This is a genomic window from Streptomyces sp. NPDC006487 (assembly GCF_042870555.1).
In the GTDB taxonomy this organism is placed as follows: domain Bacteria; phylum Actinomycetota; class Actinomycetes; order Streptomycetales; family Streptomycetaceae; genus Streptomyces.
The window spans coordinates 1-114,672 of sequence record NZ_JBIAHN010000024.1 but is presented as its reverse complement, the minus strand read 5'-3'; the positions used below and the strand labels follow the sequence as shown (position 1 = coordinate 114,672).

The window sequence follows — 114,672 nt, the reverse complement described above, 5'->3', positions numbered from 1 at the left end:
TTGAGATGTCGCAATCCCCACCGAACCCGGAGGCCCTCACCCATTTCAAGAACCCAGCACGCGTGTCACCAACGTCCCCGGACAACACACCTAGGTCCTGGCCGGGGCACGGGTCAGGACGTCCGCCAGGATCCCGGGCGGGGTCTTGGCCGGGGCCTTCGGGTTCTTGCCGGGAGTCTTGGAGGCCTTGGGCGTCTTGCCCGGGGCCTTCGGAGCCTTCGCCGGGGCCGGGGCCTTCATGGCCGGGGCTCCGACCTCCAGCCAGCTCCGGTCGATGTTGAGCGTCACGTCCCCGTACGTGGCGTCGTGGTCCCCGCGGAACTGGTGGGCGCGGCGGCCCCCCGCCCACTGGCTCGTGCCGGCGGGCAGCCCCAGGTCGGCGTCGGTGACGGAGGCCGCGCCGTTCCAGCGGGCCACCCACAGCACGTCGGGCATGGCGTCCGGGGCCTGGGCATAGTGGGCGCTCAGCGCCTTGGCCCCGGAGCTCGCCGCGACGTAGGCGGCGGCGCCGTAGCCCAGTTCGTGCAGGCGCACCGTCCAGGCCGTGAGGTAGGCGACGACCGGAGCGTCCCAGGTGGCCCGGTCCGTGTAGTTCTCCAGGTCGTTGTAGAGGACCGTGCCCTCGGCCAGGCCCAGTGCCGCGGCCGCGTGGGCCGCTCCCTCGGCCTCGGCCCGGCCCTGCTCGTTGGCCTCGGAGGGGTCGGTGGAGAGCCCCGTGGAGGAGCTGTTCCAGGGCTGGGGGCCGACCCAGATCGGCATGAGGTGCCAGCCCGCCCCGGCCTGCCGGCTCACCCATCCGGCGGTGAGCTGCGGCTGGGCGCAGGCCCGGGCGCGGCCGCCGATGTAGACGCCGACGGCGCCGAAGGGCGAGTCGGCCCGCCACGCGTTCATGGTGCGCTGGGTGGGGGCCGTGCAGGCGTCGAAGCCCTCGCCGGTGAAGGGCCCCTGGACGGTGGTGCGGGGACCCCCGCCGACGACCCCGGCCGGATCGACGGGGACCGGGCCGGGGGCCGCCGGGGGCGTGAGGGCGCGGGCCCGGGTGAGGACCGCGCGGACGGCCTCGGGGGTGGAGGCGTAGGAGACGGTGGCCATGACCCCGGCGCGGCGCAGGGCGTAGCGGATCTCGTTGCTGTCGCCCCGGACCTTGGCCAGGGGGTCGCCCTCGTCACCCCCGACGGTGGGGATGTCGGCGCGCGGCGGGGCCCCGTCGAGCGGCTCCAGATGCAGCGTGTCGGAACGGGGGGCGGCGGCGCGGGCGGCTCCGCATTCGCCTTGGCCGCCTGCGTGCCCGAGGTAGAGGGTGGGCACGTCGAGGCGCAGGCAGGCGTCGGGGTTGCGCTCGAGGTCGACGACCCGCCAGTCGGCGGGCACGGTGAGGCGCAGCCCGCGGTAGTCGACGGTGCGGCCGTCGGCGGTGCGGCCGTCGGCTGTGGGACCCTCGGCGGCCCCGAGGGGGACGGGAGCGAGCAGCGCGGCGCCCAGCAGGCAGCTCAACATCATGTGGGTGGGGAGCATGTGACCCACTGTTACCAGAAGGCCCGGGGGTTGACGCAGAGGCACGAGAGCCCGCGGCCACCTGTTGACGGGACGGCCGCACCGCGCCGCGGACGGCCGCACCCGGTTCCCTCGCTCCCCCCCTGCTCCCCTACCCCCTACTCCGCAGGCGGGCGGCCCTTGCTCCGGCGGGGGGCGGTGGCGCCGCGGATCTCCTCCGTGGCCGCGCGGAACGCGGGTGCGGCGCGGGCGAAGTAGTCGAAGAGCAGGGCCTGCTGCTCCGGGGTGTAGGACCCGATCAGGGTCGCGATGTGCCGGCGGGCCGGTCCGACCACGTCCTCGATGCGGTCCAGCGCGTCGGGTACCGGCTCCACGATGACCCTCCGCCGGTCCCCCGGATCGGCGGCCCGGCGGGCGTAACCGGCCCGCTCCAGGCGGTCGATGAGCCGGGTCGTCGCCCCCGTGGTCAGCCCGGTGCGGGTGGCGAGCTCACCGGAGGACAGGCTCCCCTCCAGGGTGATGAGGCTGAGTGCGTACCACTCGGAGGTGTGCAGTCCGGCCGCCTCTGCGCTGGCCAGGCCCTGGAGGCCGACGGCGTCCAGGTACTGCCGGAAGACCGTGTGCGCGTCCGGGCCGCCGCCGCCTGTTGCCATTCTCGGGATCGCCTCCTACCTTTATATCTGCACGCATGCAGATACTGCATTTGATCAGTATCTGCCTCAGTCTAGCCAATTGGAGATGGTCCGTCATGCAGCAGCCCACCGGCGGGTCCGTGGACTCCGCCTCCGCCTCCGTCCGGGCCGTGCTCGACCGGCTCGTCGCCGCCTGGGAGCGCCACGACGCCGAGGCGTACGGCGAGCTCTTCACCGAGGACGCCTCGTACGTCACCTACGTCGGCACCTTCTACCGGGGCCGCCGCGACATCGTGGACAGCCACCGCACCCTCTTCGCCGGCTTCCTCAAGGGCACCCGGCTGGCCGACGAGGTCCTCGACGTCCGCTTCTACGGCCCGGACGTGGCCGTGGCCAACGGCCGCGGGGACACCTACAAGGGCAAGCGCCCGGCGAAGCCGACCAAGGTCCAGACGTACACCCTCGTCCGCGACCCGGACGGGCAGTGGCGGATCGCCGCGTTCCAGAACACCAAGCGCAAGCCCCTGATGGAGTCCCTGTCCCACCGGTTCGCCCCGGGCCTCGTCCCGTCCTCCGAGCGCTGACCGTACGCCGCCCACCGCCGCGGAGCCGGGTCCGGAGCCGGGTCCGGAGCCGGGGCCGGAGCCGGGGCCTGAGCCGGGGCCTGAGCCGGGGCCTGAGGCAGAGCCGACGTCCCCCGACCCGACCCGACCCGGCCCCGGAGGCCGTGGTGCACACCACCCTGCGGGCCACGGGCCGCCGCACCACCCGCCCGACCGCCGCCCCCGGGAACGCTCCGCTACTCCCCCTGCTCCTGGAAGGCCGGCAGGGCGAAGATCCGCTCCTTGCCCGCCTCCTCCATCAGCTCGACCAGCGGCAGCACCAGCTCCCACAGGTCCTGCTTGTCGACCTCGCGCACGAGCCCTTCGAGCTCCGCGTCGCCCAGTCCGGCGGCGGCATCGGCCACCACCTTGCGCGACTCCTCGGGCAGGACGCCGACCAGGGGCAGGAAGGCGCCCCACAGCGCGGTCGCCACGACGGCCCGCACCACCCCGGCCAGCACGAGCGGGTCCCGCAGGGACTCCAGCCGGGCCACCGCGAGCCGGTCCTCCTCGCCGAGCAGCGCCACGAGCGGGAGCAGGGACTCCCACAGGCCCTCGGCGTGCGTCACCCGTACGAGCGAGTCGAGTTCGGCCGCGCCGAGGCGGGCGGTGAGCTCGGCGATGCGCAGCCGCTGGTCGCCGCCGACCATCGCGGCGACGCCGAGGGCCTCCTCCCAGAGCTCCTCGGCGGCAGCGGCCCGTACGACCGCGCCGAGCCGGTCGTCGCCCATGAGCTCCAGGATCCGGGGCAGCCGCTCGGGCAGGTCCACGTAGAAGCCGGCGCGCAGCACCACCGCGTCGTCCACCTGGTCGAGGATCCGGCGGAGCACCCGGTCCCGCATGTGACCGACGAACCGGCCCATGGTGAGGTGGTCGCGGTTCTCGGCGAGGGTGGTGGCGATCCGCACGACGAGCCCCTCGTCGAGCCGGTCGACGATCCCGGAGATCTTCCGCGGGTCCAGGTGTCCGCAGGCCTCGGCGGTGAAGGAGACGGGCAGCTTCTCGATGATGGCGGCGGCCCGGCCCGACTCCAGCCGGCCGGCCACGCCGGCGGCCAGCCGGGGCCCGAGCGCCTTCTGCGAGATGGCGGCCGCCACCCCGGCGGGCACCAGCTTGGTCGCGGCGGCGATCCGGTCCAGCATCTCGGGTGCGCCGTCGTTCAGTACGCCGCTGACCTGCTCGCGGAACGCCCGTACGTCCTCGTCCGGCAGCCCGCGCAGGAAGCCGAGCTCCCCGGCGTCCGCGCCCACCAGCCGGGCGATCTTCTCCACTTCGGCGCGGCTCACCGGAAGAGCACCTTGCGCACGGCTCCGCGCGCGAGGGCGGGGACCAGTCCCAGCGCCTCCTCGGCGGCCTGGTTCAGGCCTTCGGCCTGGCGCGCCCGCTCCGCCTTGAGCGCCTCGGCGAGCCGAGCGAGCTCCCCGGCATCCAGCTCCGCGAACGAAGCGGGGGGCCGGGCACCCCCCAACTCCCCTGCCAAGCGGCCCATTTCCTCATCTGTACGCACGGGACGACCTCCCACACCAAAGACGACACGACGGCTCGCGTCGAGCGTGGGCCCGAATTGACTAATAGTCAATATTCGCGGGTAGGACCGGCCGGGCACTACTCGTGCGGGGGTCGGTGTCGATGCCCTGGACCGGGTCAGCCTGCCAGTCGGGCGAGGGCCAGCGCGTGTGCGCGGTCGAGGGAGTCCGCAGCAGCGCAGGGGATGTCCGGCTGCACGCCGGTGCCTTCCCAGTTCGTGCCGGAGACGGGGTTGACGGCGCGGCCGAAGGGGACGGTGACTTCCAGGTGTGGGTGCACCGTCCAGCCCTTGCACGGGTGTGCGCCACCACGGGTGCGCTCGCCGACGACCACGGCGCGGCCGAGCTGCTGGAGGTCGTACGCCAGCTCTTCAGCGGCAGAGAAGGTGCTGTCGCCGGTCAGCACGTACAACGGCTTGCTGCCGCCGAAGCGTGCGCCGGGAACGTGCGGCGGGCTCCAGGACTGCTCCCTGCGCTCGCCGCCGCGCCAGTGCATGGTGTTGAGATGGGTGCGCTCGTCGAGCAGGTAACCGGCGACGAAGGCCACCGTGTCCGGGTCGCCGCCCCGGTTGGCGCGGAGGTCGACGATCAGCGCCTGGGCGCGGGAGGCCAGGGTGAGCGCGGCGCCCAGCGGTTCGGCGGCCCAGTCCAGCGGGAACAGCATCGGTGCCAGCTCCACCACGGCGACCCCTCCGTCGAGCAACTGCACCCGGGGCGCACCGCCCAGCGAGGTGTCGAAGTCCCGGCGCATGGCCTGCAGGGTGGCCGCGTCCTGCTTCGGGGGCACCGGGTCGACGTGGTGCTTCAGCCTCAGGTGTCGGTCGCCGTTGACGGACTGCAGGTCCGCGGTGACCAGACGGGCGAGCTCCTCGGCGCCGTCGACTTCGTAGGCACCCTCGGCGAGGCGCCGTTGCAGCAGGCCGGCGAGCTGCTCGGCTATCTCGGGGAAGACGTAGTGCTCGTTCACGAGCCGGACCGTTTCGTCGATGACAGGAGCCGGCGGAAGCTTGGTTGAAGTGGTCATGGCTGGGAGTAGAGCACTGCCCTTGCGAAAGCGTCAAAGAGTTTCGGCACCCCGTCAGGCAGCGTGCCGAGCAGCTCGAAGCGAAGAAGGGCGACGTGGCCCACCACCTCAAAGTCCTCCGCGAAGCCGGGCTGGTCCACATCGCCGGGACCCGCCAGGTCCGCGGCGGCACCGAGCGGTACTACCAGCGCACGGCCCGCCACATGGTCGTCGCCGAACCCCGGGCGGCAGGCACCGCCGCGCTGCTCGCCGCTTTCGCCCAGGAGCTGAACCGCTCGCCCGCCGAGGCCCACCTGACACTGCGCCACCTGCGTCTCAGCCCCTCGAAGGCAAGGGAACTCGGCGAGACCCTCGGCAGACTGGTCGACGAGGCCGAGGAGGATTCGGAGGACCAGCCCCTGCACGGTGTGCTGGTGGCGCTCTCTCGGCAGCCCCTGCCACCTGGCGCCACCGGTTCCGCCTAGGTCGTCTCTTTCGGATCTTGCCGGTCAGGCCCGCGTCGTCCGGTGCCGTGCCTCGCCGTGCTGCCGGGTCTCCCGCGTACTGGACGTACGCGGTGACCCGGCAGTGCGGCGAGGTGCGGTGCCGGGCGGCGCGGGCCAGGCAAGATCCGAAAGAGACGGCCTAGGCCGCGGCCCGTTCCAGGACCTCCAGGACGGTGTCGCGGAACAGGGTGGTCTTGTAGCCGGTCTGGGGCAGCGGCCGGCAGCGGGCGAGCACCGTCGCTGCCGCGGCCTCGAGGACCCCGGGGGTGGCTTCCCGGCCGATCAGGGCCGCCTCCACCTCCGGCAGCCGCAGCGGAACCCGTGCCACCCCGCCCGCCGCGACCGCCGCGTGCGTGACGGTGGCGCCGTCCAGCGCGAGCCGGGCGGTGGCCTCGACCAGGGGCCATTCACCGAGGGCCCGGCTGGTGGCGCGGTGGCAGGCGGCGCGTTCGCCCGGCAGCGGCGGCGGCAGCAGGACCGCGGTGAGGATGCGGTCCGGTGCCAGCAGGTGGTCGGCTTGGTGGAGCCGGTCGCCGTCCCCGTACAACTCGGCTACGGTGCGCGGCGATTCGCCGTGGATCTCGGCCCCGGCGTCGTAGGTGAGCAGGGCCATCGCGAGGGTCGACGGGTGCGGGGCGACGCACGGGCCGTCACCGCTGACCACGCCGAAGTGGTGGTCGCCCTCGCGCGCGGGGCAGCCGGAGCCGCCCTTCTGGAGGCAGCTGACGTGCGGATTGCGGTAGTACCAGCAGCGGTTGCGCTGGAGCAGGTTGCCGCCCAGGGTGCCGGCGGCGCGGATCTGCGGGGTCGCGGCGGTCCCGGCCGACATCGCCAGGGCGGGCCAGCCGGAGCGCACCCGCGGATCGGCGGCCAGCGCGGCGAGCGTGGTCAGGGCGCCGATCCGCAGCCCTCCTCCGGGCAGCGGCGTGCAGCCGCGCAGGCCGTCCGCGCCGTCGAGGTCGGTGAACGGGCCCGGGCTGATGCCGGAGCGCTGCCGGGCGGTGGTGTCGGTGCCACCGGCGCGCAGCTCCCCGCCGCGCGCCAGGACGGCGGCCGAGAGGTCGGTGAGAGTGGGCTCGGTGCTCACGTACCCAGTCCTTCCAGGAGACGGTCGGGTCGGATGGGCATGTCGTACGGGCGCCGGCCGGTGGCGTCGTGGACCGCGTTGGCCAGGGCGGCGGCGGTGGGCAGGGTGGAGATCTCCCCGAGGCCGACTCCGCCGCCGGGGACGTGCTCGAAGCCTTCCTGATGGAAGTGGACGGTGATCTCGGGGGTGTCCGCGATGCCGGGGATGCGGTAGTCCTCCAGGTTGTCGGTCAGCACCCGGCCGGTGGCCGGGTCGGTGCGCCGCTCCTCGAACAGGGCGTAGCCGACTCCCTGGATGACGGCGCCCTCGCACTGACTGCGGGCGAGGCGTTCCTCGTGGATGCGGCCCGCCGCGATGCCGCTCCACACGCGCAGCGGGCGGATCCGGCCGAGCCGGGTGTCCACCTCCACCTCGGCGACCTGCACCGATCCGGTGAAGCCGCGGCCGATGGCCACGCCGCCCATGGTCAGGTTGAGGGGGGTCACGAAGCCCCGGTGGTCCCGGGTGCGCCGGCCGGTGACCCGTACGCCGTGCGCGAGGCCCAACCGGGAGGCCACGTCGCCGTCACCGGCGCCGAGCGCGTCGCGCAGCCGTGCGGCGGCGTCCGCGGCGGCGGGCACGATCGACGGTGTGGTGCGGCTGCCGCCGGAGGTGGGGCCGTGGACGGTGTCGCTGTGCCCGACCTCCGCCCGGACCCGGTCCTCCGCCACGCCGAGTCCTTCGGCGACGGCCCGGCGCAGTACGGTGCGCGCGCCCGTGCCCATGTCCTGCACGGCACAGCGGGCGACCACGATCCCGTCCTCGACGGTGAGCTCGACCTCGGTGGCGGGGTCGAGGAAGTACAGCCAGTTGGCCGCCGCGACGCCGACGCCCCGGCGGAACCGCCCGGTGCCGCCGCGGGTGCCCGACCAGGCCGGAAGGGCCGCGGCCAGGTCGTACAGGGCGTGGCGTTTGGGGTTGCCGTCCCAGCGGCGGCGCAGGGCGATGGGGTCCTGGCCGAGCCGGTGGGCCATCTCGTCGACGGCCTGTTCCAGGGCCCAGCACATGGTGGGTCCGCCCGGGCCGCGGAAGGGCGCGCCGGGCGGCCGGTGGGTGACGGTGTCGAAGTCCCGTAGCCGGCGCGGGGCCTTGCCGTACATGAACCGGGCCAGCGCCGCGACGGTGCCGCCCACCGAGACCCCGCCGTCGGTGTCCACGTCCATGGCCAGCGCGCTCAGCTCCCCGGCGGAGTCCGCGGCCATCGCCAGCCGGATCCGGGTGCCGGGCCGGTACCCGCCGTCGGTGAGCTCCTCGTCCCGGTCCAGCACCACCCGCACGGGGGCGCCGTGCAGCCGGGCCAGTTCCACCGCGGCGACCACGTCGGAGGTCAGCCCCATCTTGCAGCCGAAGCCGCCGCCGACGTGCACGGCCCGGGCCACGACCCGGTCGAGGGGCACGCCGAAGCGCTCGGCGGCGAGTACGGCCACCTGTCTGACCGACTGCGTGGACACCTCCAGGTGGAGGGTGCCTTCGTCCCAGCGAGCCAGGCAGGCGTGCGGTTCGAGCGGGGTGTGGGTCTGCGCGGCGGTCGTGAACAGGCCCTCCACCACCCGTTCGGGGCTGTTCTTGCGGGCCTCGACAATCCGGCGCACGGCCGTGGCGGGCCGCTTGCTCATGGCGGAGGGCCCGCGCCGGTTGCCGCGCCAGCGGGCGGGCGTCAGCTGCGGGGCCTCACCCGATCCCGGCGCCAGCTTCCGCGCCGCCTTGTCCTCGTAGACCAGCGGCCCCTCGCCGGCCCGCGCCCGGTCCGCGTCGAGGGCGGCCGGAAGCACCTCGTACTCCACCTTGACCCGCCCGGCGGCCGCCCGCGCGGAAGCCCGGTCCGCCGCGGCGACGGCCGCGACGGGCTGCCCGACGTACCGCACCACCCCATCAGGGGGCAGCAAGGGCACCACCACCACATCCCCGGCCTCCAGGGACCGTACGTGCGCATGCGCGTGCGGCGAGCGGATGATCACTCCCTCCAGCAGCCCCTCGGGCCGCTGATCGGTGGTGTACCGGGCCGACCCGTCGACCTTCTCGGCGGCCTCGGCGCGCGGGACCGGCCCCCGCACCGCATCCGTCTCGTACTCGCCCGCGCAGGCCGCCGCCACGGCTCTGAGGATCCCCTCATAGGCGCCGCAACGGCACAGGTGACCCGCCAGCGCCTCCGCGATCTCCTCCCGGCCCGGCCTGGCCCGCCCGTGCGCGGCCCGCCACCGCTCGAAGAACGCGGCCGCCTCGACCACGAACCCGGGCGTGCAGTAACCGCACTGCAGGGCGTCCTCCCCGGCGAAGGCACGCCCGACCGGGTGACCGGCCAGACCCTCCACGGTCGTCACCCGCCGCCCGCCCAGCCGCGCCGCCGGCGTCAGACACGCCACCCGCGGCTCCCCGTCGACCTGGATCGTGCACGCCCCGCACACCCCGCCGGAGCAGACCAGCTTGGTCCCGGTCAGCCCCAACTGCTCCCGCACGACCTCCACGGCAGCAGGATCACCGTCCACGTCCACCGCACACGGGACGCCATTGACCTCGAACTCCACGAGACGCACTCCTCAACCGTGGGGGCGACGACCCCCACACCAGCCGGGTTCGCCTTCACCCCCCTTGATAACCCGCCCCCACCGCCCCCGCAGCTCGGCACACCGCCCCCCGGCCCGAACCCTGACCGCCCCGGAACGCCACAACGCCCGCCACCCCTGGTCGGGGACGTGGCGGGCGTTGTGTCACAGTCACTCACCTCATACCGAGGCCAGCTTGAACCCGGCCCTGATCGTCTTGCCCACCCGTTCGTCACGGATCTGGAACTCGTCCGCGAGCTCCACCACCAACCACAGCCCCCGGCCACGCCCGGCGCCAGGATCTGGTCGCTGCACGACGGGGGAACCAGGGCCGCTGTCACGCACCTCGATCGTCACGATCCCGCCCTCCCACTCCAGCCGCACGGAGAACTCCCGCCCCAGCGGAACCCCGTGCAGCACGGCATTCGTGGCGAGTTCGGACACGCAGAGCCGAATGTCGTCCCGCCGCTCGCAGAGGCCCCAATCACCAAGCGTGTCACCCACGAACTGACGGGCCGCGCGCACCGAGGCACGGGCCCGAGGGAACCGCTGCTGCCGGGACAAGGTCATAGCACCCCACCGCCTTAACGCTGAGCTTCCAAGGCCACACAGAACGTATCGCTATTCGCGAAAACCAGCAAGGTTTGCAGGCTGGGATAGGAGAGAGGTGTCGCTTAACGTGGGCACCGGCAGAGAGCGGCAGACACTCAGGAGGCAGCGTGAGCGGCAGCGGATGGATCAGCACGTCGATGCCGTACCTCACCCCCCGTGCCGCCGGAGACTCGGACGCCTGGACCGATGAGGCCCAAGGCGCGGGCCGTCGCGGCGGGCAGCGCATCGTGCACGCCGGAGAGGGCGAGGCCCCGGCTGAAGTCGCCAGGATGCTCGGCCTCGCGACCGGGGAGCCCGTCATCGTCCGTCGCCGGATCATCGAACTCGACGGCGGGCCAACCGAATTGACCGACACCTACTACCCTGCCGACATCGCCTCAGGCACACCTCTGGCCGGCACGGCAAAGATCCGAGGTGGCGCTGTGACCCTGCTGGCCGGACTGGGACACATCGGCGTACGGGCCGTCGAGAACGTGACGGCCCGCATGCCGAGTCCCGGAGAACGGGAGCAACTGCGCCTCGGGCCGGTCGAGCCGATCATCCAACTCGCCCGGACCACTTACGACGCAGCGGGGCGGCCGATCCAGGCCGACGTGATGGTCATGCCTGCCACGCGCCAGCAGTTGCGGTACGAGATCGACATCGAGGTCGCATGACCCTGTCCAGTTCCGAAGCCGAAGGCTCCGACCCCCGGCCGCTCCACGCCCGCATTGCCGCCGATCTGCGGGACGAGATCATGAGCGGCGGCCTCGCGCCTGGATCGAAGCTGCCTTCGACCGCGCGGCTGAAGACCCGGTTCGATGCTTCCAACGCCACGATCCAGAAGGCCGTCCAGCTCCTCAAGGACGAGGGACTGGCCCTGGGACGTGCGGGCTCGGCCGTGACCGTACGGGACACCCGGCAGCGGACCGTTCGCCCGGCCGGCTCCCTGACACCGGCCGTGGACGGGGCGGCCTACCCGTGGCTCACCGAAGCATCGGAACCGGCCCGCACAGCGCACAGCACCCTGCTGGCAGTGGAAGAGGTCCCGGTCGTCGGCGACGTCGCTGCCGCGCTCGGCCTCCCCGAGGGCAGTCCCGCCGTGTGCAGGCGCCAGCTGATCGCCCTCGAGGGCGAACCCGCCGAGCTGGTCAGCTCGTACTACCGGCCGGACGTCGCGCGTGGCACCGCCCTCGCGGAGCCCCGCCGGATCCGGGGCGGCACTCCGACCCTGCTGACGGGGCTCGGCTTCCCGCCCCACCGCAGCGTGGACCGGCTCTCCGCCCGTGTCGCAACGCAGGAGCAGTACACCGCACTGCGCCTGCCCGGCGATCTACCCGTCCTGCGGACCCTTCGTACGGTGTACGACGCGGAGGCGCAGCCGATCGAGGTCACCGTAATGGTGAAGGCCGGCCACCTGTACGAGCTCCAGTACGAGTTCACGCCCGAAGCCTGATCCTTTCCCCGAACGCCACAACGCCCGCCACCCCTGGTCGGGGACGTGGCGGGCGTTGTGTCGAGTGCCGTACTTCGTTGTACGGACCGTATGAGGGGTCCCGGCGGGCCGGGGGTACTACGAGACCTCAGGAGAGGTCCCCGGCCGGGCCGGGGGTACTGCGGGTCACACGGTGATCGAGCGGTCCGTCGGCTTGACCGGGTACGGGAGGGCGCTGGTGCCGGTCAGGAAGCGGTCCACGCCGCGGGCGGCCGAGCGGCCTTCCGCGATGGCCCAGACGATCAGCGACTGGCCGCGGCCGGCGTCGCCGGCGACGAAGACGCCGTCGACGTTGGTCGCGTAGGAGGCGTCGCGCTCGATGTTGCCGCGGGCGTCCATGGCCAGGCCGAACTGCGCCGTGAGGCCGTTCTCCTGGTCGGTGCCGGTGAAGCCCATCGCCAGGGTGACCAGCTGCGCGGGGAGGACGCGCTCGGTGCCGGCCTTCTGGACGAGCTTGCCGTCTTCGAAGGCGACCTCGACCAGGTGGAGCGCCTGGACGTTGCCGTCCTCGTCGCCCTCGAAGTGGGTGGTGGAGACGGAGTAGATCCGCTCGCCGCCCTCCTCGTGAGCAGAGGTGACCTTGTACAGCATGGGGAACGTCGGCCAGGGCTGGCCGGCCGGCCGGTCCTCGGACGGACGGGGCATGATCTCCAGCTGCGTGACCGAGGCCGCGCCCTGGCGGTGGGCGGTGCCCACGCAGTCCGCGCCGGTGTCGCCGCCGCCGATGACGACCACGTGCTTGCCCTCGGCCGTGATGGGGGGCGCCATGAAGTCGCCCTCCTGGACCTTGTTCGCGAGGGGCAGGTACTCCATCGCGAAGTGGATGCCCTTGAGGTCGCGGCCCGGGACCGGGAGGTCGCGGGAGACGGTCGCGCCCGCCGCGATGACCACCGCGTCGAACCGCTTGCGCAGGTCGGTGGCGGTGATGTCGCGGCCGACCTCGACACCGGTACGGAACTTGGTGCCCTCCGCACGCATCTGCTCGATGCGGCGGTTGATGTGCACCTTCTCCATCTTGAACTCGGGGATGCCGTAGCGCAGCAGCCCGCCGATGCGGTCGGCGCGCTCGTACACGACCACGGTGTGGCCGGCCCGGGTCAGCTGCTGGGCCGCGGCGAGACCCGCCGGGCCGGAGCCGATGACCGCGGCGGTCTTGCCCGACAGGCGCTCGGGCGCCTGCGGGGTGACGTCGCCGTTGTCCCACGCCTTGTCGATGATCGAGACTTCGACGTTCTTGATCGTGACGGCCGGCTGGTTGATCCCGAGCACGCAGGCGGACTCGCACGGCGCCGGGCACAGCCGCCCGGTGAACTCCGGGAAGTTGTTCGTCGCGTGCAGCCGCTCGGACGCGGCGGTCCAGTCCTCGCGGTACGCGAAGTCGTTCCACTCGGGGATCAGGTTCCCGAGCGGGCAGCCGTTGTGACAGAACGGGATGCCGCAGTCCATGCAGCGGCCGGCCTGCTTGCTGATGATCGGCAGCAGCGAGCCCGGAACGTAGACCTCGTTCCAGTCCTTGAGGCGCTCGGCCACAGGACGGGTGCAGGCGGTCTCGCGCGGGGTGGTGAGGAAGCCCTTCGGGTCAGCCATTGGTCGCCGCCTCCATCATCTTCTCCGTGGTCTCGGACTCGGAGAGTCCGGCGAGCTCAGCGGCGTCCTTGGCGGCGAGCACTGCCTTGTACGTGGTCGGGATGATCTTGCTGAAGCGGGCCGCCGAGGCGGTCCAGTCAGCCAGGAGCTTCGCGGCCACGGTCGAGCCGGTCTCCTCCTCGTGGCGGCGCACCACATCGTGCAGCCACTGGGAGTCGGTGTCGGAGAGGGCTTCGAGCGCGCCCGTGTTGCCGACGTTGACGTTGGCCGGGTCCAGGTCGATGACGTACGCGACGCCGCCCGACATGCCCGCCGCGAAGTTGCGGCCCGTCTCGCCGAGGACGACCGCGGTGCCGCCGGTCATGTACTCGCAGCCGTGGTCGCCCACGCCTTCCGAGACGACCAGGGCGCCGGAGTTGCGGACGCAGAAGCGCTCGCCGGTGCGGCCGCGCAGGAACAGCTCGCCGCCGGTGGCGCCGTAGCCGATCGTGTTGCCCGCGATGGTCGAGTACTCGGCCAGGTGGTCGGCGCCGCGGTCGGGACGGACCACGACACGGCCGCCGGAGAGGCCCTTGCCGACGTAGTCGTTGGCGTCGCCCTCGAGGCGCAGCGTCACACCGCGCGGGAGGAAGGCGCCGAAGGACTGGCCGGCGGAACCGGTGAAGGTCAGGTCGATGGTGTTGTCGGGCAGGCCCGCGCCACCGAACTTCTTCGTGACCTCGTGGCCGAGCATGGTGCCGACCGTCCGGTTGATGTTGCGGATCGCGACCTGGGCGCGGACCGGCTGCGCGGTCTCGGCCGAGTCGGCGTTCAGCGCGTCCGCGGCGAGGCGGATGAGCTCGTTGTCGAGCGCCTTCTCCAGACCGTGGTCCTGCTCGATCTGGGCGTGGCGGACCGCGCCCTCGGGCAGCTCCGGCACGTAGAAGAGCGGCTCCAGGTCGAGACCCTGCGCCTTCCAGTGCGTCACGGCCTTGCTGGTGTCGAGGAGCTCGGCGTGGCCGACGGCCTCCTCGATCGTGCGGAAGCCCAGCTCGGCGAGGAGCTCGCGCACCTCCTCCGCGATGAACTCGAAGAAGTTGACGACGAACTCGGGCTTGCCGGAGAAGCGGTCGCGCAGGACCGGGTTCTGGGTGGCGATGCCGACCGGGCAGGTGTCCAGGTGGCAGACGCGCATCATGACGCAGCCGGAGACGACGAGCGGCGCGGTCGCGAAACCGAACTCCTCGGCGCCGAGCAGCGCGGCGATGACGACGTCGCGGCCGGTCTTGAGCTGGCCGTCCGTCTGGACCACGATGCGGTCGCGCAGCCCGTTGAGCAGCAGGGTCTGCTGGGTCTCGGCGAGGCCGAGCTCCCAGGGACCGCCCGCGTGCTTCAGGGACGTCAGAGGAGACGCGCCCGTACCGCCGTCGTGGCCGGAGATGAGGACGACGTCCGCGTGGGCCTTGGAGACACCGGCCGCGACCGTACCCACGCCGACCTCGGAGACCAGCTTCACGTGGATGCGGGCGACCGGGTTGGCGTTCTTGAGGTCGTGGATCAGCTGAGCCAGGTCCTCGATGGAGTAGATGTCGTGGTGCGGCGGCGGGGAGATCAGGCCGACGCCCGGGGTGGAGTGCCGGGTCTTGGCGACCCACGGGTAGACCTTGTGGCCGGGCAGCTGGCCGCCCTCGCCGGGCTTGGCGCCCTGCGCCATCTTGATCTGGATGTCGTCCGCGTTGACCAGGTACTCGCTCGTCACACCGAAGCGGCCGGAGGCGACCTGCTTGATGGAGGAGCGGCGCGCCGGGTCGTACAGGCGGTCCGGGTCCTCGCCGCCCTCACCGGTGTTGGACTTGGCGCCCAACTGGTTCATGGCGATGGCGAGGGTCTCGTGCGCCTCCTTGGAGATGGAGCCGTACGACATGGCGCCGGTGGAGAAGCGCTTGACGATGTCGGCGACCGACTCGACCTCGTCGATGGAGATTGCTGGACGCCCGCCGGCTTCCGCAGCCTTGAAGCCGAACAGGCCGCGGAGCGTCATCAGGCGCTCGGACTGCTCGTTCACCCGGTCCGTGTACTGCTTGAAGATGTCGTACCGGCGGTTGCGCGTGGCGTGCTGCAGGCGGAAGACCGTGTCCGGGTCGAACAGGTGCGGCTCGCCCTCGCGGCGCCACTGGTACTCGCCGCCGATCTCCAGCGCGCGGTGCGTGGCCGCGATGCCGGAGGCCGGGTACGCCTTGGTGTGGCGCGCGGCCACCTCCTTGGCGATGACGTCCAGGCCGGCGCCGCCGATCTTGGTGGCGGTGCCCGCGAAGTACGCGGCGACGAACTCCTCGTTCAGGCCGACGGCCTCGAAGACCTGCGCGCCGCGGTAGGAGGCGACGGTGGAGATGCCCATCTTGGACATGACCTTCAGGACGCCCTTGCCGAGCGCGTAGATCAGGTTCTTGATGGCCTGCTCCGGCTCGAGGCCGGACAGGAAGGTACCGGCGCTCAGGAGGTCCTCGACGGACTCCATGGCGAGGTACGGGTTGACCGCGGCCGCGCCGTAGCCGATGAGCAGCGCGACGTGGTGGACCTCGCGGACGTCGCCGGCCTCGACCAGCAGACCCACCTGGGTGCGCTGCTTGGTGGCGATGAGGTGGTGGTGCACCGCGGAGGTCAGCAGCAGCGAGGGGATCGGCGCGTGCTCGGCGTCGGAGTGACGGTCCGAGAGGACGATCAGGTGCGCGCCGTTCTCGATGGCCGCGTCGACCTCGCCGCGGATCTCCTCCAGGCGGGCGGCCAGCGCCGCGCCTCCGCCCGAGACCCGGTACAGGCCCGAGAGGGTGGCGGCCTTCATGCCCGGCATGTCGCCGTCGGCGTTGACGTGGATGAGCTTGGCCAGCTCGTCGTTGTCGATCACCGGGAACGGCAGCGTGACGCTGCGGCAGGACGCGGCGGTCGGCTCCAGCAGGTTGCCCTGCGGGCCGAGCGAGGACAGCAGCGAGGTGACGAGCTCCTCGCGGATGGCGTCCAGCGGCGGGTTGGTGACCTGCGCGAAGAGCTGGGTGAAGTAGTCGAAGAGCAGCCGGGGGCGCTCGGACAGGGCGGCGATCGGGGAGTCCGTACCCATGGAGCCGAGCGGCTCGCCCGCGGTGCGGGCCATCGGCGCGAGGATGACGCGGAGCTCTTCCTCGGTGTAGCCGAAGGTCTGCTGGCGGCGGGTGACCGAGGCGTGGGTGTGCACGATGTGCTCACGCTCGGGCAGGTCCGTCAGCTCGATCTCGCCCGTCTCCAGCCACTCGGCGTACGGGTGCTCGGCGGCCAGCGCGTCCTTGATCTCGTCGTCTTCGATGATCCGCTTCTGGGCGGTGTCGACGAGGAACATCTTGCCGGGCTGCAGGCGGCCCTTGCGGACGACCTTGGCCGGGTCGATGTCCAGGACGCCGACCTCGGAGGAGAGCACGACGAAGTCGTCGTCGGTGACCCAGTAGCGGCCGGGGCGCAGACCGTTGCGGTCGAGGACCGCGCCGACCTGGGTGCCGTCGGTGAAGGTGACGCAGGCGGGGCCGTCCCACGGCTCCATCTGCGTGGAGTGGTACTTGTAGAACGCGCGGCGGGCCGGCGACATGGAGGTGTGGTTCTCCCACGCCTCCGGGATCATCATCAGCACGCTGTGCGGGAGGGACCGGCCGCCGAGGTGGAGCAGCTCCAGGACCTCGTCGAAGGAGGCCGAGTCGGAGGCGTCCGGGGTGCAGATCGGGAAGATGCGCTCGAGGGCGCCCTCACCGAAGAGGCCGGACGCCAGCTGGGACTCGCGGGCCCGCATCCAGTTCCGGTTGCCCTTGACCGTGTTGATCTCGCCGTTGTGCGCGACGAAGCGGTACGGGTGGGCCAGCGGCCACGACGGGAAGGTGTTCGTCGAGAACCGGGAGTGGACCAGGGCGATCGCGGAGGCGAAGCGGCGGTCCGAGAGGTCCGGGAAGAAGGGCTCGAGCTGGCCGGTGGTCAGCATGCCCTTGTAGACGATCGTGCGGGCGGAGAGCGACGGGAAGTAGACCCCGGCCTCGCGCTCGGCGCGCTTGCGCAGCACGAAGGCCTTGCGGTCCAGCTCGATCCCGCTCGTCCCGTTGCTCACGAAGAGCTGGGAGAAGGCCGGCATGGTGGCGCGGGCGCCGTTGCCGAGCAGGTCGGGGGTGACCGGAACCTCGCGCCAGCCGAGAACCGTCAGGTTCTCCTCGGCGGCGATGGCCTCGATCTGCTCCACGGCGACGGCCTGTGCGGTGCCGTCGGCGGGGAGGAAGGCGATGCCGACGGCGTACGCGCCGGCCTCGGGAAGGTCGAAACCGGCCACCTCGCGCAGGAACGCGTCGGGGACCTGGGAGAGGATGCCGGCGCCGTCGCCCGAGTCGGGCTCGGATCCGGTGGCGCCTCGGTGCTCGAGGTTCCGCAATACGGTCAGCGCCTGCTCGACCAGCGTGTGGCTGGCCTCGCCGGTGAGGTTGGCCACAAAGCCGACGCCACAGGCGTCGTGCTCGTTGCGCGGGTCGTACATGCCCTGCTGGGCGGGGCGACCGTCCATGGGCGACCAGGCGGTGGTGCTGAGGCCGGTCGCGGAGTGCGTGGATGCGGAACGCATCGGCTCTCCCGTCGTCGTCGTGGCATATGTGCATAGCCGAGGGACGACGTTGGCCCTCTGCGAAATTTCGTGCAGATTACATGATGACGACAATCCCGAGAAGCGGATACGTCATTCCAGCATGCGGACACTGCACGGAGCAGACAAGAGGGGACTTTCGCAGGTGTCCTGCCATCGGGACACGGGACGAAGGTCCCGGCACGGGGCGGGCCTCATTGCCCGGCGCCCAGAGTCTGATGCCCGGCGGACACGGAATCGAAACCGCCGAGTAACTGACTACTTATGTTGCGTACTGCATAGTGTCTCACTCCCTGCACGGTCAGCCTACGGCTCCGCCGATCCAGGTTCCCAGGATGTACGTCACACCCGCGGCCGCGCCACCCAGAACGAGCTGGCGCAGCCCGCTGTACCACCAGGACCGGGCCGTGACCCGGGAGACCACCGCGCCGCAGGCGAAGAGGCCCAGCAGCGCCACCAGGACCGCCGGCCACAGGGTGACCGCGCCGAGCAGGTAGGGCAGCAGCGGGAGCAGCGCGCCGAGGGCGAACGATCCGAAGGAGGACACCGCGGCGACCATCGGCGACGGCAGGTCGTCCGGGTCGATCCCGAGCTCCTCGCGGGCGTGGATCTCCAGCGCCTGCTCGGGGTCGCGGGAGAGCTGCATGGCGACCTCTCGGGCCAGCGCAGGCTCGACGCCGCGCGAGACGTAGAGCTCGGCCAGCTCCTCCATCTCGTCGATGGGGTGCTTGCGCAACTGCTGGCGCTCTATGTCGAGTTCGGCGAGCACGAGCTCGCGCTGCGAGGCGACCGAGGTGTACTCCCCCGCCGCCATCGAGAAGGCGCCGGCGGCGAGGCCGGCCAGGCCGGTGACGACGATGACGTGCGGGGCGACGGCGCCGCCGGCCACGCCGGTCATCAGCGCGAGGTTCGAGACCAGCCCGTCCATCGCACCGAAGACCGCCGGGCGCAGCCATCCGCCGTTGACGTCACGGTGGGTGTGGTTGTCGCGGTGGGCGGTGTGAAGCGGTGCTTCGATATCGATGATGGACATGCCGACTATCTCCCCTTTTGTACGAGTGGGTGCACAGAGCTGTGCCATGGACGACGCGCGGACACCCACTCCCCCGGAACACCTCGAAACTACGCACGATTTCTGTCGCCCGCCAGCAAGGAAGGCCGTACTTACCTGGGGTTTTGGGGATCGGCGACCGGGTGACGGCGGCCCGCGGCGGGTGTTTCGCGACGAGCGACAAACCACATGCCATGGCACAAATCCCCCAAGGGCTCAATATGAGTCCCATCAAGTGGAGAGGCGCGCCATGGAGCTGATTGCATGCAATCCGCAGGTCCTCCTCGAACGGGCCCGGGGCGCTCTTCTCGGACTCGCGGTGGGTGACGCGCTGGGCGCCCCCGCGGAGAACATGAAGCCCTCGGAGATCCGGGCGAAATGGGGCCGGATCGAGGGCTTCGTATCGGACGACCCGGCGGGCACCGACGACACGGAGTACGCGATCTTCTCGGGCCTGCTGCTGGCCCGCCACGGATCGGCGCTGACGGTCGCCCACGTCGAACGGGCGTGGCACACCTGGATCGCGGATCTGGACGAAGGCCCGTTCCGCGGCGCAGGCTTCTCCGAACGCGGCACCCTGGAGAACCTCCGCCGCGGCCTGGCGGCCCCCATCTCCGCCCAGCACCGGCACGCCTGGTCGGACGGTCTGGCCATGCGGGCGGCCCCCTTCGGCGTCTTCGCGGCGGGCCGCCCGGCCGAAGCCGCCCGGCTCGTCGCCATCGACGGGTGCGTCAGCCACGACGGCGAGGGCATCTACGGCGGCCAGGCCGTCGCGGCCGGGGTCGCGGCGGCGATGGCCGGCGGGTCGGCGGCCTCCGTCATCTCGGCGGCCCTCTCCGTCATCCCCTCCGACTCCTGGACGGCCCGCTCCCTGCGCCGTGCCGTGACGGCCGCCCCGCGCGGCGAGCGGGCGGTCCGCTCGGCGGTGGTCATCGGCGGCTACCCCTGGACGGACCTGGCCCCCGAGGCGGTGGGCCTCGCCTTCGGCGCGTTCGCCGCCTGCGGCGGCGACTTCGCCTCCTCCGTCCTCATGGCCGTCAACATGGGCCGCGACGCGGACACCACGGCGGCCGTGGCGGGTGCACTCGCCGGCGCGATGGCCGGCGCCCCCGCCATCCCGGCCGCCTGGTCCTCGGTGATCGGCCCGGTCCGCGGAAGCTGCCTCCCCTCGATGCGCGGCTACCACGTCCTGGACATCGCGGACCTCCTCACCCCGGAAACCGAGACCCCCCGATGACCCTGACCCCGACCACTTCCTCCGCCGCGAACCCACCTCCCCGGCACGACACTCCGCCTGCGGAAGCCACCACCCTGACCGCCCCGCCCCCCGAGGACACCCCCGGGGCCGAGCGGCGCCCGGCCGGCGACCGGGAGGTTCCCGGGGAGGCGGGCGGGCCCGCCGCCCCCGCGGACTGCCGGCCCGACCCGGCCCGCGGACCGGGGGTCGCCGGCACGCCGGTGCCCGAGTTCCGTCGAGCCGCAACCGCGGTACGGGGCGACGCGGCCCCCGGGCCGACGGAGACATCGGCTCCGGACCGGGGGCCCGGGGGCCTGCCCCCGCTTTCGGGAAGGGGCGGGTACGGGGCGAATCCCCCCGGCCCGCAGCCGGCCCCCGGACCACAGCCCGGCCCCGGCCCCGGCCCCGGCCCCGGACCACAGCCGGCCCCCGCCGGGCACGCCGCCCCGGCGCGCACGCAGGCCCGTACCGCTGATGCGGTGGACGCGCCCGACCGGGCCGCCCAGGGCCACCCCCAGCCCCCGAACGGGAGCACCTCCGTCCAAGCCGCCCCCGCGACCGCCACCGCGCGGCCCCGCACCGCCCCGGCGGAAGCCACGGCCGGCCCGCTCGCCACCCCGGCCGGAGTCACGGCCGCCCCGGCCGGAACCGACGCCCCGCGGGGCGCGCAGCCCCGTACGGCTACGGCTACGGCGGCATCCACCGCCACCGCCGAGCCCCGCACCGAGGCGGCCCCCGGGCCCGCCCCCGCGGGGCCCCGCCGGATCGAGGGGCTGCTGCTCGGGCTCGCCGCGGGCGACGCCGCCGGGTGGCCCGCGGCACGCCACCGGGCCAGCCGCATGCCCGAGTGGACCCGCCGCCTCACCCGCGAGCTCGACACCTTCGCCGAGCAGAACGCCACCACCACGCTCCCCGTCCCGATCGCCCTCAACCAGCCCCCGGAACCGCTGCGCCTCGGCCCCTCCGACGACGCCGAGTGGGCCGCCTTCGCCGCCGAGTCCGTCCTCACCGCCGCCGGAGTGCTGCTCAGCGACCTCTCCCGGTCCCGCCGCATGCGCGCCGCCATCGATCTCGCATGGAACGCGCTGGCCAGCGAGGTGGCCGCGGCAGCGGACCGCGCGCCCGAGGTCGAGTCCGCCGTCCTTCCCCTCCGCGCCCGGATCTCCGTCCGCGCGGGCCTCGGCAACCTCGCCGCCGGCCTGCGCCCGCCCGCCACCGGCCACGACAACCCGCACTACTTCGACGACGCCGCCTGCATCCGTGCCTGCGTCCTGGCCGTCGTCCATCCCGGGGACCCCGAAGCCGCCGCGGACCTCGCCGAGTTCGACGCCCGCTACACCCAGGACGGCGACGGGGTCCACGGCGCCCGCGCCATGGCCGCCGCCATCGCCACCGCCCTCGCCGGCACCGGAACCTGCACGGCCGCGGACACCGACGCCGCCGTCGACGCCGCCCTCGCGCAGCTCCCCGAGTCCACCGAGATCGGCCGCAACGCCCGGCACGCGGTGACACTCGCCCGTGCCGAGACGACCGGCGGGGCCTTCGCGATCGTCCCGCTCCTGGAGCACCAGATCGTCGACCACGTCTACAGCTACGGGATCGCCGCCGCGGAAACCGTCCCCGTGGCCCTGGCCCTCGCCACCGCGGCCCGCGGCCGGGTCGGCGAGGCGGTCCCGGCCGCGGCCTGCCTGTCGCGGGTCGCGGACTCCGCCCCCGCCCTCGCCGGGGCCCTGACCGGCGCCCTCGGCGGCGGCGACTCGCTCCCCGCCGCCTGGCGCGAAGCGTGCCGCACCCTTTCCGGCTGCGCCCTCCCCCGCCTCGCGGGCACCGACCTCGTCGAGCTGGCCGCGCTGCTCACCCGTACGGAACTCACCTCACCCAAGCCCCAAGGAAAGCCCCGGACATGACGACCCTGACCCCCGTGGACCCCACTCCCAGCACCCACACTCCCTCTCCCGCCCTGGACGACCGGATCGCCGGCGCCCTCGTCGGCGCGGCCGTCGGCGACGCGCTGGGCGGCCCGGTGGAGGGCTGGACCCCGGAACAGATCGTGGAGCGGCACGGCGGCCGGGTGCGCGGCATCGTCGGCCCGTGGCACGAGGACTGGCGTACGGCGCGCCCGATCGCCCCGTACCACAAGGGCGACGGCCACGTCACCGACGACACCCTGATGACGCACGCGCTGGTACGGGTCTACGAGGCCGTACGGGACCACCTGGACGCGTACGCGATCGCCGAGCACCTGGTGCCGGACCTGATGACCACCCCCCGCTGGATCCCGGAACTGGAGGCGGACGCCCTCCCCCTCCAGCGGATCTTCCTCGCCGAGAAGTGGATCGTGACCCGGCTGCACTACGCGCACGCGGACCCTCGGGAGGCGGGCAACGGCAACATCGTCAACTGCGGCGCGGCGATGTACACGGCGCCGGTCGGCCTCGTCAACGCCGGCAATCCGGCCGCGGCGTACGCGGAGGCCCTGGACGTCACCGGCGCGCACCAGTCCTCGTACGGGCGGGAGGCCGCGGGCGTGTTCGCGGCGGCGGTGGCCGCGGCCTGCGTGCCGGGGGCGACGGCCGCCTCGGTGGTGGACACGGCCCTCTCCCTGGCCAAGGACGGCACCCGCGCGGCCATCGCGGCGGTCTGCGAAGTCGCCGCCGGGCACCGGGACTTCGAGTCGGCGCTGGCCCCCCTGCGGGCGGCGGTCGCCCCCTACGACTCGGTCGGCCCGGACTACCGCACGCCGTCCCTGGGCGCACGGCGCCCATCCCGCCTCCATTCCATCGAGGAACTCCCAGTGGCGCTCGGCATGTTGCTCGTCGCGGACGGCTGCTACGAGACCTCCGTGCTCGGCGCGGTCAACTACGGCCGCGACTGCGACTCCATCGCCACCATGGCCGGTGCGATCGCAGGCGCCCTGTCGGGCGTCTCTGCCGTCCCCCCCGCCTGGTCGGACCGGGTCGCGGAGGCCAGCCGACTGGACCTGCGCGCCCCGGCGATTTCGCTGGCCGCGATCACCCGGGAGGTCTTCGCCCGCGACGCCTCCCGCCGCCGCACCCACGAAGCCGCCTTCGCGGCCCTGACGGCCCCCCGATGAGCCCTGCCACCCCGACCCCGCCGACACCCGCACCCCCGGCGACGCCCGCTTCCCCGGCACCGGCGGGCCCGGCGGGCTCAGCGGCCCCGCCGCCGCCGTCGAGGGCCGCCTCCGCGGCCCCGTCCGGGAGCCCGGCCCAGGCCGTGCGCGCGGCCCGGCCGGCGTCCGCTCCCCCGCCCACGGCACCGGCGCCGGGCACTCAGGGAGCCGCGGGGGCCGGGACGCCCGGCTCTGCCCCGCCCGCGCCCGCCCCCGGGACGGTGGCCCGCGGCCCGGCCCGGGCCGGGGGCGAGATCTCCCCCACCCCGCCCCTTCCCGAAACCGGGGGCACGCCCCCGGCCCCCTTGCCCCCGGGCCTGCCCGCCTCCGGCGGCAAAACGGCCCCGCCGCCCGGATCCGGGCCCGGCGGGCCCGTCCGGCTGACCTGGGTACAGCCCGAGGACCTGGTCGGCCACGAGTTCCGGCAAGCCGCCGAGGACGGCCGCGGGGAGACCGCGGAGCCGCTGCTGCGGGTCTGGCTCGCGGCGGGCGGCCACCTGGCCCCGGCCCGGGCGGGTGCCTCCCCCACACCGGCCCCGCCGGAGCTCCGCGCCCTGGCCACGGACCTCCTGACGGCCCTCGCTGCCCTCCCCACACCCGCCGAACCGGCCGCTCGGCCCGACCCCGCGGGTCACGGGGCCGCCCGCGCCCCGGGGTCCAGCGGCCGTCCCCTGGCTCCGGGAAGGGGCGGGGCGGGGACCCGGACCGAGGCCGGGTCCGGAGTCGGGGGCCGGGCCCGCTTCGCAGGGCCCCGGGCGGACGCCGCCGGAGACGGCCCCGCCCTGCGCCGCAGGCTGGAGGCCGCCTGGCTCGGCCGCGCCGTCGGCTGCGTGCTCGGGAAGCCCGTGGAGAAGCTGCCCCTGCACGGGATCCGGGCCCTGGCCCGGGCCGCCGGGAACTGGCCGCTCGGCGACTGGTTCACCGAGCGCGGCGTACCACCGGAGGTGCTCGCCGCGCACCCCTGGAACCGCCGCTCCGCGCCCACCTCCCTCGCCGAGAACATCGACGGCACCCCCGAGGACGACGACCTCAACTACCCCCTCCTCGGCCTGCTCCTTCTGCAGCGCCACGGCAAGGGCTTCACCACCGCCGACGTCGGCCGGCTCTGGCTCGACGAACTCCCGGCCGGCCGTACGTTCACGGCCGAGCGGGTCGCGTACCGCAACCTCCTCCAGGGGCTGGAGCCCCCCGCCACCGCCACCCACCACAACCCCTTCCGCGAATGGATCGGCGCCCTGATCCGCGCCGACGTCCACGGCTGGACCAACCCGGGCGCCCCGGCCGCCGCCGCGGCCCAGGCCCACCGGGACGCCGCCCTCACCCACACCGGCAACGGCGCCCACGCCGCCGCGTTCGTGGCCGCCGCCACCGCCACCGCCGCCACCGGCCGGGCCGACGTGCACACCGCGCTCCGGGCCGGCCTGGCCGTCGTACCGCCCCGTTCCCGCCTCGCCGAGGCCGTCCGCTTCGGCATCCGCGCGGCCGCGGACGTGCGGGACACCGCCGCCGGCTTCGATACCGTCGTCGACCTGCTCCACGCCCGCTACGGCCGCTACCACTGGGTCCACTCCGTCCCCAACACCGCCGTGATCGCCGCCGCCCTCACCCACGCCGACGGGGACTTCACCCACTCCGTCTGCCGCGCCGTCTCCGGCGGCTGGGACACCGACTCCAACGGTGCCACCGCGGGCGCCCTCGCCGGACTGATCGCCGGCTCCCCCGACGCCATCCCGCACCGCTGGACCGCCCCGCTGAAGAACCGCCTCGCCACCACCGTCCCCGGCTTCGACGGCATCGGCTTCGACACCCTCGCCCACCTCACCGCACAGGAGGCAGCCCGCTCATGACGGCCATCGCCGTGCTCGGCAGTACCAACATGGACCTCGTCGCCTACGTGGCCAAGGCCCCCCGTCTCGGGGAGACCGTCACCGGCCGCTCCTTCCGCACCGTCCCCGGCGGCAAGGGCGCCAACCAGGCCGTCGCCGCCGCCCGTTCGGGCGCGGAGGTGGTGATGATCGGTGCGGTCGGGGCAGACGAGTTCGGCGTACGGCTGCGCTCGGCGCTCGCCGGCGCCGGGGTCGAGACGGCGGCCCTGCGCACCGTCGAGGGCGCCAGCGGCACCGCGCACATCACCGTGGACGACGAGGGCGGCAACAGCATCATCGTCATCCCCGGCGCCAACGCCCGCGTCACCTCCCTGGAACCGGGCGACGCCGCCCGCATCGGCGCCGCCGACTCCCTGCTCCTCCAGCTCGAACTGCCCCTGGAGGCCGTGCTCGCCGGCGCGCTCGCCGCCCGCGCCCACGGTGTCCGGACCATCCTCACCCCGGCCCCCGCCCAGCCGCTGCCGGCCGAACTCCTCGCGGCAACGGATCTGTTGATCCCCAATGAGCACGAGGCCGCCGCGCTCACCGGGCTCACCGACGTCCGTCTGGCCGCGGCGGCCCTGCTCCAGGACGTGCCGGAGGTGGTCGTCACCCTCGGCGCGGCCGGGGTGCTGTACACCGCCCGCGGCCGCGAGCCGCTGGCCGTGCCCGCACCGCGCGTACGGGCCGTGGACACCACCGCCGCCGGAGACACCTTCGTCGGCGCGCTCGCCGTGGCCCTGGGCGAGGGCCGGCCGATGCCCGAGGCCCTGAGCTGGGCCTCCGCGGCAGCCGCCCTGTCCGTGCAGCGCCCCGGCGCCCAGGACTCGATGCCGACCCGCTCCCAGACCGACACCTTCGCCCGCTCCGGAGCCGCCTCGTGACCCCCACCGGCCAGGACACCACCGAGACCGGAACCGGAACCAGGACCGGAACCGGAACCGGCACCGGCGCCACCGCCGCCCCGCCCCTGCACGGACTCCGCGTCCTCGACCTCGCCACCCTCTTCGCCGGTCCCCTCGCCGCCACCCTGCTCGGCGACTTCGGCGCCGAGGTCGTCAAGGTCGAGCACCCGACCCGCCCCGACCCCTCCCGGGGCCACGGCCCCGCCAAGGACGGCATCGGCCTCTGGTGGAAGCTGCTCGGCCGCAACAAGCGGACGATGACCCTCGATCTGTCCACGCCCGGCGGCCGGGACACCCTGCTGCGCCTCGTGGCCACCGCCGACGTGGTGATCGAGAACTTCCGCCCCGGAACCCTGGAGCGCTGGGGTCTGGGCTGGCCCGAGCTGTCCGCCGCGAACCCGCGGCTGATCCTGACCCGCGTGACGGCCTTCGGCCAGGAGGGCCCGTACGCCCACCGCCCCGGCTTCGGCACCCTCGCGGAGGCGATGAGCGGCTTCGCGGCGATCACCGGGGAGCCGGAGGGTCCGCCGACCCTGCCGCCGTTCGGCCTCGCGGACTCGATCGCCGCGCTGACCACCGCGTACGCCGTGATGGCGGCTCTCGCCGGACGCGACCGCACCGGGCACGGGCAGGTGGTGGACCTGGCGATCATCGAGCCGATCCTGACCGTCCTCGGGCCGCACCCGCTCTGGTACGACCAGCTCGGCTACGTCCAGCCGCGCACCGGCAACCGTTCCACCAACAACGCCCCCCGCAATACGTACCGCAGCCTGGACGGCCGCTGGCTGGCGGTCTCCACCTCCGCCCAGTCGATCGCCGAGCGCGTGATGCGGCTCGTGGGCCGGCCCGAGCTGATCTCCGAGCCGTGGTTCGCGTCGGGTTCCGGGCGGGCCGGTCACGCGGACGTCCTCGACGAGGCGGTCGGCGGCTGGATCGCCCGCCACAAGGCGGACGAGGTGACGGCCGCCTTCGAGGAGGCCGAGGCCGCGGTCGCGCTGGTCTACGACGTACGGGACGTCATGGAAGATCCGCAGTACGCGGCCCTGGACACGATCACCGAGGTCGAGGATCCCGAACTGGGCCCGATCCGCATGCAGAACGTCCTCTTCCGGCTCTCGGAAACCCCCGGTTCCATCCGCTGGGCGGGCCGCCCGCACGGCGCGGACACCGATGCCGTCCTCGCCGAGATCGGTCTCTCCCCGGCCGAGATCACCGCTCTGCGCACGGAGGGGGCCCTGTGATCCTGACCTGGCTCTACGTACCCGGCGACCGCCCGGAAGTGGTGTCCAAGGCCCTGCACGCCGGGGCCGACGCCGTCATCGTGGACCTGGAGGACGCGGTGTCGGCCTCCCGCAAGGAGTACGCCCGCGCCGCCACCGCCGAACTGCTCGGCGACCGGCACCCGGTACCGGTCCACGTCCGCGTCAACGCCCTGGACTCCCCCTGGGGCGGCGCCGACCTCAGCGCGCTGGCCGGACTCGGCGGCCTCGCCGGACTGCGCCTGCCCAAGATCTCCTCGCCGGAGCAGATCGTCGCCACCGCCGACCGCACCGCGGGGGTGGCCCTGTACGCCCTGCTGGAATCGGCGATCGGCGTGGAACGGGCCTACGAGATCGCCCGCGCGCACCCCGCCCTGCGCGGCCTGTCCCTGGGCGAGGCGGACCTGCGGGCCGACCTGGGCGTCACCTCGGAGTCCGGCCTGGACTGGCCGCGCTCCCGGGTGGTGGTCGCGGCCCGCGCGGCCGGGCTGGCGCCGCCGGCCCAGTCGGTGTTCCCCGACATCCGGAACCTGGAGGCGCTGGCGGCCTCCTGCGCCCGGGGCCGGTCCCTCGGCTTCCTGGGGCGCGCGGCGATCCACCCGCGCCAGCTCCCGGTGATCGAGCGGGCCTACCTGCCCGGGCCCGCGGAGGTCAGCGCCGCCGAGGAGATCGTGGCCGCGGCCCGCCGCACCCCGGGCGCGGTGGCCCTCCCCGACGGCCGCTTCGTCGACCCGGCGATGCTGGCGGGCGCGGAACGGGTCGTGGCCCTGTCCCGCCGGGACGCACCGGTCCTCTCCTGACCGGCGCACGCGAAACGGGAGGGTCGCCGCGCGGTGTGCGCGGCGCCCCTCCCGTTCGACCGTTGCTCCGGTCAGAGCTTCTTGGCCCCGGGGGCCCCTGCCTTGTCCTCACCGTCGGCTTCGCCTTCGGCATCCGCAGTGTCCGCAGTGTCCGCAGTGTCCGCGGCGTCAGCCGGCTCGGCCCCGGCGTCCGCGGCCCCGGCATCGGCCTTGGCCCCGTCGCCCTCGGCGCCGGCCACGGTGTCGGCGCCCTCGGCGCCGGCCACGGTGTTCGCGTCCGGTTCGACGACCTCCTCGCGGCCCGGCCGCAGCTTCGCCGACAGCACCAGGTAGACGACGGCGAGCACGAAGACGACGATCGAGGTCCAGACGTTGAGGCGCAGGCCGAGGACGTGGTGGGCCTCGTCGACCCGCATGTACTCGATCCAGCCGCGCCCCACGCAGTACGCGGCGACGTACAGCGCGAACGCCCGCCCGTGTCCGAGCGTGAAGCGGCGGTCGGCCCAGATCACCAGCAGGGCGACACCGACGCACCAGAGGGACTCGTAGAGGAAGGTCGGGTGGTAGGTCCCGGCGACCCGGTTCGGGCCGTCGGTGATCTCCACCGCCCACGGCAGATCGGTGGCGCGGCCGTACAGCTCCTGGTTGAACCAGTTGCCCCAGCGTCCGCAGGCCTGGGCCAGCGCGATGCCGGGGGCCAGGGCGTCGGCCCAGGCCGGCAGCGGGATGCCCCGCCGGCGACAGCCGATCCAGGCACCGACGGCGCCCAGCGCGATGGCGCCCCAGATGCCGAGGCCGCCTTCCCAGATCTTGAAGGCGTCGACCCAGTCGCGGCCCTCGCCGAAGTAGAGCTGGTAGTCGGTGATCACGTGGTAGAGGCGACCGCCGACCAGGCCGAACGGCACCGCCCACACGGCAATGTCCGCAACCGTGCCCGGCTTACCGCCGCGCGCGATCCAGCGCTTGTTGCCGAGCCAGACGGCGACGAAGACGCCGATGATGATGCAGAACGCGTAGCCGCGCAGCGGGATCGGTCCGAGATGGAGCACGCCCGTCGACGGACTGGGAATGAAGGCAAGGTTCATGGCAAGACCCGACGCTACCTTGCCGGACGGTGGTGACCGCAACCCGTCCGGCAAGCTGCTGCCGAATCGAGACGGCCGTCAGTGCCCCATGGGCATCCCGGCGTGGTCCGGAGCGTCGTCGGCGGAGCCCGAACCGCCCGTGGCCGGCCGGCCCGCGGAGCGCGCGGCCGGGGACGAGGAGGACCCCGAAGAGGAACCCGCGGAGGAACCCGAGGACGTGCCCGTGCGGGCGGAGGAGCCCTTCACCGCGCCGGACGCGGACCCGGACGGCGACGCGGACCCGGATCCGGACTTGGACTTGGCCGGGGAGCCGGCCGCCGACGGGGACGGGGAGCCCTTCACCGCGCCCGGGCCGCCCTTGCCGGCGGTCTCCACCTTCTCCTTCAGCTTCTGCGGGGTGAGCGGGTTGGCCTGGTCCCCGAAGATGTCCTTGCCGTCGAGCAGCACGGTCGGGGTCCCGCGGAACTTGCCCGCGCGGAAGGCCTCCTGCGACTTGTTCACCCAGCTGTCGTGCGTCCCGTCCTCGACGCACGTGCGGAACGCGGCGGTGTCGAGTCCGTCGACCTTCCCGGCCAGCTCCAGCAGCTTGGCGTTGGTGCCGTAGGCGTCGTTGGTCTCCTCGGGCTGGTTGTCGAAGAGCACGTCGTGGTACGGGGCGAACTTCCCGGAGTCCTGTGCGCAGGCGGCCGCGTTGGCGCTCTTGAGCGAGCCGGTGCCGCCCATGTTCCCGTCGATCAGGGTGACGAGGTGGTACTCGACCTTGAGGAGGCCCTTGGCCTCGAGGTCGTGGACGGTGTCCCGGTAGTTGGTCTCGAAGGCCTTGCAGGCCGGGCACCGGAAGTCCTCCCAGACGGTCAGCGTGGAGGGAGCCCCGTCCTTGCCGGTCTGGATGGCGAGCGCGTCCTTGCCCGTGGCCCCGGACGGGGCCACCAGCGGGCCGCCCTTGGCGGAGGACCCGCCCTTGCCGGTGTTCGCGGCGATCAGGCCGACGACGGCCGCCAGCCCGAGCACACCGACCACCGCCGCCGACACGACGAGGGTCCGCCGGCGCTTGTCCCTCGCCTTCTGCTTCTCGCGCTCCGCCTGGAGTCGCTCGCGGGCCGATCGTTTCGTCGCATCGCGGTTCGCACCGTCGTTCATGTCGCTCACGTTCGGCCAAACGAAGCAGGGAGGCACTCTCGTGCCTCCCTGCCCCTACTTCCACCCGATCGGGCTACAGAACCCGCTCAGGGGTCCGGCCGGCCGATCGAACGCTCCGCCCGTCAGCCCCGGCGCACGCCCTCGGCGAGCTCGCCCGCCAGTGCCTTGACGGCGGCCAGCCCGGCGGGCAGGTCCGGCGCGTCGAGCAGCAGCTTCACGAAGGCGGAGCCGACGATCACGCCGTCGGCGAAGGCGGCGACCTCCTTGGCCTGGACGGCGTTGGAGACGCCCAGTCCCACGCAGACCGGCAGGTCGCTGGTGGCGCGGGTACGGCGCACCAGGTCGGACGCCTGGTTGCCGACCGACTCGCGGGTGCCGGTGACGCCCATCAGCGACGCGGCGTAGACGAAGCCGGAGCCGGCCGCCGTGATGGTGGCGAGGCGCTCGTCCTTGCTGCTGGGAGCCACGACGAAGACGGTCGCCAGACCGTGCTTGGCCGCGTGCTCGCGCCACAGCGCGGACTCCTGGACCGGCAGGTCGGGCAGGATGCAGCCCGCGCCGCCGGCCTCGGCGAGCTCGGCGGTGAACCGCTCCACGCCGTAGCGGTCGATGGGGTTCCAGTACGTCATGACCAGGATCGGGGCGCCGGTCGCCTCGTACGCCTCGCGGACGGTCCGCAGCGTGTCGGCGATCTTGACGCCACCGCGCAGGGCGATGTCGTCGGCGGTCTGGATGATCGCGCCGTCCAGGACCGGGTCGCTGTGCGGGAGGCCGATCTCGACCACGTCCGCGCCGCCGGCGATGACGGCCTTGACGGCCTCGATCGCACCGTCGACGGTCGGGAAGCCGGCCGGGAGGTAGGCGACGAGGGCCGCGCGGTCCTCGGACTTCGCCTTCGCGAGGGTCGCCGACAGGAGTTCGATGGTGCCGCTCACTTGGACTCCCCCTCGGAGGCGTTTGCGTCGTACAGGTCGAAGTACCGGGCGGCGGTGTCCATGTCCTTGTCGCCGCGGCCGGACAGGTTGACGACGAGCAGGCCGTCCTTGCCGAGTTCCCTGCCGAGGTCCAGGGCGCCCGCGAGGGCGTGCGCGGACTCGATGGCCGGGATGATGCCCTCGGTGCGCGAGAGCAGCCGCAGGGCCTGCATCGCCTGGTCGTCGGTGACGGCCCGGTATTCGGCGCGGCCCGCGTCCTTGAGGTAGGAGTGCTCGGGGCCGATGCCCGGGTAGTCCAGACCGGCCGAGATGGAGTACGGCTCGGTGATCTGGCCCTCCTCGTCCTGCAGGACGTAGGAGCGCGATCCGTGCAGGATGCCGGGCTCGCCCGCGGTCAGCGTGGCCGCGTGCTCACCGGTTTCCACGCCGTGTCCGGCGGGCTCGAAGCCGACCAGGCGGACGTCCGCGTCCGGGATGAAGGCGTGGAACAGGCCGATGGCGTTGGAGCCGCCGCCGACGCAGGCCGCGACGGCGTCGGGCAGCCGGCCGGTGCGCTCCAGGATCTGGCGGCGGGCCTCGACGCCGATGACCCGGTGGAAGTCGCGGACCATGGCGGGGAAGGGGTGGGGGCCCGCGACGGTGCCGAAGAGGTAGTGGGTGCGGTCCACGTTGGCGACCCAGTCGCGGAACGCCTCGTTGATGGCGTCCTTCAGCGTCCGGGAGCCGGACTTCACCGCGATGACCTCGGCGCCCAGGATGCGCATCCGGGCCACGTTCAGGGCCTGGCGCTCGGTGTCGATCTCGCCCATGTAGATGGTGCACTCGAGGCCGAACAGGGCGCAGGCGGTGGCGGTGGCCACGCCGTGCTGGCCGGCTCCGGTCTCGGCGATGACGCGGGTCTTGCCCATGCGCTTGGTGAGCAGCGCCTGGCCCAGCACGTTGTTGATCTTGTGCGAGCCGGTGTGGTTCAGGTCCTCGCGCTTGAGGAAGATCCGCGCGCCGCCGGCGTGCTCGGCGAACCGGGGCACCTCGGTGAGGGAGCTGGGGCGGCCGGTGTAGTTGACCATCAGGTCGTTGAGCTCGGCCGCGAAGGCCGGGTCGCCCTTGGCCTTCTCGTACTCGACGGCGACCTCGTCCACGGCGGCGACGAGCGCCTCCGGGATGAACTTGCCACCGAAGTCGCCGAAGTAGCCCTCGGCGTTGGGGATGTGACCCTCGGGGTCCGGGATGAAGAAATTGCTGGCGCTGGACATGCCCAGGTACTCCTACGGATGCGACGCGGATGTCTTCACCGTATGGCGCCGTCCGCCCGCGACGCGCACACCCCGCTGGGGCGTGGACGTACGGCGGTGCGGAGCGGTCCGCCCCGGAGCCGGCGGCTCGGGGGACGGTCCGTGCGGGGAGCCCGGCGGGCGGTGTACGGCGTACACCATCCGGGAGCTCTCCTTACGACGCGGCTCCGGGTCGCCATCGCATGCCGTTGACCTGACCGGGCTCGGAGCCGATCACGTACCGGACCCGCCGCCCGTGGACGCGCCGGGCCGGAGCGCGGCAGCCGCGAGGGCGGCAGCCGCGCGCCAGGGGCGCGTGCGCCGTCGGCACCGCGGCCAGGCCGGAGCCCGGTCGGGTGCGGACGGAGGGGCGGTTTTGGGCCATGGGTTCGGGTCAGCTCCGCCCGTGGCGCAGGGCGGGGTGGGCTCCGGCGGCGACGAGGTCGGCCACGGCCGACTTCGGGTCGCGGCCGGTCACCAGGGACTCCCCGACGAGGACGGCGTCCGCGCCCTCGTTCGCATAGGCGATGAGGTCGTGCGGCCCGCGGATGCCGGACTCGGCAACCTTGACGATGTGGGCCGGGATCTCGCCGACGACGCGCTCGAAGGTGGAGCGGTCGACCTTGAGGTCCTTGAGGTTGCGGGCGTTGACGCCGATGATCTTGGCCCCGGCGGCGACCGCACGCTCCACCTCCTCCTCGTCGTGGACCTCGACGAGCGGGGTGAGGCCGATGGACTCGGCCCGCTCGATGAGGGAGACGAGGGCCTCCTGCTCCAGGGCCGCGACGATCAGCAGCACGAGGTCGGCGCCGTAGGCGCGGGCCTCCCACAGCTGGTACGCCGTGACGATGAAGTCCTTGCGCAGGATCGGGATGTCCACGCGGGCGCGGACGGCCTCCAGGTCGGCCAGCGAGCCACCGAAACGACGCTGCTCGGTGAGGACGGAAATGACCGCCGCACCGCCCGCTTCGTAGTCGGCGGCGAGCCCGGCCGGATCGGCGATGGCGGCCAGCGCGCCCTTGGAGGGGCTGGAGCGCTTGACCTCGCAGATCACCTTGACGCTGTCGCCGCGCAGGGCGGCGACTCCGTCCTTGGCCTGGGGCGCCTTGGCGGCACGCTCCTTGAGCTCGTCGAGGCTGACGCGCGCCTGCCGTTCGGCAAGGTCTTCGCGGACCCCTTCGATGATCTCGTCGAGCACACTCACGCGAGCGGCCCCCTTCCGGGTCGATGACGGTCGGCCGCCTTGCAGACACGTACAACTGCAAGGTCAGCAGTTCAAATGGTATCCGCAGGACGCCTCGCCCTCCGCACGCGGTTGACGGCGTCCCATTAAATGGACATCCGGAATCTTTACTTCAGCTATACCTCAGGGCGCCAGGAAAGAGCCCAGGGGCAGGTTCCGGACAACGGAGAAGGCCAGGGCCACCACGCCGATCCCCCACCAGTACAACGGCCGAACGACGAGCCTCGGGGTGGGTGTCCCGCGATAGGCGCGAACCAGCCACAGGACCATGAAGCCGGCGAAGAAGAAGTAGCCGGCGACCGCCATCGCATTTGCCCCGATAGCTGTCACGAGATCGCCGTGGGCGAACGCATGCGCACTGCGCAGCCCTCCGCAGCCCGGGCACAGGACCCCGGTCAGGCGGAACAGCGGGCAGGCCGGATAGTGGCCTGGATCGTTCGGGTCCACGGTCCCCACGTACGCGAGGGCCGCGGCGGCCGCCGCCAGTGTGAGCGCCGGACGCGCCAGCCGGCCGGCCCGGGAAACGGGCGCGGGAGGCGGTGCGAGATCGGTCGTTCCGGAGGAGGCGTCCACCCGCTGATTCTCTCCGCTCATGACAAAAGGCGCAGCCCGACAGGGCCGCGCCTTTCGAAAACCCGCGTACCGAATCCGTCAGGTCAGACCTTGGCCGCGACGCGGTTCGCGGCGATGACCTCGGCGAGGTCGTTGTGCGCGGCCTTCGGCGCGCCCATGCCCGCGGCCTTCATCGCCATGCCCACGACACCGCCGATGGCGACGACGACGAGCCCCGCGTAGAAGCCCAGCGGGTTCGCCAGCACCATGAAGGCGCCGGAGATGCAGAAACCGATGACCGCGATGATGACACCGGTCCAGGCGGCCGGGGTGTGTCCGTGGCTAGTGCCCGCCATGAGTTGCTCCTCGTACTCGGGTGTGCTCTGTCGCACGCCGCACGTGCTGTGTCGAACGGTGCTGTGCCGAACGCTCGATGGTCATTGTCCCGTACCAGGCGGCGACCTCGTTCACGGGGTCGCCTCCGCCTTCACGGTGCCGGTGCCGGGTTCACGGTGCCGGGTCGGGGTTCACGGTGCCGGGTCCGGGCCGGTGGGGTCCTCGCCCCGGTCCAGAGCCTTCCACAGGTCCTCCGGCCGGTCCGGGTCCACCGCGGCCGCCTTGCGGGGTCGCGGGCTGCCGTCGCGCTCGTAGCGGCCGCCCATCGTGGGCCAGCTGCTCCCGAAGCGCAGCGCGAGCAGTCCGGCCAGCAGGATCAGCGCACCGCCGACGGCCGTCACGTAGGGCCACGCCGTATGGGTCAGGCCGGCCACGTGGGCCGCGGTGTCGGCCGTCGTACGGGCCGCCTGCGCGTCCAGGGCGCGCCGGCCGTCCGCGTTGGCCAGGGCTGCGGCCCCGGCGCCCAGGCCGCTCAGCGCGAGCAGCGCCGAGACCAGCAGCCGGCTCCTGCCGCGGACGGCGAAGACGGCGACCAGGGCGGCGAGCCCGACGATGGCCAGGGCGGCGGGCAGGCCGGTGACGGCCCGCCCGTCGGCGGTCACCGGCAGCGAGCCGCCGCCGATGGCGGCGACGCCCCGGGCCCAGACGCGGCCGGAGGCGAGCAGGACGACGGTGGCGCCGAGCGCGCCGAACAGCAGCGCGACGGCCACGCTGCGGCGGCCGCCGCGGCCCGAGGGGGGCCCGGGGTCGGCGGCGGCATCGGCGTGTTCGGTTCGGGGCGGGGGTACGGCACTCACGTACCCCACTATCCCCTACGGGCTCAGGCGCCGTGGAGGCGGTTCGCCGCTGCCACCGCGCGCAGCACCGCGGCGGCCTTGTTGCGGCACTCGGCGTCCTCCAGCTCGGGCACCGAGTCGGCGACGACACCGGCGCCCGCCTGGACGTACGCCTTCCCGTCGCGCAGCAGCGCGGTGCGGATGGCGATGGCGGTGTCGGAGTCCCCGGCGAAGTCGAGGTAGCCGACGCAGCCGCCGTAGAGCCCGCGGCGGGTGGGCTCCAGCTCCTCGATGATCTGCATGGCGCGCGGCTTGGGCGCCCCGGACAGGGTGCCGGCCGGGAAGCAGGCGGTGAGCACGTCGAAGGCGGTCCTGCCCTCGGCGACGCGACCGGTGACGGTGGAGACGATGTGCATGACGTGCGAGTACCGCTCGATGCTCATGAAGTCGACGACCTCCACCGAACCGGGCTCGCAGACCCGGCCGAGGTCGTTGCGGCCGAGGTCGACGAGCATGAGGTGCTCGGCGCGCTCCTTGGGGTCGGCCAGCAGCTCGTCGGCGAGCTCGTTGTCCTGCTGCGGGGTGGCGCCCCGGTGCCGGGTGCCGGCGATGGGGTGGACCATGGCCCGCCCGTCCTCGACCTTGACCAGCGCCTCGGGACTGGACCCGACGACGTCGAAGCCGTTCTCGAAGCGGAAGAGGTACATGTACGGGGAGGGGTTGGTGGCCCGCAGCACCCGGTACACGTCGAGCGCGGAGGCGCTGCACGGGGTCTCGAACCGCTGCGAGGGCACCACCTGGAAGGCCTCGCCGGCCCGGATCCGCTCCTTCACGTCCTCCACGGCGGCCTGGTACTTCTCGCCACCCCACAGGGCCGAGTACTCCGGCAGCTCGGAGGCCGGCAGCGGCATCGGAACGTACGGGGCGGGCCGCGCGAGGTCCGCCTCCATGGTGTCGAGGCGGGCCACCGCGTCCGCGTACGCCTCGTCCACGCCCGCGGCCAGGTCGTTGTGGTTGATGGCGTTGGCGATGAGCTGGACGGTGCCGTCCCAGTGGTCCAGGACCGCCAGGTCGGAGGTGAGCAGCATGGTCAGCTCGGGCAGCTGCAGGTCGTCCTCGGTGTGCTCGCCGATGCGCTCGAGGCGGCGCACGATGTCGTAGCCGAGGTAGCCGACCATGCCGCCGGTGAAGGGCGGCATGCCGGAGGCCAGGTCCCTGGGGGTGTGCAGGGCCTCCACGGTCTGCCGCAGGGCCTCCAGGGGGTCACCGGAGGTCGGGACGCCGACGGGCGGGGTGCCGATCCAGTGGGCCTGGCCGTCCCGGACGGTGAGGGTGGAGGCGCTGCGGACGCCGACGAAGGAGTAGCGCGACCAGGAGCGGCCGTTCTCGGCGGACTCCAGGAGGAACGTCCCGGGGCGTTCGGCGGCCAGCTTGCGGTAGAGCCCGACGGGCGTGTCACCGTCCGCCAGCAGCTTGCGGCTGACGGGGATGACGCGGCGGTCGGCCGCGAGCTTGCGGAACGTCTCAAGATCCATGGCGTGGGACCTTACCTATGATCGGCTTCGGCTATTCGGCTTCGGCGGTGGGGCCGGAGGGACCGGCCAGGGGCAGGACGTCGGCATCGAAACAGGTCCGGGCACCGGTGTGGCAGGCCGCCCCGACCTGGTCCACCTTGACGAGCACGGTGTCGGCGTCGCAGTCGAGCGCGACGGACTTCACGTGCTGGAAGTGGCCGGAAGTGTCCCCCTTCACCCAGTACTCCTGACGGCTGCGCGACCAGTACGTGCAGCGGCCGGTGGTCAGGGTGCGGTGCAGGGCCTCGTCGTCCATCCAGCCGAGCATGAGCACCTCACCGGTGTCGTACTGCTGGGCGATGGCCGGGACCAGACCGTCCGCGGAGCGCTTGAGGCGGGCGGCGATGGCGGGATCGAGGGAGGACGTACTCATGGGAGCCATTGTGCCGGGCCGGGGGGACGATCAAGGATCCCTGTCCGCCTGATGGGCAGGCACGGGGCGGGTTCCGGCCGTAGGCTGGCCCGCATGTCTACCCATGCGAAGCGTGAACGACTGCTGCTGGCCGACCTGTTGGAGTCGGCCGGCCCGGAGGCGCCGACGCTGTGCGACGGCTGGCGGACGCGGGAGCTCGCCGCGCACGTGGTGGTCCGGGAGCGTCGCCCGGACGCGGCGGGCGGACTGCTGCTGAACGCGCTGAAGGCGCGCCTGGACAAGGCGATGGAGGAGTACGGGGCCAAGCCGTACGAGGAGCTCATCCAGTTGATCCGGACCGGCCCGCCGAAGATGTCCCTCTACTCGCTGAAGCAGATCGACGAGCTGGCGAACGCGGTGGAGTTCTACGTCCACTCCGAGGACGTCCGCCGAGCCCAGCCGGACTGGTCCCCGCGCGTCCTGGACCCCGTCTTCTCCGACTCCCTCTGGTCCCGCCTGGAGAAGCTGGCCCGCCTCACGGGCCGCCGCTCCCCGGTGGGCCTGGTCCTGCGCCGCCCGAACGGCCAGACGGCGGTGGCGCACAAGGGTGCGCCGGTGGTGACGGTCACGGGTGAACCGGGCGAACTGACCCTGTTCCTGTTCGGCCGCCAGGACGCTGCCGCGGTGGAACTGGACGGCCCGAAGGAAGCCATCGCCAAGCTCACGGTGGCCCGCCTGGGCATGTAGCCCCACCCTTTCTTGCGTGCTGCTCGCACGGTGCGGCCCTGGCGGGCCTCACCGGCTTCGCGCCGCTGCGGTGCGAGGGGCTCGTCGAGAAGGGGCGGACCGCTCAGGCGAAGGCGAGTTCCGCGCGGCGGACCGCGGGGGCCGAGGTGCCGACTGCCGCGCCCGCCATGCTCACCGCCGCCCCCGCCAGGAACACCGGGGTCACGCCCCAGAGATCGGCGGCGAAGCCGAAGACGGGATAGGCCAGCGGGGCCAGGCCGACCGCCGTGAAGGCCATCACGGAGCTGACCCGCCCCAGGTACGAGGGGTCCGTGGCCGTCTGGATGAGGGCGATGGCCAGGCCTCCGCAGATTCCGCAGACCAGCCCCGTCAGCACGGCGAGCCCCACCGCCACCGGCAGGCTCGGCGCCAGCACCAGGCCGCCGATGCCCGCGGAGCCGATGATGAGGGTGAGGTTCTGGACCGCCCCGGCCCGCGGAAACCTCGGGATCAGGGTCAGCACCAGCGCGCTCGACGCCGCGCCCAGGCCCATCCCACCGATGATCCAGCCGACCCCGCCCGGCCCCCAGCCGCGCTCCTCCGAGACCAGGATCAGCCCCAGCGTCATCGGCGCGGACGTGCCGAGCTGGCTCAGTGCCCCCGACAGGACCAGGGGCCCGATCAGCCCGTGCCGCCGGATGTAGGCGAGCCCGGAGCGGAGCTGCCTCCAGGGGCTCTCCCCCGAGGGGGAGGCCGGGGTCTTCTCCGACGCCGCCGGCAGCGGGGCGATCCGTACCGCCACCAGCAGCACCAGCGACACCCCGAACAGTGCCGAGGCCACCGCGAAGGCCGAAGCCGGCCCGCCCAGCCCCATCGCGAGCCCCGCCACCGGCGGCCCGGCGGTGTGCCCGACGCGTTCCGCGAGGCTGCGCAGCCCCTGGACCCGTACCAGCTGCCCGGGCCCAGCGATCCGCGGCGGCAGCGCGCCGACGGCCGGCATGAACAGCGCGTCCACGATGCCGAAGACCAGCGCGACGAGCACCAGGACCCACAGGCCCGGGGAGCCGAGGGCGAGGACGAGCGCCAGGGCCAGGACGACACCGCACCGCACCGCGTCGGAGGAGATGACCACGAGCCGGGGGCCGAAGCGGTCGGCGACCACCCCGCCGCCCAGCATGAGCAGGGCCCTCGGTATCGCGCCGACCGCCATGACCAGGCCGACCTCGGCCGGGCCGGCCGTCTGGGCGGCCGCCCAGCCGAGGGCGAGGAAGTAGACCCCGTCCCCGACGAGCGATGCCCCGTAGGCGGCCAGCCAGCGCAGGACGTTGCCGTCCCGCCAGACGTTCCCGTTCACAGCGAGCCCCCCACGGGCGAAGCGAACCTCAGCGGACCGGGTGGCCCGCTTCCCTCAGCGCGTCCTTGACCTGGCCGATGCGCAGGTCTCCGAAGTGGAACACCGACGCCGCGAGCACCGCATCGGCGCCCGCCGCGATCGCCGGCGGGAAGTGCGCGAGCTTGCCCGCGCCGCCCGAGGCGATCACCGGGACCGTGACGTGCTTGCGCACGGCCGCGATCATCTCGGTGTCGTAGCCGTCCTTGGTACCGTCCGCGTCCATCGAGTTCAACAGGATTTCCCCGGCGCCCAGCTCGGCCGCCCGGTGCGCCCACTCGACGGCGTCGATGCCGGCGCTCTGCCGGCCGCCGTGGGTGGTGACCTCGAAGGAACCGGAGGCGGTGCGGCGGGCGTCGACCGACAGCACCAGCACCTGCCGGCCGAACCGCTCGGCGATCTCCTGGATGAGCTCGGGCCGGGCGATGGCGGCGGTGTTCACGCCGACCTTGTCGGCGCCGGCCCGCAGGAGCTTGTCGACGTCGTCGGCGGTGCGGACGCCGCCGCCCACGGTCAGCGGGATGAAGACCTGTTCGGCGGTGCGGCGCACCACGTCGTAGGTGGTCTCCCGGTTCCCGGAGGACGCGGTGATGTCGAGGAAGGTCAGCTCGTCGGCGCCTTCGGCGTCGTAGAGCTTGGCCATCTCGACGGGGTCGCCGGCGTCGCGCAGGTTCTGGAAGTTGACGCCCTTGACCACGCGGCCGTTGTCCACGTCCAGGCAGGGGATCACCCGTACGGCGAGGGTCATGCCGAGCCTCCCGCGACGGGGCCGAAGGCCTCGACCTCCACCTCGACGACCATGCTCGGGTCCACGAACCCGTTGACGATGATCAGAGTCGAGGCGGGGCGGATCTTGTCGAAGAGCTCGCTGTGGGCCCGGCCGACCTCGTCCACGTCGCGGGCGTGCGTGAGGTAGAGACGGGTGCGGACCACGTGCTCGGGGCCGAGTCCGGCCTGCTCCAGCGCCTTGAAGGCCACGCTGAAGGCCTTCTTCGTCTGGTCGTACGGGCCGCCCGCGTCGGCCCCGGTGCAGCCGGAGACCAGGACCAGCCCGTTGGGGAGCTGGACGGCGCGGGAGTAGCCGAGCACGTCCTCGTAGGCTCCGCCCGAAGAGATGCGCCGGACGTCGGAACTGTTCGCGGAACTGTTCGCGGAACCGTTGTCGGAACTCATGCGGAGACCACCTTCAGGGCTTCTTCGAGCGTGAACGCCTTGGCGTACAGGGCCTTGCCTACGATGGCGCCCTCGACGCCGGCCCCGACGAGCCCGGCCAGTGCGCGCAGGTCGTCGAGGGAGGAGATGCCGCCGGAGGCGACGACGGGCCGGTCGGTGGCGGCGCAGACGTTCTTCAGCAGCTCCAGGTTGGGGCCGGTGAGGGTGCCGTCCTTGCCGATGTCGGTGACGACGTACCGGGCGCAGCCCTCGGAGTCCAGGCGCGCGAGGGTCTCGTAGAGGTCCCCGCCCTCGCTGGTCCAGCCGCGGCCCTTGAGGGTGGTGCCGCGTACGTCGAGGCCGACGGCGATCTTGTCGCCGTGCTCGGCGATGGCCTTGGCGGCCCACTCGGGGGTCTCCAGGGCGGCGGTGCCGAGGTTGACGCGGGTGCAGCCGGTGGCGAGGGCCGCGGCGAGCGTGGCGTCGTCGCGGATGCCGCCCGACAGCTCGACCTTGATGTCCATGGCCCCGGTGATCTCGGCGACGAGCGCGCGGTTGTCACCGGTGCCGAAGGCGGCGTCGAGGTCGACCAGGTGGAGCCACTCGGCGCCGGAGGCCTGCCAGGCGAGGGCGGCCTGGAGCGGGGAGCCGTAGGAGGTCTCGCTGCCGGAGACGCCGTGCACGAGGCGGACGGCCTGGCCGTCGCGGACGTCGACGGCGGGGAGCAGTTCGAGCTTCTTCGACGTCGTCATCACAGGGTCTCGATCCAGTTGGTGAGGAGCTGGGCGCCGGCGTCCCCGGACTTCTCGGGGTGGAACTGGGTGGCCCACAGGGCCCCGTTCTCCACCGCCGCGACGAACCGCTCGCCGTGCGTGGCCCAGGTGACCTTGGGGGCCTTGATCAGCGGGTTGGTGACTTCCAGCGACCAGTCGTGGGCCGCGTAGGAGTGCACGAAGTAGAAGCGGGCGTCCTCGTCCAGGCCGGCGAAGGCCTGGCTGTCGGACGGCGCGTCCACGGTGTTCCAGCCCATGTGGGGGACGATCGGGGCCTGGAGCGGGCCGACCGTGCCGGGCCACTCGTCCAGTCCCTCGGTCTCCACGCCGTGCTCGATGCCGCGCTCGAAGAGGATCTGCATGCCGACGCAGATCCCCATGACCGGGCGGCCGCCGGAGAGCCGGCGGCCGATGATCCAGTCGCCGCGCGCGTCCTTGAGCCCCTGCATGCAGGCGGAGAAGGCGCCGACACCGGGGACGAGGAGTCCGTCGGCGTCCATGGCCTTGTCGTAGTCGCGGGTGATCTCCACGTCCGCGCCGGCGCGCGCGAGGGCGCGCTCGGCGGAGCGGACGTTGCCGAAGCCGTAGTCGAAGACGACGACCTTCTTGGTGGGGGTCAAAGCGCTCACTCCCAAATTCCCTGGATCCGCAGCACTCCGGCGATGAGGCACATCACGGAGCCAAGGGCGAGCAGGACGACGACGGACGTGGAGATCTTCTGCTTCTTGAAGGAATAGGCGCCACCGGCCAGGAACAGGCCGAGGAAGATCAGGATGGAGTTGAGCCCGTTCACGCTAGAGGGCGCCCTTCGTGGAGGGCAGGATCCCGGCGGCGCGCGGGTCGAACTCGGCGGCGTAGCGCAGGGCCCGGGCCAGCGCCTTGAACTGGCACTCCACGATGTGGTGGGCGTTGCGGCCGTACGGCACGTGGATGTGCAGGGCGATCTGGGCCTGCGCGACGAAGGACTCGAAGATGTGCCGGGTCATCGTCGTGTCGTACGAGCCGATCATCGGCGCCATGTTCTCGGGCTCGGTGTGCACGAGGTACGGGCGGCCCGACAGGTCGACGGTCACCTGGGCGAGGGACTCGTCGAGCGGCACGGTGCAGTTGCCGAAGCGGTAGATGCCGACCTTGTCGCCGAGGGCCTGCTTGAAGGCGGCGCCGAGCGCGAGCGCGCTGTCCTCGATGGTGTGGTGGCTGTCGATGTGCAGGTCGCCCTCGGTCTTGACCGTGAGGTCGAAGAGGCCGTGGCGGCCGAGCTGGTCGAGCATGTGGTCGTAGAAGCCCACGCCCGTCGAGACGTCGACCTTGCCGGTGCCGTCGAGGTTTATCTCGACGACGACCGAGGTCTCCTTCGTGGTCCGTTCGACCCGTCCGATGCGGCTCATGCGTGCTGCTCCTTCTTCAGTGCGCGAACCGCTTCCAGGAACGCGTCGTTCTCGGCCGGGGTGCCCGCGGTGACCCGCAGCCATCCCGGTACGCCGTTGTCCCGGACCAGGACGCCCTGGTCGAGGATCTTGCGCCAGGCGGTGTGGGAGTTCCCGAACCGGCCGAACTGTACGAAGTTCGAGTCGGAGTCGGTGACCTCGAAGCCGATCCCCCGCAGCTCGGTGACCAGGCGGTCGCGCTCGGCCTTGAGCTGCTCGACGTAGCCGAGCAGGGTGTCGGTGAATTCCAGGGCGGCCAGCGCGGTCGCCTGGGTGACGGCCGACAGGTGGTACGGCAGGCGTACGAGCTGTACGGCGTCGACCACGGCCGGGTGCGCGGCCAGGTAGCCCAGGCGCAGGCCCGCGGCGCCGAAGGCCTTGGACATGGTCCGGGAGACCACCATGTTCGGGCGGCCCTCGATCAGCGGCAGCAGCGAGTCCCGGTGGCTGAACTCCACGTAGGCCTCGTCCACGATGACCAGGCTGGGCCCGGCCGCCTGCGCGGCCTCGTAGAGGGCCAGGACCGTCTCCGCCCCGACCGCGGTGCCCGTGGGGTTGTTGGGCGAGGTGATGAAGACGACGTTGGGTCGGTGCGCGGCGATCGCCTGCTCGGCGGCCTCCACGTCGATGGTGAAGTCCTCGTTGCGGGGACCCGAGATCCACTCCGTGCCGGTGCCGCGCGCGATCAGCGCGTGCATCGAGTACGAGGGCTCGAAGCCAATCGCGGTGCGGCCGGGCCCGCCGAAGGTCTGCAGCAGCTGCTGGAGGACCTCGTTGGACCCGTTGGCGGCCCATACGTTCTCCCGCGCGACCGGGTGCTTGCCGGTGCGGGTGAGGTAGGCGGCCAGCTCGTTGCGCAGCTCGACGGCGTCCCGGTCGGGGTACCGGTTGAGGGTGCGGGCAGCCTCGGCGACCCGCTCGGCGATGCGCGCGACGAGTTCCTCGGGCAGCCCGTACGGGTTCTCGTTGGTGTTGAGCTGGACGGGCACGTCCAGCTGCGGGGCGCCGTACGGGGTCTTGCCGCGGAGCTCGTCCCGGATGGGGAGGTCGTCGATGCCGATGACGACCGCGGTGTCCGGGGCGCCGGTGCTGTCGGTGGGGCCGGTCATGCCTGCGGAACCTTCCACCCGAAACGTGCCTTGAGAGCCGCGCCGTGCGCGGGCAGGTCCTCGGCCTCGGCCAGGGTCACCACGTGGTGGGTGACCTCGGCGAGGGCGTCGCGCGTGTAGTCGACGATGTGGATGCCGCGCAGGAAGGACTGCACGGACAGGCCCGAGGAGTGGCAGGCGCAGCCGCCGGTGGGCAGCACGTGGTTGGAGCCGGCGCAGTAGTCGCCCAGGGAGACCGGGGACCACGGCCCGACGAAGATCGCGCCGGCGTTGCGCACGCGGGCGGCCCAGGCGGCCGCGTCGGCGGTCTGGATCTCCAGGTGCTCGGCACCGTACGCGTCGACGACCTTGAGGCCGTCCTCCAGGCTGTCGACCAGCACGATCGCGGACTGGCGGCCGGCCAGGGCGGGCTTGATCCGGTCCTCGACGTGCTTGGTGGCCGCGACCTGCGGCTCCAGCTCCTTCTCGACGGCGGCCGCGAGCTCCGCGGAGTCCGTGACGAGGACGGCGGCGGCCAGCGGGTCGTGCTCGGCCTGGCTGATCAGGTCGGCGGCGACGTGCACCGGGTCGGCCGTGGAGTCCGCGAGGACCGCGATCTCGGTCGGGCCGGCCTCGGTGTCGATGCCGATCTTTCCGGTGAAGTAGCGCTTGGCGGCGGCGACCCAGATGTTGCCGGGGCCGGTCACCATGTTCGCCGGGGCGCACTCCTCGGTCCCGTACGCGAACATCGCGACGGCCTGGGCCCCTCCGACCGCGTACACCTCGTCGACGCCGAGCAGCGCGCACGCGGCGAGGATCGTCGGGTGCGGCAGTCCGCCGAACTCCTTCTGCGGCGGGGACGCGAGCGCGATGGACTCGACGCCCGCCTCCTGGGCCGGGACGACGTTCATGACGACGGAGGACGGGTACACCGAGCGGCCGCCCGGGGCGTACAGCCCCACGCGCTCCACCGGAACCCACTTCTCGGTCACGGTGCCGCCGGGGACCACCTGGGTGACGTGCTCGGACCGGCGCTGGCTGCGGTGGACGATCCGGGCGCGCCGGATCGACTCCTCCAGGGCGGCGCGGACGGCCGGGTCGAGCTGGTCGAGAGCGGTCTTGAGCGCCTCGACGGGCACCCTGACCTGCTCGAGCTCGACCCCGTCGAACTTCCGCGCGTACTCGATCAGCGCCGCCGATCCACGATGGTGGACGTCCTCGCAGATGGGCCGCACCTTCTCCAGGGCGGCTTCTACGTCGAACTCGGCACGGGGCAGCAGATCGCGCAGGGCGCCACCCTCGGGGAGGGTGTCGCCGCGCAGGTCGATACGAGAGATCACCTGGCAATTCTCTCAGACCGCCTCGCGGCACTGTTCGTCCGTATCACTGGCTGATACAGGCCACGGACGTTTCCCGATGTCACAGCGGCCCTCTAGCGTGCAGGGACGCGCGGCTCGTCCGCGCGCACAAGCGGGAGGGGCCGCGCGGCGCTCGTCCGCGCGGACGAGCGGAGGGGGGCCGCCATGGCCGAAGCACGCCCGGACGGGGAACCGTCCGATCTCACCGGCCCCGAACGGCTCATGTGGGCCGCGTACCGGACCGGCAGCGTCTGCGATCTCAGCACCCGCACCGCCGAACGGGACGATCCGCACGCCGACCGGGTCTGGGGCCCCGAGCGCAGCGTCCGCGCGGCGGTGGTGGCGCTGCTGCTGCTCCACGGGCCGGGCCCGGTGCCGGGCCGGGTGGCCTCGCTGAAGCTGCGGGGCGTGCGGATCACCGGCCGCCTCGACCTCTCCGGGGGCACGGTCGCCCCGTACGTCGAGCTGCAGTCCTGCCGCTTCGACGGGGAGGTCCAGCTCTCGGAGACCCGTTTCGGCACGCTGCGCCTGGTCAACTGCGCGATACCCCGGCTGGAGGCGGCCCGTCTGCAGACGGAGGGCGACCTGCACCTGCCGCGCTGCCGGGTGGCGCGCGGGATCCGGCTGACCGACGCGCAGATCGGCACCGATCTGCTGATCAGCGAGGCGGTGGTGCAGCGCGACGTCAAGGGCCGGGCCCTGGCCGCCGACGGGATGTCGGTGGCGCAGGACTTCCAGGGCGAGCTGCTCCAGACCTACGGGGAGGTGAGCCTGCGCGGCGCCAAGGTCGGCGTGTCGATGAGCCTGCGCGGGGCCCGCCTGAGCAATCCGGCCGGGAAGCGGGCGCTGAACGCCCCGCAGCTCACCGTCGAGCGCACCCTCTACCTGACCTCCATCGCCCTGGACGACTCCGGCTCCTCCACTCCCGCCTACGGGCAGGGCTACACCCCGCTGCGGGGCGAGCCCGCGCGGCAGTTCGAGTGCCGGGGCGGCCTGCGGCTGGACGACGGCCGCTTCGGGGACGCCGTGGACTTCTACGGGGCCCGGTTCACCCTCACGGAGGACCAGGAGGTCTCGCTGCGCCGCATCCACACCCCGGAGCTGCGGTTCGTCGGCGAGCGGCCGGAGCGGGGGCGGGTGGTGCTGTCGGGCTCGCAGGTGGTCAAGCTCGTGGACACGGCCACGAGCTGGCCGGCCCGCCCGGGCCGGCTGTCCATCGAGGGCTTCGCCTACGAGAACCTCGCGCCCCGGGGCCTCTTCCCGACGGCCCGCCGGCTGGAGTGGGTCGAGGCGGCCACCCCCGAGTACTCCCCGGAACCGTACGAGCGGCTCGCCGCCGTCCTGCGGGCCTCCGGGGAGGATGCGGACGCCCGCGCGGTGCTGCTGGCCAAGCAGCGGCGCCGGCGCACGACGCTGCCGCCGGCGCTGCGCGCGTGGGGGTACCTCCAGGACTGGACGGTGGTCTACGGCTACCGGCCGGGGCGGGCGGCGCTGTGGATGGCCGTGCTGTGGGCGGCCGGGGCCGTGCTCTTCACGGTGCACGGCGAGCCGCCGCCGCTCAAGGCGGAGGAGCACCCGGACTGGAACCCGGTGCTGTTCGCCCTGGACCTGCTGCTCCCGGTGATCGACCTGGGCCAGCAGGACCAGTGGATCCTGCGGGGCGGCTGGCAGTGGGGCAGCGCGGCCCTGGTCATCCTGGGCTGGATCCTGGCCACGACGGTCGCGGCGGGCGCCTCCCGCGTGCTGAGGCGGGGGTGACGGCCCCGGGGCCGCGGCCACTACCCTGTGCCTCGTGACCACCGTTCGCCTGCCCCTCTTCCCGCTGAACTCGGTGCTGTTCCCGGGACTCGTCCTCCCGCTGAACATCTTCGAGGAGCGTTATCGCGCCATGATGCGCGAGCTGCTGAAGGCGGGAGAGGACGAACCCCGCCGTTTCGCGGTCGTCGCGATCCGCGACGGCCGGGAAGTCGCCCCGACCGCGCCCGGCCTGCCGGACCAGACGGCCGTGCCCGAGCGCGGGCCGGCCGCCGGTTTCGGCGCGGACCCGGTCCAGGCCTTCCACCGGGTGGGCTGCATCGCGGACGCGGCCTCCATCCGGGAGCGGGAGGACGGCAGCTTCGAGGTCATGGCCACCGGCACGGTCCGGGTCCGGCTGCTGTCGGTCGACGCCTCCGGCCCCTTCCTCGTGGCGGAGCTCGAGGAGCTCCCGGAGGACGCGGGCGAGGGCGCGGGCGCGCTGGCGGAAGGCGTGCTGCGGGCGTTCCGCGCGTACCAGAAGCGGCTGGCGGGGGCCCGCGAACGGTCCCTGACCGGCATGGACCTCCCCGACGAGCCCTCGGTGGTCTCGTACCTGGTGGCAGCGGCCGCGGTGCTGGACATCCCGGCGAAGCAGCGCCTGCTCCAGGCCCCGGACACGGCGACCCGCCTCGCGGAGGAGCTGAAGCTGCTGCGCACCGAGACGGCCGTCATCCGCCACCTGCCCTCGCTCCCGGCCGTGGACCTCACCCGCGCCCCGACGAGCCCCAACTGACGGACGGCGCATCCATGGCGAAGAAGAAGCCCGCGGGCACCCCGGCGATCGTGGCGCTGACGGCGGCCGGCGCCGATTTCACCGTGCACGCCTACGAGCACGACCCGGCCCACCCGTCCTACGGCGAGGAGGCCGCCCAGGCCCTCGGGGTCTCCCCCGCGCAGGTCTTCAAGACGCTGCTGGCGGACGTGGACGGCTCGCTGGTGGTCGCGGTGGTCCCGGTCTCGGGCAGCCTCGATCTGAAGGCCCTGGCCTCCGCGGTGGGCGGCAAGCGCGCATCGATGGCCGACCCGGCGCTGGCGGAGCGCACCACGGGGTACGTACTGGGCGGCATCTCCCCCCTGGGCCAGCGCAAGCGCCTCCGCACGGTCCTGGACGCCTCGGCCTCGGGGTTCCCCACGATCTGCGTCTCGGCGGGCCGCCGCGGACTGGAGGTCGAGCTCGCCCCGGCCACCCTGGCGGACCTGACCTCGGCCACCCTGTCCCCGGTCGCCCGCGGGTGACGTCAAACGCCGGCGGGGCTGGACATATCCGGCCCCGCCGGCGTTTGAGGCGATCTTTTCAGCCCGTCCGGCGTTTGAGGACCGGGTCAGGGCAGAGCCCTGGGAACGGCGGAAGGGCGGGTGGGGGACAGCCCCGCAGGGCGCCCTCCCGGTTCGGGAGCTACGGCCGCGGAGGTTCCGTACCGGTCGGGTCCGGTGAGGACGACGCTGCCGGGGGGACGGCCGAGTCGACGGGAGCCTGGTAATACGCCGAAGGCCACAGCGCGAGCTCGGGCGCCGGATCCCGCTTCCCCCACAGCGCCGTCAGGGCCAGGTGGACGACGACCGCGGCCATCGGCCAGCCGAGCAGCGCCCCGTGCGCGAGAAGCTCCAGCGGGGCCTCGAAGGGGACTCCCTTGCCCGCCTTCCGCGCCGCCGCCACCAGGTCCGAGGACGGGCCCAGCCACAGGCCCACGCGCCAGCCGACCAGCGCGGCGAAGACCGAACCGACCGCGAGCCCGATCACCTGCGCGGCGCCCCCGCCGCGGCGCCACAGGAAGACGGCCAGCGCGCTCAGAACGCCGAATCCCACCGACAGCAGCAGGAAGGTTCCGTCGGCCCCGATGCGGGCCTCGCTCTCGGTGTCCCGCAGGAAGACCGCCTCACCGTTGGAGACGTACTGCACGCGCGGTGCGAGCCAGACCCACAGCAGCCCGAGGAGCACGCCGGCCACGCCGAGCACGAGGGCGATGGCGGCCCCGTCGCGGACGTCGGACGGGGAGAAGGCGGGCTCGGACGCGGGCGCGGCCGGAGCGAAGGACGGCTCCGACGGCGGCTGGTCGGGCTTGTCATAGGGGGTCACGGCTTCGGTCACCCCCACATCGTGCCAGGAAGTGTTTGATTTAACGATCGGCCCCGGCGGGCGTCAGCGGACCGCTGCCCGCCGATAGGCCCAGGTCGCGACGGCGAGGGACAGGACCCCCACCCCCGCGCACACGCCGAGGTCGAGGAGGACCGCCGCCCAGTCGGGATGCGGCTCGAAGGTCCGGGCGAAGGCCTCCACGCCGTACGTGGACGGCAGCAGGTCCCGTGCCCAGACGATGACGTCCGGCATCCGCTCGGGCGGAAGGACGCCCAGCAGCAGGGCCGCGGACATGCCGAGCTGTCCTGCGAGGGTGGCCAGCTCCTGCCGGGGGGCGAGCAGGCCCAGGGCCGCGCCGAGTCCGGCGAGGGCGGCGCCGGCCAGCGGCACGACCGCGGCCAGGATCCACAGGCCGCCCATCGGCAGCCCGAACAGCACGCTGCCGAAGACGGCCGTCACGAGGGTGCCGGGCAGCGTGAAGGAGGCGTAGGCGCCGGCCGCGCCCAGCACCACGGAGGCGGGCGGCACCGGCAGGGTGGCGTAGTGGTCGAGCCCGCCGCCGGCCCGGAGCTGCCCGAAGTACTGCGCGAGCAGGTTCAGCGCGACGAAGGCGACGACCAGGACGGAGGAGCCTGCGACGACGGCCCGTGCCTCGGAGCCACCGTCGACCACTCCCCGCATCAGGATCATGATCCCGACGGACTGGAAGGTGGCCACGAACAGCAGGGGGATCCGCGAGACCCGCGCGCGGGACAGCTGGGCCCGGTAGACGGCGGCCAGCGCCGGGAAGAACCGGGCGCGCGGGGCCAGTACGCCCACGGCGGTGGCGGGTGCGGCCGGGTCGGCGGGTCCGGTGGTGGTGGTGGCCGTGGTGGCGGTGGCGCTCACGCCTTCACCAGTCCCTTCGAGGTGCGGCCGCCCAGGGCGAGGTACACGTCCTCCAGGCTCGGGGTGGCCAGCGTGAAGTCGTCGAGGGCGGCGAAGGCCGGGCCGCCGGTCACGGCGGCCACCGCCGCCCGCGCCTCGTCGGGTCGCAGGCGCAGCACCCAGCGCCGCCCGGATTGGACGGCCGCGGCGGCGAGCCCGGCGACCTCCGGGAGCTCCAGCGGCGGCGCGGTGCGCCAGACCAGTTCGAGCCGGACCTCGCCGGACACCTGGGCCTTGAGCCCGGCCGGGGTGTCGCAGGCGATGACCCGGCCCTGGTCGATGACGGCGACCCGGTCGAGGACGGTCTCGGCCTCGATGACGTTGTGGGTGACCAGCAGCACGGTGGCCCCGGCCTCGGCGCGGCGCCGGTCGACGGCGGCCCAGACGGCCCGCCGGGCCACCGGGTCCATGCCGGTCGTGGGCTCGTCGAGCACCAGGACGGGCCGCTCCCCCACCAGGGCGGCGGCGAAGCACGCGAGGCGCCGCTGTCCGCCGGACAGCTTCTTCAGGGGGCGTCCGGCGATCCCGGTCAGCCCGAGCTCTTCCAGTACGGAGTCCCGCGCGGCCCGCGCCTCGCGCAGGCCCAGCCCGCGCAGCCGGCCGGTCGTCTCGGCGGCCAGCGAGACCGTGAGCTCGTCGAGGGCGGTGGATTCCTGGCCGAGGTAGGAGAGCAGCCGGGCCGACCGGTCGGGGTGGCGTACGAGGTCGTGGCCGAGCAGGGTCACGGAGCCGGAGTCGGGCCGCAGCAGGCCGGTGAGCTGGCGGACCAGGGTCGATTTGCCGGCGCCGTTGGGGCCGAGCAGCCCGAAGATCTCGCCGCGCCGCACGTCCAGGGAGATCCCGTCGGTGGCACGGGTCTCGGGCAGGGCCGGGGCCCCGCGCCGTCCTCGTACCGCGGGATACGTCTTGACCAGGTCACGTACCACGCAGATCACGTCGGGGGCCGGTCCAGCGGCTCCTGCCGTGTCCGTATCCGCCTGTGCTGTCCCCGTACTCACGAGGGAGCAGCCTACGGGGTTGCGGCCCCTACTCGGCTGCCGGGGCCGCCGGGGCGACCGCGACGGGGGCGCCGGCGGGGGCCACGGGGGCACCGGGGGCGGCGGCCGGGCCGGCGGCCGATCCGGCGCCGGCCACGTGTTCCGCGGCCGCCCGTACGTCGATCTCGCGCCAGAACCCGGCCCGGATGGCGTAGCGGTCGTGCTCGTCGATCTGGTCGTCCTTGTGCGCGAGGAGTCCGAACCGGGCGGCGTAGCGCAACAGCTCGCCGTCGATGCGGTGCGGGATCCGCGGGTACATGGTGGCGAGCTTCTGCAGGTGCACGGTCTCGGGGAGGCGCTCCATCCAGCGGCGGGCGAACACCTGGCCGACCTCGAAGGGGTCGCCGCCGACGGTGGTGATGTCCTCCTCGCGGTCCGCCCAGCGCTGCTCGGCGGAGGTGAGCTGGGCGAGGGTGGGCAGCGAGGCGGTCTCGGCGGGCTCGCCGAGCGGCCCGGCGCGGTCGATCCACCCCTTGTCGGAGGACCACCGCAGGGCGCTGCCGGCCGGGGCCGCGCCGAGGGCCTGGCCGGGCCCGGGAGCGGGTGCGGCGGCGCCGGGTGCGCGCAGGGCTCCCGCGAGGTCCTTCGGGGTGGGGACGGTCTTGCCGTTGGCGGTGGTGGCGGAGGCGGTGGCCGCCGCGCCGCCCTCCTCGGGCTCCACGGGGGCCGCGGGCCGGGTTCCGCTGCCGTTGCCTCGGGCGGCCTCGGCGAGGGCGGCCTCGGGCAGCGGTGCGGAGAGGATGGCGGCGATCTCGGGGCGCGGGGCCGGCGCCGGGGCGCAGAGTCCGGTGAGGTCGCGCGCGCGGACGGCGCGGGTGATCCAGGTGCGGTCCAGGACGCGGCGTTCGTCGGCTTCGGCGACGAGGTCCTCGGACTGGTTGTAGTCGCCGTCGGCGGCCTGGACGGCCCACAGGTGGACGGCGACCCCGTGTTCCTTGGCCGACATGAGGCCGGGCAGCAGGTCCCCGTCGCCGGTGACGAGCACGACGTCCGAGCAGGCCCGGTTGCGGGCGAGTTCGGTGAGCTCGGCGTGCATGGCCGCGTCGACGCCCTTCTGGGCCCAGCGGCCGTCGCTGCGGGTCAGGGCGCCGAGGCGGACGGTGACGCGGGGCATGACGCGCAGTCGCCGGTGCTCGGGCTGGGGGACCCGGTCGGGTGCGCCGTCGAACCAGTAGATCCGCAGGAGCGGCTGCTCGGTGTCGGCTTCGGCGCGCTCGCGCAGGCCCTGGATGAGCGCCGCATGGTCGACGGTGATCCGGGAGCGGGACGGCTCTCCTGCGAGGAGGCTCGCGGCGGCGCCCAGCAGATAGCCGGCGTCCACCAGGACGACGCAGCGGTCCACGCGTACCACCCTCTTCTTCCCTGGGGGTCCTCTGTGTCTTTCGCGGTTTCCCCGAGTCTGCCCGACGGCAACGGCCTTGACGGCCGGAACTCGATCATCGGCGTGGCGTATCTCTCGGAGTCCCCCGGCAGGAGCCCCGACTACGCGCGGTAATGATCCAAAATGCGCCGTTTACGGCGCTGTGTGAGTGTGAAGGCGGCCCTGGCCCCTAAACCCCCACGGAGGCATCCCATGGCCAAGAACAAGAACCGCCAGCAGCCTGCCAAGTCACAGGACCGCTCGGCTGCACAGGATCCGGCGAAGACCTCGATGGAATCCTCGCCCGCGGCCTCCGCCCCGGCGGCCCCGAGTCCGCTGCAGATGGCCGGCAAGAAGAGGGAAAAGAAGTTCGGCCACAACTGACGACTCCCCACGTACGCGGAAAGGCCCGCCCCCGTCGACAGGGGCGGGCCTTCCCGCGCGCGGCGCTGCCGGTGACTAGCCGGCCAGGCAGGACGGGCCGAGCAGCACCTTGAGGTCGCCGAAGAGCGCCGGGTCGGGCTTGACCCGGTGCTTGTCGAGCCGGAGCACGGTGGTGGTGCGCGGCCCCTGGAGCTTGATGCGCACCTCGCTGTTGCCCTGGTGGTGGCGCAGGATCTCGCCGAGCCGGGTCACCATCGGCGGGGTGACCTTGACGGTCGGGATGGTGAGGACGACGGGGGCGTTCGTGCCGGCGCTGGAGAGGTCGGGGACCATCATCTCCATGGCGACCAGCCGGGGGACGTCCTCGCGCTTGTCCAGGCGGCCCTTGACGAAGACGACGGTGTCCTCGACCAGCTGGGTGGAGACGAGCTGGTAGGTCGCCGGGAAGAACATGCATTCGATGGAGCCGGCCAGGTCCTCGACGGTGGCGATGGCCCAGGCGTTGCCCTGCTTGGTCATCTTGCGCTGGAGGCCCGAGATGATGCCGCCGATGGTGACGACCGCGCCGTCGCCGTGCTCTCCGCCGGTGAGCTGGGAGATGCCGGCGTCGGTCTTGTCGGAGAGCACGTGCTCCAGGCCGAAGAGCGGGTGGTCGGAGACGTAGAGGCCGAGCATCTCGCGCTCCTGGGCGAGCAGGTAGGCCTTCTCCCACTCGACGTCGGAGAACTCCACGTCGAGGCCGAAGCCGGGCTCGTCGCCCGCGCTCTCGTCGCCCATTCCGCCGAAGAGGTCGAACTGTCCCTCGGCCTCCTTGCGCTTGACGGCGACCACGTTGTCGATCATCGGTTCGTGGTGGGCGACCAGGCCCTTGCGGGTGTGGCCCATCTCGTCGAAGGCGCCGGCCTTGATCAGGGACTCGACGGTGCGCTTGTTGCAGACGACGGCTTCGACCTTGTCGAGGAAGTCGGGGAAGGTGGAGTACTTCCCCTTGGCCTTCCTGCTCTTGATGATCGACTCGACGACGTTGGTGCCGACGTTGCGCACGGCGGTGAGGCCGAAGAGGATCACGTCGTCGCCCTGGGCGGCGAAGTTCGCCTCGGACTCGTTCACGTTCGGCGGGAGCACCTTGATGCCCATCCGGCGGCACTCGTTCAGGTAGATCGCGGACTTGTCCTTGTCGTCCTTGACCGAGGTGAGCAGGCCCGCCATGTACTCGGCCGGGAAATTGGCCTTGAGGTAGGCGGTCCAGTAGGAGACCAGGCCGTACGCGGCCGAGTGGGCCTTGTTGAAGGCGTAGCCGGCGAAGGGGACCAGGACGTCCCACAGCGCCTTGATCGCCTGGTCGCTGAAGCCCTTCTCCTTGGCGCCGGCCTCGAAGATGACGAAGTTCTTCGCCAGTTCGTCGGGCTTCTTCTTGCCCATCACGCGGCGCAGGATGTCGGCCTCGCCGAGCGAGTAGCCGGCGATGATCTGGGCGGCCTTCTGGACCTGCTCCTGGTACACGATGAGGCCGTAGGTGACGCCGAGGATCTCCCTGAGCGGCTCCTCCAGCTCCGGGTGGATCGGGGTGATCTCCTGCTGCTTGTTCTTGCGCAGGGCGTAGTTCGTGTGCGAGTTCATGCCCATCGGGCCCGGCCGGTACAGGGCCGAGACGGCGGAGATGTCCTCGAAGTTGTCGGGCTTCATCAGGCGCAGCAGGGAGCGCATGGGCCCGCCGTCGAACTGGAAGACTCCGAGGGTGTCGCCGCGGCCGAGCAGTTCGAAGGTCTTGGGGTCGTCGAGCGGCAGGCCGAGGAGATCGAGGTCGATCCCCTTGTTGGCCTTCACCATCTTGACGGCGTCGTCCATGATCGTGAGGTTGCGCAGGCCCAGGAAGTCCATCTTGATCAGGCCGAGCGACTCGCACTGGGGGTAGTCCCACTGCGTGATGGTCACGCCGTCCGTGTGCCGGACCCAGACCGGCGCGTGGTCGACGATCGGCTCGCTGGACATGATCACGCCGGCGGCGTGCACGCCCATCTGGCGGACCAGGCCCTCCACACCGCGGGCGGTGTCGATGACCTTCTTCACGTCCGGCTCGTTCTCGTACATCGCCCGGATCTCGCCGGCCTCGCCGTAGCGCGGGTGCGAGGGGTCGGTGATGCCGTTGAGGTCGATGCCCTTGCCGAGGACGTCGGCGGGCATGGCCTTGGTGAGGCGGTCGCCCATGGCGTACGGGTAGCCGAGGACCCGGGCGGAGTCCTTGATGGCGTTCTTCGCCTTGATCTTTCCGTACGTGCCGATCATGGCGACCTTGTCGTCGCCGTACTTGTCGGTCACGTACCGGATCACTTCGACGCGCCTGCGCTCGTCGAAGTCGATGTCGACATCGGGCATGGAGACGCGCTCGGGGTTGAGGAAGCGCTCGAAGATCAGGCCGTGGGTGATCGGGTCGAGGTCGGTGATGCCCATGGCGTACGCGACGATCGAGCCGGCGGCGGAGCCACGGCCGGGGCCCACCGCGATGCCCTGGTTCTTGGCCCACATGATGAAGTCGGCGACGACGAGGAAGTAGCCGGGGAACCCCATCTGGATGATGACGTCCAGCTCGTACTCGGCCTGCTTCTGCCGGTCCTCGGGGACCCCTCCGGGGTAACGGCGGGCCATGCCGCGCCGCACTTCCTCCTTGAACCAGGTGATCTCGGTGTAGCCCTCTTCGGGGATCTCGAACTTCGGCATGAGGTTCTTGGCCTCGAACATGCCGGTGGTGTCGATCTGCTCCGCGACCAGGAGGGTGTTGCGGCACCCCTCCTGCCAGGCGTCCGAGGAGTCGACGGCGTACATCTCATCCGTGGACTTCAGGTAGTAGCCGGTGCCGTCGAAGCGGAAGCGGTCCGGGTCGGAGAGGTTCTTGCCGGTCTGGATGCACAGCAGGGCGTCGTGCGCGGCCGACTCGTGCGCGTACGTGTAGTGCGAGTCGTTGGTGACCAGCGGCGGGATGCCGAGCTTCTTGCCGACCTCCAGCAGCCCGTCGCGGACCCGGCGCTCGATCTCGATGCCGTGGTCCATCAGCTCCAGGAAGTAGCGGTCCTTGCCGAAGATGTCCTGGTATTCGGAGGCGGCCTTCAGGGCCTCGTCGAACTGGCCGAGGCGCAGCCTGGTCTGCAGCTCGCCGGAGGGGCAGCCGGTGGAGGCGATCAGGCCTTCGGACCACTGGGAGATGGTCTCCTTGTCCATGCGCGGCCACTTCGTGAGCCAGCCCTCGGCGTACGCGTCGGAGGACAGCCGGAAGAGGTTGTGCAGCCCGGTGGAGTTCGCCGCCCAGATCGTCTTGTGGGTGTAACCGCCGGAACCGGAGACGTCGTCGCGCTTCTGGTGCGGCTGGCCCCACTGGATGCGCCGCTTGTTGCGCCGGGACTCCGGGGCGACGTACGCCTCGATGCCGATGATCGGCGTGACCCCGGCCTTCTTCGCCGTGTGGAAGAAGTCATAGGCGCCGTGCAGGTTGCCGTGGTCGGACATGGCGATGTGCGTCATGCCCATCTCGTTGCACGCGTTGAACATGTCCTTCAGCCGCGCGGCACCGTCCAGCAGGGAGTACTGGGTGTGGACGTGCAGGTGCGTGAACGGCGTCTTGGTCACGGTGGGGGCCTCCGGGCGGGGAGAGAGGGGGCGGCAGCTATGAATCCTACGTGGCCCGAGTGACAGTTCCCGGGCACGGCGGGGTAGCTTCATCCGTTGCAGACCCAAGGACCCGTGTCCGATATGCGTTCCACCCCGCGCCACCTGGAGGCACCCGCCATGGCGGTTCCCGAGACGACCGACGAGCAGCGCGCCGAGCAGATACTCGACGTGTTCGACATCGCCTTCGGCGAGCTGATCGCAGCCGACCCCGCGGCGTTCCGGGTCAAGTTCCGCAAGATGGCGGCCTCGGCCTTCGCCTTCTACCGGGGCACGGCCTGCCTCTTCTACGCCGACCTGGAGCGCGAGCGGCACGGCGGCCCGTACCTGGACGAGCGCACCGGCCGGGTGTGGATCCACGGCGATCTGCACGCCGAGAACTTCGGCACCTACATGAACGCCCAGGGCCGGCTCGTCTTCAACGTCAACGACTTCGACGAGGCCTACGTCGGCCCCTTCACCTGGGACCTGAAGCGGTTCTGCGCCTCCGTGGCGCTGCTCGGCTACACCAAGGCGCTCAGCGACGAACAGATCAGCGAACTGGTACGGATCTACGCGGCCGCCTACCGGGAGCGCATCCACGCGCTGGCCACCGGGGCGAAGAACGACGAGGTGCCCGCCTTCACCCTGGACACCGCCGACGGCCCGCTGCTGGACGCCCTGCGCCACGCCCGCCGCCGCACCCGCTTCTCGCTCCTCGACTCGATGACCGAGATCCGCGAGTTCGAGCGCCGCTTCTCCCCCGGCCCGGGCACCATCGAGCTGGACGCGGCCACCCGGTACAAGGTGCTCGCCGCCTTCGACGGGTACCTGGAGACCCTGCCCGAGGAGTCCCTGATCCGCCCGGACTCCTACCGGGTCAAGGACGTGGTGGGCCGCCGGGGCGTCGGGATCGGCTCGGCGGGCCTGCCCTCGTACAACATCCTCCTGGAGGGTCACAGCGACGCCCTGGAGAACGACGTCGTGATCTATCTCAAGCAGGCGCAGACCCCGGCCGTGTCCCGGCACGTGACCGACCGGGCCGTGCGCGACTACTTCCGGCACGAGGGGCACCGCACGGTGATCTCCCAGCGGGCCCTGCAGGCGCACGCCGACCCGTGGCTCGGCTGGACGGAGCTGGACGGTGCCGGGCAGCTGGTCGCGGAGGTCTCCCCGTACGCGGTGGACCTGGACTGGTCGGACCTGGACGACCCGGAGGAGATCGCGGCGGTGGTCGCGGACCTCGGCCGGGCCACGGCGACCATGCACGGCGCGGCCGACGAGCAGGAGAGCGGTCAGACGCTGGTCCCGTTCTCCACCGAGCGGGCCATCGACGCGGCCATCGCCGCCGACGAGGAGGGTTTCGCGGACCTGCTGGTGGACTTCGCGCACGCCTACGGAGCCCGGGCCCGCGCCGACCACCAGATCTTCGTGGACCTGTTCCGCAACGGCCGGATCCTGGCCTAGACCGGGACCTTCGGCCCGTCCTCACAGGGACGCATGGCAGACTCGCGACGATGGACATATCAGGGGTGGGACTCCGAGGGCTGCGAGCCGCGCTGTTCAGCGCGGTCGTCGTGCTGCTCTCCACGGGCTCGCACGTCCTGCTGTCCCGGGTGCCGCTGCCTCCCGCCCTGGTGGGAGGGGCCTTCGCCGCGGTGTTCGCGATCGCTTTCGCCCTGGCCGGCCGGGAGCGGGGCCTCGGTCACATCGCCGGGCTGCTCGTCCCCCTGGAGCTGGCCGCCGACACCGTCCTGACCTCCGGCCAGCACCTTTGCTACGGCCCCGCGGGCGGCCCCGTCTCGGGTCCGCTGCGTGCGATGGGGCTGGCCGACTTCTGCGGGGGCGGCCCGGTGGGCGGGGCGCTGACCGAGGTGGGCGGGCCCGCAGACCCGGCCGCGCTGCTGGCCGCGCCCGGACCGTGGGCGCCCTGGCTGCTGCTGGGTGCGCACGTTTCGGTCGGACTGCTCGCCTCGCTGTGGCTGCACCGCGGGGAGCGGGCGCTCGGCCGGCTGCTGCGCGCGGCGTCCGCCTGCGCCTTCCGGCCGCTGCGGATGGCCTCGGCCCGCGCGGCGCGGGCCCTGGCTCCGGTACGGCTCTCGCCTCCGGCGGCGCTGCGCAGCGCGGTGGCCCGTACCCGCTTCCCCGTGCATTCCGTGGGACGGCGGGGACCTCCTCGCGCACCCGGCGCGTTCGCTCGCGCCTGAGGTACGAGGACAGTCCCCCTGACAGCCGGCTCCACCGCGGAGCCACACCCCACGGAGAGAACGATGAGCGCACGCAACAGCCAGGCGAACAAGGCGGCGGCCCGCGAGAAGCTGCGCATCGAGCGCGAGCAGCAGGCCAAGAAGGCCAAGATCCGCCGGCAGGTGTTCGTGGCGGGCGGCGTCGTGGCCGCCCTCGCCCTGGCCGGCGGCGTCGGTTACGCCGTCGTCCAGTCCAACAAGCCGGGCGCCTGGGAGAAGGCCGCCGACGCCCCCCTGGTCGCACCGAAGAACACCTCGGGCGAGAACGGCACGACGGTGGTGGTCGGCAAGGCCGACGCGAAGAAGACCCTGGAGCTGTACGAGGACGCGCGCTGCCCGGTCTGCGCCAGTTTCGAGCAGGCGGTCGGCCCGCAGCTCAAGAAGGACCTCGACGCGGGCAAGTACAAGATCCAGTACATCGGCGCCACCTTCCTGGACAACGGCTTCCCCGGCAGCGGCTCGAAGAACGCCCTGAGCGCGCTGGGCGCGGCCCTCAACGTCAGCCCCGAGGCGTTCCTGGAGTACAAGACGGCCCTCTACTCCGCGGCGAACCACCCGGAGGAGAAGGACGACAAGTTCGCCAAGGACGACTACCTGCTGTCGGTCGCCGACCAGGTCCCGGCGCTCAAGGGGAACGCCGAGTTCAAGAAGGCGCTCGACGAGGGCACCTACGACCGGTGGGCGCTGGAGATGTCGAAGACCTTCGACAAGAGCGGTGTGAAGGGCACGCCGACGCTGAAGATGGACGGCAAGAAGATCGACCCGCTGCCGCAGTCGCCCGAGGCGTTCACGACGGCGATCGACAAGGCCATCGCCGGCTGACCCCTCCCCCTCGCAACACCCCGACGGACGGGCGAACTCCCAGAGTTCGCCCGTCCGTTGCTTTCACGGGGCTGGCCCTCATCGGATACCCGTCGGTAATATGATCATCCGTGACCAGTCAACTCTCCCCTTCCGCCCCGGAATCGGCGCTCGCGCCGACCCCCCGCCGCCGTACGGTCGTCCTGGCCGCGGCGGCCACGGCGGCACTCGTCCCGATCGCCGCGCTGGGCGCCGAAGCCGCCCACGCCGCCACGGGCACCACCGACGCCGGCCCTTCCTTCCTGCACGGCGTCGCCTCGGGCGACCCGCTCCCCGACGGGGTCCTGCTGTGGACCCGCGTCACCCCGACCGCCGACGCCGTACCGGGCTCCGGCGCCGGCCCGGCCGTCGCGGTGGGCTGGGAGGTGGCCGAGGACAAGGCCTTCTCCCGGGTCGTCGCGAGCGGCACCGTCACCGCGAGCGCGGCATCGGACCACACCGTCAAGGCCGACGTACGGGGCCTGCGGCCGCAGACGGCCTACTGGTACCGGTTCACCGCCGGCGCCACCGTCTCCCCGGCCGGGCACACCCGTACCGCCCCCGCCGCCGCGAGCGCGCCCGCCGGGGTCCGCTTCGGTGTGGTCTCCTGCGCCAACTGGGAGTCCGGCTACTTCTCCGCGTACCGCCACCTGGCCGCGCGGGCCGATCTGGACGCCGTACTGCACCTGGGCGACTACATCTACGAGTACAAGAGCGGCGGCTACCCCGAGGCGAAGTACGTCGTGCGGCAGCACGAGCCGCTGCACGAGATCCTCACCCTGGCCGACTACCGCACCCGCCACGGCAAGTACAAGACCGACCCCGATCTGCAGGCCCTGCACCAGGCCCACCCGGTCATCGCGATCTGGGACGACCACGAGATAGCCAACGACACCTGGTCCGGCGGCGCGGAGAACCACGATCCCGCCACCGAGGGCTCCTTCGCGGCCCGCGCGGCCGCCGCCCGGCAGGCGTACTTCGAGTGGATGCCGGTCCGCACCTCCACCGAGGGCACCGTCTACCGCCGGCTGCAGTTCGGCACCCTCGCCGACCTGCACCTGCTGGACCTGCGCACCTTCCGTTCGCAGCAGGCGGGCATCGGCAGCGGCGCGGTGGACGACCCGGAGCGCAGCATCACCGGGCGCGCCCAGCTGGACTGGCTGAAGGCCGGGCTGGCCGGCTCACAGGCCACCTGGAAGCTGGTGGGCACCTCGGTGATGATCTCGCCGGTGGCCTTCGGCGCGCTGCCGGCGCACCTGCTGGGCCCGCTCACCGAACTGCTCGGCCTGCCCGCGGGCGGCCTCGCGGTCAACGTGGACCAGTGGGACGGGTACACGGACGACCGCCGCGAGCTGCTGGGGCACCTGACGGACCGCTCCGTGCGCAACACCGTCTTCCTGACCGGCGACATCCACATGGCCTGGGCGAACGACGTGCCGGTGACGGCCGCCACCTACCCGTGGTCGCGGTCGGCGGGCGTGGAGTTCGTGGTGACGTCGGTGACCTCCGACAACATCGACGACCTGCTGCACGTGCCGGCCGATACGGCCTCACTGGTCGCCGAGACGGCCATCAAGGCCGCCAACCGGCACGTGAAATGGCTGGACATGGACGCCCACGGCTACGGCGTGCTGGACGTGACGGCCGAGCGTTCCCAGATGGACTACTACGTGGTTTCGGACAAGCGGCGCCAGGACGCCACGGCCGCCTGGGCGCGCTCGTACCGCACGCTGAACGGGACGCAGAAGGTCGAGCGGGCGGACCGGCCCGTGCGCTGACACTCAGCCAGATTTCCCGTCCGGAGGGGCGCTTGGCGTAGACCAGGCGCCCCTTTGACATCAGAAGCAACAAATCTTTTACGTAGAGCACTTGACCTATTTATGACATGCGCACGTAAGATTCCCGCCAGCTGAGGAGATCCCTCCCGCTCAACCCCCCACTCGCGAGGAGCACACGTGCGCGCTCTTGCCCGCATATCCCCCCTTCTTCGCCGCCGCCTGATGGGTGCCGCCGTACTCACCGGCACCCTGGCCTTCACCCCGCTCGCCGCCCCCACCACGGTCGCCGCCGCCAAGACCGGCGCCGAGGTGTGCGCCGAGGACGCGGGCACCGCGGCCAACGCCCGCGTGGCGCGCCCGAAGGACCAGCACGCGGCCGAGCCGAACGAAGTCACCGAGGCGCAGTCCAAGTCCATGGACGCCGACCTCAAGGCGAAGCTCGACAAGATCTCGAAGGCGCCGCGCAGCCTGCGCGCCGCCGAGGCGGCCACGAGCATCCCGGTGTACTTCCACGTCATCCACTCCGGCACCACCGGAAAGCTGACGTCCACCGACATCAGCAAGCAGCTGGCGGTCCTGAACGCGGCCTACGCCGGCCAGGGCACCGGAAACGTCGACACCACCTACCAGTTCACCCTGGCGGGCACCGACTACACGGACAACGCGAGCTGGTACAACCTGGCTTCCGGCTCCACCGCCGAGAAGACCATGAAGAACACCCTGCGCAAGGGCGGCGCGAACGCCCTCAACTTCTACACCGCCAACCTCTCCGGCGGGCTGCTGGGCTGGGCCACCTTCCCCAGCTCCTACGCCTCGCAGCCGAAGATGGACGGCGTGGTCGTCCTGGACACCTCGCTGCCGGGCGGCTCCGCCGCCAACTACAACGAGGGCGACACCGCGACCCACGAGGTCGGCCACTGGATGGGCCTGTACCACACCTTCCAGGGCGGCTGTAACGGCTCGGGCGACTCCGTCTCGGACACCCCGGCCGAGAAGAGCGCGGCCTTCGAGTGCCCGACCGGGCGCGACACCTGCGCCAGCAAGGCGGGCGTCGACCCGATCCACAACTTCATGGACTACACGTACGACTCCTGCATGTACCAGTTCACCGCGGGCCAGGTGACCCGCATGAAGAGCATGTGGACGGCCTACCGCGCCTGACGCTCCGGCACCGTGCGCTGTGACGGTGTGACGGTGTGACGGTGTGACGCACTCATGACGATGGGGCCCCGCACGCGGGGCCCCATTGCCGTGTCCGGCCTACAGGCCGTCGAGGAAGGCGAGGGCGACCGCCCAGGCCTTCTCCGCCGCCTCGGCGTCGTAGTCGTCCAGCCCCGGGTCCGTGAACAGGTGCCCGGCCCCCGGATAGCCGTGGACCTCCACGTCCGCCCCGGCCTTGCGCATCCGCAGGTACCAGGCCGTCAGCCAGTCGTGCGGCTCGAAGGGGTCCGGATCCGCGATGTGCAGCTGCACCGGCAGCTCGTCGACGTAGACGCCCTCCTCCAGGTCGGCCGTCCCGTGCAGGAGCAGCAGCCCGCGCGCCTTCTCGTCGGCGAGCGCGAGGTGCTGGGCGATCGAGCCCCCGAAGGAGAAGCCGGCATAGACCAGGCCCTGGTCGGAGTAGGGGGCCGAGGCCAGCACGGCCCGCTTGAGCAGCTCGTCGCGGCCGATCTCCTCCTGGTGGGCCATGCCCTCCTCGACGGACTCGAAGGTGCGCCCCTCGAAGAGGTCCGGCACCTGGACCTGGTGCCCGGCCGCGCGCAGCCGGTCGGCCGCCTCCCGCACGGCGGGCCGCAGCCCGTAGGTCGAATGGAAAAGCATGATGTTCATGCCCCCATCGTGCCAGTTTCGAGCGACCCCCTCCGGTTACGTTGGCCTGCATGGACACGGACTCCTTCCTGCGCCCGATCGCGGCCGTCGCCGGCACCCTGGCCGTCACCCTGCTCGCGGGCTGGCTGCTGGACCTGCTGCTGCGCCGGGCCGACGCCCGGCACAGCGAGACCCCGCTGTGGGGGCTGTTGCGCCGCTGCCGCCCCCCGTTCCTGGTGGTCCTGGCCGCCTCCCTGCTCCAGGCCGTGCGGCGGCGCGCGGACGGCCCCGGGCACGTGCTGACCCTGGTGCTGATCGCGGCGGCCGCGTGGCTGCTGATCCGCATCACGACGGCGATCGTGGACTCCACGTACGCCCGCTACGCGGCCGACGCCTCCGACCAGGCCCGGGTCCGCCGGGTCCGTACGCAGGTCACGCTGATCCAGCGGGTGGTCACGGCGGTGGTGATCGTCGTGGCCCTCGGCGCGATGCTCCTGACGTTCCCCGAGATGCGGACGGTGGGCACCTCGATGCTGGCCTCGGCGGGCCTGCTCGGCATCGTGGCGGGCATCGCGGCGCAGGCCGCCCTCGGCAACCTCTTCGCCGGACTCCAGATCGCCTTCGGCGACACCGTCCGGATCGGCGACACGGTGGTGGTGGACAAGGAGTGGGGCACGGTGGAGGAGATCACCCTCACCTTCCTCACGGTCCGCACCTGGGACGAGCGCCGGATCACGATGCCGGTCTCGTACTTCACGAGCAAGCCGTACGAGAACTGGTCGCGCGGTGGCGCGCAGATGACGGGCACCGTGTTCTGGCACCTGGACCACAGCGCCCCGGTGGACCTGATGCGCGAGGAACTCCAGCGGATCCTGCAGGGCATCCCGGAATGGGACGGGCGCACCGGCTCCCTGGCGGTCACCGACACCACCCCGCACACCATCCAGGTCCGCGCGGTGGTCACGGCGAAGGACGGCGACGCCGTCTGGACCGTCCGCTGCGCGGTCCGCGAACGCCTCATCACCTGGCTGACGGCCCACCATCCGTACGCCCTGCCGCGCGTCATCACGACGGAGGCGGTGCCTCCGCCCGGCCCCTGACCCGCCCCGTTCGCGTGCGAACGCCCGCGTCCGCACGACCGGGCGGCCGGACCGGGAACACCCGGTACCGCCGCCACGGTTGCACCGACCGAGGGACCGGCGCCGCACGGCCCGGACCACGACGTACGTCCGCAGGAGGACCGTTCCATGGCTGACCGACCGTTGACGCTCATGGCAGTGCACGCCCACCCCGACGACGAGGCCACCGGAACGGGAGGGGTCCTCGCGCGGTACGCGGCGGAGGGCATCCGCACGGTTCTCGTGACGTGTACCGACGGCCGCTGCGGTGACGGGCCGGGAGGTGTCAAGCCGGGCGATCCCGGACACGATCCGGCGGCCGTCGTCGCCATGCGCCGCCGGGAGCTCGACGCGAGCTGTGGCGTCCTGAAGGTCTCCGACCTGGAGACGCTGGACTACGCCGACTCCGGGATGATGGGCTGGCCCAGCAACGACGCCCCCGGTTCCTTCTGGCAGACCCCCGTGGAGGAAGGCGCCGCCCGGCTCGCGGAACTCATGCGGCACTACCGGCCCGACGTGGTCGTGACCTATGACGAGAACGGCTTCTACGGCCACCCCGACCACATCCAGGCCCACCGGATCACGATGGCGGCACTGGAGATGACCGAGCTGACGCCGAAGGTGTACTGGACGACGATGCCCCACTCGTCGCTGCGGCAGCTGGGCGCGATCATGCGGGAGTTCCAGGACGACATGGCGGAGCCGGATCCCGCCGAGGCCGCCGCGCTGGCCGAGATCGGCCTTCCCGACGACGAGATCAGCACGTGGGTGGACACCCTCGCGTTCAGCGGTCAGAAGTACGACGCGCTGGCCGCACACGCCAGTCAGGGCGAGGGCATCTTCTTCCTCAAGATGGGCAAGGAGAAGTTCGGCGAGCTGATGGGCACGGAGACCTTCGTGCGCGTCAAGGACTCCACGGGGGCGGCCGTACCCGAGAACGACCTCTTCGCCGGCCTGCGCTGATCCCCCGCCCGGCCGGGGTCCGGCAGCCCGGTCCGGCAGCCCGGTCCCGCGACCGGCGTCCACTCCGATCAGTTCACCCGGCCCGGGGCCGCGAACGTCAGCCGGAACATCGCGCCCCCGCCCGGGGCGGCCTCGGCCGCCAGGCGCGCCTCGTGCGCCCGCGCGATCTGCCGGGCCATCGCCAGCCCGAGCCCCGACCCGGGCAGCGCCCGAGCCGCCCCCGCCCGGTAGAACCGGTCGAAGACGTACGGCAGATCCGCCTCCGAGATCCCCGGCCCGTGATCCCGTACGGTCACCTCCGCGCGACCGTCCGCCCGGACCGTCAGCGCCACCTCCACCTCAGCCCCCGCCGGGCTGAACTTCGCGGCGTTGTCCAGCAGGTTGCCCAGCAACCTGCTGAGCCGCGCCGGAACCCCCGCCACCACCGCCTCTCCCTCCCCCCGGGACGGCGACGGCGCCCGCACCCGGAAGGCCACGCCCGGCCAGTGCGCCCGCGCGGCCCCCACGCAGTACTCCACCAGCGGAACCAGCCGCACCTGTTCCACCAGCAGCTGCGGCTCCTCGTCGCGGGCCAGCTCGATCAGGTCGTTGACCAGCCCCGTCACCTCCCGCAACTGCCGCCCGAGCGCCAGCGAGGCCCGCTCCCGCTGCTCGGCCGTCAGCCGGTCCCCCCGCGCCAGCAGCTCCGCGTTCGTCCGCAGCGCGGTCAGCGGGGTCCGCAGCTCGTGCGAGGCGTCCGCGACGAGCCTGCGCTGCGCCGTGACGGACTGTTCCAGTTCCCCCAGCATGGTGTTGAAGCTCCCGGCGAGCCGGGTGACCTCGTCCTCGCGGCCGCGCCCCGGGGGCGGCAGCTCGATCCGGTGCCTCGGATCCCGGGTGGCGGCGATCCGCTCGGCGGTGGCCGTGAGCCGGGTGACCGGTGCCAGACCCGTCCGCGCGACCCAGTGGCCGAGCAGCGCGGCCAGCAGCACCCCGGCGGCGGCGGTGACGGCGAGCCGGCGGGCGGCCCGGTCGATGCCGGTCTCCACCGAGTCGGAGCGTACGGCGACCTGGAGGGCCCGGCCCTTGAGGAAGTCGGTGGTGAGCATCCGCGCGGGATGCCCCTCGACGACGATGTCCGTGTAGAAGGGGGCCCGCTCCCGCACGGCCACCAGCCGGGTGGCCGGGGCCACGGGCATCCGGTACGCGTCCTCCCCGCCTCCCGGGTCCTTCCCCGGGTCGGCCGGGACGATCTGGACGCAGGCGGGCGCGGCCAGGTACCGGCAGTCCCAGGCGGCGGTCCCGGGCGGGGAGTCGCCGTACTGCTTCGCGGCGAGCCGGGCGGCCTGGGTCAGGCTCAGGTCGAGCTGCTGGTAGAGCGCGGCCCGCCCCTCCAGGAAGGCGGCGGTGCACACGCCGAGGGCCACGAAGGCCACCGCGGCGGTCACGGCCAGCGCCAGCCGGGTGCGCAGCGGCCGTCTGCGCCGCCAGCGCGCTCCGAGCCCCCGCCGGCTCACGCGGCGTCCAGTCGGTAGCCGACCCCGTGCACGGTGTGCACCAGCCGCGGCTCGCCGCCGGCCTCCAGCTTGCGGCGCAGGTATCCGACGTAGACGGCCAGGGAGTTGGAGTCCGGCCCGAAGTCCCGGCCCCAGACCAGTTCCAGGATCAGCTCGCGCGGCAGCACCTGCCCGGGGTGGCGCAGGAGCAGTTCGAGCAGCGCCGACTCGGTGCGGCTGAACTCCAGCGGCCGCTCGCCGCGCCGCCCGGTGCGGGTGTCCGGGTCGAGGACGAGCTCCCCGTACGCGAGCACGGGCGCGCCCCCGGCCGGTTCGGGGGCGGCCCGCCGCAGGAGGGCCCGTACCCGGGCCACGAGCTCGTCGAGCGCGAACGGTTTCACCAGGTAGTCGTCGGCGCCCGCCTCCAGCCCGTCGACGCGGTCGCTCACCGCGTCCAGGGCCGTGAGGACGAGGACGGGCGTACGGTCGCCCACCGCGCGCAGCTGCCGGCAGACGGCGAGCCCGTCCAGCACCGGCATCATCACGTCGAGGACCACCGCGTCCGGCTGCCAGAGCGCCACCTCGGACAGTGCCGCCAGCCCGTCGGCCGCGCCGCGCACCTCGTACCCCTCGACGGCGAGGCCGTCCTCGACGGCGGCCCGCACCTCGGGCTCGTCGTCCACCACCAGAATCCGCTGCATGCGACAAAGCCTCCCAAACGCTCCGGGAGAACCTCTTAGAACCTTCTTAGGGCGCACCGGGAGTCTGCGGCCATGACCTCCTCCCCCTCACGCTCCGCCTCGCCCCGGTCCTCGTACCGGCCGCTGTCCGTCGTGATCGGCGCGGGCGGCACCGGCGGCCACATCTATCCCGGCCTCGCCCTGGCGGAGGCGCTGCGCGCCGCCGTCCCGGACGCCATGGTCTCGTTCATCGGCACCGAACGCGGTCTGGAGACCGAGCTGATCCCGGCCGCCGGCTACCGCCTGCACACCGTGGACATGATCCCCTTCGACCCGGCGCTGGGCGCCAAGCGCTACCTCCTTCCGGCGGCGCTGCTGCGCTCGGCCGGGCAGGCGCGGGCCGTGATCCGGGCGCAGGGCGCGCACGTGGCCGTCGGCATGGGCGGCTATCCGAGCGCGCCCGCCGTGCTCGGGGCCCGGCTGGCCGGACTGCCCGCGGTCATCCACGAGTCCAACGCGGTACCGGGCCGGGCCAACCAGTTCGCGGCCCGCCTCACCCCGCACATGGCGGTGGCCTTCGACCGCAGCCGGGAACACCTGGCGGGCGGGTCGCGGGCACTGACCACCGGAATGCCCATCTCCGCTGCGCTGTCGGGCCTCGCGCTACTGCCCCGTCCCGAGCGGGCGGCCTGGCGCGCCGGTGCCCGGCGGGAGCTCGGGGTGCCGGACGGCCGGCGGCTGGTGGTGTTCAACGGCGGCAGCCTGGGCGCCGTACGCCTGACCGCGGCCGCGGCCGGGCTGGCCGCCGCCTGGCAGGCCCGTGACGACGTACAGCTGCTGATCAAGACCGGCCCGGCCGCCCTCGCGGACACCGTGGCCGGGCTGTCCGCCTCGGGCGGTCGGCGCATCGCACGGGCCGTGCCGTACCTGGACCGGATGGACCTGGTCTACGCGGCCGCCGACCTGGTGGTGTGCCGGGCGGGCTCGGCGACGGTGGCGGAGCTCGCGGCGACCGGGGTCCCCGCGGTGCTGGTCCCCTACCCGCACGCCCCGGGCGACCACCAGACCCACAATGCCCGGGTGCTGTCCGACGCCGGAGCCGGCCTGCTGCTGGCGGACGCCGAGGCGACGGCCGGCCGCCTCGCGGACCTGCTCGCCCCGCTGCTGGCCGACCCGGCGCGGCTGGCGGCGATGGCCGGCGCGGCCGACCCGGGACCGCACGCGAGGGCCGCCGAACTGCTGGCCTCACAGGTCTTGCGGGTCGCCGGCTTCCCCTCCTTCTCCCCCACTCCCCTGGAGCTCGTATGACCACCCACGCCCCCACGCCGACGCTCACCCTCACCCCGGCGCGCGTCCCCGCCGACTGGACCGGCCGTACGGTCCTCGTCACGGGCGCCGAGGGCTTCATCGGCTCCACCCTCGTCGACCTGCTGGTCGCGCGGGGCGCGAAGGTGCGCGCCTTCGTGCACTACAAGCCGTACGCGGAGAAGGGCCACCTGGCCCGCTACCTGGCCGACCCGGGCGGCCCGGTGGAGATGTGGGCCGGCGACGTCCGCGACGCGGGCCGGGTCAGCGACGCGGTGGCCGGCTGCGACACCGTCTTCCACCTGGCGGCGCTGATCGGGATCCCGTACAGCTACGCCTCGCCCGGCGCGTACGTCCAGACCAACGTCACCGGGACCGAGAACATGGCCGAGGCCTGCCGCCGCCACGGCGTGCGCCGCCTCGTCCACACCTCCACCAGCGAGGTCTACGGGACGGCCCTGACGGCCCCGATCTCCGAGGGCCACCCGCTCCAGCCGCAGTCCCCGTACTCCGCTTCGAAGATCGGCGCCGACATGATGGCGCTCTCGTTCCACCACGCGTTCGAACTGCCGGTGACGGTGGTCAGGCCGTTCAACACCTACGGCCCGCGCCAGTCGGCCCGCGCGGTCATCCCCACCATCCTGGCCCAGCTCCACTCGGGCGCCCGGGAGGTCCGCCTGGGCTCCCTGACCCCGACCCGGGACTTCACCTACGTGACCGACACCGCGGCCGGCTTCCTCGCGGTCGCGGAGTGCGACCGCGCCCTGGGCGAGGTGGTCAACCTCGGCAGCGGGGAGGAGATCTCCATCGGCGACCTGGCCGGGGCCCTGATCGCGGCGTCCGGCCGGGACGCGGAGGTGGTCGTCGACCCGGCCCGGCTGCGTCCCTCCGGCAGCGAGGTCCAGCGCCTGCTGTCGGACAACACCCGGGCCCGCGACTGGGCCGGCTGGAAGCCCGAGGTCTCCCTCCGGGAGGGCCTGACCCGCACCTCGGAGTGGGTGGCCGCCCACCTCCACCTCTTCGCCCCGGACCGCTACCAGGTGTAGGCCGCTCCCTCCCGGGTCAGCCCCGGTCCGGGAGCACGGCCCGGGCCCGGTCACGGTCACGGGCCCGGTCACGGGCCCGGTCGCGGAACCAGACGACCGTTCCCACCAGCACCGCCGCCCCCACCCCCACCCCGTACAGCGGCAGCCACAGGGTCGTCGTGGCCGCCGGGCATCGGCGACCGCCGTACGGGCGTGGGTCTCCTGCGCGAACGCCAGGGCCGCGCCGTCACGGCCCGTCAGGTTCCCGAGCGCGGGCTGCGTCCACAGGGACTCATACCTGCCCGGCAGCCGCACTCGCTGCGGGTTCCCGGGATCGGGAACTGCCAGGCCCGGCGCCGCGCGCCTGCGAACCGCCCCCTACGGACTGCGCAGGCTGCGGACGTCCAGGTGCCGCAGCACCCGGTCGACGATCTCCGGATCGGCGCCCGGCTCGCTGCGCGCGGCCAGCACCTCGTGGCGGGCGGCGGACATCATCTCCCGCTGGATGCGCTGCACGTCGCGGATCCGCTCCACCCGCTTCGCGTACGCCTCCCGCCGCTCCTCGTCCACCATGTCGGGGCTGATCCTGGCGCCCACGTCGTACGCCCTGCGGTAGAGCACCTCCACCAGGTCCTCGGGCAGGTCCTCCACCTCCTCGATCTCCTTCAGCCGCCTCTTCGCGGCCTTGGCGGCGCGGATCGCCAGCGCACGGGCGACCTCCGCCTCCGCGTCCGGGTCGGCCACCACGCCGAGCCGGCGGACCAGCCACGGCAGGGTCAGCCCCTGGACCACCAGGGTGGTCATGATCACGGCGAAGGCGATGAAGACGATCTCCTGCCGGGCCGGGAAGGGTTCCCCCGCGTCCGTTTCGAAGGGAATGGCGAGCGCCAATGCCACGGAAGCCACGCCCCTCATCCCCGCCCACCACATGACCACGGACTCCCGCCAGCTCAGCGGGATCTCCTCGTCGTAGTCGCGCCGCGAGTGGAGCCGTTTCGCGAGCCATCCGGCCGGCAGCAGCCACACCAGCCGTACGCCGACCACCACCGCGACCACGGCCGCCGCCCACCCGGCCATCTCCCAGACCCGGCCGCTGGCCGCCCCGAACACGTTGTGCAGCTCCAGCCCGATCAGACCGAAGGCGACACCGGTCACCAGCATGTCGACGACCTCCCAGAACGTGTGCCCGGCGAGCCGGCCCAGCACGTCGTCGGCGTCGGTGGCGTACTCGGCGAGGAACAGGGCCGTGGTCAGCACGGCCAGCACGCCGGAACCCCGGAACTCCTCCGCCACCACGTACGCCACGAACGGCACGAGCAGCGTCAGCCCGATCTGGAGCGTGGCATCGCCGAGCCGTCCCATGAGCCGGTTGGCGGCCCAGCCGAGCCCGAGCCCCACCGCGACGGCCACGACGGCCGACAGCACGAACTCGCCGAGCGCCTCGGGCCACGAGAAGGTGCCGCTGACGGCGGCGGCGATGGCCACGTGGTACAGCACGATGGCGGTGACGTCGTTGAAGAGCCCCTCGCCCTCCAGGATCGACACCATGCGCCGGGGCAGTCCGAGGGATCCGGCCACGGCGGTGGCCGCGACGGGGTCGGGCGGGGCGACGAGCGCGCCGAGCGCGACGGCCGCGGCGATCGAGAGCCCCGGCACCAGGGCGTGCGCCGTGACGGCGACGACCAGGGTGGTCACGAAGACGAGGGCGACGGCCAGCAGCAGGATGGGCCGCACATTGGCCGCGAACTGCCGCCAGGAGGTCCGCTGCACGGAGGCGTACAGCAGCGGGGGCAGCACCAGCGGCAGGATGTACTCGGGCGGGATGTCGACATTGGGCACCACGGGCACCAGGGCGAGCACCACCCCGCCGAGCGTCATCAACACCGGCGCGGGCAGCCCCAGCCGGTCCCCGAGCGGCACCGTCACCACGGCCCCGAGCAACAACACGAACAACAGCAGGAGCTGATCCACTCCCACACACTGCCAGTCCGCCGCGCCCGGCGACGCGGACGGGGGCGCGTGTCGGGCTCGACGGGATCGACCGGGATCCAGCCTCGCCGGCGTTCGAGGCGCGGGGTCCGGGGCGGAGCCACGGGGAACGGTGGAAGGACGGGTGGGGGACGGCCCCGCAGGGCTGCCCGCACCCCCCGACGGGCTACGGCAGCGCGCGCCGCATCGACCGGTGCGGAATCCCGGCGTCCTGGAACTCCGGCCCGTAGGCCACGTACCCCAGCCGCTCGTAGAACCCCATCGCATGGGTCTGCGCGCCCAAGTCGACGGCGGACAGCCCCAGCCGAACCGCCTCCGCCTCGATCGCCCGTACCAGCGCGACCCCCACCCCGAGCCCGCGCGCGGACTTGGAGACGGCCAGCCGTCCGAGCGAGCCGACCTCCGGGGAGCCCGTCTTGCCCAGGGCCCGCGGCCCGTACAGCAGCCGGCCGGTGCCCAGCGGCGCCCCGTCCGGCCCCTCGGCCAGCACGTGCACCGCGATCTCGTCGTACGCGTCGTACTCGATCGACTCCGGCACCGACTGCTCGACCACGAAGACCTCGGTCCGCACGGCGAAGCAGGCCTTCAGGTCCCCCTCGGTGACGGCGACCCGTACGACGACACCGCCGGCGGTCACTCGCTCTCCTTGCGGATCACGTCCAGCGCGTTCTGCAGGTCCGCCGGGTACGTGCTCGCGAACTCGACCCACTGCCCGTCCGACGGGTGCTCGAAGCCGAGCCGCACCGCGTGCAGCCACTGCCGGGTGAGCCCGAGGCGCTTCGCGACGGTCGGGTCGGCGCCGTAGGTCAGGTCGCCGACGCAGGGGTGCTTGTGGGCGGCCATGTGCACGCGGATCTGGTGCGTGCGCCCGGTCTCCAGCTTGATGTCCAGCAGCGAGGCGGCGCGGAAGGCCTCGATCAGGTCGTAGTGGGTGACGGAGGGCTTGCCCTCCTGGGTCACGGCCCACTTGTAGTCGGCCGTGGGGTGCCGTCCGATCGGCGCGTCGATCGTGCCGCTCATCGGGTCCGGGTGGCCCTGCACCAGCGCGTGGTAGCGCTTGTCGACGATCCGCTCGCGGAACTGGTTCTTCAGCGAGGTGTACGCGCGCTCCGACTTCGCGACGGCCATCAGGCCGGAGGTGCCGACGTCGAGCCGGTGCACGATGCCCTGGCGCTCGGAGGCGCCGGAGGTGGAGATGCGGTAGCCGGCGGCGGCGAGGCCGCCGATGACGGTGGTGCCGGTCCAGCCGGGGCTGGGGTGCGCGGCGACGCCGACCGGCTTCATGATGACGACGATGTCGTCGTCGTCATGGACGATCTCCATGCCGGGAACGGGCTCGGCGACGAGCTCGACCTTCCGCGGCGGCTCGGGCATCTCGACTTCGAGCCAGGCGCCACCGTGCACACGCTCGGACTTCCCGACGACACTGCCGTCGACCAGCACCTTTCCCGCGGCCGCGAGTTCGGCCGCCTTCGTCCGGGAAAAACCGAACATACGGGCGATAGCGGCGTCGACGCGCTCGCCCTCGAGGCCATCGGGTACGGGCAGGGTGCGGATCTCGGGAATCGTACTCACCTGTCGAGTATGCAGGACTCGACAGAAGACCATTCCCGCGCTCGGTCCGCGCTCGGCCCCGATCGGCCTGCGGCTCGCAGGCCGGGTCAGTCCTTGTGGACGGTGCCGTCCGGGTCCAGGCCCTTGAAGGACAGCAGGACGATCAGGATCCCGCCGCACACGATCGCCGAGTCCGCGAGGTTGAAGACGGCGAAGTGGGCCGGTGCGATGAAGTCGACGACCGCACCGCGGAAGACGCCCGGCGAGCGGAAGATCCGGTCGGTCAGGTTGCCCAGCGCCCCGCCGAGCAGCAGGCCCAGGGCGATCGCCCAGGGCAGGCTGTAGAGCTTCCGCGCCAGCCGCACGATCACCACGATGACGGTGGCGGCGATGCAGGTGAAGATGATCGTGAAGGCCTCGCCGAAGCCGAAGGCGGCGCCGGGGTTGCGGATCGCGTCGAACTTCAGCAGGTCTCCGATGACCTGGATCGACGGCTGGTGCTCCAGCTTCGCGACGACCAGCATCTTGCTGCCCAGGTCGACGAGGTAGGCGAGGAGCGCCACGACGAGCAGGGCGACGATCCGCCGCCGCCCCTTGGGCGGCGCGGATTCGGGCTGGGTGCCGTCTTCCCCGACCTCCGGCGTACCGATGATGCGCTCCGCCTCTGCCACGTGAGTCCCTCGAACTAGCTCGAACCAGTTGTTGGACGGCACCGCGCCGACCGACCCGCCAGGTTCATGGACCCTGACGAGACACGAGAGTACGTCAGGGCACCCTCCGGCCGCCGCCCCGGCCGGACCTCGGCGGGAGCCCGCCGGCGCCGGCCCGCGGCCCTCCGGCGCCCGCCGGGCGCCCTTGCGGCACCCGCTCAGCCCCCGCTCAGTGCCGCCGCTCCTGCTTCTGCTTGCAGTCCACGCACAGCGTGGCCCGGGGGAAGGCCTGCATCCGCGCCTTGCCGATGGGCTGGCCGCAGTTCTCGCAGAGGCCGTACGTGCCCGCCTCCAGCCGTTCCAGCGCGCGCTCGGTCTGCTCCAGCATCGAGTTGGCGTTCGCGGCGAGGGCGAGCTCGGACTCCCGGGTGATGTTCTTGGTCCCGGTGTCGGCCTGGTCGTCGCCCGCGCCGTCGCCGGAGTCCCTCATCAGCCCGGAGATGGCCGCGTCGGAGGCCTGGAGCTCGGCGCGCAGTCGCAGCACCTCGCTCTCCAGCTCGGCCCGCGCCTCGGCAACCTCCGCCGGGGTCCAGGGATCCTCGCCGGGCCGTACGGCGAGCTCGCCGGGCGTCAGGCCCGCCGTGCCCCGCGCCTTGGGCAGCCCACTGGTCGCGGCCGTGGCCGTCTTCCTGGCCGTGCCGGTGCTCTTCTTGGCAACCACTTTCCGGGCTCCCGTCTCGTGCGCGGCCTGCGCCGCCCCCTCGGCCCCGGCCGTCTTGGCCGTGGCCTTCTTCGCGGCCGTCTTCTTGGCGGCCGACTTCTTGGCGGCGGCCGTCTTCTCGGCGGCGGGCGCCTTCCCGGCTGCCGCCTCCTTCGCGCCGTTGGCCTTCGCGCCGTCGGCCTTCGCCCCGGCCGCCGCCGTCCCGGTGCCGGCCGCCGCCTTCTTCGTGGCCGCCGTCTTCTTCCCGGCGGCGGCACCGTCCACCGGTCCGGCGGCCGGATCCGGGGCCGCCACCTCCGTCACCGGCTCCTGCGCCGGCTTCTCCGCAGCCTTCCCGACAGCCTTCTTGGCAGTACTCCCGGCGGTCTTCTTCGCCACCATGGCCGCGGCCCCTTCACATACTGTGATCATTGCTCGCGAATCGTGCCGGAACGATAAATCGACTCCGGCCCCGCGGCAACGGGGCACGCGTCCATCGAGGTCAACCTGCATCCGTTGTGCCCAGCGGAGAGCCCGGTAATCCGCCCCACCCGCCCCACCGCACCCCGGAACGGCCCGTCGGCCCATTCGGGTCAATCCGAGCCCGGGTCCGAGCCCCGGTCCGAGCCCCCGTCCGGACCCCCGTCCGCGCCCCGCCCGGACCCCCGCGCCACGCCCCGTAAACCGGTCTGCCGACGCGCCCCCCGGCCCGTACACTGGGCCCAGCGAGAAGCATGGATGGGGACGAGTAGCGTCGGACGCAGCCAGGAGCGACCCGGGGACGGTGAGAGCCCGGGGGCGAGCGCGATGCGAAGGATCACCCCGGAGCCGCCGGAAGAAAGCCCACCGGGATTCCCGTAGGGCGAGTAGAACCGGCTTCGCACCCCAATGAGGGGGCCGACGGACCACAGGTCCGCAGGCCAAGGAGGGTGGTACCGCGGGAACAGCTTTTCCCTGATTCGGGGGAGGGCGGCTCTCGTCCCTCCGGACGGAAGTGACACCCCGCCGGAGGAAGAGTTCAGCCTCATGACCACACCGCCGCAGTACCGCCCGGTACCCGCCCAGGTCGACCTGCCTGCCCTCGAGCACGCGGTCCTCGACTTCTGGCGCGAGAGCAAGACCTTCGCCAAGACCCTGGAGCAGTCCGAGGGCCGCCCCGAGTGGGTCTTCTACGAGGGCCCGCCCACCGCGAACGGCATGCCCGGCGCGCACCACATCGAGGCACGCGTCTTCAAGGACGTCTTCCCCCGCTTCCGCACCATGCGCGGCTACCACGTGGGCCGCAAGGCCGGCTGGGACTGCCACGGCCTGCCCGTCGAGCTCGCCGTCGAGAAGGAACTGGGCTTCAACGGCAAGAAGGACATCGAGGCGTACGGCATCGCCGAGTTCAACGCCAAGTGCCGCGAGTCGGTGACCCGCCACACCGACGCGTTTACCGAGCTCACGAACCGGATGGGCTACTGGGTCGACCTCGACGACGCCTACCGCACCATGGACCCCGAGTACGTCGAGTCCGTGTGGTGGTCGCTGAAGGAGATCTTCAACAAGGGCCTGCTCACCCAGGACCACCGCGTCGCCCCCTGGTGCCCCCGCTGCGGCACCGGCCTCTCGGACCACGAGCTGGCCCAGGGCTACGAGACGGTCGTCGACCCCTCGGTCTACGTCCGCTTCCCGCTGACCTCCGGCCCCCTCGCGGGCGAGGCGGCGCTCCTGGTCTGGACGACCACCCCGTGGACCCTGGTGTCGAACACGGCCGTGGCCGCGCACCCCGAGGTCACCTACGTCGTCGCCACCAACGGCGCCGAGCGGGTGGTCGTCGCCCAGCCGCTGCTGGAGAAGTCCCTCGGCGAGGGCTGGGAGGCCACCGGCGAGTCCTTCACGGGCAAGGAGATGGAGCGCTGGACGTACCAGCGCCCCTTCGACCTGGTGGAGTTCCCGGCCGAGGCCCACTACGTCGTGAACGCGGAGTACGTCACGACCGAGGACGGCACCGGCCTGGTCCACCAGTCCCCCGCCTTCGGCGCCGACGACCTCGCGGTCTGCCGCGCGTACGGCCTGCCCGTCGTGAACCCGGTCCGCCCCGACGGCACCTTCGAGGAGGAGGTCCCGCTGGTCGGCGGGATCTTCTTCAAGAAGGCCGACGAGAAGCTGACCGCGGACCTCGACGCGCGCGGCCTGCTCTTCAAGCACATCGCCTACGAACACAGCTACCCGCACTGCTGGCGCTGCCACACCGCCCTGCTCTACTACGCGCAGCCGTCCTGGTACGTCCGCACCACCGCCGTCAAGGACGCGATGCTGCGGGAGAACGAGAAGACCAACTGGTTCCCGGACTCCGTCAAGCAGGGCCGCTTCGGCGACTGGCTGAACAACAACATCGACTGGGCACTGTCCCGCAACCGCTACTGGGGCACCCCGCTGCCCATCTGGCGCTGCGAGGAGAACCACCTCACCTGCGTCGGCTCCCTCGCGGAGCTGAGCGACCTGACGGGCACCGACCAGTCGAACCTGGACCCGCACCGCCCCTACATCGACGAGGTCACCTTCCCCTGCACGGCGGAGGGCTGCGCCCTCACCGCGGTCCGCGTGCCGGAGGTCATCGACGCCTGGTACGACTCGGGTTCGATGCCGTTCGCGCAGTGGGGCTACCCGCACAAGAACAAGGAGATCTTCGAGAAGCGCTACCCCGCGCAGTTCATCTCGGAGGCCATCGACCAGACCCGCGGGTGGTTCTACACCCTGATGGCGGTCGGCACCCTCGTCTTCGACAAGTCCTCCTACGAGAACGTGGTCTGCCTGGGCCACATCCTCGCCGAGGACGGCCGCAAGATGTCCAAGCACCTGGGCAACACCCTCGAACCGATCCAGCTGATGGACACGCACGGCGCGGACGCCGTCCGCTGGTTCATGGCGGCCGGCGGCTCCCCGTGGGCGGCGCGCCGCGTCGGCCACGGCACCATCCAGGAGGTCGTCCGCAAGACGCTCCTCACGTACTGGAACACGGTCGCCTTCCAGGCCCTGTACGCCCGCACGTCGAACTGGGCCCCCTCGGCCTCCGACCCGGCGCCGGCGGACCGCACGGTCCTCGACCGCTGGCTACTCTCGGAGCTCCACACCCTCACCACCGAGGTCACGGAGGCGATGGAGTCCTACGACACCCAGCGCGCCGGCAAGCTCCTCTCCGCCTTCGTGGACGACCTCTCCAACTGGTACGTCCGCCGCTCGCGCCGCCGCTTCTGGCAGGGCGACGCGGCCGCGCTGCGCACGCTGCACGAGGTCGTGGAGACGGTCACCCGCCTCCTCGCCCCCCTCACCCCCTTCATCACGGAGCGGGTCTGGCAGGACATGATCGTCCCGGTCACCCCGGACGCCCCGGAGTCGGTGCACCTGAGCACGTGGCCGGCCCCGGACGCCTCGGCGATCGACCCGGCCCTGTCGCAGCAGATGCAGCTGGTACGCCGCCTCGTGGAGCTGGGCCGCGCGACGCGGGCCGAGTCGGGCGTGAAGACCCGCCAGCCGCTGTCCCGCGCGCTGGTCGCCGTATCGGGCTTCGAGACCCTCTCCCCCGAGCTGCACTCCCAGATCACGGAGGAGCTGAACGTCTCCTCGCTGGCCTCCCTCTCGGAGGTCGGCGGCTCCCTGGTCGACACCACGGCCAAGGCGAACTTCCGTGCGCTCGGCAAGCGCTTCGGCAAGGGCGTGCAGGACGTGGCGAAGGCGGTGGCCGCAGCCGACGCGGCGGCGCTGTCCCTGGCCCTGCGCTCCGGCTCCGCCGAGATCGAGGTGGACGGCTCGCCCGTCACCCTCACCCCGGAGGAGGTCATCATCACGGAGACCCCGCGCGAGGGCTGGTCGGTGGCGTCCGACTCCGGCGCGACGGTCGCCCTGGACCTGGAGATCACTCCGGAGCTGCGGCTCGCGGGCCTGGCGCGTGACGCGATCCGCCTGATCCAGGAGGCCCGGAAGAACTCCGGCCTCGACGTCGCGGACCGCATCGCCCTGCGCTGGTCCACGTCGGACCCGGAGCTGGTGACGGCCCTGACGGACCACGCTTCGCTCATCGCCGACGAGGTCCTGGCCACGGACTACGCCTCCGGCGAGGCGGACGCGACGTACGGCGACCCGTTCGAGGACGAGCCCCTGGGCCTCACCTTCCGCCTCCGCAAGGCGTAGCCCTTCGGCCTGTGGCCCGGCGCCCCCTCCTGGGGGGGTGCCGGGCCACAGCTGTTTCTGTCCCCTACCCGCCCTTCCACCGTTCCCCGGGCTCCGCCCGGACCCGCGCCTCAAACGCCGGCGAGGCTGGATTTCCCATCCCCCGGCGATCACGTGCAGGCTGACGCCGGCCACATCCAGCCTCGCCGGCGTTTGAGGCGCGGGGTCTGGGGCGGAGCCCCAGGGGGGTCCGGGCGCAGCCCGGGGAACGGTGGAAGGGCGGGTAGGGGACGGCTCTGCGCAGCGCCACCCGCCCCTGGCCCCGGGGGCCGTACCCGTCCGGGTACGCAAACGGGCCGGGCCCGGTGCCCCCGAAGGGGAACCGGGCCCGGCCCGACCGTCTGCCGACGGGCTACCGCTTAGTTGTCGTCCTCGTCGATCAGGAAGCCCCGCATGGGAGACGGCGCCTGCTGCATCGGCTGCGGACCAGCCGGCCGCACCGGAGCCATCGGCTGCGTCATCGCCGGGGACATCTGCTGCTGTCCGCCACCGTAGGAGGGGGCCATCGGGGACGGACCGCCCATCGGCGACGGGCCGCCCATCGACGGACCACCCATGGAGTGCATCGCACCGGCCGGAGCCATCGACGGGGTCGGCGACGGCGGCAGCGCGGGACCGGCGGGGTTCCGCGGCGGAGCCAGCGAGTCGTCGGCCTGCGTCTCCAGCTGGCGCAGCTGCGACTCCAGGTAGGACTTCAGACGGGTGCGGTACTCGCGCTCGAAGCCCCGCAGGTCCTCGACCTTGCGCTCCAGCGTGGCGCGGGCGGACTCCAGGGAGCCCATCGCGACGCGGTGCTTCTCCTGCGCGTCCCGCTCCAGCGCGTCGGCCTTGGCGCGGGCGTCCCGCTCCAGGCCCTCGGCGCGCGACCGGGCCTCGCCGACGATCTTGTTGGCCTCGGAGCGGGCCTCCGCGATCGCCTGGTCGGCGGTCTGCTGTGCGAGCGACAGGACGCGGGCGGCGCTGTCGCCACCGGGACCCTGCTGGGGAAGCTGCTGCGGCTGCTGGTGCATCTGCTGGCCCATCGGCTGCATCTGCTGCCCCATGGGCTGCATCTGCTGGCCCATCGGCTGGCCCATCTGCTGGCCGAGCGGGTTCTGGCCACCCATGGACTGCTGCTGCTGTGCCTGCATCGGGCCGCCCATCAGGCCGGGACCCTGCTGGCCCATGCCCTGCTGACCCATGCCCTGCTGGCCCATCTGCTGCTGCCCACCCATGGTGTGCTGCTGCATCGGGTTGCCCATCGGGCCGGGACCCTGCTGGCCGTGCTGACCGGGACCGGCCGGAAGCTGGGGCGGGCCACCCGGAAGCTGCGGCTGACCCATCTGGGGCTGCTGCTGCGGGGGGCCGGATATGGCCGCGGGCACGGGGGCGCCGGGGCCACGCTGGCCTCCACCGTCCTGGGGGTCCGGCTTGCGCATGCCCTGCTGCTGGTTCTGTGCGGCGGCACGCGTGGCGGCCGCCAGCTTGGCGCGCAGGTCCTCGTTCTCGCGCAGCAGGCGCGTCAGTTCGGACTCGACCTCGTCGAGGAAGGCGTCGACCTCGTCCTCGTCATAGCCTTCTCGCAGGCGGACGGTCGTGAACTGCTTGTTCCGCACGTCCTCGGGAGTCAGCGGCATGTCTTCTTCACCTCTACGTAGTCGTCGGCAGTCGGCAGGACCGTATCGGGACTGTCCCCGCGCCTGCGGGGGAGCTCATCGTTCACACGCTTCTCGCAGCGGTGCTCACGAAACTGATGAGGATGTAAACGATGATCATCAGAACGAAGAAGGACAGGTCGAGTGCCACGCCCCCGAGACGCAACGGCGGGATGAGCCGCCGAAGGAGCTTGAGCGGTGGATCGGTGACAGTGTAGGTGGCCTCCAGAACGACCACCATCGCCTTGCCGGGTGTCCATGAACGTGCGAACTGGAACACGTAGTCCATGACCAGTCGGAAGATCAGCACGATGAGGAAGCACATCAGCGCGATGTAAACCACTTGCAGTGCTACGCCCATCCCGCGCTTCCCTCTCCCCTGCTTCCGCCCTGTACCCGGTCCCGTATCTGACGGATCGGTCTAGCTTTGGTTGAAGAACCCGCCCTCCGCGATGCGGGCCTTGTCCTCCGCCGTGACATCGACGTTAGCAGGAGACAGCAGGAACACCTTCTGTGTCACGCGTTCAATGCTGCCGTGCAGACCGAAGACGAGACCTGCGGCGAAGTCGACCAGACGCTTCGCGTCCGTGTCGTCCATCTCCGTGAGATTCATGATCACCGGAGTGCCCTCACGGAAGTGTTCCCCGATGGTACGGGCCTCGTTGTAGGTCCGGGGGTGCAGCGTCGTGATGCGGTACGGCTCCCGCTCGGAGACGACCTTGGGCATGATCACGGGGGCGTTCTTCTCCATATTCGAGCGTTCGGGTGTGATGGACGCCACGGGGGCGATTCGCGCAGGACGTCCATTTTCAACCGGCATTGGGATGGGTTCCCTTGGCGCCGGAGGCTGGGCAACTCGTACCGGTTCGTCCGATACGGGCGTTTGATGCGAAACGGGTTGCGGTCGACGGTCCCGCTCGCGCGACCGCTCCGGCTCCGGCTCGGGTTCGAACTCGTCGTCGGGGTCGTACCCCGGGTTGTCGTACCGGTCGTCCTCCACGAGGCCGAGGTAGACCGCCATCTTGCGCATCGCGCCGGCCATTCTCTGAGTCCTCCGCTCTGTGGTGGATCGCCCTGTCGCAGGTGTCTCGCCGTGTCACGAATGTCACCAACTGCCCGCGATCCACGTGGCCTGTCCGCTCATCGGCGGAAATGACCATATTTTCTGCTGTGGTCCGACTTTCTTCGCGACGTTACCCGAGCCGGGGTCTCGCGCCGAGTACCGCAGTGCCGACGCGTACATGTGTCGCACCGGCCGCAACGGCCTGTTCCAGGTCTGCGCTCATCCCGGCCGAGACCATCGTGGCAGCCGGATGGTCCGCGCGCAGGCGGGATGACAATTCCACCAGCCGCTCGAAGGCCGCTTGTTCGCGTCCCGCGTAGTGACCGGCCAGCGGAGCGACCGTCATGAGACCGTCGATGCGCAGTCCGGGGGCCGCCGCCACGAGATCCGCCAACTCGGCGAGCTGCTCGGGCGCCGCGCCGCCGCGGGCCCCCCGTTCGCCCGACTCGGCGTCGAGGGCGATCTGCACCAGGCAGCCCAGTTCCCGTCCGGCTCCCTCCGCGGCCGCCGAGAGGGCCGTGACGAGCTTGGGGCGGTCGACGGACTGCACGAGGTGCGCGTATCCCGCCACGGAACGGACTTTGTTCGTCTGCAACTGGCCGACGAAGTGCCAGGTGAGCGGCAGATCCGCACAGGCCCCGGCCTTGGGGGCCGCATCCTGGTCCCGGTTTTCCGCCACGTGACGGACACCCAGGTCCGCCAGCAGTCGTACGTCGCTCGCCGGGTAGGTCTTGGTGACCACGATGAGGGTCACCTCTTCCCGCTTGCGCCCGGCGGCCGCGCAGGCGGCACCGATCCGCTCCTCCACCCGCGCGAGGTTCTCGGCGAGCTCGGACTTACGATCCGTCATTCTTCAGTCCAACCAGACATATCCGGCAAGCCGCCCGGTCATCCGGTCGCGGCGGTACGAGAAGTGGTCCCGCGACTCCAGTGTGCAGACCGGGGACCGGCCGATGTCGGCCACCCCCGCCTCCGCGAGCTGCGCGTGCACGCCGGCGACCACGTCGACGGCCGGTGTCCCCCAGCTCGTCTCGGCGTACGCGGCCGGCACCACCTCGGCGACCGCCGCCCGCATCCCGGCCGGAACCTCGTAACAGCGCCCGCACACCGCCGGTCCGGTACGGGCCACCATGCGCGCGGGGTCGGCCCCGAGCGAGACCATCGCCTCGACGGCGGCGCCCACGACTCCGGCGACCAGTCCGGGCCGCCCGGCGTGGGCGGCTCCCGCGACGCCGGCGACGGGGTCGGCCAGCAGGACGGGCGTGCAGTCGGCGGTGAGGACCGCGAGGGCGAGACCCCGACGGGCGGTCACCACCGCGTCCACCGCCGGGACCTCCCGGTCCGGGCCCCACGGGCCGTCGACCACCGCCACGTCCCGGCCGTGCACCTGGTTCATCCAGACCACCCGGTCCGGCCCGATGCCCAGCGTCTTCGCCGCGGCGGCCCGGTTCGCGCGAACGGCGGCCGGGTCGTCTCCGACCGCGCCGCCGAGATTGAGCTCCTCGTACGGAACGGCGCTCACCCCGCCCCACCGGTCGGTGAAGGCGAAGTGGGCGCCGCTCGCGCTGTACTGCTCCAAAGTCACTTCAAGAAGTCCGGGACGTCCAGTTCCTCGGCCGGGCTGTCCTGGTACGGCCGGGCCGTGGGGACCTGCGGGGCCGGAGCCTCGGCGACCGGGACCGGCTCGCTGCGGACCGGCTCCTCGCGCGGGGTGACCGAGCCGAGTCCGCCGAAGGCCGGGCGGGCCGGCTCGGTGGCACGGACCGGAGCCGGGGCCGGCTCCTCGCGCTTGGTGGAGGCCGCGCCGATGACGTTGTCACGGCGGGCCGGGGGCTGTCCGCCGTCGAACCCGGCCGCGATGACGGTGACCCGTACCTCGTCGCCGAGCGCGTCGTCGATGACGGCTCCGAAGATGATGTTCGCCTCGGGGTGCGCGGCCTCGCTCACCAGCTGCGCGGCCTCGTTGATCTCGAAGAGACCGAGGTCCGAGCCACCGGAGATGGAGAGCAGCACGCCGCGGGCGCCGTCGATGGACGCCTCGAGCAGCGGCGAGGAGATCGCCATCTCGGCGGCGGCCACCGCGCGGTCGTCGCCGCGGGCCGAGCCGATGCCCATCAGGGCGGATCCCGCCTCGGACATCACGGACTTGACGTCCGCGAAGTCGAGGTTGATCAGACCCGGGGTCGTGATCAGGTCGGTGATGCCCTGGACGCCGGACAGCAGGACCTGGTCGGCCGACTTGAAGGCGTCGAGGACGCTGACCTGGCGGTCCGAGATGGACAGCAGGCGGTCGTTGGGGATGACGATGAGGGTGTCGACCTGCTCGCGGAGCTGGGCGATGCCGTCCTCGGCCTGGTTCGCGCGGCGCCGGCCCTCGAAGGTGAACGGCCGGGTGACCACACCGATCGTCAGGGCGCCCAGCGAGCGCGCGATGTTGGCGACGACGGGTGCGCCGCCCGTTCCGGTGCCGCCGCCTTCACCGGCGGTGACGAAGACCATGTCGGCCCCCTTGAGGACCTCCTCGATCTCCTCGCGGTGGTCCTCTGCCGCCTTGCGGCCGACATCCGGGTTGGCGCCGGCGCCAAGGCCCCGGGTGAGTTCGCGGCCGACGTCGAGCTTGACGTCGGCGTCGCTCATCAACAGCGCCTGGGCGTCTGTGTTGATGGCGATGAACTCGACGCCCTTGAGACCGACCTCGATCATTCGGTTGATGGCATTGACACCACCGCCGCCGACACCGATGACCTTGATGACTGCGAGGTAGTTCTGCGGTGCTGCCACGTCGAAGGCCTCTCGCCTCGAGTTACGTGTCGTTCGCCTCGCGGGCCTGCGGTGCGACGACTGATGCCGAAATTGGGACGGTCCGTACACGCCGACCCGAACCCTAACCCTGAAGTTTAGGGTTATGAGTGTGTCTGTTCCTTGGACTCTTCCGAACAGGACACTAAGTCGACAAGTAGCGCGTGTTCAACGAACACGCCGAACCTCCCGTTTTTCTTTTCACCCTATGTGATCACCCGTATCGGTGGCCAACCAGGGTGCGACGCTGTTCGACCGGACGTCAACTACCGGACACCGCCGGGGCGGTGGGGACGCTCACGTCGAATCGGTCAGCCTTGGGCGAGGCCTTCAGGAGCGCCGTCAGGGCGCGACCCTTCGCCTCGCCCTGTTCGCCGCTCCCCCAGACCACCGTCCGGCCGCCGGTCAACTCCAGCACCACCGAGTCGTAGGACCGGACCTTGACCTGCACGGTCTCCTCGCGGACGGATTCCGGGAGGACGCCGGCGATGGCGACGGCCTCGTGCAGCAGCCGTTCCTCGTCGAACCGGCGGCCGCTCGGAGACTGCCGGGCGCTCAGTTCGAGGAGCGGAACACCTGTCGGAGCTTGTCCGACCGTGTCGAATCGCACACCGGAAGCGTCCACTTCCACGAACTGCGCGCCCTTCCTGATGAGCAGGACGGGCTTGCGTTCCGTCACCTTCAACCCGATTCCGTGCGGCCAGGCCCGCACCACATCGACCGAATCGATGCGGGGCAGGCGGCCGCGGATCCGGGCCGCGATCTCGTCGGTGTCCACGGACATCAGGGGTGCGCCGACGGGAACGGCCGCCGCCGCCAGCACCTGTTCCCGGGTGAGGACCTCGGTGCCGGCGGCGGTGACCTTCTCGACCCGGAGCCAGGAGGATCCGTAGAGGATCCAGGTGCAGCCGGCGGCCAGCAGCAGCGCGAGGACCAGGCCGGCGACCACGAGGGGGCCCCGGCGCAGCCCACCCGGGAGCCGCCCGCCGGGGCGCGGCCCGCGGGGTCCCCCGGAGCCGGATCCCTTGGGCGGTTTCGGCGACTTGGGGGCCTTCGCGGTCCCCGGCCGCCGGAGCGGGCCGGAGCCCTTCCCGGCGGCTCCGGGGCCGCCACGCTGTGCGGTGCTCGCTCCGGCCACTCCTGTGCCTCCTGCGTCGGTGCTTCCCGCGTCAGCGGGCTCTGTTGGCTGCGATCGCCTCGTACACCATGCCGACGAGCAGCTCGTCGGCATCGCGCCGGCCGAACTCCGCGGCGGCGCGGGACATCTCGTACAGGCGGTGCGGGTCGGCGAGGACCGGGAGGACCTGGCTGAGCACCCACTGGGGCGTCAGTTCCGCGTCGTCCACGAGCAGGCCTCCGCCGGCCTTGACCACCGGCTGGGCGTTGAGCCGCTGTTCGCCGTTGCCGATCGGCAGCGGGACGTAGGCGGCGGGCAGCCCGACGGCGGACAGTTCGGCGACGGTCATCGCGCCCGCACGGCAGAGCATCATGTCGGCGGCGGCGTACGCGAGATCCATCCGGTCCACGTACGGTACCGGCACATAAGGCGGCATCCCGGGCATGTTGTCGACACGCGGCAGTTCGTTCTTCGGGCCGACCGCGTGCAGGATCTGGACCCCGGAGCGCTGGAGGGTCGGCGCGACCTGCTCGATCACCTCGTTGAGACGGCGGGCGCCCTGCGAGCCGCCCGAGACCAGGAGCGTCGGCAGGTTCGGGTCCAGACCGAAGGCGGCGCGCGCCTCCGGGCGGACCAGTGCCCGGTCGAGGGTGGAGATGGAGCGGCGCAGCGGGATGCCCACGTAGCGGGCGCCGCGGAGTTTGCTGTCGGGGGTGGAGACCGCGACGGCGAACGCGTACCGGGAGCCGATCTTGTTGGCCAGTCCGGGCCGCGCATTGGCCTCGTGGACGATGATCGGCACCCCGAGGCGCTTGGCCGCGAGGTAGCCGGGCAGGGCCACGTAGCCGCCGAAGCCGACGACGCAGTCGGCCTTGGTGCGCAGGAGGATCTCCTCCGCGGCCTTGATGGTGCCGCGCAGCCGTCCTGGGACGGTGATCAGCTCGGGCGTGGGCCTACGGGGCAACGGGACGGCCGGGATCAGTCCCAGCTCGTAGCCGCGCTCGGGCACCAGGCGGGTTTCGAGTCCGCGTTCAGTGCCGAGGGCGGTGATGCCCACAGAAGGGTCCTGCCTGCGCAGGGCGTCCGCGAGGGCCAGCGCCGGCTCGATGTGGCCGGCGGTCCCCCCACCGGCGAGTACGACATGCACCGAAATTCACCGCTCTCCGGACGGACGCTTCTTGACGCGCCGTCTCATCGACTTCCATCTCTGCCCGGTCCGCGGCCGGCCGTTCTTGGGCCTCCGCATCGCGAGCGCCGCCCGTGCCGCCGGCTCCTCACGCGCGAAGGCGATGAGCAGTCCGACCGCGAACATGGTCGGCAGCAAGGCTGACCCACCGTAGGAGAACAGCGGGAGCGGGACTCCGGCGATCGGCAGCAGGCCGAGCACCGCACCGATGTTGATCACGGCTTGCGCCGTGATCCAGGTGGTCACGCCTCCCGCGGCAAACCGTACGAAGGGGTCCTCCGTGCGTCCGGCCACGCGGATACCCGCATAGCCTAGGGCCGCGAACAGGGCGAGCACCGACAGCGTCCCCGCCAGACCCAGTTCCTCGCCGGTGATGGCGAAGATGAAGTCGGTGTGGGCTTCCGGCAGTTGCCCCCATTTTTCCACACTGGCACCCAGCCCGGAACCGAACCATCCGCCCGATGCGAGGGCGTAGATTCCGTGGACGGCCTGCCAGCACAGGTCGTTCTTGCCCGGTTCGGTCGCTCCGATGCAGGCGAGCCGGTCCATGCGGTGCGGGCTGGTCTTGATGAGCAGCAGGACGAGCACGCCCGCGAGGGCCAGTACCCCCGCGAACATCCTGGTCGGCGCCCCGGCCAGCCACAACAGGCCGAACAGGATGGCACCGAGGATCATCGCGGTGCCCATGTCCCCGCCCAGCATGATGAGCCCGAGCAGCAGGAAGGTGACCGGCACCAGCGGCACCAGCAGGTGCTTCCACTGGCTCAGCAGGTCCCTGTCGCCCTTGCGTGCCAGCAGGTCGGCGCCCCAGAGGATGAGGGCCAGTTTGCCGAACTCACTGGGCTGGAGCATGAACGGACCGCCAAGGGAGATCCAATTCTGGTTCCCGTTGACCGACACTCCTATCCCGGGGACCTGGACCAGGACCATGAGGAAGAGCGTGCCGGTGAGCACCGGATAGGACAGGGCCCGGTGGAGTTTCACGGGCATCCGGGAGGCGAGCAGCAGCAGTCCGGTGCCGATCAGGGCGGCCAGGAACTGCTTCTTGAAGAAGTACGCGTCGCCCAGGCCGAGCTGGAGCGCCTTGATCATGGAGGCCGAGTAGACCATCACCAGGCCGAGCACGGTGATGAGCAGCGAGCTGCCGAAGATCAGGTAATACGCGGTGAGGGGCCGGTCCCAGGCCCGGCGCAACTGCCGTTGTGTGCGCCGCAGCCGGGCCAGCGGCCCGCCGGCGGCGGGCCGCCCGGGCCTGGCCGCGGGGCGGCCCCTGCCCGGCACCCTGGCGGTCCTGGGCGCTCTGGCTCTGACGTCCTTGGGGGCCTTGTCGGCGGACGGCCGCCGCCCCGGCAGCACTTGCTTGGCCGGCATCTGTGATCTTCCCCTCCAACTCGTACGAGGCGAGCAGCCGGTCGGCCGGAGGGAACCTGCCCTGGATCGAGCGGATCCCAGGGGTCGTTCCTAGGCCCCCTCGGCGGCCAGTTCGCGCACCGCGTCGGCGAACGCGTCCCCACGCTTGCCGTAGTTCGCGAACATGTCCATCGAGGCGCAGGCAGGTGCCAGCAGAACCGTGTCGCCGGGCTCCGCGAGCCCGGCCGCTTCCCGGACCGCCGCGAGCATCGCCCCAGTGTCGGTCCGTGCGAGGTCCACGACCGGGACCTCCGGGGCGTGTCGCGCCAGTGCCTCGGCGATCAGGGCCCGGTCGGCGCCGATCAGCACGACGCCCCGCAGCCGCTTCGCCGCCTTCTGCACGAGCTCGTCGAAGGTGGCGCCCTTGGCGAGACCGCCGGCGATCCAGACGACCGGCTCGAAGGCCGCCAGGGAGGCTTCCGCGGCGTGGGTGTTGGTGGCCTTGGAGTCGTCCACGTACGTGACCCCGCCGACCTCGTCCACGTGGCTGACCCGGTGGGCGTCCGGCCGGAAGTCGCGCAGGCCGTCGCGGACGGCGCGCGGCTCCACGCCGAAGGCGCGGGCCAGGGCCGCCGCGGCGAGGGCGTTGGCGATGTTGTGCGGGGCCGGCGGGTTGACGTCCGCGACCTCGGCGAGTTCCTGGGCGTTCTTCCGGCGGTTCTCCACGAAGGCCCGGTCGACGAGGATGCCGTCGACCACGCCGAACATGGAGGGGCCGGGGGCGCCGAGGGTGAAGCCGATGGCCCGGCAGCCCTCTTCCACGTCGGCCTCGACGACCAGCTCCTCGGTGGCCTTGTCCGACGCGTTGTAGACGCAGGCCACCGTGTTGCCCTCGTAGATCCGGCCCTTGTCGGCGGCGTACGCCTCCATGGAGCCGTGCCAGTCGAGGTGGTCCGGGGCCAGGTTCAGGACGGCCGCGGAGTGGGGGCGCACCGAGGGCGCCCAGTGCAGCTGGTAGCTGGAGAGCTCGACGGCGAGTACGTCGTACGGCTCCTCGCCGAGCACCACGTCGATGATCGGGGTGCCGATGTTGCCGACGGCCGCCGTCCGCAGCCCGGCCGCCCTGAGGATGGAGGCGAGCATCTGGGTGGTGGTGGTCTTGCCGTTGGTTCCGGTGATGGCGAGCCAGGGGGCCGGTTCCCTGCGGGGCTCGCCGGACCGGGCGGCGCGCCGGTCCTCGGCGACCTCGCGCAGCAGCCAGGCGATCTCGACGTCGCCCACGACGTCCACGCCGGCGGCGGCCGCTGCCGCGAACAGCGGGCTGTCGGGCTTCCAGCCGGGCGAGGTGACCACGAGGTCCGTCCCCCCGGGCAGGGTCTGCGCGTCCGCGAGGCGTACGGAGATGCCCGCCGCCTGCAGCTCCGCGGCCCTCGCGCGGTGGCCCTCGCTGTCGCCGCCGTCCACGACGGTGACGACCGCACCCAGCCCGGCCAGGGCGCGCGCGGCGCTGATGCCGCTCACGCCGAGGCCGGCGACGGTGATGTTCTTGCCGTGCCAGGCGGTCACTTGTCCGCTGCCCATCCCGCGTAGAAGACTCCGAGGCCCACGATCACGCACATGCCCTGGATGATCCAGAACCGGACGACGACCAGGACCTCCGACCACCCCTTGAGTTCGAAGTGGTGCTGGAGCGGTGCCATCCGGAAGACGCGCTTGCCGGTCAGCTTGAAGGAGCCGACCTGGATGACGACCGACATGGTGATCAGGACGAAGAGGCCGCCGAGGAGCGCCATCAGGAACTCCGTGCGGGAGCAGATCGCGAGGCCGGCGAGTGCGCCGCCGAGGGCCAGCGAACCGGTGTCACCCATGAAGATCTTGGCGGGCGAGGTGTTCCACCACAGGAAGCCGAAGCAGGCGCCCATCAGGGCGGCGGCGACGACCGCGAGGTCCAGTGGGTCGCGCACCTCGAAACAGGCGGCCGGGTTGGTCAGGGTCTGCGCGTTGGCGCAGGACTCCTGGTACTGCCAGACGCCGATGAAGGTGTACGCGCCGAAGACCATCACGGCTGCGCCGGTGGCCAGGCCGTCGAGACCGTCGGTCAGGTTCACGCCGTTGGACATCGCCAGGATCATGAACAGCGCCCAGACCACGAACAGCACGGGGCCGATCGACCAGCCGAAGTCCGTGACGAACGACAGCTTGGTGGAGGCCGGGGCGAGTCCGCGCGCGTCCTTGAACTGCAGCGCGAGCACCGCGAAGGCGATGCCGACGATCAGCTGGCCGGCCATCTTGGCCTTGGCCCGCAGACCGAGCGAACGCTGCTTGACGATCTTGATGTAGTCGTCGAGGAAGCCGACCACGCCCATGCCGGCCATCAGCATGAGGACGAGGAGGCCCGAGAAGGTCGGCTGGCTTCCGGTGATCACCTTGGTCAGGGCGTACGCGATCAGCGTGGCCAGGATGAAGGAGATGCCGCCCATGGTGGGCGTGCCCTTCTTCCCGGCGTGACCGCGCGGCCCGTCGTCCCGGATGAACTGGCCGTAGCCCTTGCGGGCCAGACCCTTGATCAGCAGCGGGGTGCCGATGAGGGTGAGGAAGAGTCCGATGACTCCGGAGAACAGGATCTGCCTCATCGGCCGGCGACCTCGCCGTCGAGCAGGGCCTGGGCCACCCGCTCCAGACCGGCTGACCTGGAAGCCTTCACCAGCACGACGTCTCCCGGGCGCAGTTCACTGCGCAACAGGTCGACCGCCGCCTGCGCGTCGGACACGAGCACCGACTCCTCACCCCACGAACCCTCGTTATATGCGCCCAGTTGCAGCCAGGAGGCTTCCCTGCCCCCGACCGCGACCAGCTTGCTCACGTTGAGCCGGACGACAAGTCGTCCGACCGCGTCGTGCTCGGCGAGCGCGTCGTCTCCGAGCTCGGCCATCGGGCCGAGCACCGCCCACGTGCGGCCCCCGTTCGCCTTGCCGGCACCGCCCATCGCGGCGAGTGCGCGCAGTGCGGCCCGCATGGACTCGGGGTTTGCGTTGTAGGCGTCGTTGACGATCGTCACGCCGTCCGCCCGCTCGGTGACCTCCATCCGCCACCGGGACAGGCTGCCCGCCCCGGAGAGCGCGATGGCGATCTCCTCGACGGACATGCCCAGCACGTGGGCGACGGCGGCCGCGGCGAGCGCGTTCGACACGTGGTGCTCACCGTACAGCCGCAAGGTCACGTCGCTGCACCCGGTCGGTGTTCGCAATGTGAAGGAAGGCTGTCCCCTGTCCGTCATCCGGACCTCGGTGGCCCTGATGTCGGCGTCCTCCGCCTCGCCGAACAGCACCGTACGGGCCTTCGTGCGCCCGGCCATGGCACGTACGAGCAGGTCATCGGCGTTGAGGACGGCGATGCCGCCCTCCGCCTCGGACGGCAGGGCCTCGACGAGCTCGCCCTTGGCCTGCGCGATCTGCTCCCGGCCGCCGAACTCGCCGATGTGCGCGGTGCCCACGTTGAGGACCAGGCCGATGCGCGGGGGCGTCAGTCCGGTGAGGTAGGCGATGTGGCCGATGCCGCGGGCGCCCATCTCCAGGACCAGGTGCTGCGTGTCCTCGGTGACCCGCAGCGTCGTGATCGGCAGGCCGATCTCGTTGTTGAGGTTCCCCGGGGTCCACACGGTCGGCGCGTGGTGCTGCAGGACCTGGGCGATCAGGTCCTTGGTGGAGGTCTTGCCCGCGGAGCCGGTGAGGGCCACGACATCGGTGCCCAGACGTTCGACCACGGCACGGGCGAGCGCGCCCAGGGCGGCCACCACGTCGGGGACGACGATGGCCGGGACGCCGACCGGCCGGGTCGCCAGGACGGCCACCGCTCCGGCGGCCAGGGCGCGTTCGGCATAGTCGTGGCCGTCCACGCGCTCCCCGACGAAGGCGGCGAACAGACTGCCGGCGCCGACCTCGCGGGAGTCGTAGACCACGGGACCGGTGACCATGACGGACGGATCCGGTATGTCGTGGGGCTGCCCGCCGGTGATCTCGGCGATCTCGGCGAGGGAAAGGGCGATCACTGGTTCACCTCGGCCTGTCGGGGACGCTGGCGTGCTTGGGTCTCGATGGCCGCGCGCAGGACCGCACGGTCGTCGAAGGGGCGTACGACGCCCGCGGTGTCCTGGCCCTGTTCGTGGCCCTTGCCGGCCACCAGCACGGTGTCGCCGGCCTCGGCGCGCGCGACGACGGCGGCGATGGCCGCCGCCCGGTCGGCGTCGACGAGGACGGTGCCCCGCTCGGCGGGCGGTACGGAGACGGCGCCGCGGAACATCGCGGCGAGGATCGCGAGGGGGTCCTCGGAGCGCGGGTTGTCGGAGGTCAGTACGGCGGTGTCGGCGAACCGGGCGGCCGCGGCGCCCATCGGGGCCCGCTTGGTGGTGTCGCGGTCGCCGCCGCAGCCGATGACGACGTGCAGTTTGCCGGTGGTGACCTCGCGCAGGGCCCGCAGGACCGATTCGACGGCGTCCGTCTTGTGCGCGTAGTCCACGACGGCCAGGTACGGCTGCCCCGCGTCGACCCGCTCCAGCCGTCCGGGCACCCCGGGGACCGCGGCGACGCCGTCGGCGGCGGTCTGCGGGTCGAGGCCGGCGGCGGCGAGCGTGACCACGGCGGCGACGGTGTTGGCCACGTTGAACGGGCCGGGCAGCGGGGCGGTGGCCGTGACCCGCTCGCCCGCCGGACCCACCAGGGTCAGGGTCGAGTCCATGTGGCGCGAGACCACGTCCTCGGCCCGCCAGTCGGCGGACGGGTCGCCCGCGGCCGAGAAGGTGACGACCGGGATCGGCGACTCCTTGGCCAGGCGGCGGCCGTACTCGTCGTCGATGTTGACCACGCCCAGGCGGGCGCGGCGCTCGGTGAAGAGCTGCGCCTTGGCCTGGAAGTAGTCCTCCATGTCGGAGTGGAACTCCATGTGCTCCGGGCTCAGGTTGTTGAAGACGGCCACGTCGAAGACGCAGCCGTCGACCCGGCCGAGCACCAGGGCGTGGCTGGAGACCTCCATGGCGACCGCCTCGACGCCTCGTTCGCGCATGACCGCGAAGAGCGCCTGCAGGTCGGTGGCCTCGGGGGTGGTCCGCTCGGACTTGATGCGCTCGTCGCCGACGCGCATCTCGACGGTGCCGATGAGCCCCGTCTTGCGTCCGCCGCCGCGCAGTCCGCCCTCGACGAGGTACGCCGTGGTGGTCTTGCCGGAGGTACCGGTGATGCCGATCTGGAGCAGGGCCCCGCCCGGCCGTCCGTAGACCGCCGCGGCCAGTTCTCCCATCCGGCCGCGCGGGTCGGCGACGGCGAGGACCGGGAGTCCGGTGGCCGCGGCGCGCTCCGCGCCGGCCGGGTCGGTCAGCACGGCGGCGGCGCCGAGGGCGGCCGCCTGCGCGGCGAAGTCCGCGCCGTGCAGCTTGGCGCCCGGCAGGGCCGCGTAGAGGTCTCCGGGGCGCACGGCACGGGAGTCGTGCGTGATGCCGGTGATCCGCGTCTGCGCGCCGGGGACTTCCACTCCCAGCAGCTCCGCCAGCTCGCCGAGGGGGATCGGGCGGACGGACAGGGGGCGTGGCGCTCCCGGCGGCGCTGCCGGTGCGTCGTTCTGGGTGGTTCTGGGCTGATCAGCGTGGGGCACGGCGGTGAGCGTACCGGGCCCGGCGGGCCGCTCGCGAAGCGAGGGCCCGGCCTCGGGGGCGGCGGACGCGTGGTTCCCGGATTCGGGGGTGATCGTTGTCACTGATGGTGCCTCACGCTTTTCTGGGGCGGGCCGGCCGGGACGGCGGTCACCGGCCGGGCTGCGGGCTCGGCTGGGAGCCGGGCCGCGCACCGGATTCGTAGGTGACCGGGAGTCCGGCGGGGGCGGTTCCGGTGGGAGCGACCTGGAGGGTTTTGAGGGCGAACTCCATGACCTTCTTGTAGATGGGCCCGCAGATCTGGCCACCGAAGTAACTGCCCTTGGTGGGGTTCTGGATGGCGCAGTACACGGTGATGCGGGGATTGTCCGCGGGTGCGAAGCCCGCGAAGGAGGCGGTGTAGCCCTTGTAGCGGCCCGTGGCCGGATCCACCCGGTTGGAGGTGCCGGTCTTGCCGCCGACCCGGTAGCCGGGGATCCGGGCCCTGGTGCCGGTGCCCTCCTGGTCGTCGACCACCGACTCCAGCATTTCCGCGAGCGTCTTGGCGGTCTCCTTGCTGACCACCTGGTTCTTCGCGGGCGCCGGGGCCGGGGTGAAGCGGCCGTCGGGGCCCCTGGTGCCGCGCACCAGGGTCGGGGCGATGCGGACCCCGCCGTTGGCGATCGTCGAGTACACGGAGGCTGCCTGCATGGCGTTGAGGGACAGGCCCTGGCCGAAGGGGATCGTGTACTGCTGGGAAGTGGACCACTTCTCGGGCGGGGCGAGGATGCCGCGGGACTCGCCCGGGTAGTTCAGGCCGGTGGGCCGGCCGATGCCGAACTTGTCCAGGTACGAGAACAGGACCTTGTTGGCCTCGGGCTGCGTCGGGCCGAGCTGGCCGGTGGCCAGGATGGTGCCGATGTTGGAGGACTTGGCCAGGACCCCGTTGAGGGTCAGGTACCAGGTCGGGTGGTCGATGTCGTCCTTGAAGAGCCGGTCGCCGCGGTGCAGCCGGTTGGGGACCTCGACGTGGGTGTCGGGCTTGGCCTTCTTCTCCTCCAGGACGGCCGCCATCGACATCACCTTGGCGGTGGAGCCGGGCTCGTACACGTCCTGGAGCGCGGCGTTGCCCATGGCGGCGGAGCTGGCCCTGGACAGGTCGTTGGGGTCGAAACCGGGGGCGTTGGCCATGGCGAGGACCTCTCCGGTGCGGGTGTCCTGGACGATGACGTACCCGCGGTCGGCCTCCGACTTGGCGACCTGCTCGGTGATGGCGCTCTGCGCGGCCCACTGGATGTCGCGGTCGATGGTCAGCTCGATGTCCTCGCCGGGCACGGCGGGCTTCTCGCTGGAACCGGCGGTCGGCACGCGGCGGCCGCCCGACTGGGCGTACGTGAGCTCGCCGTCCTTGCCGGACAGCTTCTTGTCGAGGGAGGACTCCAGGCCGCCGCCGCCCTTGCCCTCGGCATTGACGTAACCCAGTATCCCGGCGGCGAGGTCGCCGTTCGGGTACACGCGCTTGCTGCTGTTCTCGTTGAACACGCCGGCCAGGACGTTGGCGCCGGGCCCGTTGTTGGCCTTGTCGGCGGACGCCTTCTCGGCGAAGACCTTCTTGAGGCCCTTGATCTGGTTCCAGACCTGGGGGGTCTGGCGGCGCGCGAGGACGACGTAGCGGGTGTTCTTCGTCTTCAGCCGCGCGGTGAGCTCCTTGGCGTCCTTGCCGAGGATCGGCGCGAGGAGGGCGGCCGCCTGCTCGGGGGCGTCGGGGGCCTTGCTCTCCTGCACGGTGAACATGTGCGGGTCGGCGGTGATGTCGTACGCGTCCACGCTGGTGGCGAGCGCCACGCCCTTGCGGTCGGTGATCTCCCCGCGCTCGGCGGCCAGGGTGTGGCTGGCGAAGCGGTTCTCGGAGGCCTTGGCGGAGTACGCGGACGCGTCGACCGCCTGCACCTGGAGGAGCCGTACGACGAACGCCAGCATCACCAGCGTCAGCCCGACGCTGACCAGCCGCAGGCGGGGCTTGGGGGCGCCGAGCCGGATCGTGTGCGGCTTCCTGGCGGGGGCGGGGCGGCGGGTGGCGGGCCTGGCGGCCGGCCGCGCCGAAGCCCGCGCCCGGTCCCCGCCGGGCCTGGGCCGCCCGGGCCCGGGCACCCGCCTGCGCGGCGGCTCCTGCGGGCTCACGCGGCGCTCCCCCGGGCGTGTGCGGAACCCGGCTGCGCCGAAGCCCCCGGGGCGCCGCCGCGGACCCCGCGGGGGTCCGCGGGCCGGCCCCCGGCGACGGCGCCGCGCGTCGCAACGGGTCCGGGGCGGAGCCCCGGGGAACGGTGGAAGGGCGGGTAGGGGACCAGCCCCGCAGGGGTACGCGTCACTACGTCACCGTCCAGGGGTCTGGGAGGGCTGAGCGGCTCCGCCCGACGGGGCGGCAGGGACCGGGGCGGCGGAGCCCGAGGGGGCAGGGGCCGGCGAGCCGGCCGGGCTCGGCACGGCCCCGCCGGGGGGCGCCGAACCGGACGGCACGGAGACGGCCGGCGGCGACGGGGGCGGGGGCTCGGCGGCCGGCGACGCGGCCCCGGCGACCTTCCCGTCGAGGCCGATGAAGACCGGGCTGCCACCGGGCACCAGACCCAGCTCGTGCGCCCGACGCTGCAACGCGTCCGGCGCCGAGTAGCCGTCCACGTCCCGCTGCAGCGCCTGTTCCTCGTCCGTGAGCGTGGTGGTCTCCCGCTTCAGCTTGCTCAGCTGGAAGGAGCCCTCGTTCAGCGCCGAGTTCAGCAGCAGCAGGCTGATCAGCCCGCCGCCGAGCAGCGCCACGACCAGCAGGACGAACGGGGTCCGTGCCGCCTGTCCGGCGACCGGTCCCCCCAGCACCCGCCCCAGGCGTTTCACAGCCGCGCCTCCCGGATGCGCTCCACCCCGCGGCAGCGGGCCGGCGCCGCACGCCGGTTCTCCGCGATCTCCTCCTCCGTCGGCAGTTCCGCGCCGCGCGTCAGGAGCTTCAGCTTCGGCTGGTACTTCTCCGGTACGACCGGCAGCCCGGGCGGGGCCGTCGAGGTCGCGCCCGCGGCGAAGACCTGCTTGACGAGGCGGTCCTCCAGCGACTGGTACGAGAGCACCACGATCCGGCCGCCGACCGCGATCCGGTCCACGGCCGCGGGGATGGCCCGCTCCAGTCCGGACAGCTCGCCGTTCACCTCGATGCGCAGGGCCTGGAAGGTCCGCTTGGCCGGGTTGCCGCCGGTCCTCTTCGCGGCCTGCGGCAGGGAGTCGCGGATCAGTTCGACGAGGCGGGCGCTGTTGGTGAAGGGATCCTTGTCCCGCTCGCGCACCACCGCGGACACGATCCGCTTGGCCTGCTTCTCCTCGCCGTACTGGCGCAGGATCCGGACCAGCTCGCCGGGGGCGTAGGTGTTGAGGACCTCGGCCGCGCTGATGCCCGTCGTCTGGTCCATCCGCATGTCGAGCGGGGCGTCCTGCGCGTAGGCGAAGCCGCGGTCGGCCTCGTCCAGCTGCATGGAGGAGACGCCGAGGTCGAAGAGGATGCCCTGCACGGTGGGGATGCGCAGGCCGTCCAGTACCTCGGCGAGGTCGGCGTAGATGGCGTGGACGAGGGTCACCCGGTCGCCGAAGGGCGCGAGGCGCTCCCCGGAGAGGCGCAGGGCTTCCTTGTCGCGGTCCAGGCCGATCAGGTGGACCTCGGGGAACCGGGTGAGCAGGGCCTCGCTGTGGCCGCCGAGGCCGAGGGTGCAGTCGACGACGACGGCCCCGGGCCTCTCCAGTGCCGGGGCCAACAGGTCCAGGCACCGCTGGAGCATCACCGGGACGTGTCGGGACTCGCTAGTCAAAGCGCCCTCTCAGATAACGGCGCGGCAGGCATACGCCGCGCCGCGCACGCGGAGTCTTACCAAAGGGCCGGGCGGCCGGTCAGGGCCGGGCTCCGGCCGGTTCGCGTCACTTTAGTGCAACGGTCGCCGCGGTCAACGAACCGCCCCGCGCGCCGTGCGACCCACTGCGACCGAAGCCGCACATGCCGCGAATCACCCGGATAGCCGCGTGCGCCTCACCCCTGTGGGTTAGCTCACAACAGGACCGGGTGCCCTTCTTTGTCCACCCTCACTCCATGCTCATACGGGCCGTGACCACTAACGTCGTATCCATGACGACTTCCGTACCCCTGCCCGCCGCCTCCGCGCCCAAGGCCGCCGAGGAGCCCTCCGTCACCGACCGCCTGGTCGACGCGAACCGCGCCTACGCCGCGAAGTTCGCCGACCCCGGCATGGACGCCCGCCCGGTTCTCCAGGTGGCCGTCGTGGCCTGTATGGACGCCCGCCTCGACCTGCACGCCGCCCTCGGCCTGGAGCTGGGCGACTGTCACACGATCCGCAACGCCGGCGGGGTGGTCACCGACGACACCATCCGCTCGCTCACCATCAGCCAGCGGGCGCTCGGCACCCGCACGGTGATACTCATCCACCACACCGGATGCGGTCTCGAAAGCCTGACCGAGGACTTCCGGCACGAGCTGGAGGACGAGGTCGGCCAGCGCCCCGCCTGGGCCGTCGAGGCCTTCCGCGACGTGGACCAGGACGTCCGCCAGTCCATGCAGCGGGTCCGCACGAACCCCTTCCTGCCCCACAAGGACGATGTGCGAGGCTTCGTCTTCGACGTGCACACCGGGCTCCTGCGGGAGATCGATCCCACCTCTTGAGTGACACCAGGGCCAAGCGCCGTCAAGAATGCGGGGAGACGTCACCCGGAAACACTTCCGGGCCGGTGATCGCGTCTCGACGTTTTTTGATTGCTCGCGGTTTCTGAGGTGTTTCGGGGTGGGCCGGTCATGCGCCATGGTGCGCCGGCCCTGGGAAAGGGTCGAGGAGAATCAGGTGACCACGTATGACGACCGAGCGAGCCTCGCGGATCTGACCAGCACGGCGCAGCAGGTGCGGGAATCGATCGAGAGCGTGATCGAAGGCAAGCCGGAAGTGGTCCGCCTCGCGCTGACCGTCCTGCTCGCCGAGGGCCACCTGCTGATCGAGGACGTTCCCGGCGTCGGCAAGACGATGCTGGCCAAGGCCCTCGCCAAGTCCATCGACTGCTCGGTCCAGCGGATCCAGTTCACGCCGGACCTGCTGCCCTCGGACATCACCGGCGTCAGCATCTACGACCAGCAGCGCCGGGAGTTCGAGTTCAAGCCGGGTGCGATCTTCGCCCAGATCGTCATCGGCGACGAGATCAACCGCGCCTCCCCCAAGACCCAGTCCGCGCTGCTGGAGTCGATGGAGGAGCGTCAGGTCACCATCGACGGCACCACCTACGTGCTGCCGAGCCCCTTCATGGTCGTCGCCACCCAGAACCCGGTGGAGATGGAAGGCACCTATCCCCTCCCCGAGGCCCAGCGCGACCGCTTCATGGCCCGGGTGTCGGTGGGCTACCCCAGCCCCGAGGCCGAGCTGCGGATGCTCGACGTGCACGGCGGGCTCTCCCCGCTCGACGATCTGACGGCCGTCGCGCACGCACACGACATCGGCAAGCTCATCGAAGCCGTCCGCGAGGTGTACGTGGCCCCGCCCGTGCGGCGCTACGTCGTCGACCTGGTCTCCGCCACCCGCAGCCACCCGGACCTGCGCCTGGGCGCCTCGCCCCGCGCCACCCTGCACCTGCTGCGGGCCGTGAAGGCCTCCGCCGCCCTGGCCGGGCGGGACTACGTCCTGCCCGACGACGTCCAGGCCCTGGCCGGACCGGTGCTCGCGCACCGGCTGCTGCCCACCGCGCAGGCCCAGCTGAGCCGGCGCACCGCCGAGCAGGTCGTCGCCGACATCCTCCAGCGCACCCCCGTACCGGCCGCCCCCTCGCGCGGCGAGATCCCGCCCGGCGCGGGCATCCGGGGCTTCTGATGAGCGCCGGCGCCCCGCACGGCGCGGGCGGCCGGGATCCGCAGTCCGCCGGGAGCACGGCCGGGCTGCGCGCGTCGCTGGCCGGGCTGACCACCCGCGGCCGGTCCTTCCTGGCCGCCGGGATCGCCGCCGGGCTGTGCGCGTACGTCCTCGGACAGTCCGAGCTGCTCCGGGTCGGGATGCTGCTCGCCGTCCTGCCGCTGCTCTGCGTCCTGGCCCTGCACCGCACCCGCCACCAGGTCTCCGGCACCCGCCGGCTGACCCCGATGCGGGTGCCCGCCGGCTCCGAGGCCCGGGTGCAGCTGCGGCTCGACAACTCCTCCCGGATGCCGACCGGGCTGCTGATGCTCCAGGACCGGGTGCCGTACGTGCTGGGGCCCCGGCCGCGCTTCGTCCTGGACCGGGTGGAGCCGGGCGGCCGCCGCGAGGTGTCGTACCGGGTCCGCTCCGATCTGCGCGGCCGCTACCCGCTGGGCCCCCTCCAGCTGCGCCTCACCGACCCCTTCGGGCTGGTCGAGCTGACCCGCTCCTTCTCCGCCTACGACACCCTCACCGTCATCCCGCGCACCGAGGCGCTGCCCGTGGTCCGCTTCGCCGGCGAGTCCTCCGGCTACGGAGACGGCAGCCGCCGCTCGCTGGCCCTGGCGGGCGAGGACGACGTGATCCCGCGCGGCTACCGGCGCGGCGACGACCTGCGCCGCGTGCACTGGCGCTCCACCGCCCGCTACGGCGAGCTGATGGTGCGCCGCGAGGAGCAGCCGCAGCGCAGCCGGGCCACCGTCATGCTGGACACCCGGCGCCTCGCGTACGAGGGCGCCGGCCCCGACTCCGCCTTCGAGTGGGCCGTCTCCGCCGCCGCGTCGGCCCTGGTGCACCTGCTGGAGCAGGGCTTCTCGGTGCGGCTGCTGACCGACACCGGGGACTGCGTGCCCCGCGAGGGCGGCGGCTTCACCTCCGGCGGGCAGGAGTCCGCGGAGGCGGCGGGGCTGCTGATGGACACCCTCGCGGTGGTCGGCCACTCCGACGGCGCGGGCCTCTCGCGGGCCTGCGACGCGGTACGGAGCAACGGCGCCGGCAGCGGCCTCGGCGGAGCGGGCGGGGACGGGCTCCTCATCGCCTTCTTCGGAGACCTGGACGACGTACAGACGGGACTGGCGGCCAAGATGTGCCGCCGCGGCGGAGGCGCCGTGGCCTTCGTACTGGATTCCGCGGACTGGTCCGGGCGTCCGCCGGGGCTGGCTTCGGTGATGTCCCAGGGGCTGCCCCCGCTGGATGAGCGCCTGGCCGGGCTGCGCGACGCGGGCTGGACGGCGCTGGCCGCCCCGCCCGGGGTGGCCTTCGGGGAGCTGTGGCGGCAGGCGGGCAACGCGCCGATCGGCACTGCGGGCGGTTCGGGTTCGGCGGGGGGCTGGGGATGAGCGGACGGGCGAGACTGACGGTCTTCGCGGCCCTGGCGACGCTGTTCACAGCCTGGTCGCTGAACCCGCTGGTGGAATCGGGCGGCTGGCTGCCGCAGGCGGCGCTGCTGCTGGCGCTGCAGAGCGCGGTGGGCGCGGGGGCGCGGCGGGTACCGCTGGCCCGGACGCTGACCGTGGCGGCGCAGGTCCTCGTATCGCTGCTGGCGCTGATGCTGGTGTTCGGCGGGAAGGTGCAGTCCGTCGCCGGCGACGGGTTGCTGGACTATCTCGTGACGGACTTCGGCGCGCTGTTCCGCCAGGGCGTGCAGGACGTGAACGAGTTCGCGATGCCGGCGCCGCTGACGGACGGGATCCGCCTGCTGCTGGTCTCCGGGGTGCTGCTGATCGGGCTGCTGGTCGACCTGCTGGCGGTGACCGTACGGACGGCCGCCGCGGCCGGGCTGCCCCTGCTCGCGCTGTACTCGGTGGCGGCGGGCCTTTCGGGCGCGGCCACCGGCTCCGGCGGCGCGTCCTGGTTCTCCTTCCTGCTGGCGGGTACCGGCTACCTCCTGCTCCTGCTGTCCGAGGGCCGCGACCGGCTCGCGCAGTGGGGGCGGGTCTTCGGTGCGGCTCCGCCGTCCTCACGCGGCAAGGTGGCGGCCGGATACTCCGGCGGCGCACAGGCACTCGCCCCGGTGCGCACCGGGCGCCGGATCGGCGCGGTCGCGCTGGGTCTGGCGCTGGCGGTGCCCGCGGTGCTGCCCTCCCTGGGCACCGGAGTGCTGGGCCCGGGCGGCGGCGTGGGCGAGGGCGAGGGCAACGGCCTCGGCCCCTCGATCCAGGCGGTCAACCCGCTGGTCTCCCTGCAGAGCAGCCTGAACACCCAGGACAACCGGGTGGTGCTGCGCTACCGCACGGACAGCCCCCAGCTCAGCGAGCAGTACCTGCGGATCCTGGCGCTGGACGAGTTCAACGGCATCAAGTGGGAGGCGTCGGGGCGGGCCCTGACGGACGTCCCGAAGCGGATGCCGAACCCGCCCGGGGTCAGCGACGGCGTGCTGAACGGCGCGACCGAGGTGCAGACCTTCATCTCCTCGGCGCAGACGTACGCGCAGCGCTACCTGCCGATGCCGTATCCGGCGACGGGGGTGGAAATCGCCGGGAAGTGGCGCTTCGAACCGGCCGGGCGGACGCTCGTCGGGGACCAGCTGGGCAAGGACAAGTTCCAGAACGCCCAGGGCGTGCAGTACTCGGTGCGCAGCCTGCTGCTGAACCCGACGGCGGAGCAGCTGCGCAGCGCGCCGGCCGCGAACCCCGAGATCGCGGCCGAGTACACGAAGGTTCCGGACAACCTGCCGGAGGTCGTCGTCCGCACGGCTCGCGAGGTGACCCGCGGCACGAAGGACGACTACTCGGCGGCGGTCAAACTCCAGGACTACTTCGCGGTGAGCGGCGGGTTCCGCTACGACACGAAGGTGTCCTCGGGCACGGGTTCGCAGGCCATCGCCAAGTTCCTCGCCGACAAGGAGGGCTTCTGCGTCCACTTCGCCTTCTCGATGGCCTCGATGGCGCGCACGCTCGGGATCCCGGCGCGGGTCGCGGTCGGGTTCACCCCCGGGGTGAAGCAGTCCGACGGCGTCGTCAACGTCTCGATGCGGGACGCGCACGCCTGGCCCGAGCTGTACTTCGAGGGCGTGGGCTGGACCCGCTTCGAGCCGACGCCCCGGTCGGGCATCACGGTGCCGGACTACAGCCGGCCCACCGCCCCGCAGACCCTGCCGAGCGCGCCGACCGCGGCCCCGTCCGCGAGTGCGGCGCAGCCTTCGGCCGGGCCCTCGACGGCGGACGACTGCCCCGCGGACCAGAAGAAGCTGGGCGAGTGCGGTCCGGCCGCGGCGCAGCGGAACACGGGCTCGGGCGGCGACGGCCCCTCGGCGGGCACCGTCCTGGCCTGGACGGCCGCCGGCGTCCTGCTGCTCGGCCTGCCGGTCCTCCCGTTCCTGTGGCGCCGCCGGCTGCGGGCGCGGCGGCTCGGCTCGGGGCAGGTCCTGGCCGCCTGGCGGGAGACGGGCGACGCTGCGTGGGACGTCGGGATCGCCCCGGACGAGGCGCTGTCCCCCCGGGGGGCGGCGGACCGGGTGGTGTCCCTGGGCCGGCTGGACGCGGAGGCGGCCGATGCCGTACGCCGGGTCGCGGGCGCGGTGGAGCGGGCGCTCTACGCTCCGCCGGGTGCGGAGCCCTCGTACGGGGAGCTGGCGCGGGACGTCCTGCTGGCCCGCACCGGACTCCTCGCGGGTGTGTCCCGCGTGGTCCGGCTGCGCGCGCTGTTCCTGCCCCCCTCGGGGGCGCGGGTCCTGTGGGCGGTCTCGTCCCGCTGGTCCGCCCTGACCGAGCGGCTCGCGGCCGCCCTGTCCCGGACCCTGTCCCGCATCCCCCTGCGCGGCCGCGGCTGACCCCCCGGGTCCCGGAGCCCTGCGTGAGCCGTCCCCCGACCGCGGCCGGGCTCCGTACGCGGAACACGAAAAGGGCCGGGGCCGGGGCTCGATCCCCCCGAGCCCCGGCCCCGGCCGTGTTCCCACCCCGTCGGCCTGAGAGACCCGGTCCGCACCTGCCGCCCCGTGTCGGCGGTGCGAGCCGGGTCCCTGTCCGTCGCCCCCAGTCTGGCGTGCCGACCACCCGCACCCCATCCGCGCAGGTACTCATTTCCGCGTCTAGGTACGGATACTCACCCGCCCCACCAGTTCTACGCGGCCCCACCGCCCCCGCGGCACCGCCGATCGGGGGGCACCGGACTCACCGGTCAGGCACGGCGGTCACCCGTCAGCGGTTCCCGCTCACCCGGCCCCGCAGCAGCAGCGACAGAGCCGAGTGCACGTCGTCCAGCGACCGTTCGCTCTGGAAGGACTGCCAGTCCAGGGCCGCCACCAGCACCATCCCCACCAGGGCCGCGGCCGTCAGCGGCACGTCGATCTCCGCGCTCAGCTCACCCCGTTCCACGCCTTCGCGGAGCACCGTCTCGACGACGGCCACGGCCTCGCGCCGGACGACCATCAGCGTGGACTGCCAGGTCCGGTTGGTGCGCCACAGTTCGGCGACGTAGAGCTGGGTGAAGGCGGGGTACCGGTCGATGAAGACCAGTCCGGCCCGGATCATCCCGTCGAGCGCCTCGACCCGGGTACCGCCCCTGGCCTCGGTGGATTCCGCCGCCGTCCGCAGGGACTCGGTCAGGAGTCCGACGCCGTGCCGCAGCAGCTCCTCGAAGAGGTCGTTCTTGCTGGCGAAGTTGTAGTAGACGGTTCCCTTCGCCACGCCCGCCCGCTCGGCGATCTCGTCGACCGTGGTCGCGGAGAAGCCCTGCTCCGCTATGAGGGTGACGGCCGCTTCGTAGAGCTTCTGCCGTGTGGCCTGGCGGCGGCCGCCGCCCCCGGCCGTACCGGTGCTGCTGCTTTCCATGGCGCTGATTCTCACAGGTCACCCTGTCCCTTCGGGCTACAGGCTCAGTTCCGGGCGCAGCCGGTCCATCGTCCACACCTGCTTGCCGCGGGCGGCGAGTGCGGTGAGCGCGAGGGCGCCGGCCGTGAAGGCGGTGAGGACCAGGCAGCCCTGCCAGACCGGGGCGAGGTCGCCGCCGGTGATGAGCCGGCGCAGGCTCTCGACCACGTACGACATGGGCAGGTAGGGGTGGATGGCGTTGAAGAAGCCGGGGCTGGTCTGAACGGGGTAGGTGCCGCCCGCCGAGGTCAGCTGGAGCATCAGGACGGCCAGCACCAGGATCCGGCCGGCCGCGCCGAACTTGGCGTTGAGCCACTGGACGATCGCGGCGAAGCAGGCGGTGACCAGCATCAGGAAGCCGACGGTGAGCGCCGGCCGGGCCATCTGCAGGCCGAGTCCCCAGTGCAGTACGGACATCAGTGCCCCCACCTGCGCGGCGCCGATCCCGGCCACGGGCAGCCAGCCCGCGAAGGCGATCCGCCAGGGCGAGGCTCCGGCGGCGAGGGCCCGCCGGTTCAGGGGTGCGATCAGCATGTAGGCGACCATCGCGCCGACCCAGAGGGAGAGCGGGATGAAGTACGGGGCGAAGCCGGTGCCGTAGTTGGGCGCCTTGTGCAGGGACTGGTTGGCGAGCCGCACCGGGTCGGCCATGACCTCGGTCCGGGCGTCGCGCTGCTGCTGGTCGTAGGCCGGGATCCGGCCCGCGCCGTCGTGCAGGCCGCCGGCGAGTTCGCCGTTGCCGTCGACGAGCTTGACCAGGCCGCCGTCGAGGTCGTGCGCACCGGAGCCGAGCTTGCCGACGCCCGTGCCGAGTTCGCCGGAGCCCTTGGTGGCGGAGCCGATGCCGGTGTGCAGCCGGACCATGCCGGCGGAGACCTTGTGGGCACCGTCGTTGAGGGCGTTGACCCGGGTGACCGCCGCTTCGAGGTCCGCGGAGAGGCCCGGGGCCTTCGTGGCGAGGAGGCGGGCTTCGCGCTCCAGGTCGGCGAGCTGCTTGTGGAGGGTGGCGAGGTCGCCGTTCGCGTTCTTGACCAGGGTGTCGACGTCACCGGCGAGTTCGGCGGCTTCGGCCGCGTCGTCCTTGAGCTTCTTCAGCTGCGGGCAGGTTTCGGGGAGGGGCTTGGCGCCGGTGGTGCAGGTCTTCGCATAGACCTCGGCCGCGCCGGTGGAGACGCGCTGGGTGACGGTGGCGGCGGCCGGGGCCGCCTTGGCGAAGGCTTCGAGGTGATTGTCGACGACCTTGGCGGTGTCCGCGACGAGTTCGGCGCTGTCCGCGAGGCCCTTGGGGTCCTTGAGGAAGGGACGGGCCTTGTCGGCGATGCCACCGACCTTGTCGGCGAGCGCCTGGGTGCCGGCCGCGACGTCCTTCGTACCCGTTTCCAGCTGTCCGGCGGCCTCGTTCAGCTTCTTCAGTCCGCCGGTGAGCTCGCCGTTCTTCTCCTTCGCCGTGTCCAGGCCGTTGGCGAGGTCCTTGGCTCCCTTCTGCGCCTTGCCCGCCCCGTCCGTGAGCTTGTCGGCTCCGTCGGCGGCCTCGGCGGTCTTCTCGTGGAGGTCCGAGAAGTTCACGAAGATCTTGTCGAGGAAACCGCGGGAGGCGTTGGTGGACGCCGCCGAGCGGACCTCGGAGAAGACGGTGCGCGAGATCGAGCCGACGATGTAGTTGTTCGCGTCGTTGGTGCGGACCTGGAGGGCTCCGGTGGCGGGGTCCTCGCCGGAACTGGAGGCGATCTTCGCGCTGAAGTCGGCGGGCATGGTGAGGGAGAGGTAGTACGTGCCGTCCTCCAGCCCCTCGGCCGCCTCCTCGGCGCTCACCTCGCGCCAGTCGAAGGTCTTGCTGTCGTGCAGCTTGCGGGTGATCTCGCCGCCGGCGTCGATCTGCTTCCCGTCGACGGTGGCGCCCCGGTCGGAGTTGACGAGGGCGACCGGCACCTTGTCGAGGCGGCTGTACGGGTCCCAGAAGGACCAGAGGTACAGGGCTCCGTAGAGCAGCGGCAGCAGGAGCAGCGCGACGAGGGCGGCCCGGGGCAGCTTCCCCCGCCCGAACCGCTTCAGCTCAAGCGCGGCCAGCTTCGGCGAGCGCATCGTCGTCCCCCTTCGTGTCGTGCGGGTCGTGGGCGGCGGCCGTGACGCCGGTGTCCGCGTCGGCGCCGGTGTCAGTGCTGGTGTCGGTGTCAGTGCTGGTGCCGGCCTCAGCGTCGGAGCCGGTGTCAGCGTCGGAGCCGGCGTTGCCGTCGGAGTCGTGCGGGGCGGTGGCCTCGGCGCCCCAGGTGACCTCGGAGTCCATGGGCCGGGGCACCACGGCGGAACCCCCGGCCGGGTCGGCGGTGGGTTCCGCAGGCGGGTCGGCGGGTTCCGCGGCCGGGGCGGTGGCGGCGGCCTCGGGGCCGGTGCGCAGGACCGTCGCGTCGGACGGGGCCTCGCTGCACACCGCGAGGACCGTGGTCCCGCGGGCGGCGAGGGAGCGCAGCAGGTCCCAGGCCTCGGCGCGCTCGGCGTCCGAAAGCTTCAGGTCCAGGTCGTCCACGGCCAGCAGGCGCGGCGAGCCGAGCAGCGCGATGGCCACCGACAGGCGTACGGATTCCAGCCGTTCCAGGTCCCGCACGGAGGTGCGCGGACCCTTCGGCAGGGCGGCGACGTCCAGTCCGGCGGCGCCCAGCGCGGCGTCGATCCGGGCCGCGGTGGAGGCGCGACGCTCCCCGCGCGGGCGGAGCAGGGCGCGGACGGGGCCGTCGTAGCGGCGCTGGAGGAGTGCCCCCTCGCGCAGTTGCTCGGCGACGCTGAGGGCCTGGTCGAGGTCGTTGACCCCGGGTACCGGGCCGAGGGCGGCGATGCGGCGGACCGCGGCCATCTTCTTCGGCAGCCGGTGGCGGCCGATCTCGGCGTGGCCCTCGGTGGGCTTCATACGGCCGGTGAGGGCGAGGAGCAGGCAGGTCCGCCCGCTTCCGGAGGGGCCTTCGACGGCGATGAGCGAGCCGGGCGCCGCGTCGATGCCGACGCCCCGGAACACCCATCCGCGCGGGCCCTTCATTCCGAAGTCCTCGGCCTTGACGGCCGCGCCGTGCGGGCTGTCCACACCCTCCCCCTTCTTTTGAACTGACCAGTCAGTTCAAAAACTAGCATCCCCTGCCGCACCCGCTGTGCAGGGGGCGGCAGTTGTCCGGACACGACTCCGGGCCTGGGGACGAAACCGCAGGTCAGCGCGATTGTCAGTGGGAGCCGTCACGATGGGGACACGCAAGAACGGCTCAAAACGTAGGAGCTACACCAGGCAGCGCGAAGCGCACGCAACGACAGGAGGTTCGTCATGGCCACACCGTCCCCGTCCCCTGTCCACCCCGTCCCCCGGAAGTCGGCGGCACCCCCCGCCGCCCTCGACCTGCTCGCCAAGGCCCACGAAGGCCTGGCCGAAGCCGCCCGGCTGACCCGGCCCAACGAGCGGTACGCCACCGCCCATCTCGCCGCGCTGCGCGCCGCCGCGGCCGTGCTCGCCGCGCGCGGGCGGCCCGAGCCGGTACATCCGCGGCGCAGGCCGCGGATCCGCAGTGCGTGGGAGGTGCTCCCGGAGATAGCGCCCGAACTGACCGAGTGGAGCGCGCTCTTCGCCTCCGGCGCGGCCCGCCGGGCACGGGCGGAGGCCGGCATAGCGGGAGCGGCCACCGGCCGGGACGCGGACGATCTGGTGCGTGCCGTAGCGATGTTCCTGCGCTTGGTGGAGCGGATGCTCTCGCTCCGCCCGCCGGCGCCGACCGGCCCGGCCCAGGGCTTGCCGCTGCCGCGGACGGAGCGTCCGGACGCGGGATGACCTGCCCGGCAGTCAGAGGCAATAGGGTGGGCAGCGACCGCTCACCCAACGTGCCGAGGAGCCATCAGCCGTGTCGGACACTTCCCGCCCCCGCGCCTCCCTCCGCACCGCCGTGGTGTGGGAGGTCCTCAAGGAGGCGCTCGACCGCCGGGTGAAGGCGACCGGGCGGGACGTGCTGGACGTGCTCGACACGGGTGGCGGTACCGGCAAGTTCGCCGTGCCGGTGGCCCACCTCGGCCACCGGGTCACCGTGGTCGACCCCAGCCCCAACGCGCTGTTCGGTCTGGAGCGCCGGGTCGCCGAAGCCGGCGTGGCCGATCTGGTCCGCGGGGTGCAGGGCGATGCCCAGGGTCTGCTCGATGTCGTCGAGCGCGATTCCTACGACGTGGTGATCTGCCACGGCGTGCTGGAGTACGTGGACGACCCGGCCGAGGGCGTGGCCAACGCGGTGGCCGCCCTGCGGCCCGGCGGCATCCTCAGCCTGCTCGGCGCCGGACTCGGCGGGGCCGTCCTGGCCCGCGCCCTGGCCGGGCACTTCACGGAAGCCCGTACGGCCCTGACCGACCCGGCCGGCCGCTGGGGCGCGGGCGATCCGGTACCGCGCCGCTTCACCGCCGAGCAGCTCTCCGCCCTGGTTTCCGAGGCCGGTCTGGCCGTGGGCTCGGTGCACGGGGTCCGGATCTTCGCCGACCTCGTCCCGGGCGTCCTGGTCGACACCGAGCCGGGCGCCGTCGAGGCCCTGCTGCGCCTGGAAGAGGCCGCCGCCGAGCTCCCCGCGTTCCACGCGGTCGCCACGCAGCTGCACGTTCTCGGCGAGAAGCCCGCCTGATCTGCGCAGCTTGCGGGAACGCGGTGCGCCACTCACCCTCCGAACCGGCCTCGTGACCCGTATGATCGGGGTCAGCGCCCGGCATGCCGAGCGGACCTCTGGGGAATAACGCCCTCAGTGGGCCGTTCAAGTCGGCGCCGAGCATTCCCCAAGCGGTACTTTTTACGGGCAGTGTTTTTTTAGAACGTGGCGTAGAGGGCGGGTATCACGGGGGCGATTCCCCGCCTATCCTGAAGGGGACCCCTGGTCGCTACCCCCCGCGACCGACGGATGAGGAGGACTCCCGTGCCGCTCTCGGAGCACGAGCAGCGAATGCTCGAGCAGATGGAGCGAGCGCTGTACGCCGAAGATCCCAAATTCGCTACAGCGCTTGAGGGAAGCGGACTGCGCACGTACACCCGGCGACGGGTCTACCAGGCAGTCGCAGGCATTGTGGTGGGTATCGCGCTCCTCATGACCGGTGTGATCGTGCCGAACGTACTGTGGATCAGCGTGGTGGGATTCCTCGTCATGCTGGGCTGTACGGTGCTCGTGGTCACCGGTTGGCGCAAGGCACCCAAGCCTGGTGAGCAGCCCGCCTCCGGTAGTGCAGGCGGTTCGCCCCAAGGGCAGAACCGGCAGCGTCGGTCGATGATGACCCGTATCGAGGAGCGGTGGCAGCGCCGCCGTGACGAACAGGGGCAGTAGGCCCTACAGACGGACTCGGGTGAGGGGACGGCCGCCGGAAGGCGGCCGTCCCCTCACTGCTGTGCGTCCGCCCGATTCCGCGATTCCGCGCCGGATCCCGGATGCTGGGACATGATGATCAGATGAGTGTGCTCCCCCTGGTCTTCACCAGTGGCTGGGCCAGTGGGATCAACGCCTACGCCGTGGTCCTGCTGCTCGGCATCTTCGGCAGGACCGGACTGACCGACGAGGTCCCCGCGTCCCTGCAACGCACCGACGTGCTGATCGTGGCGGCAGCCCTCTTCCTCTGTGAGGCGGTCGCCGACAAGATCCCGTACGTGGACTCCCTCTGGGACACCGTCCACACCGTGATCCGCCCCGTGTCCGGAGCGGTGGTCGGCGCGCTGCTGGCCGGGCAGAGCGGCTCGCTCTCCGACATCACGGCCGGCGCGGTCGGCGGCTCCACCGCCCTGGCCAGTCATTTCGTCAAGGCCGGCACGCGCATGGCGATCAACACCTCGCCCGAGCCGTTCAGCAACGTCGTCATGAGCACCGCCGAGGACCTCGGCGTGGGCGGGATCGTCACCTTCGCGATGTTCAATCCCGAGGCCGCCGCGATCATCTGCGCCGTCCTGCTGATCACCGGACTCGCCCTGCTGATCTACCTCTGGGCCAAGATCCGCCGCTACCTGCGCCGCCGCGCCCAGCGCCGCGAGGAGAAGAGACTCGCCGCCGAGGTGGCCCGCGTCGCTCGATAGGCTCAGCGGCATGGCACGAATTGCGGTGATCGGCGCCGGGATGGGCGCGATGGCGACGGCGGCACGGCTGGCCGTGGCCGGACATCAGGTGACGGTGTACGAGCGCGGGACGACCTACGGCGGAGCCGTCGGACGGTACGCCCGCGACGGCTTCGTCTTCGACACCGGCCCCGGGCTGGTGCACCTGCCCGCCGTCTACCGCGATCTGTTCGTCAAGACCGGCAAGCGCCCGCTGGAGGAGTGTGCGGAGCTGGTCCAGATCGACCCCGCCGTCCGCTACCTCCTCCCGGACGGCCGTACGCTCACCTTCCCCGGCGGCTCGCACGGTGGCGCCGCCGCCGCCGTCGACGCGGCCTTCGGGCCCGGCTCCGGGGACCGCTGGAGCGCCGTCCTGGGCCGTGCCCGGGACGCCTGGGACGCCACCCGCCGGCCGCTCCTGGAGGAGCCGCTGCAGCAGGACCGGTCGGCGCTGGGCCGCGATCCGTACCCCGCGCTGCGCGGGAGCGGACTGCTGCGCCGCCGGCCGCCGACCCTGGCCGAGGTCGCCGCCCGCGAGCTCGGCGGCGGCGGCTTCGACGAGCTGCTCACCTCCCGCGTACGGGCGTACGGGGTCGATCCGGCGACCGCGCCCGCCTCGGCCGCGGTGCTGCCCTACATGGAGCAGACCTTCGGCAGCTGGTACGTGCGCGGCGGGATCCGGGAACTGGCCACCGCCGTGTACGAGCGGTGCCTGGAGAGGAAGGTCGCCTTCGAGTTCGGCGCCGAGGTGCGGGAGGTCCTGGTGCGCGAGGGCCGGGCGGCCGGGCTGGTGACGGCCGACGGCACCGAGGTCGCGGCCGACCACGTGGTCTGCGCGGTCGACCCCGGCCGGCTGAGGATCCCGCTCCCCCCGGACCCCGCGTCCGTCCGTACGGCGGAGCCCGCCCGCTGGTACACCCTGTTCGCCGCGCTGCGCGGAGCCCGCGAGGCCGACGCCGCGCACCGCACGCTCCTGGGCCCGGTGACCGTACTGCGCCCCGACGACCCCGCCACCCGGCCGGACGCCGAGCACGAGGCGGTCACCGTGCACGCCGTACTGACCGGGGCGTCGGGGCCCGATCCGTCCGCCGAGGAGCTGCTGACGGCGGTCGCGCGGGCCGTCCCCGGGCTGCGGGAGCGGCTGCTGTGGCACGAGCTGCGCACCCCGGCCGACGTCGAGGCGGCCACGGGTTCGGTGGACGGCCGGGTCCCCGCGCCCGCGCTGGCCGGGTCCGGGGGCCGGCTGCTGCACCCGGCGAACGCCACCGCCGTGCCCGGGCTGTACCTGGCAGGCGGCTGGGCGCACCCGGGCGGCGGGCTGGCGCACGCCGGAATGACGGGGGCCCTGGTGGCCGGGCTGATCGTGGAGGGCGCGGACTTCCGCGGCTCGCGGTAGGCAAGGTCCGGAAGGGGCTGTCCCGAAGGGACTGTCCGGAAGGGACGGCCTAGTAGCGGTACTGCTCGTACTCGCCCGTGCCCTGGTACGGGTACGGGTACGGCTGCTGCTGCGGGTCCTCGGCCGGGTAGGGCTGGTTCGCGTCGCGCTGCTGCGGGACCCAGACACCGCCGGGCGGGGTGTCCATGGAGTACTGCTCCTGCTGCCCGGTCGCGTACGGGTCCGCGGCGTAGGGGTCCGGGGCGTAGGGGTCCGGGGCGTAGCCGCCGTAAGGGGCCGCGTAGCCGTACGGCTGCTGCGGGGCGACGGCCCCGCCGGTGCCGATGTACGGGTCCGAGTAGGCGGCGTAGACCTGCTGCTCGCCGGGGGCCTGATAGCCGGTGGTGTAGTCGTAGCCGCCCTGGCTCTGCGGGTCGTAGTACGCCGCGTACTGGTGGGCGTCCTGCTCGGCCGGGACGAACGGGGAGGCGAAGGCGGTGGTCTCGCCGGGCGCCCCGTACGAGGCGGCCGTGTCCGCCGGCTGCGCGGAGTGGTACTCCTGGACCTGTTCGCGCACGGCCCCCGCGGTGAACAGGCCGGACTCCTCGTCGGAGTCCTCGTCCTCGGCCGCGTCGGTCCCGTACTCCAGGGCCGTCACCTCCAGGGCCGGCTCCGGACGCGGTCCGCCCCCGGACCGGCGGCGCCGGCTCTGCGGGAGCTCGGGCTCGGGGGCCTTGCCCCGGCGCAGCGCCCAGCCCGAAACGAAGCCCTTGCGGAAGGAGAGGGTCACCAGCGTCTGGCCGATCGCGAACGCGACGGCGCCGGCCCCGATGACGAGCACCGAGGGCAGCACGACACCGGCGACCACGCCGACGAACCCGGCGAAGGCGAGCAGGCGCCAGCGCAGCCGGGCCTTGTACTGCATCAGGACCTCGGCAAGCAGCCACAGCGCGACGAAACCGAACGCGATGTAGAGGACCGTCATTCCCATGCGGGGCCCCTCTCGGTACGGCCGCCCGCGCGGGGAACGGGGCCGGCCGGTCAGGCCCGCTGGTGCAGGCCCAAGTTCTCGTAGATCTCCAGCGTCGCCGTGGAATTGTTCAGCGTGATGAAGTGCAGCCCCGGGACACCCTCGGACAGCAGCCGCGCGCAGAACTCCGTGGCGAACTCGATGCCAATGGAGCGTACAGCGGCCGCGTCGTCCTTGACCGCGAGCATGCGCTCTTTCACGGCCGCGGGGAAGATTGCGTTGCTGAGTTGCGGGAGGCGGTCGAGCTGCTTGATGTTCACAACAGGCATGACCTCGGGGATGATCGGGGTGTCGCAGCCCGCCTTCGCGACGCTGTCGCGCATCCGGAGATAGTGCTCCGGATCGAAGAACATCTGGGTGATCGCATAGTCGGCGCCCGCGCGGCACTTGTCCACGAAGTGCCGGATGTCCGTGTCCCAGTCCGTGGAGCGCGGGTGCATCTCGGGGAAGGCGGCGACGCCGACGCAGAAGTCGCCGGACTCCTTGACCAGCCGGACCAGGTCGGCCGCGTAGTGCACGCCCTCGGGGTGCGGCACCCACTCGCCCATGGGATTGCCCGGCGGGTCTCCGCGCACGACGAGCATGTTGCGGATGCCCGCGTCGGCGAACTGTCCGATGACGTTGCGCAGCTCGGCGATCGAGTGGTCGACGGCGGTGAGGTGCGCGACCGGGGTCAGGGTGGTGTCCGCGGCGATCTGCTCCGTGGCCCGGACGGTCCCGCCGCGGGTGGAGCCGCCGGCCCCGTAGGTGACGGAGACGAAGCTCGGGGCCACGGCCTCGACCCGGCGCAGCGCGTTCCAGAGGTTGCGCTCGCCCTTCTCCGTCTTGGGAGCCCAGAACTCGAAGGAGTACGAGCGCCCGGACGCGATGAGGTCGCGGACCGTGTGTGCACGGTCCGACCAGGTGGAAGAGGTACCAAGGGCCATACCGGGAGGTTAGACGCGGTCCGGTGTCCATCGAAGCGCTGTCCACGGACTGGACGCGGAAATGAGACGCCCGGCGGTGACGCGGTGCGGGCGGCCGGGCCGCCCCGGATCCGCTAGCCGAGCCGGGCGCGGACCCGCTTGGCGAGGTCGGCGGCGGCGGCGCCGGGGTCGGAGGCCTCGGTGAGGGCCCGTACGACCACGACGCGGGAGGCACCCGCGTCCAGTACTTCGTCCAGATTCCCCGCGTCGATCCCGCCGATGGCGAACCACGGCCGGTCCTGGACGAGGGAGGCCGCGTGCCGGACGAGGCCGAGGCCGGGGGCGAACCGGCCGGGCTTGGTGGGGGTGGGCCAGCAGGGGCCGGTGCAGAAGTAGTCCACGCCGGGCTCGGCGGCGGCCGCGTCGACCTCCGCCTCCGAGTGGCAGGAGCGTCCGATGAGGACCTCCCGGCCCAGGATGGCGCGGGCGGCGGGCACCGGGATGTCGCCCTGCCCGAGGTGCAGCACGTCCGAGCCGATGGCGTGCGCGACGTCGGCCCGGTCGTTGACGGCGAGCAGCTTGCCGTGGCGGCGGGCCGCCTCGGCGAAGACCTGGAGGTGCTCCAGCTCCTCGCCCGCCTCCATGCCCTTGTCGCGGAGCTGGACGATGTCCACCCCGCCGGCAAGGACGGCGTCCAGGAACTCGGGGAGGTCGCCCTGCCGCTTGCGGGCGTCCGTGCACAGGTAGAGCCGGGCATCGGACAGCTGGGTGGCGATGGCGGACATGGGTACCCCCGGGTGGTGTGTCGAACGAACGTACGTACGCGGTGTGGGGGGCCCCCCCCCGGCCCCCCCCCCCCCCAACCCGCGGCGGGGGGGGGGCGGGGGCGCGCCCCCCCACCCCGCCCGAAACCACCCACCCCCGAAACGCGCCCATACCACCCCCGGGGGGGCGGCGCGGGGGA

General features: G+C 72.6%; 100 protein-coding genes and 1 pseudogene. 35 read left to right on the top strand and 66 right to left on the bottom strand.

What is annotated here, in order from left to right; translation table 11 throughout:
• Positions 1-90: 90 nt before the first annotated feature.
• Entirely contained in the window at positions 91-1,515 is a 1,425-nt protein-coding gene (locus ACFYM0_RS34425; protein ID WP_388508587.1) for a DUF1906 domain-containing protein, read from the bottom strand.
• Between the two features lie 137 nt (positions 1,516-1,652).
• On the bottom strand, positions 1,653-2,147 hold the full coding sequence (locus ACFYM0_RS34420; RefSeq protein ID WP_388508584.1) for a MarR family winged helix-turn-helix transcriptional regulator: 495 nt from the start codon (positions 2,145-2,147) through the stop codon (positions 1,653-1,655).
• Positions 2,148-2,242: 95 nt separating this feature from the next.
• On the opposite strand from ACFYM0_RS34420, the gene ACFYM0_RS34415 reads away from it, so the two are divergent.
• A complete protein-coding gene (locus ACFYM0_RS34415) occupies positions 2,243-2,710 on the top strand; it encodes an SgcJ/EcaC family oxidoreductase (protein WP_388508581.1) in 468 nt (155 codons plus the stop codon).
• A gap of 215 nt (positions 2,711-2,925) precedes the next feature.
• Here ACFYM0_RS34415 and ACFYM0_RS34410 read toward each other — a convergent pair whose 3' ends face one another.
• The 3 genes from ACFYM0_RS34410 to ACFYM0_RS34400 form a co-directional block, all read right to left on the bottom strand.
• The gene (locus ACFYM0_RS34410) at positions 2,926-4,014 is read right to left on the bottom strand and encodes a hypothetical protein (protein WP_388508579.1); all 1,089 of its coding nucleotides are present in this window, start codon (positions 4,012-4,014) and stop codon (positions 2,926-2,928) included.
• Positions 4,011-4,217 (bottom strand): hypothetical protein, encoded by a 207-nt coding sequence (locus ACFYM0_RS34405; RefSeq protein ID WP_266877023.1) that lies wholly within the window; start codon positions 4,215-4,217, stop codon positions 4,011-4,013. Before ACFYM0_RS34405 ends, ACFYM0_RS34410 begins: the two co-directional genes overlap by 4 nt.
• Before the next feature lie 155 nt (positions 4,218-4,372).
• A complete protein-coding gene (locus tag ACFYM0_RS34400; protein WP_388508576.1) occupies positions 4,373-5,278 on the bottom strand; it encodes a S41 family peptidase in 906 nt (301 codons plus the stop codon).
• Here ACFYM0_RS34400 and ACFYM0_RS34395 point away from each other — a divergent pair.
• Positions 5,266-5,742, top strand: a complete 477-nt coding sequence (locus ACFYM0_RS34395; protein WP_388508573.1) for an ArsR family transcriptional regulator — start codon at positions 5,266-5,268, stop codon at positions 5,740-5,742. The two genes, ACFYM0_RS34400 and ACFYM0_RS34395, sit on opposite strands and share 13 nt — an antisense overlap.
• A gap of 160 nt (positions 5,743-5,902) precedes the next feature.
• Here ACFYM0_RS34395 and ACFYM0_RS34390 read toward each other — a convergent pair whose 3' ends face one another.
• The 3 genes from ACFYM0_RS34390 to ACFYM0_RS34380 all read right to left on the bottom strand — a co-directional run bounded on the left by ACFYM0_RS34390 (position 5,903) and on the right by ACFYM0_RS34380 (position 10,002).
• Positions 5,903-6,850: an FAD binding domain-containing protein gene (locus tag ACFYM0_RS34390; RefSeq protein ID WP_388508570.1), complete on the bottom strand. Its 948-nt coding sequence runs from the start codon at positions 6,848-6,850 to the stop codon at positions 5,903-5,905.
• The gene (locus ACFYM0_RS34385) at positions 6,847-9,423 is read right to left on the bottom strand and encodes a molybdopterin-dependent oxidoreductase (RefSeq protein WP_388508567.1); all 2,577 of its coding nucleotides are present in this window, start codon (positions 9,421-9,423) and stop codon (positions 6,847-6,849) included. The genes ACFYM0_RS34390 and ACFYM0_RS34385 overlap by 4 nt, the downstream gene beginning before the upstream one ends.
• A 189-nt stretch (positions 9,424-9,612) precedes the next feature.
• Positions 9,613-10,002, bottom strand: coding sequence for an ATP-binding protein (locus tag ACFYM0_RS34380; protein ID WP_388508564.1), 390 nt, complete (start codon positions 10,000-10,002; stop codon positions 9,613-9,615).
• A 149-nt stretch (positions 10,003-10,151) separates the two neighbouring features.
• Between ACFYM0_RS34380 and ACFYM0_RS34375 the strand changes: the two genes are divergently transcribed.
• Positions 10,152-10,700, top strand: coding sequence for a GntR family transcriptional regulator (locus ACFYM0_RS34375; RefSeq protein ID WP_388508562.1), 549 nt, complete (start codon positions 10,152-10,154; stop codon positions 10,698-10,700).
• Entirely contained in the window at positions 10,697-11,479 is a 783-nt protein-coding gene (locus tag ACFYM0_RS34370; protein ID WP_388508560.1) for a GntR family transcriptional regulator, read from the top strand. Before ACFYM0_RS34375 ends, ACFYM0_RS34370 begins: the two co-directional genes overlap by 4 nt.
• Positions 11,480-11,644: 165 nt before the next feature.
• Here ACFYM0_RS34370 and ACFYM0_RS34365 read toward each other — a convergent pair whose 3' ends face one another.
• The 3 genes from ACFYM0_RS34365 to ACFYM0_RS34355 all read right to left on the bottom strand — a co-directional run bounded on the left by ACFYM0_RS34365 (position 11,645) and on the right by ACFYM0_RS34355 (position 18,756).
• Positions 11,645-13,105, bottom strand: a complete 1,461-nt coding sequence (locus ACFYM0_RS34365) for a glutamate synthase subunit beta (RefSeq protein WP_388508557.1) — start codon at positions 13,103-13,105, stop codon at positions 11,645-11,647.
• Positions 13,098-17,648, bottom strand: a complete 4,551-nt coding sequence (gene gltB, locus ACFYM0_RS34360) for a glutamate synthase large subunit (RefSeq protein WP_388508606.1) — start codon at positions 17,646-17,648, stop codon at positions 13,098-13,100. The genes ACFYM0_RS34365 and gltB overlap by 8 nt, the downstream gene beginning before the upstream one ends.
• Positions 17,649-18,024: 376 nt before the next feature.
• Positions 18,025-18,756: a VIT1/CCC1 transporter family protein gene (locus ACFYM0_RS34355; RefSeq protein WP_388508555.1), complete on the bottom strand. Its 732-nt coding sequence runs from the start codon at positions 18,754-18,756 to the stop codon at positions 18,025-18,027.
• A gap of 268 nt (positions 18,757-19,024) precedes the next feature.
• On the opposite strand from ACFYM0_RS34355, the gene ACFYM0_RS34350 reads away from it, so the two are divergent.
• The 7 genes from ACFYM0_RS34350 (at position 19,025) to ACFYM0_RS34320 (ending at position 27,973) form a co-directional block, all read left to right on the top strand.
• Positions 19,025-20,011, top strand: a complete 987-nt coding sequence (locus ACFYM0_RS34350; protein ID WP_388508553.1) for an ADP-ribosylglycohydrolase family protein — start codon at positions 19,025-19,027, stop codon at positions 20,009-20,011.
• Positions 20,012-20,490: 479 nt separating this feature from the next.
• Entirely contained in the window at positions 20,491-21,918 is a 1,428-nt protein-coding gene (locus tag ACFYM0_RS34345) for an ADP-ribosylglycohydrolase family protein (RefSeq protein ID WP_388508550.1), read from the top strand.
• The gene (locus ACFYM0_RS34340; RefSeq protein WP_388508547.1) at positions 21,915-23,105 is read left to right on the top strand and encodes an ADP-ribosylglycohydrolase family protein; all 1,191 of its coding nucleotides are present in this window, start codon (positions 21,915-21,917) and stop codon (positions 23,103-23,105) included. Before ACFYM0_RS34345 ends, ACFYM0_RS34340 begins: the two co-directional genes overlap by 4 nt.
• A 356-nt stretch (positions 23,106-23,461) precedes the next feature.
• Positions 23,462-24,991 carry an ADP-ribosylglycohydrolase family protein gene (locus ACFYM0_RS34335; RefSeq protein WP_388508603.1) on the top strand — a complete coding sequence of 510 codons (1,530 nt, stop codon included), beginning with the start codon at positions 23,462-23,464 and terminating at the stop codon, positions 24,989-24,991.
• Positions 24,988-25,893, top strand: coding sequence for a ribokinase (gene rbsK / locus ACFYM0_RS34330; protein ID WP_388508544.1), 906 nt, complete (start codon positions 24,988-24,990; stop codon positions 25,891-25,893). Before ACFYM0_RS34335 ends, rbsK begins: the two co-directional genes overlap by 4 nt.
• Positions 25,894-25,979: 86 nt before the next feature.
• The gene (locus ACFYM0_RS34325) at positions 25,980-27,155 is read left to right on the top strand and encodes a CaiB/BaiF CoA transferase family protein (protein WP_388508601.1); all 1,176 of its coding nucleotides are present in this window, start codon (positions 25,980-25,982) and stop codon (positions 27,153-27,155) included.
• The gene (locus tag ACFYM0_RS34320; protein ID WP_388508541.1) at positions 27,152-27,973 is read left to right on the top strand and encodes an HpcH/HpaI aldolase/citrate lyase family protein; all 822 of its coding nucleotides are present in this window, start codon (positions 27,152-27,154) and stop codon (positions 27,971-27,973) included. Before ACFYM0_RS34325 ends, ACFYM0_RS34320 begins: the two co-directional genes overlap by 4 nt.
• 71 nt (positions 27,974-28,044) lie before the next feature.
• Here the strand turns inward: ACFYM0_RS34320 and lgt are convergent, their stop codons facing one another.
• The 11 genes and pseudogenes from lgt to hisI form a co-directional block, all read right to left on the bottom strand.
• Positions 28,045-29,058, bottom strand: a complete 1,014-nt coding sequence (gene lgt / locus ACFYM0_RS34315) for a prolipoprotein diacylglyceryl transferase (protein WP_388508539.1) — start codon at positions 29,056-29,058, stop codon at positions 28,045-28,047.
• A 354-nt stretch (positions 29,059-29,412) separates the two neighbouring features.
• Positions 29,413-30,198: pseudogene (locus tag ACFYM0_RS34310) on the bottom strand (DsbA family protein); the annotation flags it as partial.
• 122 nt (positions 30,199-30,320) lie between these two features.
• Positions 30,321-31,133: a tryptophan synthase subunit alpha gene (gene trpA, locus ACFYM0_RS34305; protein WP_388508536.1), complete on the bottom strand. Its 813-nt coding sequence runs from the start codon at positions 31,131-31,133 to the stop codon at positions 30,321-30,323.
• On the bottom strand, positions 31,130-32,386 hold the full coding sequence (gene trpB / locus ACFYM0_RS34300; protein WP_388508533.1) for a tryptophan synthase subunit beta: 1,257 nt from the start codon (positions 32,384-32,386) through the stop codon (positions 31,130-31,132). Before trpB ends, trpA begins: the two co-directional genes overlap by 4 nt.
• Before the next feature lie 193 nt (positions 32,387-32,579).
• Entirely contained in the window at positions 32,580-32,789 is a 210-nt protein-coding gene (trpM, locus tag ACFYM0_RS34295) for a tryptophan biosynthesis modulator TrpM (RefSeq protein WP_327252264.1), read from the bottom strand.
• Positions 32,790-32,798: 9 nt separating this feature from the next.
• The gene (gene trpC, locus ACFYM0_RS34290) at positions 32,799-33,608 is read right to left on the bottom strand and encodes an indole-3-glycerol phosphate synthase TrpC (protein WP_243330285.1); all 810 of its coding nucleotides are present in this window, start codon (positions 33,606-33,608) and stop codon (positions 32,799-32,801) included.
• Between the two features lie 162 nt (positions 33,609-33,770).
• The gene (locus ACFYM0_RS34285; protein WP_388508530.1) at positions 33,771-34,241 is read right to left on the bottom strand and encodes a DUF2752 domain-containing protein; all 471 of its coding nucleotides are present in this window, start codon (positions 34,239-34,241) and stop codon (positions 33,771-33,773) included.
• 62 nt (positions 34,242-34,303) lie between these two features.
• Positions 34,304-34,555: an HGxxPAAW family protein gene (locus tag ACFYM0_RS34280; RefSeq protein WP_388508527.1), complete on the bottom strand. Its 252-nt coding sequence runs from the start codon at positions 34,553-34,555 to the stop codon at positions 34,304-34,306.
• Between the two features lie 171 nt (positions 34,556-34,726).
• The gene (locus ACFYM0_RS34275) at positions 34,727-35,401 is read right to left on the bottom strand and encodes a TIGR02234 family membrane protein (RefSeq protein WP_388508524.1); all 675 of its coding nucleotides are present in this window, start codon (positions 35,399-35,401) and stop codon (positions 34,727-34,729) included.
• 14 nt (positions 35,402-35,415) lie between these two features.
• Entirely contained in the window at positions 35,416-36,906 is a 1,491-nt protein-coding gene (locus ACFYM0_RS34270) for an anthranilate synthase component I (protein WP_388508522.1), read from the bottom strand.
• Between the two features lie 31 nt (positions 36,907-36,937).
• Positions 36,938-37,327, bottom strand: coding sequence for a phosphoribosyl-AMP cyclohydrolase (hisI, locus tag ACFYM0_RS34265; protein WP_250743796.1), 390 nt, complete (start codon positions 37,325-37,327; stop codon positions 36,938-36,940).
• An 84-nt stretch (positions 37,328-37,411) separates the two neighbouring features.
• Here hisI and ACFYM0_RS34260 point away from each other — a divergent pair, with 84 nt between their 5' ends.
• Positions 37,412-38,044: a TIGR03085 family metal-binding protein gene (locus ACFYM0_RS34260; RefSeq protein ID WP_388508519.1), complete on the top strand. Its 633-nt coding sequence runs from the start codon at positions 37,412-37,414 to the stop codon at positions 38,042-38,044.
• A gap of 103 nt (positions 38,045-38,147) precedes the next feature.
• Here the strand turns inward: ACFYM0_RS34260 and ACFYM0_RS34255 are convergent, their stop codons facing one another.
• The 9 genes from ACFYM0_RS34255 to hisD are packed head-to-tail and all read right to left on the bottom strand — an operon-like array spanning position 38,148 to position 45,193.
• Positions 38,148-39,377, bottom strand: a complete 1,230-nt coding sequence (locus ACFYM0_RS34255) for an MFS transporter (RefSeq protein ID WP_388508516.1) — start codon at positions 39,375-39,377, stop codon at positions 38,148-38,150.
• Positions 39,378-39,405: 28 nt separating this feature from the next.
• Entirely contained in the window at positions 39,406-40,161 is a 756-nt protein-coding gene (hisF, locus tag ACFYM0_RS34250; protein ID WP_266909499.1) for an imidazole glycerol phosphate synthase subunit HisF, read from the bottom strand.
• Positions 40,158-40,586: a RidA family protein gene (locus ACFYM0_RS34245; RefSeq protein WP_388508513.1), complete on the bottom strand. Its 429-nt coding sequence runs from the start codon at positions 40,584-40,586 to the stop codon at positions 40,158-40,160. Before ACFYM0_RS34245 ends, hisF begins: the two co-directional genes overlap by 4 nt.
• Entirely contained in the window at positions 40,583-41,317 is a 735-nt protein-coding gene (gene priA, locus ACFYM0_RS34240; protein ID WP_243330271.1) for a bifunctional 1-(5-phosphoribosyl)-5-((5-phosphoribosylamino)methylideneamino)imidazole-4-carboxamide isomerase/phosphoribosylanthranilate isomerase PriA, read from the bottom strand. The genes ACFYM0_RS34245 and priA overlap by 4 nt, the downstream gene beginning before the upstream one ends.
• Complete coding sequence (hisH, locus tag ACFYM0_RS34235; RefSeq protein ID WP_388508598.1) at positions 41,317-41,958, bottom strand: imidazole glycerol phosphate synthase subunit HisH; 642 nt, start codon at positions 41,956-41,958, stop codon at positions 41,317-41,319. The genes priA and hisH overlap by 1 nt, the downstream gene beginning before the upstream one ends.
• 5 nt (positions 41,959-41,963) lie before the next feature.
• Positions 41,964-42,131 (bottom strand): hypothetical protein, encoded by a 168-nt coding sequence (locus tag ACFYM0_RS34230; protein ID WP_388508510.1) that lies wholly within the window; start codon positions 42,129-42,131, stop codon positions 41,964-41,966.
• 1 nt (position 42,132) lies between these two features.
• The gene (hisB, locus tag ACFYM0_RS34225) at positions 42,133-42,726 is read right to left on the bottom strand and encodes an imidazoleglycerol-phosphate dehydratase HisB (RefSeq protein WP_267800852.1); all 594 of its coding nucleotides are present in this window, start codon (positions 42,724-42,726) and stop codon (positions 42,133-42,135) included.
• Positions 42,723-43,874, bottom strand: coding sequence for a histidinol-phosphate transaminase (locus ACFYM0_RS34220; RefSeq protein ID WP_388508507.1), 1,152 nt, complete (start codon positions 43,872-43,874; stop codon positions 42,723-42,725). The genes hisB and ACFYM0_RS34220 overlap by 4 nt, the downstream gene beginning before the upstream one ends.
• Entirely contained in the window at positions 43,871-45,193 is a 1,323-nt protein-coding gene (hisD, locus tag ACFYM0_RS34215; protein WP_388508504.1) for a histidinol dehydrogenase, read from the bottom strand. Before hisD ends, ACFYM0_RS34220 begins: the two co-directional genes overlap by 4 nt.
• A 183-nt stretch (positions 45,194-45,376) precedes the next feature.
• Here hisD and ACFYM0_RS34210 point away from each other — a divergent pair, with 183 nt between their 5' ends.
• Genes ACFYM0_RS34210 through ybaK form a run of 3 tightly spaced genes read left to right on the top strand, consistent with a single transcriptional unit; the run spans position 45,377 to position 48,244 of the window.
• Positions 45,377-46,969, top strand: coding sequence for an oxidoreductase (locus tag ACFYM0_RS34210; protein ID WP_388508501.1), 1,593 nt, complete (start codon positions 45,377-45,379; stop codon positions 46,967-46,969).
• A gap of 34 nt (positions 46,970-47,003) precedes the next feature.
• Positions 47,004-47,741 (top strand): LON peptidase substrate-binding domain-containing protein, encoded by a 738-nt coding sequence (locus tag ACFYM0_RS34205; protein WP_327252279.1) that lies wholly within the window; start codon positions 47,004-47,006, stop codon positions 47,739-47,741.
• Positions 47,742-47,755: 14 nt separating this feature from the next.
• Complete coding sequence (gene ybaK, locus ACFYM0_RS34200; protein ID WP_388508498.1) at positions 47,756-48,244, top strand: Cys-tRNA(Pro) deacylase; 489 nt, start codon at positions 47,756-47,758, stop codon at positions 48,242-48,244.
• Positions 48,245-48,404: 160 nt separating this feature from the next.
• Here the strand turns inward: ybaK and ACFYM0_RS34195 are convergent, their stop codons facing one another.
• From ACFYM0_RS34195 to ACFYM0_RS34180, 4 genes are read right to left on the bottom strand one after another with little or no spacing between them, the layout of a single operon-like run.
• A complete protein-coding gene (locus tag ACFYM0_RS34195) occupies positions 48,405-49,097 on the bottom strand; it encodes a hypothetical protein (RefSeq protein ID WP_388508496.1) in 693 nt (230 codons plus the stop codon).
• A gap of 51 nt (positions 49,098-49,148) precedes the next feature.
• The gene (locus tag ACFYM0_RS34190; protein WP_388508494.1) at positions 49,149-49,973 is read right to left on the bottom strand and encodes an ABC transporter permease; all 825 of its coding nucleotides are present in this window, start codon (positions 49,971-49,973) and stop codon (positions 49,149-49,151) included.
• Positions 49,970-51,010, bottom strand: a complete 1,041-nt coding sequence (locus tag ACFYM0_RS34185) for an ABC transporter ATP-binding protein (protein WP_388508492.1) — start codon at positions 51,008-51,010, stop codon at positions 49,970-49,972. The genes ACFYM0_RS34190 and ACFYM0_RS34185 overlap by 4 nt, the downstream gene beginning before the upstream one ends.
• A 28-nt stretch (positions 51,011-51,038) precedes the next feature.
• Positions 51,039-52,400, bottom strand: a complete 1,362-nt coding sequence (locus tag ACFYM0_RS34180; RefSeq protein ID WP_388508489.1) for an NYN domain-containing protein — start codon at positions 52,398-52,400, stop codon at positions 51,039-51,041.
• A 222-nt stretch (positions 52,401-52,622) separates the two neighbouring features.
• Between ACFYM0_RS34180 and ACFYM0_RS34175 the strand changes: the two genes are divergently transcribed.
• Positions 52,623-52,793 carry a hypothetical protein gene (locus ACFYM0_RS34175; RefSeq protein WP_327252283.1) on the top strand — a complete coding sequence of 57 codons (171 nt, stop codon included), beginning with the start codon at positions 52,623-52,625 and terminating at the stop codon, positions 52,791-52,793.
• A gap of 75 nt (positions 52,794-52,868) precedes the next feature.
• On the opposite strand, the gene dnaE is transcribed toward ACFYM0_RS34175, so the two are convergent.
• Positions 52,869-56,414 carry a DNA polymerase III subunit alpha gene (gene dnaE, locus ACFYM0_RS34170; protein WP_388508486.1) on the bottom strand — a complete coding sequence of 1,182 codons (3,546 nt, stop codon included), beginning with the start codon at positions 56,412-56,414 and terminating at the stop codon, positions 52,869-52,871.
• A gap of 159 nt (positions 56,415-56,573) precedes the next feature.
• Between dnaE and ACFYM0_RS34165 the strand changes: the two genes are divergently transcribed.
• From ACFYM0_RS34165 to ACFYM0_RS34145, 5 genes are all read left to right on the top strand, one after another.
• A complete protein-coding gene (locus tag ACFYM0_RS34165) occupies positions 56,574-57,899 on the top strand; it encodes a DUF2252 domain-containing protein (protein ID WP_388508595.1) in 1,326 nt (441 codons plus the stop codon).
• A 50-nt stretch (positions 57,900-57,949) separates the two neighbouring features.
• Positions 57,950-58,639 (top strand): hypothetical protein, encoded by a 690-nt coding sequence (locus tag ACFYM0_RS34160; RefSeq protein WP_388508483.1) that lies wholly within the window; start codon positions 57,950-57,952, stop codon positions 58,637-58,639.
• Positions 58,640-58,702: 63 nt separating this feature from the next.
• Positions 58,703-59,500, top strand: coding sequence for a DsbA family protein (locus ACFYM0_RS34155; protein WP_388508481.1), 798 nt, complete (start codon positions 58,703-58,705; stop codon positions 59,498-59,500).
• 110 nt (positions 59,501-59,610) lie between these two features.
• A complete protein-coding gene (locus ACFYM0_RS34150; RefSeq protein ID WP_388508478.1) occupies positions 59,611-61,296 on the top strand; it encodes an alkaline phosphatase D family protein in 1,686 nt (561 codons plus the stop codon).
• Between the two features lie 222 nt (positions 61,297-61,518).
• Positions 61,519-62,457 carry a zinc metalloprotease gene (locus tag ACFYM0_RS34145; RefSeq protein ID WP_388508592.1) on the top strand — a complete coding sequence of 313 codons (939 nt, stop codon included), beginning with the start codon at positions 61,519-61,521 and terminating at the stop codon, positions 62,455-62,457.
• A gap of 99 nt (positions 62,458-62,556) precedes the next feature.
• On the opposite strand, the gene ACFYM0_RS34140 is transcribed toward ACFYM0_RS34145, so the two are convergent.
• Positions 62,557-63,126 carry a dienelactone hydrolase family protein gene (locus ACFYM0_RS34140; protein ID WP_388508476.1) on the bottom strand — a complete coding sequence of 190 codons (570 nt, stop codon included), beginning with the start codon at positions 63,124-63,126 and terminating at the stop codon, positions 62,557-62,559.
• A gap of 50 nt (positions 63,127-63,176) precedes the next feature.
• Between ACFYM0_RS34140 and ACFYM0_RS34135 the strand changes: the two genes are divergently transcribed.
• Complete coding sequence (locus tag ACFYM0_RS34135; RefSeq protein ID WP_388508474.1) at positions 63,177-64,205, top strand: mechanosensitive ion channel family protein; 1,029 nt, start codon at positions 63,177-63,179, stop codon at positions 64,203-64,205.
• A gap of 147 nt (positions 64,206-64,352) precedes the next feature.
• A complete protein-coding gene (locus ACFYM0_RS34130; protein ID WP_388508471.1) occupies positions 64,353-65,186 on the top strand; it encodes a PIG-L family deacetylase in 834 nt (277 codons plus the stop codon).
• Positions 65,187-65,254: 68 nt separating this feature from the next.
• On the opposite strand, the gene ACFYM0_RS34125 is transcribed toward ACFYM0_RS34130, so the two are convergent.
• On the bottom strand, positions 65,255-66,682 hold the full coding sequence (locus ACFYM0_RS34125; protein ID WP_388508469.1) for a sensor histidine kinase: 1,428 nt from the start codon (positions 66,680-66,682) through the stop codon (positions 65,255-65,257).
• The gene (locus ACFYM0_RS34120; protein WP_388508466.1) at positions 66,679-67,362 is read right to left on the bottom strand and encodes a response regulator transcription factor; all 684 of its coding nucleotides are present in this window, start codon (positions 67,360-67,362) and stop codon (positions 66,679-66,681) included. The genes ACFYM0_RS34125 and ACFYM0_RS34120 overlap by 4 nt, the downstream gene beginning before the upstream one ends.
• A 72-nt stretch (positions 67,363-67,434) precedes the next feature.
• Here ACFYM0_RS34120 and ACFYM0_RS34115 point away from each other — a divergent pair, with 72 nt between their 5' ends.
• A complete protein-coding gene (locus tag ACFYM0_RS34115; RefSeq protein WP_388508464.1) occupies positions 67,435-68,649 on the top strand; it encodes a glycosyltransferase in 1,215 nt (404 codons plus the stop codon).
• Positions 68,646-69,692 carry an SDR family NAD(P)-dependent oxidoreductase gene (locus ACFYM0_RS34110; RefSeq protein ID WP_388508461.1) on the top strand — a complete coding sequence of 349 codons (1,047 nt, stop codon included), beginning with the start codon at positions 68,646-68,648 and terminating at the stop codon, positions 69,690-69,692. Before ACFYM0_RS34115 ends, ACFYM0_RS34110 begins: the two co-directional genes overlap by 4 nt.
• A gap of 357 nt (positions 69,693-70,049) precedes the next feature.
• Here the strand turns inward: ACFYM0_RS34110 and ACFYM0_RS34105 are convergent, their stop codons facing one another.
• The 5 genes from ACFYM0_RS34105 to ACFYM0_RS34085 form a co-directional block, all read right to left on the bottom strand.
• A complete protein-coding gene (locus ACFYM0_RS34105; RefSeq protein ID WP_388508458.1) occupies positions 70,050-71,642 on the bottom strand; it encodes a Na+/H+ antiporter in 1,593 nt (530 codons plus the stop codon).
• A 184-nt stretch (positions 71,643-71,826) separates the two neighbouring features.
• Positions 71,827-72,297 (bottom strand): GNAT family N-acetyltransferase, encoded by a 471-nt coding sequence (locus tag ACFYM0_RS34100; RefSeq protein WP_388508455.1) that lies wholly within the window; start codon positions 72,295-72,297, stop codon positions 71,827-71,829.
• Positions 72,294-73,235, bottom strand: coding sequence for an RluA family pseudouridine synthase (locus tag ACFYM0_RS34095; RefSeq protein ID WP_266909448.1), 942 nt, complete (start codon positions 73,233-73,235; stop codon positions 72,294-72,296). Before ACFYM0_RS34095 ends, ACFYM0_RS34100 begins: the two co-directional genes overlap by 4 nt.
• A gap of 86 nt (positions 73,236-73,321) precedes the next feature.
• On the bottom strand, positions 73,322-73,885 hold the full coding sequence (lspA, locus tag ACFYM0_RS34090; protein WP_327252300.1) for a signal peptidase II: 564 nt from the start codon (positions 73,883-73,885) through the stop codon (positions 73,322-73,324).
• A gap of 208 nt (positions 73,886-74,093) precedes the next feature.
• Positions 74,094-74,966, bottom strand: a complete 873-nt coding sequence (locus tag ACFYM0_RS34085; protein WP_388508451.1) for a TraR/DksA family transcriptional regulator — start codon at positions 74,964-74,966, stop codon at positions 74,094-74,096.
• Between the two features lie 624 nt (positions 74,967-75,590).
• Here ACFYM0_RS34085 and ileS point away from each other — a divergent pair.
• Positions 75,591-78,737 (top strand): isoleucine--tRNA ligase, encoded by a 3,147-nt coding sequence (ileS, locus tag ACFYM0_RS34080; RefSeq protein ID WP_388508449.1) that lies wholly within the window; start codon positions 75,591-75,593, stop codon positions 78,735-78,737.
• A gap of 398 nt (positions 78,738-79,135) precedes the next feature.
• On the opposite strand, the gene ACFYM0_RS34075 is transcribed toward ileS, so the two are convergent.
• The 16 genes from ACFYM0_RS34075 to rsmH form a co-directional block, all read right to left on the bottom strand.
• Entirely contained in the window at positions 79,136-80,392 is a 1,257-nt protein-coding gene (locus ACFYM0_RS34075; protein WP_388508447.1) for a DivIVA domain-containing protein, read from the bottom strand.
• Positions 80,393-80,474: 82 nt separating this feature from the next.
• The gene (locus tag ACFYM0_RS34070) at positions 80,475-80,771 is read right to left on the bottom strand and encodes a YggT family protein (protein WP_112450285.1); all 297 of its coding nucleotides are present in this window, start codon (positions 80,769-80,771) and stop codon (positions 80,475-80,477) included.
• A gap of 60 nt (positions 80,772-80,831) precedes the next feature.
• Positions 80,832-81,452 (bottom strand): cell division protein SepF, encoded by a 621-nt coding sequence (locus tag ACFYM0_RS34065; RefSeq protein WP_388508444.1) that lies wholly within the window; start codon positions 81,450-81,452, stop codon positions 80,832-80,834.
• A gap of 151 nt (positions 81,453-81,603) precedes the next feature.
• A complete protein-coding gene (locus ACFYM0_RS34060; protein WP_388508441.1) occupies positions 81,604-82,323 on the bottom strand; it encodes a YggS family pyridoxal phosphate-dependent enzyme in 720 nt (239 codons plus the stop codon).
• A gap of 3 nt (positions 82,324-82,326) precedes the next feature.
• Positions 82,327-83,058 (bottom strand): peptidoglycan editing factor PgeF, encoded by a 732-nt coding sequence (gene pgeF / locus ACFYM0_RS34055; protein ID WP_388508438.1) that lies wholly within the window; start codon positions 83,056-83,058, stop codon positions 82,327-82,329.
• A complete protein-coding gene (gene ftsZ, locus ACFYM0_RS34050; RefSeq protein ID WP_388508436.1) occupies positions 83,055-84,254 on the bottom strand; it encodes a cell division protein FtsZ in 1,200 nt (399 codons plus the stop codon). The genes pgeF and ftsZ overlap by 4 nt, the downstream gene beginning before the upstream one ends.
• A gap of 280 nt (positions 84,255-84,534) precedes the next feature.
• Positions 84,535-85,410 carry a cell division protein FtsQ/DivIB gene (locus ACFYM0_RS34045; protein WP_388508433.1) on the bottom strand — a complete coding sequence of 292 codons (876 nt, stop codon included), beginning with the start codon at positions 85,408-85,410 and terminating at the stop codon, positions 84,535-84,537.
• A 31-nt stretch (positions 85,411-85,441) separates the two neighbouring features.
• Positions 85,442-86,536 carry an undecaprenyldiphospho-muramoylpentapeptide beta-N-acetylglucosaminyltransferase gene (gene murG, locus ACFYM0_RS34040; protein WP_243330148.1) on the bottom strand — a complete coding sequence of 365 codons (1,095 nt, stop codon included), beginning with the start codon at positions 86,534-86,536 and terminating at the stop codon, positions 85,442-85,444.
• A 6-nt stretch (positions 86,537-86,542) separates the two neighbouring features.
• Entirely contained in the window at positions 86,543-87,946 is a 1,404-nt protein-coding gene (gene ftsW / locus ACFYM0_RS34035) for a putative lipid II flippase FtsW (protein WP_388508431.1), read from the bottom strand.
• Positions 87,947-88,036: 90 nt separating this feature from the next.
• Positions 88,037-89,506 carry a UDP-N-acetylmuramoyl-L-alanine--D-glutamate ligase gene (murD, locus tag ACFYM0_RS34030; RefSeq protein WP_388508428.1) on the bottom strand — a complete coding sequence of 490 codons (1,470 nt, stop codon included), beginning with the start codon at positions 89,504-89,506 and terminating at the stop codon, positions 88,037-88,039.
• Positions 89,488-90,558, bottom strand: a complete 1,071-nt coding sequence (gene mraY, locus ACFYM0_RS34025; RefSeq protein ID WP_388508426.1) for a phospho-N-acetylmuramoyl-pentapeptide-transferase — start codon at positions 90,556-90,558, stop codon at positions 89,488-89,490. The genes murD and mraY overlap by 19 nt, the downstream gene beginning before the upstream one ends.
• Entirely contained in the window at positions 90,555-91,973 is a 1,419-nt protein-coding gene (gene murF / locus ACFYM0_RS34020; protein WP_388508423.1) for a UDP-N-acetylmuramoyl-tripeptide--D-alanyl-D-alanine ligase, read from the bottom strand. The genes mraY and murF overlap by 4 nt, the downstream gene beginning before the upstream one ends.
• A complete protein-coding gene (locus ACFYM0_RS34015; protein ID WP_388508420.1) occupies positions 91,970-93,670 on the bottom strand; it encodes a UDP-N-acetylmuramoyl-L-alanyl-D-glutamate--2,6-diaminopimelate ligase in 1,701 nt (566 codons plus the stop codon). The genes murF and ACFYM0_RS34015 overlap by 4 nt, the downstream gene beginning before the upstream one ends.
• 46 nt (positions 93,671-93,716) lie before the next feature.
• Entirely contained in the window at positions 93,717-95,726 is a 2,010-nt protein-coding gene (locus ACFYM0_RS34010; protein WP_388508417.1) for a peptidoglycan D,D-transpeptidase FtsI family protein, read from the bottom strand.
• A 192-nt stretch (positions 95,727-95,918) separates the two neighbouring features.
• Positions 95,919-96,431, bottom strand: a complete 513-nt coding sequence (locus tag ACFYM0_RS34005; protein WP_388508414.1) for a hypothetical protein — start codon at positions 96,429-96,431, stop codon at positions 95,919-95,921.
• Complete coding sequence (rsmH, locus tag ACFYM0_RS34000; protein ID WP_388508589.1) at positions 96,428-97,357, bottom strand: 16S rRNA (cytosine(1402)-N(4))-methyltransferase RsmH; 930 nt, start codon at positions 97,355-97,357, stop codon at positions 96,428-96,430. Before rsmH ends, ACFYM0_RS34005 begins: the two co-directional genes overlap by 4 nt.
• 305 nt (positions 97,358-97,662) lie before the next feature.
• On the opposite strand from rsmH, the gene ACFYM0_RS33995 reads away from it, so the two are divergent.
• The 4 genes from ACFYM0_RS33995 (at position 97,663) to ACFYM0_RS33980 (ending at position 103,286) form a co-directional block, all read left to right on the top strand.
• Positions 97,663-98,250 carry a beta-class carbonic anhydrase gene (locus ACFYM0_RS33995; RefSeq protein ID WP_388508412.1) on the top strand — a complete coding sequence of 196 codons (588 nt, stop codon included), beginning with the start codon at positions 97,663-97,665 and terminating at the stop codon, positions 98,248-98,250.
• A gap of 175 nt (positions 98,251-98,425) precedes the next feature.
• Positions 98,426-99,436, top strand: a complete 1,011-nt coding sequence (locus tag ACFYM0_RS33990; RefSeq protein ID WP_327252315.1) for a MoxR family ATPase — start codon at positions 98,426-98,428, stop codon at positions 99,434-99,436.
• A complete protein-coding gene (locus tag ACFYM0_RS33985; protein ID WP_388508409.1) occupies positions 99,436-100,854 on the top strand; it encodes a DUF58 domain-containing protein in 1,419 nt (472 codons plus the stop codon). Before ACFYM0_RS33990 ends, ACFYM0_RS33985 begins: the two co-directional genes overlap by 1 nt.
• A complete protein-coding gene (locus tag ACFYM0_RS33980) occupies positions 100,851-103,286 on the top strand; it encodes a transglutaminaseTgpA domain-containing protein (protein ID WP_388508407.1) in 2,436 nt (811 codons plus the stop codon). Before ACFYM0_RS33985 ends, ACFYM0_RS33980 begins: the two co-directional genes overlap by 4 nt.
• 367 nt (positions 103,287-103,653) lie before the next feature.
• On the opposite strand, the gene ACFYM0_RS33975 is transcribed toward ACFYM0_RS33980, so the two are convergent.
• The 3 genes from ACFYM0_RS33975 to ACFYM0_RS33965 are packed head-to-tail and all read right to left on the bottom strand — an operon-like array spanning position 103,654 to position 107,398.
• Positions 103,654-104,301 (bottom strand): TetR/AcrR family transcriptional regulator, encoded by a 648-nt coding sequence (locus ACFYM0_RS33975; RefSeq protein ID WP_388508404.1) that lies wholly within the window; start codon positions 104,299-104,301, stop codon positions 103,654-103,656.
• Between the two features lie 21 nt (positions 104,302-104,322).
• Positions 104,323-106,407, bottom strand: coding sequence for a YhgE/Pip family protein (locus ACFYM0_RS33970; protein ID WP_388508402.1), 2,085 nt, complete (start codon positions 106,405-106,407; stop codon positions 104,323-104,325).
• The gene (locus ACFYM0_RS33965; protein WP_388508399.1) at positions 106,379-107,398 is read right to left on the bottom strand and encodes an ATP-binding cassette domain-containing protein; all 1,020 of its coding nucleotides are present in this window, start codon (positions 107,396-107,398) and stop codon (positions 106,379-106,381) included. Before ACFYM0_RS33965 ends, ACFYM0_RS33970 begins: the two co-directional genes overlap by 29 nt.
• Before the next feature lie 231 nt (positions 107,399-107,629).
• Here ACFYM0_RS33965 and ACFYM0_RS33960 point away from each other — a divergent pair, with 231 nt between their 5' ends.
• The 5 genes from ACFYM0_RS33960 (at position 107,630) to ACFYM0_RS33940 (ending at position 111,794) form a co-directional block, all read left to right on the top strand.
• A complete protein-coding gene (locus ACFYM0_RS33960; RefSeq protein WP_388508397.1) occupies positions 107,630-108,127 on the top strand; it encodes an SAV_6107 family HEPN domain-containing protein in 498 nt (165 codons plus the stop codon).
• 70 nt (positions 108,128-108,197) lie between these two features.
• Positions 108,198-108,956 (top strand): methyltransferase, encoded by a 759-nt coding sequence (locus ACFYM0_RS33955; RefSeq protein ID WP_327252322.1) that lies wholly within the window; start codon positions 108,198-108,200, stop codon positions 108,954-108,956.
• A gap of 285 nt (positions 108,957-109,241) precedes the next feature.
• Positions 109,242-109,643, top strand: a complete 402-nt coding sequence (locus ACFYM0_RS33950; RefSeq protein WP_266909422.1) for a DUF3040 domain-containing protein — start codon at positions 109,242-109,244, stop codon at positions 109,641-109,643.
• Positions 109,644-109,765: 122 nt separating this feature from the next.
• On the top strand, positions 109,766-110,380 hold the full coding sequence (locus ACFYM0_RS33945) for a DUF4126 domain-containing protein (protein ID WP_388508393.1): 615 nt from the start codon (positions 109,766-109,768) through the stop codon (positions 110,378-110,380).
• Positions 110,381-110,390: 10 nt separating this feature from the next.
• The gene (locus ACFYM0_RS33940) at positions 110,391-111,794 is read left to right on the top strand and encodes a phytoene desaturase family protein (protein WP_388508391.1); all 1,404 of its coding nucleotides are present in this window, start codon (positions 110,391-110,393) and stop codon (positions 111,792-111,794) included.
• Between the two features lie 49 nt (positions 111,795-111,843).
• On the opposite strand, the gene ACFYM0_RS33935 is transcribed toward ACFYM0_RS33940, so the two are convergent.
• From ACFYM0_RS33935 to thiE, 3 genes are all read right to left on the bottom strand, one after another.
• A complete protein-coding gene (locus tag ACFYM0_RS33935) occupies positions 111,844-112,764 on the bottom strand; it encodes a hypothetical protein (RefSeq protein WP_388508388.1) in 921 nt (306 codons plus the stop codon).
• A gap of 50 nt (positions 112,765-112,814) precedes the next feature.
• Positions 112,815-113,729, bottom strand: a complete 915-nt coding sequence (gene metF, locus ACFYM0_RS33930) for a methylenetetrahydrofolate reductase [NAD(P)H] (RefSeq protein ID WP_388508385.1) — start codon at positions 113,727-113,729, stop codon at positions 112,815-112,817.
• Positions 113,730-113,842: 113 nt separating this feature from the next.
• Positions 113,843-114,493 carry a thiamine phosphate synthase gene (gene thiE / locus ACFYM0_RS33925; protein WP_388508382.1) on the bottom strand — a complete coding sequence of 217 codons (651 nt, stop codon included), beginning with the start codon at positions 114,491-114,493 and terminating at the stop codon, positions 113,843-113,845.
• Positions 114,494-114,672 lie beyond the last annotated feature (179 nt).

Bases quoted from the DNA above. Each gene is read 5' to 3' on its own strand.
- ybaK (WP_388508498.1), top strand. From the start codon at position 47,756: ATGGCGAAGAAGAAGCCCGCGGGCACCCCGGCGATCGTGGCGCTGACG.
- ACFYM0_RS34110 (WP_388508461.1), top strand. From the start codon at position 68,646: ATGACCACCCACGCCCCCACGCCGACGCTCACCCTCACCCCGGCGCGC.
- trpB (WP_388508533.1), bottom strand. From the start codon at position 32,386: ATGTCCAGCGCCAGCAATTTCTTCATCCCGGACCCCGAGGGTCACATC.
- ileS (WP_388508449.1), top strand. From the start codon at position 75,591: ATGACCACACCGCCGCAGTACCGCCCGGTACCCGCCCAGGTCGACCTG.
- ACFYM0_RS34120 (WP_388508466.1), bottom strand. From the start codon at position 67,362: ATGCAGCGGATTCTGGTGGTGGACGACGAGCCCGAGGTGCGGGCCGCC.
- ACFYM0_RS34155 (WP_388508481.1), top strand. From the start codon at position 58,703: ATGAGCGCACGCAACAGCCAGGCGAACAAGGCGGCGGCCCGCGAGAAG.
- ACFYM0_RS34140 (WP_388508476.1), bottom strand. From the start codon at position 63,126: ATGAACATCATGCTTTTCCATTCGACCTACGGGCTGCGGCCCGCCGTG.
- ACFYM0_RS33985 (WP_388508409.1), top strand. From the start codon at position 99,436: ATGAGCGCCGGCGCCCCGCACGGCGCGGGCGGCCGGGATCCGCAGTCC.
- ACFYM0_RS33970 (WP_388508402.1), bottom strand. From the start codon at position 106,407: ATGCGCTCGCCGAAGCTGGCCGCGCTTGAGCTGAAGCGGTTCGGGCGG.
- ACFYM0_RS34365 (WP_388508557.1), bottom strand. From the start codon at position 13,105: ATGGCTGACCCGAAGGGCTTCCTCACCACCCCGCGCGAGACCGCCTGC.
- ACFYM0_RS34405 (WP_266877023.1), bottom strand. From the start codon at position 4,217: ATGGGCCGCTTGGCAGGGGAGTTGGGGGGTGCCCGGCCCCCCGCTTCG.
- ACFYM0_RS34355 (WP_388508555.1), bottom strand. From the start codon at position 18,756: ATGTCCATCATCGATATCGAAGCACCGCTTCACACCGCCCACCGCGAC.
- ACFYM0_RS34285 (WP_388508530.1), bottom strand. From the start codon at position 34,241: ATGAGCGGAGAGAATCAGCGGGTGGACGCCTCCTCCGGAACGACCGAT.
- ACFYM0_RS34135 (WP_388508474.1), top strand. From the start codon at position 63,177: ATGGACACGGACTCCTTCCTGCGCCCGATCGCGGCCGTCGCCGGCACC.
- priA (WP_243330271.1), bottom strand. From the start codon at position 41,317: ATGACGACGTCGAAGAAGCTCGAACTGCTCCCCGCCGTCGACGTCCGC.
- ACFYM0_RS34370 (WP_388508560.1), top strand. From the start codon at position 10,697: ATGACCCTGTCCAGTTCCGAAGCCGAAGGCTCCGACCCCCGGCCGCTC.
- ACFYM0_RS33995 (WP_388508412.1), top strand. From the start codon at position 97,663: ATGCTCATACGGGCCGTGACCACTAACGTCGTATCCATGACGACTTCC.
- mraY (WP_388508426.1), bottom strand. From the start codon at position 90,558: ATGAGGCAGATCCTGTTCTCCGGAGTCATCGGACTCTTCCTCACCCTC.
- ACFYM0_RS33940 (WP_388508391.1), top strand. From the start codon at position 110,391: ATGGCACGAATTGCGGTGATCGGCGCCGGGATGGGCGCGATGGCGACG.
- hisI (WP_250743796.1), bottom strand. From the start codon at position 37,327: ATGGCTCCCATGAGTACGTCCTCCCTCGATCCCGCCATCGCCGCCCGC.
- ACFYM0_RS34400 (WP_388508576.1), bottom strand. From the start codon at position 5,278: ATGACCACTTCAACCAAGCTTCCGCCGGCTCCTGTCATCGACGAAACG.
- metF (WP_388508385.1), bottom strand. From the start codon at position 113,729: ATGGCCCTTGGTACCTCTTCCACCTGGTCGGACCGTGCACACACGGTC.
- ACFYM0_RS33935 (WP_388508388.1), bottom strand. From the start codon at position 112,764: ATGGGAATGACGGTCCTCTACATCGCGTTCGGTTTCGTCGCGCTGTGG.
- ACFYM0_RS34350 (WP_388508553.1), top strand. From the start codon at position 19,025: ATGGAGCTGATTGCATGCAATCCGCAGGTCCTCCTCGAACGGGCCCGG.
- ACFYM0_RS34130 (WP_388508471.1), top strand. From the start codon at position 64,353: ATGGCTGACCGACCGTTGACGCTCATGGCAGTGCACGCCCACCCCGAC.
- ACFYM0_RS34065 (WP_388508444.1), bottom strand. From the start codon at position 81,452: ATGGCCGGCGCGATGCGCAAGATGGCGGTCTACCTCGGCCTCGTGGAG.
- ACFYM0_RS34145 (WP_388508592.1), top strand. From the start codon at position 61,519: ATGGGTGCCGCCGTACTCACCGGCACCCTGGCCTTCACCCCGCTCGCC.
- ACFYM0_RS34425 (WP_388508587.1), bottom strand. From the start codon at position 1,515: ATGCTCCCCACCCACATGATGTTGAGCTGCCTGCTGGGCGCCGCGCTG.
- ACFYM0_RS34210 (WP_388508501.1), top strand. From the start codon at position 45,377: ATGGCCGAAGCACGCCCGGACGGGGAACCGTCCGATCTCACCGGCCCC.
- ACFYM0_RS33960 (WP_388508397.1), top strand. From the start codon at position 107,630: ATGGCCACACCGTCCCCGTCCCCTGTCCACCCCGTCCCCCGGAAGTCG.
- ACFYM0_RS34160 (WP_388508483.1), top strand. From the start codon at position 57,950: ATGGACATATCAGGGGTGGGACTCCGAGGGCTGCGAGCCGCGCTGTTC.
- ACFYM0_RS34115 (WP_388508464.1), top strand. From the start codon at position 67,435: ATGACCTCCTCCCCCTCACGCTCCGCCTCGCCCCGGTCCTCGTACCGG.
- ACFYM0_RS34420 (WP_388508584.1), bottom strand. From the start codon at position 2,147: ATGGCAACAGGCGGCGGCGGCCCGGACGCGCACACGGTCTTCCGGCAG.
- ACFYM0_RS33945 (WP_388508393.1), top strand. From the start codon at position 109,766: ATGAGTGTGCTCCCCCTGGTCTTCACCAGTGGCTGGGCCAGTGGGATC.
- ACFYM0_RS34270 (WP_388508522.1), bottom strand. From the start codon at position 36,906: ATGGATCTTGAGACGTTCCGCAAGCTCGCGGCCGACCGCCGCGTCATC.
- rsmH (WP_388508589.1), bottom strand. From the start codon at position 97,357: ATGCTCCAGCGGTGCCTGGACCTGTTGGCCCCGGCACTGGAGAGGCCC.
- ACFYM0_RS34075 (WP_388508447.1), bottom strand. From the start codon at position 80,392: ATGCCGCTGACTCCCGAGGACGTGCGGAACAAGCAGTTCACGACCGTC.
- ftsW (WP_388508431.1), bottom strand. From the start codon at position 87,946: ATGCCGGCCAAGCAAGTGCTGCCGGGGCGGCGGCCGTCCGCCGACAAG.
- ACFYM0_RS34070 (WP_112450285.1), bottom strand. From the start codon at position 80,771: ATGGGCGTAGCACTGCAAGTGGTTTACATCGCGCTGATGTGCTTCCTC.
- trpM (WP_327252264.1), bottom strand. From the start codon at position 32,789: ATGGCCCAAAACCGCCCCTCCGTCCGCACCCGACCGGGCTCCGGCCTG.
- ACFYM0_RS34415 (WP_388508581.1), top strand. From the start codon at position 2,243: ATGCAGCAGCCCACCGGCGGGTCCGTGGACTCCGCCTCCGCCTCCGTC.
- ACFYM0_RS34165 (WP_388508595.1), top strand. From the start codon at position 56,574: ATGGCGGTTCCCGAGACGACCGACGAGCAGCGCGCCGAGCAGATACTC.
- ACFYM0_RS34245 (WP_388508513.1), bottom strand. From the start codon at position 40,586: ATGAGTTCCGACAACGGTTCCGCGAACAGTTCCGCGAACAGTTCCGAC.
- murD (WP_388508428.1), bottom strand. From the start codon at position 89,506: ATGGGCAGCGGACAAGTGACCGCCTGGCACGGCAAGAACATCACCGTC.
- ACFYM0_RS34220 (WP_388508507.1), bottom strand. From the start codon at position 43,874: ATGACCGGCCCCACCGACAGCACCGGCGCCCCGGACACCGCGGTCGTC.
- ACFYM0_RS34340 (WP_388508547.1), top strand. From the start codon at position 21,915: ATGACGACCCTGACCCCCGTGGACCCCACTCCCAGCACCCACACTCCC.
- ACFYM0_RS34060 (WP_388508441.1), bottom strand. From the start codon at position 82,323: ATGACGGATCGTAAGTCCGAGCTCGCCGAGAACCTCGCGCGGGTGGAG.
- rbsK (WP_388508544.1), top strand. From the start codon at position 24,988: ATGACGGCCATCGCCGTGCTCGGCAGTACCAACATGGACCTCGTCGCC.
- ACFYM0_RS34175 (WP_327252283.1), top strand. From the start codon at position 52,623: ATGGCCAAGAACAAGAACCGCCAGCAGCCTGCCAAGTCACAGGACCGC.
- lgt (WP_388508539.1), bottom strand. From the start codon at position 29,058: ATGAACCTTGCCTTCATTCCCAGTCCGTCGACGGGCGTGCTCCATCTC.
- ACFYM0_RS34380 (WP_388508564.1), bottom strand. From the start codon at position 10,002: ATGACCTTGTCCCGGCAGCAGCGGTTCCCTCGGGCCCGTGCCTCGGTG.
- ACFYM0_RS33980 (WP_388508407.1), top strand. From the start codon at position 100,851: ATGAGCGGACGGGCGAGACTGACGGTCTTCGCGGCCCTGGCGACGCTG.
- ACFYM0_RS34260 (WP_388508519.1), top strand. From the start codon at position 37,412: ATGTCTACCCATGCGAAGCGTGAACGACTGCTGCTGGCCGACCTGTTG.
- gltB (WP_388508606.1), bottom strand. From the start codon at position 17,648: ATGGACGGTCGCCCCGCCCAGCAGGGCATGTACGACCCGCGCAACGAG.
- ACFYM0_RS34085 (WP_388508451.1), bottom strand. From the start codon at position 74,966: ATGGTGGCGAAGAAGACCGCCGGGAGTACTGCCAAGAAGGCTGTCGGG.
- ACFYM0_RS34280 (WP_388508527.1), bottom strand. From the start codon at position 34,555: ATGGCGGGCACTAGCCACGGACACACCCCGGCCGCCTGGACCGGTGTC.
- hisF (WP_266909499.1), bottom strand. From the start codon at position 40,161: ATGACCCTCGCCGTACGGGTGATCCCCTGCCTGGACGTGGACAACGGC.
- thiE (WP_388508382.1), bottom strand. From the start codon at position 114,493: ATGTCCGCCATCGCCACCCAGCTGTCCGATGCCCGGCTCTACCTGTGC.
- hisB (WP_267800852.1), bottom strand. From the start codon at position 42,726: ATGAGCCGCATCGGACGGGTCGAACGGACCACGAAGGAGACCTCGGTC.